This window comes from Microbacterium oleivorans (assembly GCF_023715745.1).
Taxonomy (GTDB): Bacteria; Actinomycetota; Actinomycetes; order Actinomycetales; family Microbacteriaceae; genus Microbacterium; species Microbacterium oleivorans_D.
In genome coordinates this window covers 396911-509910 of record NZ_JAMBOV010000003.1, presented here as the reverse complement: position 1 = coordinate 509910, position 113000 = coordinate 396911, and the positions used below count along the sequence as shown (strand labels likewise).

Here is a 113000-nt window from a genome sequence, read left to right as displayed (position 1 = left end):
CCTTCTACATCCTCGACGAGGTCGAGGCCGCCCTCGACGACGCCAATCTGGGTCGCCTGCTGGGCGTGTTCGAGCAGCTCCGCGCATCGAGCCAGCTCATCGTCATCACCCACCAGAAGCGCACGATGGAGATCGCGGACGCCCTGTACGGGGTGTCCATGCGTCAGGACGGCGTCTCCGCCGTCGTCGGGCAGCGCGTGCGCGAACGCGCCGGGGTGTGACCGCCAGAGTGCGCTAGCGTGTGCGCAGCGCGGTCATCGGTGACTGTGCCCGGACACAAGGGGTGGGGATGAAGGGTGCTGCGCGCGTGAATGCGGTGCGACGGAGTGTGGCGGCCATGGTGATCGCGGGCGCGCTGGTCGGCGCCCCACTGACCGCCGGCGCGGCGGTGGCCGCGCCCGCGATCTCCGCGAGCGACGTCCGGGCGATCGTCCCGGCGGCCAAGCCGCCGATCACGACGTTCAAGAACTGCACGGCGCTGAACAAAAGCTACAAGGGCGGGGTGGCGCGGTCCGGTGTGACCCACAACACCGTCAACGGCAAGAAGAAGCCGTTCAAGGTCAAGCCGTACATCTCGACGGCGCTCTACAACGCCAACAAGAAGATGGACCGCGACAAGGACGGCATCGCCTGCGAGAAGGGCTGACGGCGTCAACTAGCCTGGGATCATGGCGGAGAGCTCCTGGTCCCTCGGTCGCGCGCTGCGCGGCATGTTCGTCAAGCCGACGATCGATGAGAACACGTGGGATGACCTCGAGACGGCTCTGCTGACCGCGGACTTCGGGCCCGACATCACCGAGCGGATCGTCGATGAGTTGCGCGAAAAGGTCGAGCGCTTCCGCACGACCGATCCGAAGGATCTCCAGCGGATGCTGCGCGAGACGCTCGAGGAGCACTTCGCGAAATTCGACACGACCCTCCGGCTGACCGAGCGTCCCGCCGTCGTGCTCGTCGTCGGTGTCAACGGTGTCGGCAAGACGACCACCATCGGGAAGTTCGCGAACTACCTCAGGCGCTTCGGGCGCTCGGTCGTCGTCGGCGCCGCCGACACGTTCCGTGCGGCCGCCGTGGATCAGCTCGCCACCTGGGCCGAGCGCGGGGGCGCGGCGATCGTCCGTCCCCAGCAGGAGGGGCAGGACCCGGCATCCGTCGCCTTCCAGACCATCGAGCATGCCGTCCGCACCGGTACCGAGATCGTCCTGGTGGACACCGCCGGGCGGCTGCACACCAAGGGTGGCCTGATGGACGAGCTGACGAAGATCCGGCGCGTCATCGAGAAGCAGGCTCCCATCAGCGAGGTCCTGCTCGTGCTCGATGCGACCACCGGTCAGAACGGCGTGATGCAGGCGGAGGCGTTCCTGGAGCACGCGGGTGTCACCGGGCTCGTGCTGACCAAGCTCGACGGCTCGGCTCGCGGCGGCTTCGTGCTCGCGGTGCAGGAACGCACCGGCATCCCGGTCAAACTGCTCGGGCAGGGCGAAGGAATCGGCGATCTGACCGGTTTCACCCCTCACGTGTTCGCCTCGGCGCTCGTCGATTGACCCAGGCGGTCGCGCGCGACCTCCAAGGCTGGTTTCATTGATGCATGGCGATCGAGCACGACTACTTCGGACTCCTCGAGTCCGGACCCGACGGGTCGATCTTCTGGTCGGAGGTCGTGGACTTCGGTGATCAGCGGGTGACCGTCGATCTCACCGCGCCCGACCAGGACGATGTCTCCATCGACGCGCTCGACGTGGCGGCCGCGATGATCGCCGCCCTGGAGACCATCGATCTCCGCGCGCGGAACGCGATGGTCTCCGAGCTGGACGACCGCACGAGCGAGGTGACCGAGTTCATCCTCCAGCAGCAGGAGATGCTGGGCGAGGATCTCGACGACCTCCTGGTCGACGTGTCCGGGGACACCCACATGGACGTCATTCGGTCCCTGCAGCTGATGAGCATGACGATCCTGGCCGACGAGCACGGTGGCAAGGATCCGTTCGCCGTCCTCGAGTACGCCCTCGATCCGGACTCCACCGACGACGTCCTCCTCGTGAACCTCGACGTCTCCGGCGCCGTGCAATCGGTGACCAGCGCCGACTGAGGAGCCGTCAGCCGCGTGGGGCGTTCGCCCAATCGAGCGCGTCCCGCAAGACGGCGAGGTCTCGGTACCAGGTGCGCACCTCCGTGCGGCAGCGCACCCGCTCGATGCGGGTGTCGTACTCCCCGCACTCGGCGAGGGCCTCGGAGTCGGTGGGCGGGAAGTCGGCCGACCCGTCGTAGTAACTGATCTCGAACCCGTTGGCAGCGTCTCCGGTGACCGCGACCACCGTGTCGGGCGCGGGCTCGGTGACGGCTCCGGGGGTCGATACCGCCGCCGCGTGCGGCAGCAGGGCGGCGAGTGCAGCGGCCGCAGCGAAAGCGGTGGCGAGCGGAAGTGACGTGCGCATGGGGCTCCTTCGATCGGGCCGGGACATCCGGCATCCCGACGGTAGGAGCGTGGAGCAGCGCCAGGCCGCGGCCCGCCTGTCGCCGGGGAGGAGCGATCCGGAGCGCGGGCTGGGGAGGAGGCGTCACACGGCCTGTGCGAACCCCTCCGCCTCCGCCTCATCGGCGAGGTGCGCGAGTGCTGCGGGGATCTCCCGGCCCTTCGACCGCATCGAGCGGGCCCAGAGCCGACCCGCACGGTACGACGAGCGCACGAGCGGCCCGGCGAGGACGCCGAGGAACCCGATGGATTCCGCGATTTCCTTCAGCTCGACGAACTCCTGAGGAGTCACCCAGCGTGCGACCGGGAGGTGACGCGGTGTGGGTCGCAGGTACTGCGTCAGGGTGATGATGTCCGTCCCTGCGGCGTGCAGGTCCCGCAGGGCCTCCTCGATCTCGCCTCGCTCCTCGCCCATGCCGAGGATCAGGTTCGACTTCGTGATGAGGCCGGCATCCCGTGCCCGCGTCAGCACTCCGAGAGAGCGGTCGTATCGGAACGCCGGGCGGATCCGCTTGAAGATCCTCGGAACCGTCTCCACGTTGTGGGCGAACACCTCGGGCCGCGACGCGAACACGACGTCGAGCAGCTCCGGATCCCCGTTGAAGTCCGTGGCCAGCAGCTCCACGCCGGTCCCCGGGTTGTCGGCGTGGATGCGGCGTACCGTCTCCGCGTTGAGCCAAGCGCCACCGTCCGCGAGATCGTCGCGCGCGACGCAGGTCACCGTCGCGTAGCGCAATCGCATGCGCGTGACGCTCTCCGCGACCCGGCGCGGCTCATCCGTGTCGTAGTCCGCGGGCTTGCCGGTGTCGATCTGACAGAAGTCGCATCGCCTGGTGCACTGCGAGCCACCGATGAGGAAGGTCGCCTCGCGATCCTCCCAACATTCGAAGATGTTGGGGCATCCGGCCTCCTGACAGACGGTGTGCAACCCCTCGTCCTTCACGAGACCCTGCAACTCCCGGTACTCGGGCCCCATCTTCGCCTTCGTCCGGATCCACTCCGGTTTGCGTTCGATGGGCGTCTGCGCGTTGCGGACTTCGAGGCGCAGCATCCGTCGCCCCTCCGGTGCGGCGGGCGAGCTCACGCGGCGACCTCGCTCCCATACTCGGCCGCGAACGCTTCTGCGACGGCGGGCAGGATGTCGGCGGGGGTGATCCGTCGTCCCGACCGGTCGCTGAGCGTCGTGACTCCGGCATCCGTGATCCCGCACGGGATGATGCGCTCGAAGGGCTCGAGCGTGTTGTCGCAGTTCAGCGCGAAGCCGTGCATCGTCACACCGCGCTGCACGCGAACCCCGATCGCGGCCACCTTCGAGAAGACACCGTCCACGTCGACCCACACACCGCTGCGTCCATCGACGCGGACACCGGCGACGCCGACCGTCTCGGCGACGGCGATGAGGAGATCCTCCAGACGACGCACGTGAGCGACGACGTCGACCGGTTCCGGGAGGCGCACGAGCGGGTAGCCGACGAGCTGGCCCGGTCCGTGCCACGTGATCTTCCCGCCCCGGTCGACATCGACGACCGGCGTCCCGTCCACCGGACGCTCGTGACGCGCGGTGCGCGCCCCCGCGGTGTAGACGGCTTCATGCTCCAGGAGCAGAAGGGTGTCGCGGCGGGTCCCGCCGGCGATCTCGGCGTGCAGCTCGCGCTGCAGGTCCCAGCCCTGCCGGTAGGGGACGAACGTCGGCGCCATGCCGACGGTGAGGATGTCGATCACAGATGCTCCTGATGGCCTTGTTGGACTCCGTGCAACAATACGCCGAGGATAGGATCTCCGCATGACGACCGGCCGTCCCCGCGCGTCCTCGCGGGAGGTGCTCTCCGAGGCTGCGTGCGAACTCTTCCTCGAGCGCGGGTACCACGCGACATCCGTCACCGATATCGCGGGACGCGCGGGCGTCAGCCGGTCCAGCTTCTTCAACTACTTCGAGTCGAAGGAAGCGATCCTCTGGTCGTCCCTCGATGAGAGGATCGAACGCCTCCGCGCGCAGGTGCCGCTCGCGGATCCCGTTCGCGGGGTGGCGGAGCTCTGCTCAGGCCTCACGCCGGACAGTCTGGCGCTGGCGCTGGTCCACGCCGAAGCGATGGGGGTGGAGGACGAGCTCGAGCGCGCGGCGGCGGTGCGTCAGGCGCGCATCGCGCAGGCCGTCGACGTGTCCCTCCAGCGGGCCGGAGTCGCGCCCGTCCGGGCTGCAGTGGCGGGAGCCGCCCACGCTGCGGCCGTGATGATCGCGATCGAGCGATGGGCTCGGGGCGGGCCCGGTCGACGACCGCTGTCGGATGAGCTCGACGGCGCGCTGCGGGTCGCCGCGGTCACCCTCCCCGCCGACGGCGGGACCGCGCGCGGTCTCGACTAAACTCGAGCCATCATGGCTACCTTCGGCACGCTCTCAGATCGTCTCACCGAGACCTTCCGCAACCTCCGCACGAAGGGCAAGCTCTCGCCTGCCGACATCGACGGAACCGTGCGGGAGATCCGACGGGCTCTCCTCGACGCGGACGTCGCGCTCCAGGTCGTCAAGGACTTCACCGGCAAGGTGCGCGAGCGCGCTCTCGGTGACGAAGTGAATCGCGCGCTCAACCCCGCGCAGCAGGTCGTGCAGATCGTCAACGAGGAGCTCGTCGCGATCCTGGGCGGCCAGCAGCGGCGTCTGCAGTTCGCTAAGCAGCCGCCCACCGTCATCATGCTCGCGGGACTTCAGGGCTCGGGAAAGACCACCTTCGCCGGCAAGCTCGCGAAGCAGCTCGAGAAGGACGGACACACCCCCCTCCTCGTCGCTTGCGACCTGCAGCGGCCCAACGCCGTCAACCAGCTCACGGTCGTGGCGGAACGCGCCGGAGCGGCGATCTACGCGCCGGAGCCGGGGAACGGCGTCGGCGACCCGGTGAAGGTCGCTCGCGAGGGAGTCGAGTACGCCCGCCGGCAGCAGTACGACACCGTCATCATCGACACCGCGGGTCGCCTCGGCGTGGATGCGGAGCTCATGAAGCAGGCCGCGAACATCCGCAAGGTGACCGATCCGGACGAGGTGCTCTTCGTCATCGACGCGATGATCGGTCAGGACGCCGTCAACACGGCGAAGGCGTTCCAGGACGGCGTCGACTTCACCGGTGTCGTGCTGTCCAAGCTCGACGGAGACGCGCGCGGTGGTGCCGCGTTGTCGGTGGCATCGGTGACGGGCCGTCCCATCATCTTCGCCTCGACCGGCGAGGGCCTCGACGACCTGGAGGCCTTCCACCCCGACCGGATGGCGAGTCGCATCCTCGACCTCGGCGACATCCTCACCCTCATCGAGCAGGCGCAGCAGGCGTTCGACGAGGAGGAGGCGCAGCGCGTCGCGCAGAAGCTCGCGACCGAGCAGTTCACCCTCGAGGACTTCCTCGAGCAGCTGCAGCAGGTCCGCAAGATGGGCTCGATGAAGAAGATGCTGGGGATGCTGCCCGGTATGGGGCAGATGAAGCAGCAAATCGAGAGCTTCGACGAGCGCGAGATCGATCGCACCGAGGCGATCATCCGTTCCATGACCCCCGGGGAGCGTCGCAATCCGAAGGTCCTCAACGGATCCCGCCGACTCCGGATCGCGCGCGGCTCGGGCATGACGGTCACCGACGTCAACCAGTTGGTGCAGCGGTTCGACCAGGCGGCGAAGATGATGAAGACGGTGGCGCGGGGCGGCGTGCCTTCGATGCCGGGCATGGGTGCGATCGGCGGCAAGCCCGGCGCCTCGAGCAAGCGCGGCAAGAAGCAGAAGAGCAGCGGCGGGTCCCGATCGGGGAACCCTGCCAAGCGCGCCGCGGAGAACGCGGGGCTCGCGGCGGCGAACTCGGCTCCTTCGGGGTCGGGCTTCGGGCTGGGCGGTGCGCCGCAGCCGACGGAGGCCGACCTCACCGAGATCCAGAAGCTCTTCGGGAAGGGCTGAGGAATCAGCCGACCGACACGAACTCCCGCAGTGTCGGTCCGGCTCGGAACTCGCGGATGAGGTGGTGGACGACCTCGCGGAGGTCTCCGTCGGCGGCATCCGCGACGCGGATCTGGCGTTCGTAGCTCGCCCCCTGATCGAGGATCTGGGCCACGCCGGCGAACTCCTTCGCGCAGTGCAGCTCCGCCGCGATGGGGGAGAGCGCTTCGGTGATCTCGCGGAGGTGATCCGCGACCGGGCGCTGCCGTCCGTCGCGATCCACGATGATCTCGGTGTCCAGGCCGTACCGAGCGGCCCGCCATTTGTTCTCCCGCACGAACCACGGCTGGATGGTGGGAAGCGGTCGGCCCTCGTCGAGCATGCGGGAGAAGTGCTCGGCCAGCACCTGGACGAGTGCGGCGACGGCCGCGAGCTCGGGCAGGGTCGACATGCCGTCGCAGGCGCGGATCTCGATGGTGCCCCACCGCGGCGCAGGTCGGATGTCCCACCGGACCTCGGTGGCATCCGCCATGACGCCGGTGCGGACCATGTCATCCAGGTACGCCTCGTACTCCGACCAGGACTCGAGCCGCCATGGAAGCCCGGCCGTGGGGAGCTGTTGGAAGACGAGGGCGCGATTGGATGCATACCCGGTGCGTTCCCCCGCCCAGAACGGGCTCGACGCGGACAACGCCTGCAGGTGGGGGAGGTAAGCCGAGAGCGCGTTGATCAACGGGAACACTTTGGAGACGTCCTCGACGCCCACGTGGACGTGGATGCCCCAGATCATCATGTTCCGCCCCCACCACTGCGTCCGCTCGATGAGCGTGTGGTAGCGCGTCTTGTCGGTCACCTGCTGGTCGTACCACCGGGCGAAGGGGTGGCTCCCGGCGCACAGGAGTTCGATATCGCGAGCATCCGTCACCGTTCGGATGAGGTCGATCGCATCGGCGACGTCGTCGACCGCCGCAGCGACGGTGTCGCCGACGCCGCTGGTGACCTCGATGGTGTTGGTGAGCAGTTCGCCGGTCACGGTGTGTCGTTCATGGCGCGTCTGGTCCTCGATCCGGTCGAGGATGCTCGGTGCGGCCGGGACGAGGTCGCCGGTCGAACGATCCGCCAGCATGAGCTCCCACTCGATCCCCACGGTCGAACGAGCGGATGTGGCGAAGGTCACCGTCATGCGGCCCAGTGTGTCACGCCCGTTCGGCGGTTCGCGGCATCCTCCCGCATCTGGCAGAATGGACGGTTGGACCGCCTTGCCCGACCCTCTATCCGGCTCGGAGGTCCACCGCAGAGCTCCCGCCGGGTGTGCACCCCACGCTCCAGGCGACGTTCATCATCATTCGCAACACCATTCAGGAGAATTGTGGCTGTCAAGATCCGTCTGAAGCGTCTCGGCAAGATCCGTGCGCCCTACTACCGCATCGTCGTCGCCGACTCGCGCACCAAGCGCGACGGTCGCGTCATCGAGGAGATCGGCAAGTACCACCCGACCGAGCAGCCCTCGTTCATCGAGGTCGACTCGGAGCGCGCGCAGTACTGGCTCTGCGTCGGTGCTCAGCCGACCGAGCAGGTCGCCGCCATCCTCAAGCTGACCGGCGACTGGGGCAAGTTCAAGGGTGACAAGGACGCCGTCTCGACCGTGAAGACGGCCGAGCCGAAGGCGCCGTTCGAGTTCGACTCGTCCAAGAAGTCGGTCATCAAGCCGAAGGCGGAGAAGAAGGCCGAGGCGCCCGCCGCCGAGGCCGAGGCCGCCGACGACGCGACCGAGTCCGAGTAAGACCTTGCTGGCCGCCGCGCTCGAGCACATCGTCAAGGGGATCGTCGATCACCCGGACGACGTCGCCATCGCCTCCAGCACGTCGCCCCGCGGCGAGGTGCTGGAGGTGCGTGTGCACCCCGATGACCGGGGTCGTGTGATCGGGCGCGGCGGACGCACGGCGAAGGCCCTGCGCACCCTCATCTCTGCTCTGGCCGACGGTAAGCGCGTCCGCGTTGACGTCTCGGACGACTGACGTGTCCGCGAAGTCGGCCCGCACGCAGCTCCGCGTCGGACGCCTGGTCAAAGCGCACGGTCTCAAGGGCGCCCTCAAGCTCGAGCTCTACACGGACGATCCGGACGGACGCTTCACGCCGGGCGCGGAGTTCACTCTGCAGGTGCCGGAGTCATCGCCCTGGCACGGTAAGACCGTCACGGTCCGCGAGTTCAAATGGATGAATTCGCACCCGGTCGTCTTCCTGGAGGGGATCGACGACCGCACGGCTGCCGAGTCCATCGTCCGCGCGATCCTCTGGATCGATCAGGATGCCACCGAACCGGTCGTCGAGGATGACGCCTGGTACGACCATCAGTTGGTGGGCCTCGACGTGGTCCGTGACGGGGGTGTGATCGGGCGCGTCACCCGCGTGGATCACTTCCCTGCACAGGATCTGCTGGGCGTGCAGCTGACGGGGGAGGACCGCGAGGTCCTGGTTCCCTTCGTCAAGGCCATCGTCCCCGAGGTCGACATGGCGGCCGGCCGACTCGTCGTCACTCCTCCCGCCGGCCTGTTCGAAGACCTCCCCGCCGAGGAGGACGCTCGTCCGGAGGACGGCGACGAGGGCGCTTCCGGGTCCTGACGTGCGCATCGACGTCGTCACGATCTTCCCGGCCTTCTTCGACGTCCTCGAAGTCTCGCTCCTGGGCCGCGCTCGAGGCGCGGGTCTGCTGGACATCCGCGTCCACGACCTGCGCGATCACACGACCGATCGACACCGGACCGTCGACGACACCCCCTACGGTGGGGGCGCGGGAATGGTCATGAAACCCGAACCCTGGGGCCGGGTCCTCGACACCATCGCCGCAGACGGCGAAGACGGAACGGATGCGGAGTCGGGTCCACTCTTCGTCTTCCCGTCGCCCGCGGGGGAGCGGTTCACGCAGTCCCTTGCACGCGAGTGGAGCACGGAGCGGCACATCGTCTTCGGGTGCGGGCGTTACGAAGGCATCGACGAGCGAGTCTTTGCGTACGCCTCGACCCTCGGGCGCGTCCGACTGGTGAGTCTCGGCGACTACGTGCTGAACGGCGGCGAGGTCGCCGCGATGGCCATGATCGAAGCCGTCGGACGCCTTGTTCCCGGCGTCGTGGGCAACCCGGAGAGTCTCGTCGAGGAGTCACACGAGGACGGCCTCCTCGAGTACCCGTCCTATACCAAGCCGGCATCCTGGCGCGGCCACGACGTCCCCGATGTGCTCCTGAGCGGTCACCATGGACGCGTCGCGCAGTGGCGGCGCGAGCAGCAGATCGAGCGGACGCGTCTACGACGACCGGACCTGCTCAGCGACTGATCCGCTGACGCCGATTCCCTCGGGCGCGGGGCGGCGTAGCATCAGAAGATGGCTCTGCGTCGCGGATTCTTCTTCTGGCTCCTGCCGAGTGCGGTGGTTCTCCCGCTGTGGCTGGTCGTCGGGTGGATCGTGTCGGATGCCGGTGGCTGGGCCCTCGCCTGGGTCCTGATCATGGCGATCCCATCCGTGCTCATCGGCCAGCTCATCCTGACGCTGCTGATCCGCTCGCGGGGCACCGTGCGGCACACCCGGACGGTCTCGTGGTGGGACGTCGCCGGAGTGGGCGTGTGGCACATCCTGACGATCGCCGTCGGCTTCTTCTCGGAGGTCTGGTTCTGGCCGCTGCTCATCGCAGCGACGCTGGTCTACCTCGCCGTCTTCTGGCTCTCCCTCCGGCAGCTGTTCCAGGAGGCGCGCCCGTCCGTGATCCTCCGGAGGTACACGGCGCCGGCGCAGACGCCCGACAGGGTCGTCGTGGTCGAGGAGCACCGCGACCCGCTCACGTGAGTCGGTAGAGCGCGGTTTGGCCGGGGTCGGCATCCATGGCAGAATGACCCTTTGTGCCGTGACAGTTCTCTGCCTCGGGGGAGTTCGGAACCTCATCGGATCCGACCGGCACCGCATCCTTTTCTCCTCTTACTCTCGCGATCGACCTGAGGCGGTCGCAGGAAGTGACGATCATGCAGATCCTCGACTCCGTCGACGCAGCCTCGCTGCGTTCGGACATCCCCGTCTTCAACGCCGGCGACACCGTCAAGGTGCACGTCAACATCACCGAAGGCAACCGCTCGCGTATCCAGGTCTTCCAGGGTGTCGTCATCGGTCGCTCGGGCGACGGCGTGCGCGAGACCTTCACCGTCCGCAAGATCAGCTTCCAGGTGGGCGTCGAGCGGACCTTCCCGGTCCACAGCCCGGTGATCGACCACATCGAGGTCGTCACGCGTGGTGACGTCCGTCGTGCGAAGCTCTACTACCTGCGCGAGCTGCGCGGCAAGAAGGCCAAGATCAAGGAGAAGCGCGACAACTGATCGCGCTCCTCGACGGATGCCCCGGGACCCGGTCCCGGGGCATCCGTCGTTCCCGGGCGTTTCGATGCTCCGCACGCGCGCGATGTGCGACGCTGGTGGATGGTCGCCGAACCCCGGCACCGGTGAAGGACAGCATGACGACCGACTCTTCGTCGCCGACGCTCGGCAGCGACGCGCGTTCCCGACCCCGACGCGGGCCCTGGCCCTTCATCCGGGACGTCCTCGTGATCCTGCTGGTCGCAGTGCTGGTGTCGTTCCTCGTGAAGACATTCCTCGTGAGGTCCTTCTACATCCCGTCGGGATCGATGGAGCGCACGCTGCTGGAGGGCGATCGGATCCTGGTCGACGAGCTGACTCCGCGCTTCAACGGTTACGAGCGAGGTGACGTCGTCGTGTTCCGGGATCCGGGTGGCTGGCTTCCGACCACGTATGAGCCGCCGCAGCCTCCTCTGACGGCGGCCCTCGATTGGCTGGGGTCGCTCGTCGGACTCACGGCGTCGGACAGCGACGATCACCTCATCAAACGCATCATCGGCCTGCCGGGTGACCACGTCGTCTGCTGCAACGCGCTCGGGCAGGTGACGGTGAACGACGTGCCGATCGACGAGACCCCCTATCTGGACCTGGGACCCTCCCAGTCGGCGCCCGACGAGTTCGATTACGACGTCACGGTTCCCGACGGGTCGATCTGGGTGCTCGGCGACAATCGGGACAATTCGCAGGACTCGCGCTATCAGCAGGAGCAGCCCGGTCACGGTTTCGTGCCCACGGACAACATCGTCGGGCGCGCCTTCCTCATCACCTGGCCGTTCGATCGGTTCGGTGTGATCGACTCGCATCACGACGTCTTCCGCGGGGTGCCGGCGCCGTGATGGCGGTGGTCGCTCCGACGCTCTCCGTCGAGCGGAGGCTGCTCCGCGAGCACCCCCTGATCATCGCGTGCGACGAGGTCGGGCGGGGATCTCTGGCCGGCCCCGTCGCCGTCGGCGCGGTGGCAGCGGATGCCGCCTTCAGCCGGCGTCGCGTGCCCGAGGGCCTGCGGGACTCCAAGCTGATCGTCGAACCGCGCCGTGCGGGGATCGCCGAACGCGCCCGCGCGTGGGTCCCGGCACACGCTGTGGGGTGGGCATCAGCGGCCGAGATCGATCAGGTGGGGATCATGCGGGCCCTGGGTCTGGCCGCGGCTCGCGCCATCGAGGGCCTCCGCACACAGGGCATCGACATCTCCGACGCGCTCGTCGTCCTGGACGGCAATCACGACTACATCACCCCGGTCGCGCCCGTCGGCCGCGGAGTGCTCCCGATCATCAAAGCCGACCGGGACTGCGCGTCGGCGTCGGCAGCATCCGTCATCGCGAAAGTCGCGCGAGACGAGCACATGACCACCCTGGACGCGGAGGCCCCGATCTACGGATGGGTCCGGAACAAGGGGTACGCGAGCGCGGAGCATCGGGTGGCGATCGAGGAGCACGGTCTCAGCGGGCATCATCGTGCGTCGTGGGCGATCGCCGCTGCGCCCACCCTCTTCTAGGTCCGAGGGCGGCAGCTGCCCGCCTAGGATGGAGTCACCATGGATGACGAAGTCTTCGAGGACTACGACCGCGAACTCGAGCTGGCCCTGTACAAGGAGTACCGCGATGTCGTCGGCCAGTTCCAGTACGTGATCGAGACGGAGCGTCGGTTCTACCTCGCCAACGAGGTGAACGTCGTACGTCGGGACACCGAGCACGACTTCTACTTCGAGATCTCGATGAACGACGTCTGGGTGTGGGACATCTACCGCGCAGACCGCTTCGTGAAGTCGGTCCGTGTGCTCACGTTCAAGGACGTCAACGTGGAGGAGCTGCAGCGACGCGACTTCCAGTTGCCGGAAGAGCTCTCGCTCGACGGCTGAGCCTTCTCCCCAGACCGCGGCAGCTGCCTCTTCTCCACGGGACGCCGCTCGCGCGGGTGCTGAACCGCACGCGCCTCGGACAGTGGGTCCATGGCAGCGAAAGACGACCTCGGCCGCGCCGGTGAGGAGCGTGCCGAGAGGCATCTCCGACACAGCGGCTATCGCATCCTCGACCGGAACTGGCGTACGCACAGCGGTGAGATCGACATCGTCGCCGCGCGAGGCGACGAGCTGGTGGTCGTGGAGGTCAAGACCCGCCGAGGAGAGTGGTTCGGGCATCCGTTCTCCGCGGTCCACGCGCGCAAGCGCGACCGGCTGTGGCGATTGGCCGCAGCCTGGATCGTCGCTCATCCGGACGCCGCGCGCGGCCGTCGCCTTCGGCTCGACGTCATCGGGATCACGGGCGCGGACCCCGACACCGCGGTGCTCGAGCACCTCGAGGATCTGCGATGAGCCTCGGCCGCACATGGTCCGTCGTCCTCACCGGACTGGTGGGCGACATCGTCGAGGTGGAGGCCGACCTGTCCAACCAGATCCCCGGGTTCTCGATCATCGGGCTCGCCGACAAGGCGATCGGTGAGGCGCAGCAGCGTGTCCACAACGCCTGCGCCAACAGCGACCTTCCCCTGCCGCGCCGCCATGTGACGGTCAATCTCTCCCCGGCGAACCTCCCCAAGCGCGGTTCGGCTCTGGATGTCGCCGTGGCCATCGCAGCTGTCGCGACGGAGGCTCCTCTGGACCGGCAGTCGCTGGCGGAGACGGTGCACCTGGGGGAGCTGGGGCTGGACGGCAGGCTGCGTCCGGTCGTCGGCGTGCTGCCGGCCGTCGTCGCGGCGGCTCGGGCGGGCTTCCGCCGGGTCATCGTGCCCCACGGGAACCTCCCCGAAGCCGAGCTGGTCGAGGGCATCGAGGTGAGAGGTGCGATCAGTCTGCGCGATGTCGCCCGCGCGCATGGGCTCGATGTCCCGGACGTCGTCACCGAGCCCGTCCCCGCGCCCGTGACCGGCTCGGGGGAGGCCGAGGACACGCCCGACCTGGCGGACGTGATCGGACAGAGCGACGCGGTGGAGGCGCTGATCGTCGCGGCGGCCGGCGGTCACCATCTCCTCATGAGCGGCCCACCTGGCGCGGGCAAGACGATGCTCGCCCGACGCCTTCCCGGGTTGCTTCCCGATCTGGACGACCCGACAGCGCTGCAGGTCGCGTCGATCCGATCATTGGCCGGCCTCCCGGTGACGACGCTCCAGCGGCGGCCGCCCTTCGAAGCGCCGCACCACACCGCCTCCGCAGTCGCCTTGGTCGGCGGTGGAAGCCGCGTCCTGCAGCCGGGCGCCATCGCTCGGGCGAGCGGCGGTGTCCTCTTCCTCGACGAGGCGGGAGAGTTCAGCGGGCATGCCCTCGACGCGCTGCGGCAGCCGCTCGAGTCGGGGCGGATCGAGATCCACCGGGTGGGGTTCCGCGCCGTCCTCCCGGCGCGCTTCCAGCTCGTCGTCGCGACCAACCCGTGTCCGTGCGGGAACTACGGCGTCCCCGGCGGCGCATGCGCCTGCCCGTCCCTCGCCATCCGCCGCTACCTCGGGCGGCTGTCGGGTCCGCTGATCGATCGCATCGACATCGAGCTCGGTCTGCAGCGCGTCTCGGCGACGCAGGGCGTGTTACCCGGGGTCACGAGTGCCGCGGCACGCGAGCGTGTCGCGGATGCGCGTGAACGAGCCCGGCGCAGGCTCACCGAGACTCCCTGGACCACGAACGGCGAGGTGGACGGATCGTGGCTGCGATCAGGGCCGCTCCGTCTCGAGCCCCAGACGACCCGACCGCTCGACGACGCGCTGCATCGCGGGGCGCTCACCCTCCGCGGATACGACCGGGTCCTCCGCGTCGCGTGGACGCTGGCCGATCTCGCGGCGAGGAATCGACCTGAGAGCGCCGACATCGGCGGAGCGTTGTTCCTCAAGCGCGGGACGTCGTCGTGCTGACGGTCGGCGTCGCGCGGCAACGGGAGCGGCTGGCGGGTCTCGTTCCCGATGACGTCCTGTCGGATGCGGATTCCCTCGCCGTGCATCACGCGCATGCGGTGTGGTCGTGTCTCACCGAGCCAGGGGACGGAGTGGCCGGCTCCCTCATCGCCGAACTCGGTCCCGTCCACGCGCTGGAGGTCGCCCGCGGGGCGGGAGGCAGCACATCGGCGGCACTCGAAGCGGGACGCAGAAGATGGCAGGCCAGGGCCGACACCATCGACGACGCCGTGGATCGCGCGAGGCGTGTGCAGGCGCGGCTGATCGTGCCCGGCACCAGCGAATGGCCGTCGACCGTCGACGGTCTCGGCGTCCATGGGCCGCGCGCGATCTGGACGCGGGGCGACCTCGACGCCCTCGGCGGTGGACGGCCGGCGGTCGCCCTGGTCGGGGCGCGAGCCTCCACGTCCTACGGGGAGCATGTCACCGCCGATCTGGCGACCCAGCTCGCTCGCACCGGCGTGACCATCGTCTCCGGCGGCGCGTACGGCATCGACGGAATCGCTCACCGCGCGTCCCTCTCTGCGGGCGGCGTGACCGTCGCGGTCCTCGCGGGAGGTGTCGATCGGGCCTACCCGGCGGGTCACGCGGAACTTCTCGCCAGGATCGCCCAGGGTCCCGGCGTCGTGGTCGCCGAAGTCCCCTGCGGGACCGCGCCGACGAAGTGGCGGTTCCTGCAGCGCAACCGTCTCATCGCGGCGCTGTCCGGCGCGACGGTGGTGGTCGAAGCAGGGTGGCGCAGCGGATCTCTCAACACCGCGGGACATGCGGCGGCGCTCGGGCGGCCCCTCGGTGCCGTCCCCGGTCCCGTCACGTGCGCCGCATCCGCCGGATGCCACCGGCTCCTGCGTGAGTACGACGCGCGGTGCGTCACTTCTGCCGATGAGGTGCGGGAGCTGCTGGGCGGTGAGGGGCCCGACTACCGGTCGACATCGGATCGTGTCGATGACACCACCCGGATCCTGGACGCCCTGAGTCCGCGCAGTCCGCGATCGGCGGACGACGTCGCGCGCCGCGCGGGGTTCGCCCCCGCCGAGGCCCGCGGGATGCTGGCGCTCCTCGAACTCGAGGGTCGCGCATACCGCGGACCGGACGGATGGCGACGCGGCTCGACGGCGCGCTGACCGGCGTCCGCCCCGTTCCTCCGCACGCCTCGGGGCCGGGCAGCCCCGCGAGGGGCATCCTTGACGCATGAGGATGTCCGACGCGGTGGAGCGCTACACCGAGCACGTGGCCAAAGTGCGCCGACTGTCACCCGCGACGGTGCGCGCGTACCGTGCCGACCTCTCCGACCTCGTCGCCTCGACGGCGGACCCCGATGTGGCGGAGGTGGACGTCGAGCATCTCCGCGAGTGGCTCTGGTCAGCCACGCAGCGCGGGATCTCCCGGGCGAGCCTCGCACGCCGCACCGCGTCGGTGCGCGGCTTCTTCGGCTGGTCATCCGTGGAAGGTCTTCGCACGGACGACCCCACGCTCCGGCTCGTGACGCCCAAACGCGGCCGGACACTCCCGACCATCGCGGCTGCGCCGGCTCTCGGCACTGTTCTCGACGCCCGACGGACCGACGCCGATGACACCGGGGATCCGATCGCGCTCCGCGACGCCGCCCTGCTCGAGCTGCTCTACGGCGCCGCGCTGCGCGTCTCCGAGGCGTGTGGACTCGACGTCGACTCCCTCGATCGGACGACGGCGACCGTGCGCGTCTTCGGGAAGGGGGCGAAGGAACGCGTGGTGCCCTACGGCGCGCCTGCTGCGCAGGCGGTGGACGCCTGGGTGGTCCGCGGCCGGCCGGCCCTGCTGCGCGGAGGCGACACGTCGGCGCTGTTCCTCGGCGCCCGCGGGGGGCGCCTCGGCGTCCGAACGGCGTACGACATCGTTCGACGGGCCATCGGCCCGGTGATCGGAACGGATGCCGTCGGTCCCCACGCCCTCCGCCATTCCGCGGCGACGCACCTGCTCGACGGGGGAGCCGACCTCCGTGCCGTGCAGGAGATGCTCGGCCACGCGAGCCTCGGGACGACGCAGATCTACACGCACGTCTCCACGGAGCGCCTCACCGCCGCCTACCGACTGGCCCACCCCCGGGCCTGAGCTTCGGGGACATCAGCAGCAGGGCAACAGGACCGCCCGCGGAACCCGGCCGAGAAGCAGCAGCGGGTTGACGTACTCGCCGTTCAGCCTCACTCCGACGTGCAGTGTCCCCGGCGTCGCGTGCCCTCCCGTGGCGAGAGAGCCGACTTCCTCTCCCGCTTGCACGACATCGCCGACGGCGATCGACGCCATGACCGGCTCGACGCTCGTCACCCAGCCGGCACCGTGGTCGATCGTGACGACACCGCGATCGACGACGGTGCCTGCGAAGGTGACGACCCCGGCTGCAGGCGCGAGGACGACGCCGTCGACGGGTCCGACGTCGATGCCGCGGTGCCCGGCGGCGTAGTCGTGCGCCGGCGCCTCGAAAGGGGCGATCACGTTCGCCCCTGCCGCGGGAAGACGCCACTCCGGGCGACCGTCCGTCGCCGCATCGACGCGGACCGGTGTCAGCGAGATCACCGTCATCACGGCGGCGACGGTCAGCATCATCCGGCGAGACCAGGTCATGGCGCCATCATGATCCGCGGTGACGCGGAGAGGTGGGCGTGCAGAACGGGTGGGGATATATCCGGGGCGGAGACGGCGGGGGAGGAAGCCGCGTTGTTGCTATGCTGGTGGAGCACCCCGCTCGTCGGGGTGACTACGCGTGCCCACAGCGGCTCGGTCCGACACCGTCGATCGACATCGCGGCATCCCACCCAACGGTCTCCTCCGGGAGCGGGTGCGTGCCGGGCGCCAGGCTCGCCGCGACCATCCGTCCGGCGCGATCAACCACAACGAACAGGAGAACGGCCATGGCCGTCGTCACCATTCGCCAGCTGCTCGACAGCGGCGTTCACTTCGGACACCAGACCCGCCGGTGGAACCCGAAGGTCAAGCGCTTCATCCTCACCGAGCGCAGCGGCATCCACATCATCGACCTGCAGCAGTCGCTCGGGTACATCGACAAGGCGTACGAGTACGTGCGTGAGACGGTCGCCCACGGCGGCACGATCCTCTTCGTCGGCACCAAGAAGCAGGCGCAGGAGATCATCGCCGAGCAGGCCACCCGTGTCGGTCAGCCCTTCGTCAACCAGCGCTGGCTGGGTGGCCTCCTCACCAACTTCTCGACGGTCTCCAAGCGCCTCGCGCGCATGAAGGAGCTCGAGGAGCTCGACTTCGAGAACCCGGCCGAGAGCGGCTTCACCAAGAAGGAGCTCCTCCTCAAGAAGCGCGAGCTCGACAAGCTGCACAAGTCGCTCGGCGGTATCCGCAACCTGCAGAAGACGCCGTCGGCCATCTGGGTCGTCGACGCCAAGCGCGAGCACCTCGCCATCGACGAGGCCAAGAAGCTCGGCATCCCCGTCATCGGCATCCTCGACACGAACGCCGACCCCGACGAGTTCCAGTTCCCGATCCCGGGCAACGACGACGCGATCCGCTCGGTCAGCCTGCTGACGCGCATCATCGCCGACGCCGCCGCCGAGGGTCTCATCCAGCGTCACAACCCGACCGACGAGTCGGCCGAGGCCGAGCCGCTGGCCGACTGGGAGCGCGAGCTGCTCGAGTCCGCCCCGGCCGAGCAGGCTGAGGCTCCGGCCGAGGCCCCCGCGGCCGAGGAGACCGCCGAGGCTCCCGCCGCTGAGGAGACCACCGAGGCGAAGTCCGCCGAGTGATCGTCCCGCCTGAGCCCCGCCACCCGCGGGGCTCAGGCGACTCGAAACACACCCCCAACTACTGAGGAGCCGCCACCCATGGCAAACTTCACCATCGCCGACATCAAGGCGCTGCGCGAGCAGCTCGGCACGGGAATGGTCGACACGAAGAAGGCGCTCGAGGAGGCCGACGGCGACCTCGAGAAGGCCGTCGAGATCCTCCGTCTCAAGGGCGCGAAGGGCAACGCGAAGCGTGCCGACCGCTCGACGAGCGAGGGCCTCGTCGCCGCGAAGGAGCAGGACGGCAAGGTCACGCTCATCGAGCTGAACACCGAGACCGACTTCGTCGCCAAGAACGACCGGTTCATCGCCCTGTCCGAGAAGGTCCTCGACGCGGCCGCTGCCGCAGGCGCCGATTCCGCCGAGGAGGCTCTCGCGGCCGACGCCGGTGGCAAGAGCGTCGCCGACCTCATCTCGGACGAGGCCGCGATCATCGGCGAGAAGGTCGAGCTGCGCCGCGTGCGCACGCTCTCCGGCGACGCCTTCCAGGTCTACCTCCACAAGACCAGCAAGGACCTGCCGCCGCAGGTCGGCGTGGTCGTCGGCTATTCGGGCGACGACGCCGAGACCGCTCGTTCGATCGCGCAGCACATCTCGTTCGCGAACCCGACGTACCTGTCGCGCGACGAGGTGCCCGAGGCGGATGTCGAGAAGGAGCGCGAGATCGTCACGGAGATCTCCCGGAACGAGGGCAAGCCCGAGGCTGCCCTCCCGAAGATCGTCGAGGGTCGCGTGAACGCGTTCTTCAAGCAGGTCGCCCTGCTCGACCAGGATTACGCCAAGGACAACAAGCTGTCCGTCGCGAAGGTCGCGTCCGACGCCGGGATCACGGTCACCGGCTTCGCCCGCTTCAAGGTCGGCGCGTAAGCACATGAGAGAGGGGTTCGCATCACACGATGCGAACCCCTTTTCCATGCCGTTCGATAGTCTCCCCTAGACGAGAGGAATCCCGCGTGATCGACGAGAACACCGGACGCCGCCGCGTCCTCCTGAAACTGTCCGGCGAGGCGTTCGGCGCAGGTCAGCTGGGCGTCAATCCCGATGTCGTCAGCCAGATCGCCCAGGAGATCGCCGCGGCCGTGGACCGGGTCGAGGTCGCCGTCGTCGTCGGCGGTGGCAACTTCTTCCGGGGCGCCGAACTGAGCCAGCGCGGCATGGACCGCGGACGCGCCGACTACATGGGCATGCTCGGCACCGTCATGAACGCCCTCGCCCTCCAGGACTTCCTCGAGCAGGCCGGGGCTGCCACCCGCGTGCAGTCCGCGATCTCCATGACCCAGGTCGCTGAGCCGTACATCCCGCGTCGAGCGGAGCGTCACCTCGAGAAGGGACGCGTCGTGATCTTCGGTGCCGGCGCCGGTCTGCCGTACTTCTCGACCGACACGGTGGCTGCGCAGCGCGCGCTCGAGATCGGTGCGGTCGAGGTCCTCGTGGCCAAGAACGGGGTGGACGGTGTGTACACGGCCGACCCGAGGACGGATGCCTCCGCAGAGAAGCTCGACACGATCACCTATCGGGACGCGCTGCAGCGCGGTTTGAAGGTCGTCGATTCGACGGCGTTCAGCCTGTGCATGGACAACGGCATGGGTATGCGGGTGTTCGGCATGGAGCCCGGTGGCAACGTGACCCGCGCGCTCCTCGGAGAATCGATCGGCACCCTCGTCAGCGTCTGAGGCAGGGGGCGCCGCCGACTAGACTGGATCGGACGTACCGACGAATGGAGAGACCGTGATCGCCGACATCCTGGCCGACACGAAGACCCGTATGGACCGCGCCGTCGAGGCCGCCAAGGAGGACTTCTCGACCGTCCGCACCGGACGGGCGAACCCGCAGCTCTTCCAGAAGGTCCAGGTCGAGTACTACGGCACGCCCACCCCGCTCGCACAGCTCGCCTCGCTCAACGCGCCGGAGGCGCGCACGCTGGTCATCACGCCGTACGACAAGTCGGCGCTGAAGGCGATCGAGCAGGCGGTGCGGGACATGCCGAACCTCGGCGCGAATCCCACGAACGACGGGAACATCGTCCGCGTGACGATGCCCGAGCTCACCGCCGACCGCCGCAAGGAGTACGTCAAGCTCGTCAAGAGCAAGGCGGAGGACGCGAAGGTGCACGTCCGCGGCATCCGTCGTAAGTCGAAGGACGAGCTCGACGCACTCAAGGGCGAGGTGAGCGATGACGACCTCGCTCGGGCCGAGAAGGAGCTCGACGCGGTGACCAAGACGCACGTCGAGCTGATCGACGACGCGTTGAAGCGCAAAGAGGCAGAACTCCTCGAGGTCTGACAGCGCCATGTCCGAAGACGCATCGGGGAGCGCGGTCGGACCGGATACGCCCCCGAGCCGATCCGATCTGAGGCGTGGGAGCCAGGTCTCGGGCGACCCGTCCTCATTCCAGTCCCATGTGAGAGCTGCGCGGAGCGAGTTCGAGAGTCAGATCGAGCGCGCCCGGGTCGAGTTCGAGGAGGCCAACGACCGCATCAATGCGCGGTCGGGCCGCAACCTCATCATGGCGACACTCATCGGCCTCGGCATCGGCGCTATCGTGCTCGGTTCGCTCCTGTTCTGGAAGTGGGCGTTCATCGCGTTCGCGGTGCCGTTGTGTCTTCTCGGCGCCTTCGAGTTCACCCGCGCGCTGCAGGCGTCGGGTCGCAGAGTCGATCTCGCGCCGCAGCTCGTCGGCGGTGCGCTGGTCCTCAGTGCCGCGTTCGTCGGATACCTGACCCAGTGGTTCGTGCTTTTTGCCGCCGTGGTCCTCGTCGTGGTGTGGCGTCTCATCGCCCAGATGGCCGCCGGAGACGGCCGCCGCTACGGCGACGTCGTCACCGACGTCCTGGCGAGCGGACTCGTCCAGGTCTACGTCGTCTTCCACGGGAGTCTCGCCCTGGTCATCCTGCGCCAGGACCACGGTGAGCTGTGGTTGCTCGCCGTCCTGATCATCGCCGTCTCGGTGGACACCGGCGCTTACGCCAGCGGGGTCGCCTTCGGTCGGCATCCGATGGCGCCGCGCATCAGCCCCAACAAGACCTGGGAGGGTTTCGCCGGGGCCGTCGTCGTCAGCCTCGTCGCCGGTGGTCTGCTCGGCGTCCTCATGCTGCAGATCCCGCTGTGGGCGGGTCTGGTGCTGGGCCTCGCGATCCTCGTCTCGGCGACCGTGGGCGATCTCGGCGAGTCCCTCATCAAGCGCGATCTCGGAATCAAGGACATGAGCTCCTTCCTGCCCGGTCATGGGGGAGTGCTCGACCGCCTCGACTCGATCCTCCCCTCGCTCGTCCCGGGTCTGGCCCTGTACATCCTCCTGACCCCCTTGAGCGGACTGGCATGACCGACCTGACCTCACCCGCCGCCTTCCCGAGGACCGCCGGACGACGCAAGGGGTATGCTCCCCGTGCGGTCGACGACTTCCTCGCATCGGCCCGGACGGCTTTCGAGTCCGACGATGCGTCGCTCACTTCGGGCGATGTCCGCGCCGTCGCGTTCCCCCTCGTGAGGGACGGTTACGCGATCGAGGCGGTCGATGCCGCCCTAGCGCGGATCGAGGACGCGTTCGCGCAGCGCGAGCGAGTGGCGGCCATGACGCAGCGCGGCGCTCGCGCGTGGGTGGGCGCGTCCCGGGCGCTGGCGCAGGAGATCCTCGATCGCCTGTCCCGGAAGCCGCGTCACCGTTTCCGTCGGGTCTCGCCGCTCCGCTTCGGTTATCGCGTCGACGAGGTCGACCTGGTCGCGGGCAGGATCGCCCGCTACCTCGAATCGGGGGAGGGCCTCACGATCGAGCAGGTCCGTTCCGTTGCGTTCCGCATGCAGCTCCGCGGATACGACGAGGCGCAGGTGGACGCCGTCCTCGACGCCGTCGTCGACGTCATGCAGTCCGTCGGATGACGGCGTGGCGAGTGTTTCGCGACGTCGATATGATCGGGACACTGTGACCACCGGCAACGAGATCCTTCCATCGCGCGCCGGCGTCGCGACGCGATCCGTCCGACGCTCCCGGCGGTCGGCCCGTGCCGCCCGATGGTCCCGCCGCCGCGGCGTGCTGGCCGCGTTCTCGGTGCTGGCCACCGCGGGTTTCGTCGGTGCGACCTTGGTGCCGCTCGTCTCCTTCCCGAACCCTGCCGAGGCGACCGAACTCGACCCGCTGTCCCTGTACGCGTCGGCCGTGCAGGATGCGCAGCGGTATCAGGCGGGTGACGCACCAGCCGTCGAGTTGGAGCGCGCGAGCGAGTACACGGTCTACGTCACCCCGACTCCCACCCCCACGCCGACGCAGAGTCGGTCGTCGGCCTCGACGCGTTCCTCATCCTGGTCGCCGCCGTTCGTGTCCCCGAACCCCGGGAGCGCGCAGGCCATCGCGTACGACATGGTGACGGCCCGGGGCTGGGGAGATTCCGAGTTCGCGTGCCTCGTCGCACTGTGGAAGAAGGAATCCGGCTGGCGAGTGAATGCCTACAACGCCTCGAGCGGTGCGTACGGCATCCCGCAGGCTCTGCCTGGACGCAAGATGTCCTCGGTCGGTTCGGACTGGGAGACGAATGCCGCCACGCAGATCACGTGGGGCCTGGGGTACATCCAGGGTCGCTACGGGACTCCCTGCGGTGCGTGGGGGAAGTCGCAGCGTTCGGGCTGGTACTGACTCGTGCCGCGGTCCAACCGGCGCAAGCCCAGCGCCCCTGACGCCTCCTTCGACCGTCTGCTCGCCGGCTGGAAGCGCACCGAGCAACGGCGGGGCGTGGAATGGACGGTGCAGCCGGTGTCCGCGCAGCAAGCGCAGAAGGACTACGTCTGTCCGGGATGCGGTCGCACGGTTCCGGCCGGCACGGCCCACGTCGTCGTCTGGCGTGCCGACGGTGTGCTGGGGGATGCCGCCGATCTCGCCGCGCGGCGCCATTGGCACACCGCGTGCTGGCGGATCGCCTGATCAGAGTTCGTTCTGGCGGGGGATCAGCACCTGGCGATAGATGATCAGGACGCTCGCCGCGACCGGGATGGCGATGAGCGCTCCGAGCAGGCCGAGCAGTGACCCGCCGGCGAGCGCCGCGATGACGACGACCGCGCCGGGTACCGATACCGCACGGCTCATGATCCTCGGCGAGAGGAAGTAGGCCTCGAGCTGCATGTAGACGAGGTACCAGATGAGCGCGACGAGGGCCGTGAGCGGCGACGCCAGACCGAGACAGGCGAGCACGATGATGGCCGACCCCGTCAGGGTCCCCACGAGCGGTATCAGCGAGAAGAAGAACGCAATCACCGCCAGCACGGCGGGGAACGGCGCCTTGATGATGGTCAGGAAGATCGCGCTGAGGATGCCGTTGATCGCCCCGAGCACGACCTGGCCCATCACGTAATAGCCGACGGACGCCGTGATCTGCTCGGAGAGGTTGACGAACCGCTCCCGCTTGGAGGCCGGCGCGAGTTGATAGACCGAGCGCTTGAGGGAGCGCATCGAGGCGGTGAAGTAGATGGTCAGGATGAGCACGATGATCGTGCCCGTGGCCGTCGCCACGATGCCTGCGCCGAAGGACAGCAGGCCCGTGCCCAGCGAGGCGCCGATGTCCGCGAAGTCGAGTCCGTTCCACCAGTCGTTGACGTAGCCGAGCACCATGTCGACCTGCAGGAGCGGGAAGGTGTGCGACAACCAGTCGCGCGCGACGGTCACCGGATTCCATTCCTGGTCGATGGCGCTCTCCACCAATTTCTGGATCTGCTGGACGAGCTTCGCGATCTGATCGACGAGGACGGGTACGACGATGAGCACGAGTGCCGTCGCCACGGCCAGCAGGGCCGCGAACGTCGCCAGCAGAGCGCCCCAGCGCGGTAGCCCGCGTCGCTCGAAGAAGGAGACGACCGGATCGAGGCCCAGGGCCAGGAACAGCGCCGTGCCGATGTAGAGGAGCACGGTCGAAAGGGTCTGCACACCGGTGAGGATGAGGATGCCGACACCCACGCCGAGCGTGGCGATCAGCGCAGTGCGGAACGGATGCTGGATCTTCACGATGCCCTTTCCCAGGTCTGCACTCACCCTAGTTCGCGGACGGTGCTCGATGCGGGAGCGACGCCCTCCCACGCGTTTGCCAGCACCGTTCGCTAGGCTGGAATGTCGAATGATCGGCCGCGCACCCCGATGCCGGCTGGAGGAGGGCGACGGTTCGTGAGATTCGTGTGGGCGATCATCGCCTTCGTACTTGCCACGCTGATGATCGGTGCAGGCGTCGCCCAGCGCACGATCCTCGAGGCACCCGCGACGGAGACGACGACGATCACCACGGATGCCGACGCTCCCTTCGTCCTCATCGACGGCGCTGTCCTCGCGAGCCGCGCGGGCGCGCAGACGCTCCGGGTCGACGGCGACGGACCGGTCTTCGCCGCCTACGCCAGGACGCAGGACGTCACGGCGTGGCTGGCCCCCACCGAGTACGTCCACGTGACGCTGGGCGCGGAGGGGCAGGCGGTCTCCGAGGACGTGGCGGCGACCGCGCCCGTCGAGGACGGCTCGCCGACGGCAGCTCCCGCCGGCTCCGATCTCTGGCTGGACGAGTTCGAGCAGGACGGCTCCCTCGCCACGACGCTTCGTCTGCCGGATGACATGAGCGTGCTGGTCGCCTCCGACGGGACGTCAGCCGCTCCCGCGGCGATGAGCATCACCTGGCCCACCGGGGTCACGACGCCGTGGGCGGGGCCGCTCTTGGCGGGCGGCATCCTCATGGCGGTCGTCGGCCTCGTGCTGTACGTCCTCGCGCTGCGTCACGTTCGTCGCTCCCGGGGTCCGCGGCGGAAGGGCCTTCCGATCACGGCCACGCAGCCGATCGACCTGTCGGTCGAGGAAGCGGACAAGGGCGTGATCGCCGCAGCTCCGGCCCGTCGCCGTCTCGGACGCGGTCGGCGGTCCCTGGTGGCGATCTCCGCGCTCCTGGTCGGAGGGATCGCCCTGACCGGATGCTCGCCGGACGCGTGGCCGGACCTTCAGCCCGACGCGACCCCGTCGCCCACGGCATCCGTCATCGTCCCGGAAGGGCAGGGCGCACCCGCGGTCACGAAGACGCAGGCCGAGCGGATCCTCGGCAGGATCGCCGAGCAGGTCGCCGCCGCGGATGAGGCGAAGGACCCGAAGGCGGCGGCGGAACGCCTCACGGGGCCGGCGCTTGTGGAGCGGGAGACCAACTACCGGCTTCGCACCGAGCTCCCCGACGCGGACGCGCTGCCGGCCATCCCGGCCGGGAAGATGACGGCGCTCCTGCCGCAGGCGAAGAACGATTGGCCGCGCATGTTCATGGCGGTCGTCGAGGACGCGGACGGCGTCGCCACGGTGGTGACCGCGACGCAGAGCGACCCGTGGGCCGAGTACAAGGTCGCCTACATCTCCAGCCTCCGCGCCGACGCCACGATGAACCTCGCCGCGGAGTACGTGGGCGCCGTCGCCGTCGAGCCCAATTCGCCCTTCCTCCTCATGCCCCCCGAGAATCTGGCCGCCGCTTACGCGGACGTCCTGGACAAGGGGGACAAGAGCGAGTACGCCGCCCTGTTCGACAAGGAGACGGACACGTTCCGTTCTCTCGTCGCCGAGAACCGCGCGGCGGTGCTCAAGAAGTTCAACGAGACGGGCGAGGAGACCGGCCGGGTGTCGTTCCTCGCCGAACCGGGCGACTCGGAGCCGTTGTCGCTCGTGACCCTCGACAGCGGCGCCATCGTCGCCGTCACTGTGACGGAGAACGAGACCGCCGTACCGACCAACGACGACGCCGTCATCAAACTGGGGGAGAACGTCGTTGTGAAGGCCCTGTCCGGCGTCTCGCAATCGAGCACCGGGTTCCAGACCCGCTACACCGATCAGCTGTACTTCTTCGTCCCCGCTCAAGGGTCCAACGACAAGATCCAGCTGCTCGCATCCCGTTCCAACGTCCTCGACGCCAAGGTGGTTGAAAAAGAGTGAGCACCCCCGCACCCGGAGCCGTCCTGCGCGGCGCCGTCGACCTCTCGTCCCTCCGCAACCGGCCGACCGCCCCGCCCGACGCAGGCGCACCCGCGGCCGGACAGCCCCCCGCATCCCGTCTGGTCTTCGACGTCACGGATGCTGATTTCGGACAGGTCCTCGAGCTCTCTCGGACCGTTCCCGTGGTCGTCGACCTGTGGGCGGAGTGGTGCGGTCCCTGCAAGCAGCTGAGCCCGATCCTCGAGAAGCTCGTCGACGAGCTCGGCGGACGCCTCGTGCTCGCCAAGGTGGACGTGGACGCGAACCCGCAGCTGGCTCAGAGCTTCCGCGCGCAGTCCATCCCGCTCGTCGTCGCGCTCGTCGCCGGGCAGCCCGTCCAGCTCTTCACGGGGGCGGTGCCCGAGGCTCAGGTTCGCGAGGTCTTCACGCAGCTGCTCCAGTTGGCCGCACAGCACGGCGTGACCGGTACGGTGCCCGTCGAGGGCGCCGAGACGGACGGCGAGGCGTCGGCTCCGGCCCTCCCGCCGCTGCACCAGGCTGCTTTCGACGCCATCGAAGCGGGCGATTACGACGCCGCCGCGCGTGCGTACGAGCAGGCGCTGAGCGAGAACCCCCGCGACGAGGACGCGAAGGCGGGCCTCGCGCAGGTGCACCTGCTCTCGCGTGTGCAGCACCTCGACCTCGCCGCGGCCAGGGCTGCGGCCGCGGCCGGCCCGCGGGACGTCGACGCACAGTTCGCCGTCGCCGATCTGGACCTCGCCGGAGGCCACGTCGACGACGCATTCGGCCGCCTGCTCGACCTCTTCGCGGCGCTTCCGTCGGAGGAGCGCGCCCCCGTCCGGGAACGACTCCTGGAGCTCTTCGGCGTCGTCGGGGACGCCGACCCGCGGGTCATCCGCGCCCGCGGCCGGCTCGCCAGCCTGCTGTTCTGACGCCCTTCCGGGTCCGGGCCGCAGCCCGGACCCGGAACGTCAGTCGCCGTGACGGTGGCGGAGCCAGAGCACGCCGAGCGGCGGCAGCACGAGGGTGGCGGTGCCGTCGGCATCCGTCGTCACCCCGCCGAAATTGCCGACACCGGACCCGCCGAACTCCTGCGCGTCGCTGTTGAGGATCTCCGCCCAGGCACCCGTCTCGGGCAGTGTCACCCGCACGTCGTGACGGGGAGCCCCCGCGAAGTTGCACAGGACGACGACGGTGCCGCCGTCGTGGTCGCGCCGTGCGAAGCCCAGGACGCTGCTGTCGGGCGTGTGCGGCCACACGCGGGAGAAGGCCGCCCCGTCACTGTCGCGCGACCACAGGGGGGCCTCATCCCGATACGTGTGGTTGAGCGCGGCGACGAAGTGCTGCAACTGCTGGTGAGCGGGCTGGTCCAGCATCCACCAGTCGAGGCCGCGACCCTCGGACCACTCCGACATCTGACCGAACTCCTGCCCCATGAACAGGAGCTGCTTGCCCGGGTGCCCCCACATGTACGCGAGGAACGCACGCATGTTGGCGAGCTGCTGCCAGTGATCGCCCGGCATCCGGGTGAACAGCGACCCCTTGCCGTGCACGACCTCGTCGTGGCTGATCGGCAGGACGAAGTTCTCACTGAACGCGTAGACGAACGAGAACGAGAGCTCGCCCTCGTGGTGCGACCGGTACAGCGGGTCGCGGCCCATGTAGACCAGGGAGTCGTTCATCCACCCCATGTTCCATTTGAACCCGAAGCCGAGCCCGCCCTGACTGGTCGAAGCGGTCACACCGGGGAAGCTCGTCGACTCCTCGGCGATCATCGCGATGCCGGGATGCCGCTTGTACGCGGTCGCGTTCACCTCCTGCAGGAAGCGGATCGCCTCCAGGTTCTCGCGGCCGCCGTGGATGTTGGGCTCCCACTGCCCCTCTTCGCGGGAGTAGTCCAGATAGAGCATCGAGGCCACGGCGTCGACCCGCAGACCGTCGACGTGGAATTCCTCGAACCAGTAGAGGGCGTTCGCGACGAGGAAGTTCCGGACCTCGTTGCGGCCGTAGTCGAAGATGTAGGTGCCCCAGTCGCGGTGCTCGCCGCGGCGGGGGTCCGGGTGCTCGTACAGCGGAGCCCCGTCGAACCGGGCGAGGGCGAACTCGTCCTTGGGGAAGTGCCCAGGGACCCAGTCCATGATGACGCCGATGCCGGCCTGGTGGAGGCGGTCGATGAGGTAGCGCAGGTCGTCGGGGGTGCCGAACCGGCTCGTCGGGGCGTAGTAGCCCGTGACCTGGTAGCCCCAGGACCCGCCGAAGGGGTGCTCGGCCAGGGGCAGGAACTCGACATGCGTGAAGCCCTGAGCTCCGACGTACTCGACGAGCTCGTCGGCGGCCTCGCGATAGCCGAGACCGGGACGCCATGATCCCAGGTGCAGCTCGTACGTCGTCATCGGCTTGTCGTGCACGGAGCCCGACGCGCGGGCGGCGATCCACTCATCGTCGGACCACGTGTACTCGCTGTCGGTGACGACGGATGCCGTCGCCGGCGGCACTTCGGCACGACGGGCCATCGGGTCCGCCTTCATGACCCAGTGCCCTGCAGCCGTGAGGATCTCGAACTTGTAGGCCGAGCCCACACCGATGCCCGGGACGAAGAGTTCCCAGACGCCGCTGGAACCGAGCGAGCGCATGGCGTGCTGCGTCCCGTCCCAGCCGTTCAGATCCCCGACGACGCGGACGGCCCGGGCGTTGGGAGCCCACACGGCGAACGAGACGCCGCTGACGGCGTCGTAGTGGCGCACATGCGCGCCCAGGACCGTCCACAACTGCTCGTGACGACCTTCGCGGATGAGGTGCAGATCCACCTCGCCGAGTGTCGGCAGGTGACGGTAGGGGTCGTCGACGCGGTAGTCGGGGGCGCCTTCGTAGGTGGCGACGATGTCGTAGGCGGTCGGCTGCGCCGCAGCGGATCCCTCCCATACGCCCGCGTGGAGGTGCTCGAGCTCGACGCGCGTGCCGTCGGCGAGGACAGCGGTCACGGTCTGCGCGAAGGGGCGGCGTGCCCGGATCGCCCAGTGGTCGCCCTCGGCGTGCGGGCCGAGGATGTCGTGCGGCGCATGGTAGGCGCCGGCACCCACGGCATCCAGGATCGAGTCAGCGGGACGGGTCATGAGCGTGCCTTCACGTGGAGGATGTGGACAGGTTCGGCGAACGCGTCGAGTCGGACGTAGTTGTGTTCGTTCCACGTCCAGTGCGCCCCGGTGATGAGGTCCTCGACGTCGTAGTCGTGCCCGCGTGGCAGACCCCAGATCTGCGAGTCCACGTGGACGGTGGTCTCGCGCGTCGAGTGCGGGTCGACGTTCGCCACCACGATGATCGTGTCGGATGCGCCGGAGGCGGACAGCGCACCCGGGAGGTGCTTCACGTACGCGAGGATCGCGTCATCGTCGGCGCCCTGCAGGTGCAGTCCACGCAGCTGACGCAGCGCGGGGTGGGCCCGGCGGATCTCGTTCAGTCGCCGCAGGTAGGGCGCCAGCGAATCGCCCGCGGCCTCGGCCGCGGTCCAGTCGCGGAACTTGTACTCGTACTTCTCGTTGTCGATGTTCTCCTCGGAGCCGGGGCGGGCGACGTTCTCGTAGAGCTCGTAGCCCGCGTAGACCCCGTAGTTCGCCCCCGCTGTCGCCGCGAGAGCGGCGCGGATGCGGTACGCCGGGCGACCTCCGAACTGCAGGTACTCGGTGAGGATGTCGGGGGTGTTCACGAAGAGGTTCGGCCGCATGAAGTCGGCCGTCTCATCCGAGATGGACGCGAAGAACTCCTCGAGCTCGGTCTTCGTGTTGCGCCAGGTGAAGTAGGAGTAGCTCTGCTGGAAGCCGCTCTGCGCGAGCGCTCGCATCGGAATCGGGCGGGTGAAGGCCTCCGCCAGGAAGACCACGTCCGGGTGCTCCGCGTTCACTGTGCGGATGAGCCACTCCCAGAACTGCAGCGGTTTCGTGTGCGGGTTGTCGACGCGGAAGATGCGCACACCCTGACGGATCCAGTGCTGCACGATGCGCAGCACCTCCGCTCGAATGCCCACCGGGTCGTTGTCGAAGTTGATGGGATAGATGTCCTGGTACTTCTTCGGCGGGTTCTCCGCGAACGCGATCGACCCGTCGGGGAGGGTCGTGAACCACTCCGGGTGCTCGGTCACCCACGGGTGGTCGGGTGCGGCCTGAAGGGCGAGATCCAAGGCGATCTCGAGCCCGAGCCTGTTCGCGGCGTCCACGAACGCGCGGAAGTCCTCGAGCGTGCCGAGGTCGGGGTGGACGGTGTCGTGCCCGCCGTCGGCGGAACCGATGGCCCAGGGGGAGCCGGGGTCGCCCGGGCCCGCCTCGAGCGTGTTGTTCGGACCCTTGCGGTTGACCTCGCCGATCGGATGGATCGGCGGGAGGTAGACGACGTCGAACCCCATGTCGGCGACAGCCGGCAGCCTGTCGATCGCGGTGCGGAAGGTGCCGCTCCGCACGCCCCCGTCCGGGAGACGGACGGCACCCTCGGAACGCGGGAAGAACTCGTACCAGGCTCCGACGCCGGCACGTTCGCGCTCGACGAGCAGCGTGTTCTCCTCGTGCAGGGTGTGCAGGGACGTCGCCGGACGATCGGCGAAGGCACGGGCCAGTCCTGGATCGCGGACGACGATCAGTGCGGCGGCGTCGTCCACCGCGTCATCCCGCAGCGCCTGTGCAGCTGTCGTCAGCGCAGTGCGCTCGTCCGCAGGACGCGTCTTCTCGGCGGCGGCCCGCTCGAACAGTCGGGCGCCCATCTCGCGCATCAGGATCGGATCGACGCCGGCGGCGATCTTCAGCTCTGCGGCGTGCCGCCAGGTCGCGTAGTCGTCACCGAAGGTCTCGAAGCGGAACTTCCACGTGCCCTGCTCGAGGGGAGCGACCACGACACGCCACGTGTCGAACCCGTCGTCCAGGGGTGTCAACCGGTGGAGGGTGACGGCTCCCGACGGTGCGGTCAATCGCAGATGCACGCCGATGCGATCGTGCCCCTCGCGGAAGGCGGCGACCGTGAAGGGCACGGCCTCGCCCACGAAGGCGGTCGGGGCGAATCGCCCGCCGGGCACGCTCGGTCGATGGGAGGCGATCGGGATGCGGCCGTTGCGGATGCCGGCGTCCTTCCTGGACGCCTTCACCGGCCGGACCGGGATCTCTGCGGAGCTGCGGACGGAAGCGGGGGAGATCTGTGTGGCCACGTTCCGAACCTACCGGTGGCGGACGAGGCTCGAAACGGCCTGGATCACTCGGCCCGGAACAGGTACATTGACGGCCCCGTCGCCGTGAACCCGTCGCCGGGGGAGAGCGGGACGGCATCACTCTGCGGTCGCTCGTCGACGCTGGACCACAGCGGGACGAACCGGGTGATCCCCTCGAGCGACGGCAGGGTGATGTCCAGGTCGCTCTCACGGCCGTGGACGACCAGCAGGGTCCGGTTGGCCGCCTCGTTCTCCGGGGTCGAGCGGGCGTCGTACTGCAGTGTCCGGTGGGAAGGGTCGGTCCATTGCTCGACCGACATCGTGTGCCCGCCCTCGTCGTACCAGTCGATGACGGACGCCCCGGGGACCGTCTTCTCCGCGTGCGCGAATCGGACCGGTCGCAGCGCCGGGTTCTCGCGGCGGATGCGGGTGAGCACCTCGACGTGGGCACGGAGGTCCTCCTGCCAGGGCTGCAGCGACCAGTCGTACCAGGTGAGAGCCGAGTCGTGGCAGTACGCGTTGTTGTTGCCGTTCTGCGTGCGTCCCGTCTCGTCGCCGGCCGTCAGCATCGGGACACCCGCGGACAGCAGAAGGGTGCCGAGGAGGTTGCGCATGGCTCTCCGGCGCGCGGCGAGGACGCCCTCGTCGTCGGTGGGTCCCTCGAACCCGTGATTGAACGACCGATTGGTGTCGGCGCCGTCGCGCCCGTGCTCGCCGTTGGCGTCGTTGCGCTTCGAGTCGTACGACACCAGGTCGTGGAGTGTGAAGCCGTCGTGCGCCGTGACGAAGTTGACGCTCGCGAGGGGACCACGTTCCGAGCTGAAGGTGTTCGCCGAGCCGGCCAGTCGGGTCGCGAATCCGCCGATGCCGACGGGGGTGATGTCCGCGCGTCGGGAGTAGTCGATGTCGCTCAGCCAGAAATTGCGCACACGATCCCGGTAGCGGTCGTTCCACTCGCTCCACCCGGGCCCGAATCCGCCCGTCTGCCATCCGCCCATGCCCACGTCCCAGGGCTCGGCGATCATCTTGACGCCCTCGAGCGCCGGGTCCTCGATGATCGCCTGCAGGAGCGGATGCTCCGGCGTGAAGGTGTGCGCACGGTCCCGACCGAGGACGGGCGCCAGGTCGAACCGGAAGCCGTCGATCTGCACGTCGTTCGCCCAATAGCGCAGCGAATCCAGGACGAGTCGGGCCGCAGCATCCGTCGAGGTGTCGAGCGAGTTGCCGCAGCCGGTCACGTCGATGTAGGTGCCGTCCTGCGCCTGCCGGTAGTACGAGCGGTTGTCGAGGCCGCGGAAGCTCGACCGCGGCTCACCGAGACCCTGTTCCGAGGTGTGATTGAAGACGACGTCGAGGATGACCTCGATGCCGGCCGCGTGCAGCAGCTTCACCATCCCCTTGAGTTCGCGCAGGACGGAGGTCGGCCCCTCGGCCTGCGCCGTGGCCGTCGCGTACGCCGCGTGCGGCGCAAAGAAGCCGACCGAGTTGTAGCCCCAGTAGTTCGTCAAGCCCAGCTGCAGCAGGCGGGGCTCGCTCGCGAACGCATGGATGGGAAGCAGCTCGATCGCCGTGACTCCCAGGCTCCGGTAGTGCTCGATCATCGCCGGGTGCGCCACGCCCGCATACGTGCCGTGCAGCGCTGCGGGGACGCCCGGATGCCGCTTCGTCAGTCCTCTGACGTGCGCCTCGTACACGACGGTGCGATCGAGCGGGGTCGCCGGCGTGCGCACGTCCCCCCAGTCGAAGCACTCGTCGACCACGACCGAACGCCATGAATGGATGCCGGGGGAGGACAGCCCGCGCGCGTAGGGGTCGATGAGGAGCGTGGCCGGGTTGAAGGTCATCCCGGGTCCGTGCGGCCCGTCGACCCGCACGCTGTAGGTCACCCCCACCCGCAACGCGGGCGTCGTCGCCTCCCACACGCCCCCGCCCACGGCGGTCAGCGGAACGGTGTCGACGATCCAGTCGGGGTCGTCGTCGTCGAAGACGACGAGCTCGAGTTCCGTCGCGTGCTCCGACCAGACACGGAGCGTCCCGCCGCCGTCGTGCAGGCGCACGCCGAGGTCGTCGTACACGTCCGAGAGCAGCCCCGCGGTGGGGGTGTCGGACGCCGCGGTCGTCGGGCCGGCCGGAGCGGAGGTCATGCGTCCTACAGTAGTAACCAGGCGATGTAGGTCAGCGGCAGGCGGAGGGTGATGGCGGTCTATCTCGACCACGCGGCATCCACTCCGTTGCGGCCCGAGGCGCGCGACGCTTGGCTCGCTGCCTCCGAGGTCACCGGGAACGCGTCGTCGGTGCACGGCGCGGGCCAGGCGGCCAGACGGGTGCTCGAAGACGCGCGCGAACGGATCGCGGCCGTGCTCGGGTGCGACCCGATCGAGGTGGTGCTGACCTCGGGTGGCACGGAGTCGGTGAACCTCGCGCTCAAGGGGTCCTGGTGGGCGCGCGACCCGGAGCGGGCTGCGGTCGTCCTGCCCGACGGGGAGCATCACGCGACCCTCGACACGGTCGCGTGGCTGGCCTCTGCCCAGGGCGCAGAGGTGCGACCCGTGCCGATCGACGAGAGCGCGGCGATCGACGTCGCAGCGTTCGAGGCGGCACTGCCCGGCGCAGCCCTCGCGACGGCCCTCGTCGCGAACAACGAGGTCGGGACCGTATCGGACGTCACCGCCCTGAGCGCATCCGCCGCGGCCGCGGATGTCCCCCTGCATCTGGACGCGGTGGGCGCGATCGCCCATGTCGCGCTCGACTTCGCCACGCTGCGCGGGCCAGGTGCGGGCCGCGGCGGACTCATCGCGCTGAGTGTGGCGGGACACAAGGTCGGCGCACCGGTCGGTACCGGCGCCCTCGTGGTCTCCCGTCACGCCCGCATGGGCGCGGTCCTCCATGGCGGAGGGCAGCAGCGGGGACTCCGTTCGGGGACGCCGGACGTCGCGGGTGCCGCCGCGCTCGCCGTCGCGCTGGAACTGACCGCCGCGGAGCGGGATGCCGAGACGGTGCGACTGCATCTGCTGTCCGAACGTCTGCGGGCCGGTGTCCACGCCGTCGCGCCTCAGGTGCGTCTGCTCGGCTCGCCCGATCGGCGGCTGCCGGGTCACCTGCACCTCCTGTTCCCCGACGCGCTCGGCGAGACGCTCCTCTTCCTGCTCGACTCCGCCGGCGTGCAGGTCTCCACCGGATCGGCGTGTCAGGCGGGGGTCGCCGAGCCGAGCCACGTCGTGCTCGCCCTCGGCCGCACCGACCGGGAAGCGCGTTCGGTCCTGCGGGTCACCCTGGGGCGTCCCACGACGGACGCGGACGTCGATGCCTTCATCGCGGCACTCCCTGAGGCGTACCGTCGGGCGGCGGCATCCAGCGCCCGCGCGGCAGCACGCTCGTAGACTGGAACGATGCGCGTACTTGCAGCCATGAGCGGTGGGGTGGACTCGGCCGTCGCCGCGGCTCGCGCCGTCGAGGCGGGGCACGACGTCGTCGGCGTCCACCTCGCTCTCTCGCGCGCCGGTGGCACGCTGCGCACCGGGAGCCGAGGCTGCTGCACGATCGAAGACGCGCTCGACGCCCGACGGGCGGCGGACCTGCTCGGCATCCCCTTCTACGTCTGGGACTTCTCGGAGCGCTTCCGCGACGACGTCATCGACGACTTCGTCAGCGAGTACCGGGCGGGTCGCACACCCAACCCGTGCATGCGCTGCAACGAGAAGATCAAGTTCGCAGCGCTCCTCGAACGCGCCCTGGAGCTCGGCTTCGACGCCGTCTGCACCGGCCATTACGCGACTCTCGTCGACGGGCCGGACGGCCGCGAGCTTCACCGCGCGTCGGACGAGGCGAAGGATCAGTCGTATGTGCTCGGCGTGCTCACGGCCGAGCAACTCGCGCACACCTACTTCCCGCTCGGGACCACGCCGTCCAAGGCGGTCGTGCGTGCCGAGGCGGCGGAGCGCGGGCTGACCGTCGCGCAGAAGCCCGACAGCCACGACATCTGCTTCATTCCCGACGGCGACACCCGCGGATGGCTCGCCGAGAAGGTCGGTGCCGAACAGGGCGACGTCGTGGACCGCGACGGCACGATCGTCGGACGTCACGAAGGTGCCCACGCGTTCACCGTCGGTCAGCGTCGGGGGCTGCAGCTCGGCATCCCTGCTGCGGACGGCAAGCCGAGGTTCGTCCTCGAGGTGCGGCCCGTCTCCAACACCGTCGTGGTGGGTCCCAAGGAGGCCCTCGCGACGGCCGAGATCTCGGGAGAGCGTCACAGCTGGGCCGGACGCCCGCCCGCAGAGGGCGCATTCGCCTGCGACGTGCAGATCCGCGCCCACGCCGAACCCGTCCCCGCCCGCGCGACCGTCGCGGACGGCTCGATCACCGTCGTCCCCGACGCACCGTTCGATGGCGTCGCGCCCGGTCAGACGGCGGTGCTGTACGACCGGACCCGGGTCATCGGGCAGTTCACGATCGCGCGGACCGTCTCGGCCGTCCCGCAGACCGTCTGAGTCGTCGCTCGCGTTCGACCCCGTCGAGCGCGGCGCGCAGATCCGTGTGCGCGAACCGGAATCCGGCGTCGAGCAGCCTGGCCGGTGCGACCCACCGGCTCTTGAGGATCAGTTCCGGCTCGGTCCGGAGCACCCACATCGCGATCTCGAGCATCCAACGCGCCGACGGAAGGCCCACCGGCATCCCGACCACGTGGCGCAGGGTGCGCATGAGGCGGCGGTTGTCGGATGCCTCCGGCACCGCCACGTTCACGACCCCGGCGATGTCCTCCCGTTCGATGAGGAAGCGGACCGCGCTCAGCACGTCGTCGATGTGGACCCAGCTGAAACGTTGCCAACCTCGGGTGCGATACCAGGGAGGCCGTCCGCCTGTGGGTTCGTCGCCGATTCCCCGGTACCGGCGGTGGGGCGGCACCCACCCGTCGTGCTGCGCGCCGCCGAGCCCGGTGCGGGCGAGCGTCAGCAGCAGGCGGGTGGCGGGTCCGTCGCCGACGACGATCGCCAGACGCAGCGCGACCCGCCGGGTGTGCGGCAGGTCTCCCGCGAAGAACACGCGCTCCCAGGACCGCGCCACGTCGACGGAGAAGCCCTGCCCGAGCGCGCCGTCCGACTCGGTGTTCGGACGGTCCATCGCGTGACGGTAGATCGTCGCGGTCGAGGCGTTGATCCAGAGCCGCGGCGGGGTGGATGCTGCGGTCACCGCTTCCCGCAGTGCGCGCGTGGTGTCGACGCGCGAACGGAGGATCTCGTCGCGATTGCGGTCGGTGTACCGGCAGTCGACCGACTTTCCCGCGAGGTTCACGAGCAGGTCCGCACCGTCGACCGCGCGTGCGAGCGAGCCGGGGTCGTCCCAGCCGACAGGGGCGGTGCGTCCGACCGTGACGACGTCGTACCCGTCGCCCGCCAGTGCGGAGACCAGGGCCTGGCCGATGAACCCGCCGGCACCGGCGACGACGGCACGGGGGCGGGGCATGCCTCGACGCTACCGGACAGCGGCCCGGGTAGATTGCCGAGATGACCTCCGGCGAGCGGGATGCTGCCCTCTCCGTCTACGAGCGTGTCCTCGGGGCCGAGGTGGAGACCCTCCCTCCGGTACTGCGCCGGTACTTCGGTGCGATCCCCGACGGCCACGTCGGCGTGGGCGAGGGGGTCTACTCGGTGGTGGGGTCGCGCTATCGTCGCGTCGCCGGTGCCCTGCTGCGCTGGTCCGCGCGGCACGATGTGCTCTTCCCCGAAGGCGGCCGCGACGTGCCGTTCGTGGTCGAGAACCGGATCGGCCCCGACGGTTCGCTCGAAGGGACCCGGTGGTTCGGATTCCCGCGTGTGACGCGGGTCATGCGGGACACGATGCGGGCGGACAGGGGCGCGATCGTCGAGCGGCTGGGCCGACGCGGTGGTCTCGAGGTCAGGCTGTCGGCGAGTGCGACACCGCGGGGCATGGTGCTGCGCTCGCGGCGACTGGCCTGGTGGGTCCGCGGCATCCGGGTCCCGCTCCCTCCGCTCGCCGGGGTCGAGGTCCGCGAGTCGGACGCCGGGGGAGGCCGGCAGGGGGTGGATGTCCGGCTCCGGATGCCGCTGGTGGGCGAGGTGTTCCGCTACTCCGGGACGTTCGCCTACCGCATCGTGCGCGAGAGCGACAGCGGCCCGGCGGTGTCGCCGGGCCTCCCTACACTGTCGATGTGGCTGACGCAGAACTCCCCGAACTGACGCTCGATGAGGCCCGCGAAGAGGCGGCTCGCCTGACCGAGAAGATCCTCGGTGCGCGTGAGGCGTACTACGGCGGCGACGTGGGCCTCGTCGACGATGCGACCTACGACGAGTGGATGCACCGTCTCGAGGCCCTCGAGCGCGCGCACCCGGAGCTGCAGGGGCAGGACTCGCCGACGCAGACGGTGGGTGCCGCCGAATCGTCGATGTTCGCGCCGGTGGAGCACGCCGAGCGGATGCTGAGCCTCGACAACGTCTTCTCTCCCGAGGAACTGCGCGAGTGGTGCGCCAAAGCCGAGGCGGCGGCGGGGCGGAAGGTGCGGTGGCTGACGGAGCTCAAGATCGACGGGCTCGCCATCTCGCTCCGGTACGAGAACGGTGTGCTGACCTCCGCTGCGACCCGCGGCGACGGTCGGATCGGCGAGGACGTCACCGTCAACGCGGTGCGCGTCTCCGGCATCCCCGAGCGACTGTCGGGGGAGGGACATCCGGCTCTCGTCGAGGTGCGTGGCGAGGTGTTCATCCCGGTCGCCGCCTTCGAGGAGCTCAACGCTCTGCAGGCGCGGCTGCGGGACCGGGTGGTGGAGGACGCCGCCTCCCGGCCGCGCTACGACGAGGAGAAGGCGCAGAAGAGCGCGGCCCGTCGGTTCCCGGCGTTCGCCAACCCCCGCAACGCGGCCAGCGGCGGTCTGCGGCAGCAGCTCGATAAGAAGTCCGGGCTCGAACTCGAAGCCGGCGAGGCGCGGTTGTCGTCGCTGCGGATGTACGTGCACGGCATCGGTGCGTGGCCCGATCCGCCGGTGGCGGCGCAGAGCGAGGTCTACGGCCTTCTGGCCGAGTGGGGGCTGCCTGTCAGCCCTTACCCCCGGACGTTCGACGACATCGACGGTGTCCTCGCCTTCGTCGCCGAGTATGGCGAGAAGCGTCACTCCGTCGCGCACGAACTCGACGGCATCGTCGTGAAGGTCGACGAGCTGTCGCTCCACGACGAGCTGGGCGCGACGAGCCGTGCGCCGCGCTGGGCCATCGCCTACAAGTACCCGCCCGAGGAGGTGCAGACCCGCCTTCTCGACATCATCGTCTCGGTCGGTCGGACCGGCCGGGCGACGCCGTACGCCCAGATGCAGCCGGCGCTCGTCGCGGGCAGCGTCGTGCGCCAGGCGACCCTGCACAACCAGGAGGTCGTCAAAGCCAAGGGCGTGCTGATCGGGGACATGATCGTGCTCCGGAAGGCGGGAGACGTCATCCCCGAGGTGCTGGGGCCGGTCGCCGAACTCCGCGACGGGAGCGAGCGCGCATTCGTCATGCCGACCGCGTGCCCGGAGTGCGGGTCGACCCTCGCCCCCGCCAAGGAGGGCGACATCGACCTGCGCTGCCCCAACACGCGCGGCTGTCCCGCCCAGGTGAGGGGCCGCGTCGAGCACATCGGCTCGCGTGGCGCGCTCGACATCGAGGCGCTGGGCGAGGTCACGGCGGCGGCACTGACGCAGCCGCTGGCACCGCAACAGCCTGCGCTCGACACCGAAGCCGGGCTCTTCGAGCTGACGGTCGACCGGCTTGTTCCCATCGAGGTGATCGTCCGCGACGCCGAGACGGGAGAGCCGCGCGTCGACGAGAGCACCGGAGAGGTCGTCCGTCGCGCGCCGTTCCGCCGAAACCCCTCGGCCGCCGAGAAGAAGGAGGGTCTCACCGGACCGCAGCCGTCGGCGCAGGCGCTCACCCTCATCGACGAGCTCGAGAAGGCCAAGACGAAGGACCTCTGGCGCTTCCTCGTCGCGTTGAACATCCGGCACGTCGGTCCGGTGGCCGCCCGCGCACTCGCACAGTACTTCGGCTCTCTCGATGCGATCCGTGCCGCGTCGCGGGAGGAGCTCGCCGCCGTGGACGGTGTCGGCGGCATCATCGCCGACGCCCTCACCGACTGGTTCTCCCTCGACTGGCACGTCGAGCTCGTGGACCGCTGGACGGCCGCGGGGGCGCGGCTGTCGACCCCCGGGCATCCCGGTCCCGGCGCCGCCGCGGCGGCGGGCGGTGTGCTCGAGGGCGTCACGGTCGTCGCGACGGGATCCCTCGAGGGCTACACCCGCGAGGGCGCGCAGGAGGCGATCATGCAGGCCGGCGGCAAGGCGGCGTCGAGCGTCTCCAAGAAGACGGACTTCGTTGCTGCCGGACCCGGTGCCGGGTCGAAGCTCGCGAAGGCGGAAGCCCTGGGCATCCGGATCATCGACGCCGCCCAGTTCCACGTCCTCGTCACCGAGGGACCCGCCGCGCTGGGCGAGGCGCCGGCGGCGGAGTGAGGCTCAGGCGCCCTTCGCGAGCAGCGCGTCGCGCACCTGCCGACGCAACACTTTGCCGATGAGCGAGCGCGGGAGCTCATCCACGGTCTCGATCCGCTTCGGGACCTTGTAGGGGGTCAGCCGCGTGCGGGCGAAGGCGCGGACGTCTTCGACGTCGATCTCGCTGACGCCGGGGGCGGGGATCACCACAGCGACGACCTGCTCGCCGCTGTGTGCATCGGGCAGCCCGACCACCGCGGCATCCGCCACCAGAGGGTGCTGCCGGAGGGTGGCCTCCACCTCGGAGGGCGAGACGTTGAATCCGCCGGTGACGATCAGCTCCTTGAGGCGGTCGACGACCCGGAAGAATCCGTCGGCGTCGCGCTCGACGATGTCGCCGGTGTGGAACCATCCGTCGACGAGCACCTTCTCGGTCTCCTCCGGCTTGCCGTAGTACCCCGAGAACACCTGCGGTCCGCGCACGGCCAGCTCGCCCGGCTCGCCGTCGCCGAGGATGCGGGACGGGTTCTCCGGGTCGACGACTCGTGCGTCCGTTCCAGGGATGGGAATGCCGATGGTCCCCGCCTTCCGGTTGTCGGCCGGTGGGTTGACCATCAGCACGGGGGAGCACTCGCTCAGCCCGTAGCCCTCGATGAGATACCCGCCGGTCGCCTCCTCGAACGGTTCGACCAGCGCAGGGGAGAGGGCCATCGCGCCGGACACGCCGATGCGGATGCCGCGGATCGACGCCCCGCGTTCGCGGGCCCGTGCCAGCAGGCGCTCGGCGATCGGGGGGACGAGGGGCAGGACCGTGGGCGGGTGCTTCTTGATCGCGTCGATCACCATGTCGGCGTCGAACTTCGGGAACAGCACGAGACGTGCTCCCATGGACATCGCGAAGGTGAGGCACAGGGTGAGCCCGTACGCGTGAAACATCGGCAGGACGGCGTAGAAGACGCATCCGTCGCCCCGCTGCACCGCGGGGATGAACGCCTGGCTCTGCCGGGCGTTGGCCAGCAGGTTGCGGTGGCTCAGCATCGCGCCCTTCGGTGTGCCCGTCGTGCCCGAGGTGTACTGCAGGACCGCGAGGTCGTCAGTCTGCGGACCAGGGTGGGATGCCGGCAGTGCCGGCGTCCTCACGAGGTCGTCCCACGACAGCGCACCGCGGGCGGGCGACGTCAGGGCCGCGCGTGCTTCTCGCGCCTTCTTCACCGGAAGCCGCAGTGCGAGCCGCGTGTGCAGCGGCAGCGCTCGGGTGACGTCCACCGCGATGAGGGCATCGACTTGGAGGTCTGCCGGAAAGCCCTGCACGGTGGGCGCGACCTTGTCCCACACGATCGCGTGGCGGGCGCCGTGGTCCTGGAACTGAGTCCGCAGCTCCCGCGGTGTGTACAGGGGATTGTGCTCCACGACGACCGCGCCCAGGCGCAGGACGGCGTAGAACGCGACGATGTGCTGCGGGCAGTTGGGCAGCACGATCGCGACGCGGTCGCCCTTCTTCACGCCCAGGTCGCGCAACCCCGCGGCGGCCCGGTTCACGGCGTCGTGCAGCGCGGCGTAGGTCGTCTCGCGCCCGAAGAACTGCAACGCCGGGGCATCCGGGTAATCGCGGGCGGACTCGTCCAGCAGGTCCATCAACGATCCGTCGATCGGGGACAGGTCGAGAGGGACGCCCTCAGCGTACGAGGAGAGCCACGGGCGATCGGCGGAGAGCGAATCGGTCACGTCCCCAGCCTAGGGTGCGGGCTCGGGAGGGCGAGCGGCCCGAACTAGACTGTCCGGGTGTCTGAAATCACCCCCGATCTCGTGCGCCATCTCGGCGTGCTCGCCCGGATCCAGCTGAGCGACGAGGAGGTGGAGCGTCTCACCGGTCAGCTCGATGCGATCGTCGACAACATCGCCAAGGTGTCCGAGGTCGCGACTCCCGAGGTCGCCGCGACGAGCCACCCGATCCCCCTCCGCAACGTGTTCCGCCCCGACGTGCCCGGCGACATGCTGACGGTCGACGAAGTGCTCCAGAACGCACCGGATGCCGCCGACGGCCGCTTCCGCGTGACGGCGATCCTGGGGGAGGAGCAGTGAGCGACATCCTCAAGCTGACCGCCGCCGATCTCGCCGCCCAGCTGCGCGCGGGTGAGCTCTCGAGCGTCGAGGCCACACAGGCCCATCTCGACCGGATCGCCGCCGTCGACGGCGACGTGCACGCCTTCCTCCACGTCTCCGACCACGCGATCGAGGTCGCCCAGGACATCGACCGTCGCCGCGCCGCCGGCGAGGAGCTCGGCGAACTCGCCGGCGTGCCACTGGCCATCAAGGACGTCCTCGTGACGACCGACATGCCGTCCACGAGCGGGTCGAAGATCCTCGAGGGGTACATGTCGCCGTACGACGCCACCGTCGTCGCGCGTTCCCGAGCCGCGGGTCTCGTCCCGCTCGGCAAGACGAACATGGACGAGTTCGCGATGGGATCGTCCACCGAGCACTCCGCGTATGGCCCCACGCGCAATCCGTGGGATCTCGATCGCATCCCCGGCGGCTCCGGCGGCGGGTCGGCGGCGGCTGTGGCGGCCTTCGAGGCGCCGCTCGCCCTCGGTTCCGACACCGGCGGATCGATCCGCCAGCCCGCGCACGTGACGGGCACCGTCGGCATGAAGCCCACGTACGGCGGAGTCAGCCGCTACGGCGCCATCGCCCTGGCCTCGAGCCTCGACCAGGTCGGCCCCGTGTCGCGTACCGTCCTCGACTCGGCGCTCCTGCACGACGTCATCGGCGGACACGACCCGCACGACGCGACGTCTCTCACCGACGCGTGGCCGTCCTTCGCCGCCGCCGCGCGCGAAGGGGCGACCGGCGAGGTCCTTAAGGGCCTCAAGGTCGGCGTCATCCGCGAGCTCGACGACAGCGGATTCCAGGCCGGTGTCTCGGAGTCGTTCCGGGCGTCGCTCGCGGCGATGGAGGCAGCCGGCGCCGAGATCGTCGAGGTGAGCGCACCGCACTTCGAGTACGGTGTCGCCGCCTATTACCTGATCCTCCCGGCCGAGGCATCGAGCAACCTGGCGAAATTCGACTCGGTCCGCTTCGGCATGCGCGTGAACGTCCCCGGCGGCACCGTCGAGGACGTCATGGCCGCGACCCGCGACGCCGGCTTCGGCGACGAGGTCAAGCGTCGTGTCATCCTCGGCACCTACGCGCTGTCCGCGGGCTACTACGACGCCTACTACGGCAGTGCGCAGAAGGTCCGCACCCTCATCCAGCGCGACTTCGACCAGGCGTTCGCACAGGTCGATGTCATCGCTACGCCGTCCGCCCCGACGACGGCGTTCCGGCTCGGCGAGCAGCTCGACGACCCGCTGCAGATGTACCTCAACGACGTGACGACGATCCCGGTGAACCTCGCCGGCGTCCCCGGGATCTCGATCCCCTCGGGTCTCGCGGCCGAGGACGGACTTCCGGTCGGCATCCAGTTCGTCGCCCCGGCGCGCAAAGACGCTCGTCTCTACCGCGTCGGCGCGGCACTGGAAGCCCTGCTCGTCGACAGCTGGGGCGGTCCGATCCTCGACCGCGCCCCGATCCTCGGAGGTGCCCGCTGATGGCCAAGGATGCGCTGATGGACTTCGACGAGGCACTCGAGCTGTTCGAGCCCGTTCTCGGCTTCGAGGTCCACGTCGAGCTCAACACCGAGACGAAGATGTTCTCGCCCGCCGGCAACCCGGCCAACGAGGCGAACCACGACGCGGCGCCGAACACGCTGGTCGCGCCCGTCGACATGGGTCTGCCCGGGTCGCTGCCCGTCGTCAACGAGACGGCCGTGCGGTACTCGATCAGTCTGGGCCTCGCCCTCGGCTGCTCGATCGCCCCCTCATCGCGTTTCGCGCGGAAGAACTACTTCTACCCGGACCTCGGCAAGAACTATCAGATCTCGCAGTACGACGAGCCCATCGCCTTCGAGGGCAGCGTCGAGATCGAGCTGGAGGGCGGCGACGTCTTCCAGATCCCGATCGAGCGCGCTCACATGGAGGAGGATGCCGGCAAGCTCACACACATGGGCGGGTCGACCGGTCGCATCCAGGGCGCCGAGTACTCCCTCGTCGACTACAACCGCGCCGGCGTGCCGCTCGTCGAGATCGTCACGAAGCCGATCTTCGGTGCGGAGCACCGCGCGCCCGAGGTCGCGAAGGCCTACGTCGCGGCGATCCGCGACATCGTGCGCTCGCTCGGCATCTCGGAGGCCCGCATGGAACGCGGCAACCTCCGCTGCGATGCGAACGTGTCGCTGCGGCCGCGTGGGCAGGAGAAGCTCGGCACGCGCACCGAGACGAAGAACGTCAACTCGATGCGCTCGGTCGAGCGTGCGGTGCGGTACGAGATCCAGCGTCAGGCAGCGATCCTCGCCGCCGGCGGCACCATCACGCAGGAGACGCGTCACTGGCACGAGGACACCGGCCGCACGTCGCCCGGCCGTCCGAAGTCGGACGCCGACGACTACCGCTACTTCCCCGAGCCCGATCTCCTGCCGGTCGAGCCGTCCACCGAGCTGATCGAGGAGCTGCGCGCTGCTCTCCCTGAACCGCCTTCGGTGTACCGTCGGCGGCTGAAGACGGAGTGGGGTTTCACCGACCTCGAGTTCCAGGACGTCGCCAACGGCGGCCTGCTCGCCGAGGTGGAGGCGACGATCGCCGCCGGCGCCTCACCGGCATCCGCCCGCAAGTGGTGGACGGGCGAGATCACCCGCGTCGCGAACGCACAGGGCGCCGAGCCCGCCGCTCTCGTGTCGCCGGAGTCGGTGGCCGAGCTCCAGAAGCTGGTGGATGCCGGCACGCTCACCGACAAGCTCGCGCGCCAGGTTCTCGAGGGTGTCATCGCGGGGGAGGGGACCCCGCAGGAGGTCGTCGACGCCCGCGGGCTCGCGGTCGTGTCGGACGACGGCGCGTTGATCGCCGCGATCGACGAGGCCCTCGCCGCCCAGCCCGACGTCCTCGCGAAGATCCAGGACGGCAAGGTCCAGGCCGCCGGTGCCGTGATCGGCGCCGTCATGAAGGCGATGAAGGGCCAGGCGGATGCCGCACGCGTCCGGGAACTGATCCTGGAGCGCGCCGGCCAGGCCTGAGCCCGGTCCGATGATGCCGCCGCACCGACGTCCGATCCGGGCGCGGTGTCGGCGGCATCGTCGACAATGGAGGTATGGGACGCGGTGACGGGACGGGACGCGTCGTCTCGCAGGACGACGCGGACGACACCGGTACCCGCATCCTCCACGTCGACATGGACGCGTTCTACGCGTCCGTCGAGGTCCTCTTCGACCCGTCGCTGGCTGGGAAACCGCTCATCGTCGGCGGGATGGAGGGGCGCGGCGTCGTCTCGAGCGCGTCCTATGAGGCGCGGCGGTTCGGTGTGCGGTCCGCGATGTCGGTCGGGAGAGCGCTGCAGCTGTGTCCCCAAGCGATCGTCGTCGTCCCCCGGTTCGAGCGCTACTCCGAACTCTCGAAGAAGGTCATGTCGATCTTCCGCGACATCACGCCGCTGGTCGAACCGCTGTCGATCGACGAGGCGTTCCTCGACGTCAGCGGCGCGCGGCGGCTGTGGGGGAGCCCGGGGGAGATCGCCCGGATGGTGCGCCGTCGGGTCCTCGAGGAGACCGGGCTCACCTGCAGCGTCGGCGTCGCCGCGACGAAGCACGTCGCCAAGATCGCTTCCACGGTCTCGAAGCCCGACGGCCTCCTCATCGTCAGCGAACCCGACACCCAGGCGTTCCTCGCCGCACGGCCGGTGGGAGCGCTGTGGGGCGTCGGACCCAAGGCGGTGGAGGCCCTCGAGGCCCGCGGCATCCGTATGGTGTCGGACATCCTGAACAGCCCTCGGAGCGTCCTCGACCGGGCGCTCGGCCGGGCGATGGGAGCACGGGTGTTCCAGCTGGCTCGAGGCATCGATCCACGATCCGTTCAGACCGAGCACACGGAGAAGAGTGTCGGGCACGAGGAGACCTTCCTCGAGGACGTGTCCGACGTCGCCACCCTCCGCAGCGAGTTCCGGCGCCTCGCCGACCGGGTCGCGTCCCGTCTGCGAGCCGGTGGCTGGGAGGCCCGGACGATCGCGGTCAAGGTGCGCTTCTCCGACTTCACGACATTGTCGCGCTCGGTCAGCGTGCCCGAGCCGACCAACGTCGGACAGCGGATCGGCGACGTCGCGCTCGATCTCTTCTCGAAGATCGACCTCGTGCAACCGGTCCGACTCATCGGTGTGCGAGGAGAGCGGCTCACCGGCGACGGTTTCGGGGGCCTCGCGCTGTGGGACGACGACGCGGAGTGGCGGCGGGTGGATGCCGCGCTCGACGACGCACGATCGCGCTTCGGACGCGGGGCGGTGACACGGGCGAGCACCCTCGGTCCGAGACGCGACGTCAACGCCCTGCCCACGAACCCGCGCCCGCCACGGGAGCAGTGATCGACCGGACGCAAGCCCCTGTGCGGCGACGCACGAACGGCTAGCGTGGACGCATGGCGAACCTCCCCCTCGAACTCGGCAAGCAGTTCGCGTCCCTCGGCGTGACGACGGTCTACGGCGAGCAGCAGGACGTCGACGGCATCCGGCTCATCCCCGTCGCGCTCACCTGGTCGGGCTTCGGCGCCGGGGAGGACCCCAACGGGGGAGGCGGAGGAGGCGGCGGAGCCGCGATCCCCGTCGGCGCGTACATCCGCAAGGGCGACGACCTGCGCTTCGAGCCGAACCTCGTCTCGCTGCTCGCGGTCGGGATCCCCTTCGTGTGGGTCGCCGGGCGCGCGCTCAGCCGCGTCATTCGTGCCCTCACCCGCTGACACGGAGCTCACCGCCGCGATGGCGGCGGGGATCGACCGGGTGGCCGACGCGGTGCGCAGAGTCGGCCGTGTCCCGAGCATCGTCCTCATCGACGGCCGCTCGGGCGCCGGGAAGTCGACGTTCGCCGACGCGCTGGCGACGCGGCTCGTCGACGCGGCGATCGTGCGGCTCGACGACGTGTACCCGGGATGGGACGGTCTCCGCGCGGGAGCAGAGACGGTGCGGGAGCGCATCCTGCGCCCGCTCCGTGAGGGCGGAACCGCCCGGTGGCCGCTGTGGGACTGGACGGCCGATCGGCCGTCGGGGCGGGAGGCTGTCGTGCCCGACGCATCGATCGTGATCGTCGAAGGCGCCGGGGTGCTCACGCCGGAGTCGGCGGGGCTGGCCGACGTCACGGTGTGGCTGGATGCGCCGGATGCCGCACGGAAGGCACGCGCGCTCGGGCGGGACGGCGACACCTACCGCCCGCATTGGGGTCGATGGGCTACGCAGGAGGACGCACACCTGGACGAGCATCGACCGACCGAGATCGCACAGATCGTGGTGACGCTGCCGTGACGGGCTCTCAGCCGTCGAGCACGCGGACGAGCATGTCGAGCCGATACCCGACCCACTCGTAGACACCGAAGCGGGGGTCATCCTCCTCGCCCTGATCCTCCTCCGTGACACCGAGGCGTTCGGCGAGGACGAGCCGCAGCGCGGCGAGGGTGCGAAGCCAGGCTCCGGCGACCTCAGCGGTCAGCTCCACGACGAGCGCGTCCTCGGCCTGCGCGCGGTCGAGCTCCGCAGGATCGAGGTCGCGCCCGTTACGGCGCAGTGAGGCTCGGACCACACCGGCATCCGTGAGGCGGCGTTCCAGCAGATCGTCCTGGGTGAGCCGGCGGAACTCCGCCGCGGCGGCGTCGTCGTCGCGGTAGGCATCCGGGAGGAGGCGTCGGAGCGCAGGATCGCCGCTGTCGCGGCCGGCGACGACCTCCTCGAACTGTCCGACGAGATCGGACAGGTGCGCCGCCTCGAGCAGGGTCAGTTCCAGCGTCGCGCGCGCGGCAGTCACGACCCCGCCTCACGGACCGTGGCCCAGAGTCCGTAGTCGTGCATCGCCTGGGCGTGGAGCTCCATCTGCTCACGTGAACCCTCCGCGACGACGGCATGCCCGTCGTGGTGAACGGCGAGCATCAATCGGTGCGCCTTCTCGCGGGAGAAGCCGAAGTACTCACGGAACACGTGCACGACGTAGCTCATGAGGTTGACGGGATCGTTCCACACGACGGTCTGCCACGGTCCGGAGGTGGATGCCCGCAGGTCCACCTGTTCGTCGAGGTCGGGGTCCGCGATGCTCATCGTCAGGCCCATCCCAGCTCGTGCAGACGCCGGTCGTCGATGCCGTAGAAGTGCGCGATCTCATGCACGAGCGTCGTGTGCACCTCATCGCGCAGCCGATCCTCGTCGTCGCACGCGTCGAGGTGCGGCTCGCGATAGACGATGATGCGATCGGGGAGATCGCCCATCCCGTACCGGTCGCGTTCGGTGAGCGCCAGACCGTCGTAGAGGCCGAGAAGATCCAGCGATCCGTCCTCGGGCCGGTCCTCGACCACGAAGACGACATTGTCGAGACCGGCCACCATCTCATCGGGCAGGGCATCGAGCTCGGACGCCACGAGGGCCTCGAAGGCCTCGGCATCCATCTCGATCATGATCGCGCCTCATGAGGGGAAAGCATGGGGTGAGTAACGGGACTCGAACCCGCGACCCCCTGGACCACAACCAGGTGCTCTACCAACTGAGCTATACCCACCATGTGCCCGTTCCCGGGCAACCACACAAGTGTATTACAGACCCGAGGCGAACGATGACACGGTCGCCGCGGCGGCGCTGCGCGCATCGTCGCTCGTCGGCCCGGGAGCGGGGACGAACACGGTCTGGCGGTAGTAGGCGAGCTCACGGATGCTCTCGCGGATGTCGGCGAGGGCACGGTGGCCGCCGTCCTTCGCCGGCGCGTTGAAGTACGCGCGCGGGTACCAGCGCCGGGCGAGTTCCTTGACGCTCGAGACATCGACGTTCCGGTAGTGCAGCCAGCGGTCGACGCGCGGCATGTATCGGGCGATGAACATCCGGTCGGTCCCGATCGTGTTGCCGGCCAGCGGCGCCTTGCCCTCGGGAACGAAACGCTGGATGTACTCCAGGACCTGGAACTCCGCGTCCGCCAGGCTGACGCCGTTCGGGATCTCGGTGAGGAGCCCCGAGCTCTCGTGCATCTTGGTGACGAAGTCGTTCATGTGGGCCAGCGCTGAGTCGTCCGGCTTGATGACGATCTGGAATCCCGGGTCGAGGACGCGGAGGTCGAAGTCGGTGATGACGACGGCCACCTCGACGAGCTCGTCGACCGACAGGTCGAGTCCCGTCATCTCGCAGTCGATCCAGACGAGGCGGTCGTTCTCCGCAGCGGACACGTGGTCTCCTCCCACAGGAGTCGGCGTGGTCACGGCGACTCGGAGCCCCTCCAGGAGGATTCGAACCCCCGACCTGGCGGGTAGAAACCGCTCGCTCTATCCACTGAGCTATGGAGGGAAGGATGCTCGCCGTCCAGGCTACCGCTCAGACCGCGATGGCCGCGCGGCGCGCACGCAGCGCCCGCCAGCGCGCCGACATGTCGAGCGCGAGGTGCACGCCTGGTCCGATCAGCACCGCGAACAGGACCGTTCCGAGCCCGACCGTCCCTCCCAGCAGCCACCCCGTGACCAGCACGCTGCCCTCGACCGCGAACCGGCAGACCCAGATCGGCCAGCCGAGGCGGGCGTGGAGACCCGTCATGAGCCCGTCGCGGGGACCGGGTCCCAAGTCCGCACCGAGATAGATCCCGGATGCCGCGGCGATGAGCGCGATGCCGAGGAGGAAGACGACGATCCCCCAGACGTAGTCGTCGACCGCCGGGATGACCGCCAGCGCGCCCTGCATCACCGTGCCGACGATGAGGATGTTCGCGACGGTCCCGATGCCCGGCTTCTGCCGCAGCGGGATCCATGCCAGCAGCACGATCGCTCCCGTGATGACGACGAGCCAACCGATGCCGATCCCGGTCTGCAGCGCGAGCCCTTCGGCGAGCACGGTCCACGGGTCGAGCCCGATGCCGGCTTGGACCAGGACGGCGCAGCCGATGCCGAACAGGGCGAGCCCGATCACGAGACGAAGGAGTCGGAGAGTCATGGCTCCATCTCAGCGTACGATTGGCCTTCTGCATACAGTCCAATCTCGGATCGGTGGACCATGGATTCACGTATCGGCGCCCGCGCCCTCGCAGGCGCCCTCGGCGGGTGGCGGACGCGAACGCCCACGTACGAGGCCCTGGCCGACGGCATCCGACTGCTCTGCCTCGACAACCGCATCCCGGCGCACACCGCCCTCCCCGCCGAGCGAGAGCTGGCCGTGACCCTCGGACTGAGCCGGGCGACCGTCGCCGCCGCCTACCGCTCGCTCCGCGACAGCGGCCACATCGAGAGCACGCGCGGCTCGGGGAGCGTCACCCTTCCCCAGGTGCGCCGAGGGACCGGTCGTGTCTTCGACGACGGGAACGGGATCGATCTCCAGCAGGCGAGTCCCGCCGCGTGGCCGGGCCTCGCCGGCATCATCGCCGAGGTCGGTGCCGACGCGGCCTCCCTCGTCGGCCGTCCGGGCTACGACATCGTCGGCAGCAGCGAGCTGCGCACGGCCATCGCGGACCGCTACACGGCCCGCGGAGTCCCGACGGCGCCGGACGAGATCCTCGTGACCAACGGAGGTCAGCACGCGATCCACCTCGTCACCTCTGCGCTCCTGCGCCCGGGGACGACGGCCCTGCTCGAGACCCCCACCTATCCGCACGCAACCGAGGCGATCAAGGCGACCGGTGCCCGCGTGACGGGCACCCCGGTCACCGTCGATGACGGATGGGACCTCGACCGCGCGGTGCAGGCGTTCCGGCATGCCCGCCCGACGCTCGCCTACCTCATGCCGTGGTTCCAGAACCCGACCGGTCGGAGCATGACCCTTGCGGATGCCGCGACGTTCCGCTCCGCCGCCGACAGCGTGGGCACCGTCCTCGTGATCGACGAGACGACCGCCGAGCTCGCGATCGACGAGGTCGAGCCCACCGTCCTCGACTTCGGACCGCGGGCGGTGCGCATCGGGTCGCTCGGCAAGACCGTGTGGGGCGGACTCCGCGTCGGGTGGGTCCGCGCGGATCGCGCGTTCATCCGACGTCTCGTCGCCTCGCGCCCTCGACGAGACCTCGGCACCGCCGAATTCGAACAGGCCGTGGCGACGCGACTCGTCCGGACGATGCCGGAGATCCTCCCGCAGCGGGCCGAGCTGCTCAGGCGCGGAAGGGATGCGGCCGTCGCCGCCCTGCGCGACGCGCTGCCGGCGTGGAGCGTACCGATCCCGCGGGGCGGCGTCTCGCTCTGGGTCGGCCTCGACGCGCCGCGCAGCGGCGGACTGGTCCTGGCGGCGCGGCGAGAGGGTGTCCTGCTGTCCGCAGGTCCGCGCTTCTCGGTCGACGGCGGATACGACGCGCACCTGCGACTGCCCTTCACCGCACCACCGGAGCAGATCCGACAGGCGGTCGCGGTACTCGCGCGCGTGTGGCCCGAGGTGAGCGGGCGATCCTCGCTCCAGGGCGTCGACGAGCGCGAGGCGGTCGCCGCCATCGTCTGATCGGCTCAGCGGGAGTCGTGCAGGGCGGCCACGGCGTCCTCGAGGTGCCAGAACCCGCCGAGATCGACGAATCCACCCGACGTCGCGCGGAAGCGACGTGCACGGAACCGGGCGTCGTCGCCGTCGCCCGCCCGAGCGACGTGGCCGATGACCCGTCCCGACCCGTCGACCACGCGGGAGACGCGATCGGACACCACCACCAACCGGTAGCCACGCAGCCGCTGGATGGTCGTCGAGTCGATCGTCGTCATGGTCCCTCCTCCGCCTCCCGCACACGGTACGCTCGGCCACCGACACTCCTCCCGCCGGGAACAGCCCGGGCGCCGCACGCGTTGTGACGGGTGACGATCCAACAGTGAAAGGAAGGTCTCGCATGCAGACCTATGTGCTCGCCGGAGGCTGCTTCTGGTGTCTCGACGCCGCTTACCGTGCCCTCGACGGAGTCTCCTCGGTGGAATCGGGTTACGTCGGCGGCTCCGTGCCCTCGCCGTCCTACGAGCAGGTGTGCACGGGTGCCACCGGACACGCCGAAGCGGTCAAGGTGACCTTCGACGAGGACGTCATCCCGTCGGACGTGATCCTCGACGCGTTCTTCACGATGCACGACCCGCGCCAGTTGAACCGGCAGGGCAACGACATCGGGACCCAGTACCGTTCGGCGATGTTCCCCGCCGATGACGCGCAGCGCGCGGAGTTCCAGCGCGCCGCCGAGCGTGCGGCGGACTGGTGGGGCGGCGGACTCGTGACGACGATGGAGCCTCTGTCCGAGTGGTACCCGGCGGAGGACTACCACCAGGACTTCTTCGCGAAGAACCCGGGCCAGGGATACTGCCTCGCCGTGGCGGTCCCCAAGGTGAACAAGGTGCGCGCACGGTTCAGCGAGTACGCCCGCAGCTGAGTCTCCTCCACAACGCGTCGGCCCCCGATCGGATCCCCCGGTCGGGGGCCGACGCGTTCCCGCCCCCGGCCGCCGCGCGATCCTGGATCTGCTCCGACGCCCGCCGGGCACGCGGGCGTCGGAGCGTCCATCGGGCACGCCGTGCCCCCGAGCTCCCAAGGAGTCGCCATGAAGGATCACATCACCATCGTCGGCAACGTCGGCGCCGACCCCGAGTTCCGTCGTCTGCCCGACGGCACACCGGTGGTGTCGCTGCGCGTCGCGAGCACCGACCGTCGCTACGACGCGAAGGCCGGCGCCTGGGTCGACGGCCTGACGAGCTGGTACCGCGTGTCGGTGTTCCGCACGCTGGGCGAGCACGTCGCGGCATCCGTCCGTCGCGGCCAGCGCGTGATGGTGCACGGCACCCTCGCGATCAAGCGGTGGGAGGCGGGCGAGAAGTCGGGAACCGATGCCGAGATCGACGCCGTCGCCGTCGGTCACGACCTGGCGTTCGGCACGACGGTCTTCACCGGCACGTCGCGTCCGCGCGACGAGGGGCAGGCGCCGACGTCGGGATGGGCGCCGGCCGAGGATGCGGCCGAAGACGTCGGGGCGGACAGCCGGGAACCCGAGCCCGCCGGGACGCCCTTCTGACCCGACCCAGCCGGCTCGGAGGTCGCACGCCCTAGACTCTCGCCCGTGCGCAGACACCAGCCCCTGCGGGGAATCAGCCTGCTCCTCCTCGTGCTCACCCCCGTCGTGGTTGTGTCCCTCGCCGCGTGCGCGCCCGAGTCCGCGCCGCAACCTTCCGAGCCGGCGATCGCCTCGCCGTCGGTGCCGTCCTCGCCGGCCCCGACGCCGACGGGAACGCCGGGCCCGCCTGAAGGGTCGGCAGAAGCGCTCCTGCCTGACTTCACCTCCGTCGTCGACGGCGTCTGGAGCGCGACGACGTCGGTGAAGGGCCGCGACTACGTCGACGCCCTCGTCGACGCCGGGTTCTCGAAAGACGCGATGCAGGTGACCTTCGACGAGACATCGGTGAATCTTCCCGCCGACAGCATCCAATTCTCGGTGCGGGTGGGTGATGAGTGCCTCGTGGGCCAGGTCGGCCCGTCGGTGCCCGGTCCGACGGCACGTGTGTTGCCCGGCCTGGCTGACGGCGAATGTCTCATGGGGGAGACCCGCTCGATCGACTGGTGAGCGGCCGGCGGTGCCGCGCGGAGCGGGAGTCGCCCGTAGACTTGGGGCGTTATGGCCGAATACATCTACTCCATGGTCCGTGCCCGCAAGGCGGTCGGCGAAAAGCTCATCCTCGACGACGTCACGATGGCGTTCCTCCCCGGGGCGAAGATCGGCATGGTCGGCCCCAACGGCGCCGGTAAGTCGACGATCCTGAAGATCATGGCGGGCCTCGACACCCCGTCCAACGGCGAGGCGAAGCTGTCGCCCGGGTACTCCGTGGGCATCCTCATGCAGGAGCCCGAGCTCGACGAGAGCAAGACGGTTCTGGAGAACATCCAGGACGGCGTCGCGATCAAGCCCAAGCTCGACCGATTCAACGAGATCTCCGCCCTCATGGCCGACCCGGACGCCGACTTCGACGCCCTTCTGGCCGAGATGGGGACGCTCCAGGAGGAGATCGACGCGGCCGACGGCTGGGACCTGGATTCCCAGCTCGCGCAGGCCATGGACGCACTGCGGACGCCCCCCGCCGATGCCGCCATCGCCCCCCTCTCCGGTGGTGAGAGGCGGCGCGTCGCGCTGGCGAAGCTCCTCCTCCAGAAGCCCGACCTGCTCCTGCTCGACGAGCCCACCAACCACCTCGACGCCGAGAGCGTTCTCTGGCTCGAGCAGCACCTGCAGGCCTACAAGGGCGCGGTCATCGCCATCACCCACGACCGCTACTTCCTCGACAACGTCGCGGAATGGATCGCCGAAGTCGACCGCGGTCGCCTCATCGGCTACGAGGGCAACTACTCGACCTACCTGGAGAAGAAGGCCGAGCGCCTCGACATCCAGGGCAAGAAGGACGCCAAGCTCGCCAAGCGCCTCAAGGACGAACTCGACTGGGTCCGCTCCAGCGCGAAGGGCCGCCAGACGAAGTCGAAGGCCCGACTCGCCCGCTACGAGGAGATGGCTGCCGAGGCCGAGCGCACGCGGAAGCTCGACTTCGAGGAGATCACGATCCCGCCCGGCCCGCGCCTGGGCAACGTCGTGATCGAGGCGAAGAAGCTCCAGAAGGGCTTCGGCGACCGCTCGCTCATCGACGGCCTCAGCTTCAGCCTGCCGCCGAACGGCATCGTCGGGGTCATCGGCCCCAACGGCGTCGGAAAGACGACGCTCTTCAAGACGATCGTGGGTCTCGAGCCCCTCGACGGCGGTGACCTGAAGATCGGTGAGACGGTCAAGATCAGCTACGTCGACCAGTCGCGCGCGAACATCGACCCGAACAAGACGCTGTGGGAGGTCGTGTCGGACGGTCTCGACATCATCACGGTCGGGAAGACGGAGATCCCCTCGCGCGCCTACGTCTCGAAGTTCGGCTTCAAGGGCCCGGACCAGCAGAAGAAGGCCGGTGTGCTCTCCGGTGGTGAGCGCAACCGCCTGAACCTCGCCCTCACCCTCAAGGAGGGCGGCAACCTGCTGCTCCTCGACGAGCCGACGAACGACCTCGACGTCGAGACGCTCAGCTCGCTGGAGAACGCCCTCCTGGAGTTCCCGGGCTGCGCCGTGGTCATCACGCACGACCGGTGGTTCCTCGACCGCATCGCCACCCACATCCTCGCCTACGAGGGCACGGCGGAGAAGCCTGACCAGTGGTACTGGTTCGAGGGCAACTTCGAGGCGTACGAAGCCAACAAGATCGAGCGCCTCGGTGCGGATGCCGCCAACCCGGCGAAGTCGACGTACCGCAAGCTCACTCGTGACTGAGGCCCGCATCCGTGTCCCCATCCACCTGCGATGGGGGGACCTCGACGCGTACAACCACGTCAACAACGCGTCGATGCTGAAGCTGCTGGAGGAGGCGCGCGTGCGCGCCTTCTGGCTGCCGGGGGCGACCGAGCGTGCGGTGCCGACCGCGGTGATCGACGCGAGTCACGGCGCATCGCAGCTGACCCTGATCGCGCGGCAGGAGATCGAGTACCTCGCGCCTGTGCCCTATCAACGCGAGCCGATCGACGTCCAGATGTGGTTCGGCAAGATCGGCGGCTCGAGCGCCGAGGTGAACTACGAGGTCTTCACGCCCGCCGGCCAGGAGCCTCGGACGCTCTACGCCCGGGCATCCACCGTCATCGTGCAGGTCGACGCCGGGACCGGGCGCCCGGTCCGACTGTCGCCCGAGACGCGCGCCGCGTGGGAGCCCTACCTGGGCGAACCGCTTCCTCCGCTCGGACGTCGCTGACGCGGCTCACGCGGGAGCGGGCACCCGGACCATGATCTCCTGAGCGACCGAGGCGATCAGCTCGCCCTCGCGGGAGAAGATCCGCCCGGTCGCGAGGCCGCGACCACCCTGCGCGCTCGGGGATTGCTGCACATAGAGCAGCCAGTCGTCGGCGCGAGCGGGACGGTGCCACCACATCGCGTGGTCGAGGCTCGCGACCTTCAGCCCGGGTGTCGCCCACGACGTGCCGTGCGCGCGGAGGACCGACTCCTGGATCGTGAGATCGCTCATGTAGGCGAGCGCGGCCCGGTGCAGTCGGGGATCGTCCGGCAGGTCGCCGCGTGTGCGCACCCACACCGACTGCTGCGCGACCTGCTCGTCGCCGGCGGTCGCGTAGATGGGCTGCTCGACGTGACGCACCTCGATGGGATTCTGGTCGAAGTGCCGCTTGCTCATCGGGTGGAGGCCCGCGAGGACGGCGTCATCGGACAGGTCATCAGGTCCCGGGATGCCGTCCGGCATGCGGTCCTGGTGTTCGAGACCCGTCGCATCCGTCTCGAATGAGGCGATCATCGAGAAGATGGGCACACCCTCCTGGAACGCCTGTGTCCGGCGTGTCGAGAAGGACCGGCCGTCATGGATGCGGTCCACGGAGAACGTCATCCCCCGGGTGGAGTCGCCCGGGCGCAGGAAGTAGCCGTGCATCGAGTGGGCGGCCCGATCGTCGGCCACCGTGCGCTCGGCGGCGATGACCGCCTGCGCGAGGACCTGCCCGCCGAACACCCGACCCAGCGGCATCGTCTGCGACACACCCGTGAAGATGTCCTCGGTCGTCCGTGCGTCGCTGGAGGCCAGATCCAGTACCGCCAGCAGACCGTCGATGTGGCCCGATTCGCCCACGACGCCCCCTCCCGGACAGCAGGATGCGCTGCCCGCTTGGTAGTTTAGGTCGGATGGCCGCGCAGCTCGTTTTCCCCGACTCCCGCACGGCGACGGACCTCCTCACCTTCGCCCGCCGGGCCGCCCGACTCGGTGACCCCGCGGTCCGCCTGCGTGCGGCCGGCGGCACACTGGCGGTCTCGGCGGCGCCTCTGTCGCCGCGTGGATTCGGCGAGGACACCCCCACCGTCCTCGGCATGAGGTTCCTCCGGATCGACCCCGAGCTCGCCTGCGATCTGGTGGTGGATGCCGGGGCTCTGCGCACCGGCGACGATGCGTCCCGCGTCGCCCTTCCGGACAGCGGCGTGTCCGCGGCGTGGGCGGGCATATCGCCGCCGCGGACCGGATGGATCCCGAGCGAGCCGGTCCCGGTGCAGAACCTCACGCGCGCCGTGCGCCGCGGGGTCGATGCGGTCGCGCGCGCGCTGCCGGCCTCGCCCGGCGAGGATCTCGTGCGCACGGTCCGGGCTGCGGTCTGGGGGAGTCCCGACGACGGCCTCGGGGGTCTCATCGCCGGGGTCGCGTTCGCCGCCGACGCCCTCGGGTTCCTCCCGGAGGATGCGGGGGATGCGGCATCGGTGCTGCGCACCGGCACGTGGACGCGCGTCACGCTCGCCCGCGGCCATGTTCTGGTGCGCGCGGGGAATCCGACGGGACTGACGGCCGTCCGCGCCACCGGCGGGCGATGACGGGTCAGGACTCGGGGTGCAGCGGCAGCGCGGCTCCACCGTGCGGCTTCGCTGTCGGGCCGGTCCCCGTCGGCTCGAAGGTGTTCACCATGGCGTGGGCGGCGCGCTGCAGGTAGTCCCACAGTGTCGCCTCGTGCAGCGGTGACAATCCCGCTTCGTCGACGGCGATGCGCATGGCCCGAAGCCAGCGGTCGCGGGCGTCGGGGTTGACGTGGAACGGCATGTGCCGCATCCGCAGACGGGGGTGCCCACGCGTCTCGCCGTAGGTCGTCGGCCCGCCCCAGTACTGCTCGAGGAACAGCAGCAGGCGCTCGGCAGCGGGGCCCAGGTCCTCCTCCGGATACATCGGCCGGAGCACGTCGTCGGCCGCCACCTCGCGGTAGAACACGTCGACGATGCGTCGGAAAACCTCGTGGCCCCCGACCTCGTCGTAGAAGCTCACGGGTTCGGTCACGGTGCGGCGCTCCCCTCGGGAGCGTCCCCGTCGGTCCGCCCACGCTTCTTCGGTCGCCAGGCCAGCCGCGGCGGTGCCGAAGGCGCGACCTGCTGCGGCTTGGTCTTGGGCGGATTCGCCCCGCGGATGCTCTGGACGGCATCCGCGCCCTCCAGGAGGGTGGACTGCAGCTGGGGGAGCGGCACACCGAGGGCGTCGAGGGCGGATTTCAGGCGCTTGCGGAGCGCTCGCGCGACGTCGTCCTTCGCGTTCGGACGGGTCTTGAGCACGAGACGCGTCACGAGGGTGTCGCCGCCGATCGACTCCAGCCCCCAGATCTCGGGCTTGTCCAGGATGCGGGTGCGCCACTTCGGTTCGCGGACGAGGTCCTTCGCGGCGGTCAGCATGGCGTCCTCGACGGCGTCGATGTCCGCGTCCACGGGGACGCCGACGTCGATCACGACCCGCGCCCAGCCCTGCGACATGTTCCCGATGCGGGTGATCTCGCCGTTGCGGACGAACCAGAGGGTGCCGTTCACGTCGCGGACGTGCGTGACACGGACGCTGACGTATTCGACGATCCCTGTTGCCAGTCCCAGGTCGACGACGTCGCCGATGCCGATCTGATCCTCCGCGACGATGAAGATGCCGTTGAGCACGTCCTTGACGATGTTCTGAGCGCCGAAACCGAGGCCGGCGCCGATGGCCGCCGAGAGGAGGGCGAAGGAGCCGAGCACGCCCTGGTTGATGATCGAGACGATCGTCAGGACGGCGATGATCACGATCGCGACGTTCACGATGTTCGTGAGGATCGAGCCGAGAGTGCGCGTGCGCTGCACGATGCGCACCTGCGCCAGTGGCGACATGTCGATCGCGCGCGTGTCCTCGGCGGCCGCACGGGACTTCGCCCCCGTGACGATGCGGTCGACGACGCGGGCGATGAGCCGCCGCATCAGCCACGACGCGGTAAGGGCGACCACCACGGTGACCGCGACCCACAGGATGTTCCACCCGGCCTCCATGAGGAAGCGGAGGAAGTCGTCGCGAACGGTCTCCCAGTTCACAGCACCCGGTTCAGTCATCCTCTCGATCCTATCGAGCCTCCCCTGGACCGACCTGAGCGAGCGCGGGGTCAGGCGTCGCCCGGGTCGGCGAGACCGTGCGCGATGAGGACCGCGTGGACGCGGTCGCGCGCCGGGAGCTTCGCGAGGATGCGGCCGACATGGGTCTTGACCGTGGACTCGCCGAGGAACAGGGCCGCGGAGATCTCCGCGTTCGTCATCCCGCGCGCCATGGCGTCGAGGACCTCCTGCTCGCGCGCCGTCAGCGTCGGACTGCGGTGCGGGCGGGGCGCCGGGTGCCCGTCCGTCGTGACGAGCTCGATCATCCGGCGCGTGACCCGGGGAGCAAGCGTGGCTTCACCGGCCGCAACGGCACGGACGGCGGCGACGAGCTCCTCCCGCCCGGCATCCTTCAGCAGGAAGCCACCGGCGCCGGCACGAAGGGCGCCGAAGGCGTACTCGTCGAGGTCGAAGGTGGTCAGCACCAGCACGCGGGTGTCCGGGTGCTCGTGACGGATGCGGCGCGTCGCCTCGATGCCGTCGACCCCCGGCATCCGCACATCCATGAGGACGACGTCCGGCGCGAGCGCCGCCACGGCCTCGACACCCGCGGATCCGTCTCCGGCCTCGCCGACGACCTCGATGTCGTCGGCGGCGTCGAGGACCATCCGAAACCCCAACCTGATGAGCGACTGGTCGTCGACGATCACCACACGGATCGGGCGGTCGGTCATTCCTGTTCCTTCCGTGGCAGCCACGCGTGCACCGCCCATCCTCGCGTCTCGCCCGGACCTGCCGTGACGGTCCCGCCCACGAGTTCGACGCGCTCCCGCACGCCTCGCAGCCCGAACCCGCCACCAGCGGGCGCGGACAGGACGCCGCGGCCGTCGTCGATCACCGAGACAGTCACGCCCTCGTCGGTGTACCGGATCTCGACGGCGATGCGGGTGACGGCCTGCGCGTGACGCAGGACGTTGGTCACGCCCTCCTGCACGATCCGCGACACCGCCAGGCGGGTGGCTGACGGCACATCGGGCTCGCCGACGACGGTCAGGTGCGTCTCGAACCCTGCGGCGCGGGCGGACGCGACGGTCTCCTCCGTCGTGTCGCGGGCCAGGGGTGCCAGAGGAGCGGCATCCGTGTCGCGGAGGATGCCCAGCGTCGCCCGCATGTCTCGCAGGGCCTCCCGGCCTGTGGCGGAGATGGCCTCCGCTCCGGGACGGGCGTGCGCGGCGTCCTTCGACGCGGCGACCCCCTCGGCGAGGGCGACCATCACCGTGAGGGAGTGCGCGACGATGTCGTGCAGTTCGCGGGCGATCCGCTCCCGCTCGGCGGACGCGGCGAGCTGGGCCTGCTGGTCGCGTTCGACGACGAGGCGACGCGAATGCTCGATGAGGGCCTCGACGTAGCGCTTCCGCCCGCCGACGTTGGCCCCGATGAGTCCGCCGATCACCATCATGAGCGCCTCGCTGATCAGGACGTTCCAGGCGATGTCGGCGGCGATCACGCCGCTGAGACCGAGCCCGCCCGCCACCACGAGCAGCACGGAGAGACCGGCCCCGACGGCGACCAGACACGCCCGGTTCCCGCGGTAGACCGCAACGGCGTACGTGGCGATCCCCACGAGTGGTCCGCCCAGCGACACCGGCGAGAACAGGTAGGCGGCTGCGACGACGACCGTGATCGCGAAGACCGCCACGGGGTTCCGGCGGCGTGCGAGCAGTGCGAAGCACCCCAGGACGACGACCGTGGCCAGCACCGGCCAGACCCGGTCCCAGGTCTCCGGATCGAGCCGACTGTCCTCGGGCGCCCGGTCCGGGAGGGCGATGACGGGCGCGACCGACAGGAGCAGGCAGAACCCGGCGATCATGATGTCGGCGAGGACCGGATGACGGGACCAGAACCGCCGGAGGACACCCGGGGGACGTGGAAGCCGTGGCTCGGCCTCGGGGGAGGCTCCGCCACGGCTTCCGGTGATCACCCGACGACCTTACGCGTCGCGGGTGCGGAGGACTCCCCACCCGAGCAGGAGGGTGCCTGCCGGCCAGGCGATCGCGGCGACGAGCGAGGGCCAGAAGTCCGCACCGTCGACGTTCGTGAGTGCAGCGGTCGCGTTCGAGGGGAGCCACCGGCCGAGCTCGACGACCCACTGCCACGACTCGCCGAACATCATGAACAGCTGCAGGACGATGGGCAGCACGAACAGGATGCCGACGGTCGTCGCGATGGCTCCGGCACCGTTGCGGATCACGAAGCCCCAGCCGAGGCCCAGGAGCCCGAAGGTCGCCATCGCCAGCAGGCTGAGCGCGAGCGGCAGCCACAGCTCCTTCACGTCGCCCCACGCGTAGGCGTCGGCCCCGAGGATGGGCATGACCACGAGCCCCGCGATCACTGTGGTCACGGCGGCGAGGAGCACGAGGGTGACGGCCACGACGACGGCCTTGGCCAGGAGGACGCGGCCACGACACGGCTCGGCGGTGAGCGTCGAGCGGATCATCCCCGTCGAGTACTCGCCGGTGATGGCCATCGCCCCGAGGATGCCGGCGACGAGCATCGTGAACTGGATGGGCAGCGTGATGGCTGCGACCGGGCTCAAGCCCGGCCCGAAGCTCGACGAGGCGCCTGCGATGAGGGCGGCGAGTCCCACCGTGAGCGCGCCGGTGATCGCGAGGGACCACCAGGTCGAGCGCAGGGTGAGCAGCTTCAGGAACTCGCTGCGCACGACGCGCCCGAATGACAGTCGTGTCGTCGGAGACGTCGTGGCGGCGGCACGGGTCGGGGGAGCGGACGGGGCGATGGCGGTCATCGCGCGACCTCCTTGGTCTGGTACTCGACAGCACCCTCGGTGAGGGCGAGATAGGCCTCTTCGAGCGAGCCGCTGCGCGGTGTCAGTTCGTGGAGCGGGATGCCGGTGCGCGCGGCGGTGTCGCCGATGGCGGCGGCGGTCAGGCCGGTGACATCGAGCACGCCGTCCGCGCCGGAGGACACGGTGACGTCGGGGGCCGCCAGTGCGGTGGCGAGCTCGGCGGTACGAGGGGATCGCACATGGACCGTGGTGCGGGTCCAGGAACGGACGATCTCGTCGATCCCGGCGTCGGCGAGGACTCGGCCTCGACCCAGGACGATGACGTGGTCAGCCGTCTGCGACATCTCGCTCATCAGGTGGCTCGACAGGAGGACGGTCCGTCCTTCCGCGGCCTGGGCGCGCACGAACTGGCGGACCCACCTCACGCCTTCGGGATCGAGTCCGTTGACGGGCTCGTCGAGGATGAGGGTCCGCGGGTCGCCGAGGAGCGCGGCAGCGATGCCGAGGCGCTGCCCCATGCCCAGCGAGAAGCCGCCGGCGCGTTTGCCGGCGACGCTCTGCAGGCCGGTGATCTCGATCACCTCGTCGACACGCGAACGAGGGATGCCGTGGGTCGCCGCCATCGCGCGGAGGTGGTTGCGAGCGCTGCGCCCGGTGTGCACCGCCTTCGCATCGAGGAGGATGCCGACCTCGGTCAGGGGCGAGCGCATCGAGCGGTACTCGCGCCCGTCCAGCGTCACCCGCCCCGCGGTCGGCCGGTCGAGCCCGACGATCATCCGCATGGTGGTCGACTTGCCGGCACCGTTCGGGCCGAGGAAACCGGTCACCTTGCCCGGTTGGACGGCGAAGCTGATCCCGTCGACGGCGGTCTTGTCTCCGTACCTCTTGGTGAGGCCTTCTGCAACGATCATGGCTTCGACGCTACGGACCGGCGCGGAGCCGCGCGTCCCCCGAGAGGGCGATATCGCAGGAGGGGCGTCGTACCGTGGTACGACGCCCCTCCTGCGATAACCGGACTCAGTCCTGCTGGTCCCGTTCCTGCACCGACAGAGCGCGCTCGACGCCGGCGAGGTTCTCGTTCACCAGGCGGCGCAGAGCCGCGGGCGCGTCACGGTGCTCGGCGAGCCACGCGCGGGTCGCGTCGCGCAGCGCGGCGTCCGCGAGAGGCGCCGGGTAGAGCCCCACGATCAGGTACTGCGCGATCTGATAGGTCCGCGACTCCCACACCGGCAGGAGCATGTCGAAGTAGGCCCCGACGAATTCGCGGAGCGCGTTCACGCCGGCCGGGTGCACGAAACCGGCCGCCGCGGAGCGGACGACCGTGTTGGGCAGGTCGGCGCTGTCGACGAGCGACGCCCACGCCGCCTGCTTGGCCTCGACGGAAGGCAGCGCCGCGCGCGCCTGCGCGGCGAACTCGCCGCCCTTCGCGGTGTTGTCGGACGCGAGGGCCTCATCGATCTCGGCTGCCGTGACGACACCGCCGGCGGCGAGCGAGACGAGGAGGGCCCATGACAGGTCCGCGTCGATCTCGAGCCCGGGGAGCGTCAGTGCGCCCGACCGCAGCTGCGCGACACGATCCCACTGCGCGGGGGTGGATGCCGCCGACGCGAAGGCCGTGACGAACTGGAGCTGACTGTCGCCACCGGCCTCGGCCTCTTGGGCGAGCTTCCAGAGGCCCTCCGCCACGCGCTCACGCGCCGCATCCCGCGTATCGGGGGAGACGTAGGAGTTCGCGGCCAACTGCAGCTGCGCAAGGGTCGTGCGGACCGTCGTCGACTCGGTCTCCGTTCCGATGTTCTGCAGCACCAGATCGAGATACTCGGTCGCCGAGGCCTCACCGTCGCGCGTCTGATCCCATGCGGCGCCCCAGACGAGCGATCGCGCGAGCGGGTCGCTGATCTTGCTGAGGTGCGCGGTGGCGGTACGGAGCGATCTCTCGTCGAGCCGGATCTTCGCGTAGGCGAGGTCGTTGTCGTTGAGGAGCACGAGGTCCGGCTGACGGTGACCGGTGAGATCCGGCACCTCGGTCAGGTCGCCGTCGACGTCGAGCTCGAGATGGTGCGTCCGGACGAGCTCCTCGCCCTGCAGGCTGTAGAAGCCGACACCCAAGCGGTGCGGACGGATCGTGGGATAGTCCGCCGGGGCGGTCTGGACGATCGCGAACCGGGTGATCACGCCGTCGCCGTCGATGCGGATCTCGGGAGCCAGGGTGTTGACGCCGGCTGTCTCGAGCCACTTCTTCGACCACGTGGTGAGTTCGCGCCCGCTCGTGCTCTCGAGTTCGACCAGGAGGTCGCTGAGCTCGGTGTTCCCCCACGCGTGCTTCTGGAAGTACGCCGAGACTCCCGCGAAGAAGGCTTCGATACCCACCCATGCGGCGAGCTGCTTGAGGACCGATCCGCCCTTCGCGTAGGTGATGCCGTCGAAGTTGACCTGGACGTCCTCGAGGTCGTTGATCTCGGCGAATACGGGGTGCGTCGACGGGAGCTGGTCCTGCCGGTACGCCCAGGTCTTCTCCATGGCGTTGAACGTCGTCCACGCCTCGGTCCACTCCGTCGCTTCGGCGGTCGCGATCGTCGAGGCCCACTCCGCGAACGACTCGTTCAACCAGAGGTCGTTCCACCACTTCATGGTGACGAGGTCGCCGAACCACATGTGCGCGAGCTCGTGGAGGATCGTGACGACGCGGCGCTCCTTGACGGCGTCGGTCACCTTGGACCGGAAGACGTAGGTCTCCGTGAAGGTGACGGCGCCCGCGTTCTCCATCGCCCCGGCGTTGAACTCGGGGACGAACAGCTGGTCGTACTTCGCGAAGGGATAGGGGACGCCGAACTTGTCCTCGAAGTAGGCGAAGCCCTGACGGGTCTTCTCGAAGACGTAATCGGCGTCGAGGTACTGCCACAGACTCTTGCGCGCGTAGACGCCGAGCGGAATCGTGCGGCCGTCCGCGCTCGTCAACTCCGAGAACGTCTGCTCGTAGGGGCCGGCGACGAGGGCCGTGATGTACGACGAGATCCGCGGGGTCGGCTCGAACGCCCACGTCGCACGGCTCTGACCCGCCGGTACGGGCTCGGGGGTGGGGGAGTTGGAGACGACCTTCCACGCGTCGGGGGCGGTCACCGTGAATCGGAACGTCGCCTTCAGGTCGGGCTGCTCGAAGACCGCGAAGACACGGCGAGAGTCAGGCACCTCGAACTGGGTGTACAGGTACACCTCGCCGTCGACGGGGTCGACGAAGCGGTGCAGGCCCTCGCCCGTGTTGGTGTACTCGCAGTCGGCGACGACGATCAGCTCGTTCTCGTCGGTGAGGCCGTCCAGGGCGATCCGTGAATCGGCGTAGACGGCGGCGGGGTCGAGCGAGCGGCCGTTGAGGGTGATCTCGCGGATGCCGCGAGCGATCAGGTCGACGAAGGTCGCCGCTCCTGCGGTCGCCGCGAAGCGGATGACGCTTCGCGACGCGAAGACCTCGTCACCGGTCGTCAGATCGAGGGCGACGTCGTACGAGTGCGTCTCGACGGTCGCGCGGCGCTCCTGCGCTTCGATGCGGGTGAGGTTCTCTCCAGGCACGTTCGTGTCTCCCAGGGGTGAGGGTGGGGTGCCGTGGACGGGCGCTGCTGGCGCCGACGGCAACCGTCCCAGCCTACGCCGAAGGCTCGCCGGAACGGGGGATCCGCCTCCCTAGAATCGTCACATGCGCATCCACATCGCGACCGACCACGCGGGCATGGAGTTCTCGACCCGCCTGCAGCACCACCTGGCCGAAGCCGGTCACGACGTCGTGGACCACGGTCCCGTCGAGTACGACCCCCTCGATGACTACCCTGCCTTCTGCATCCGCGCCGCCCAGGCCGTCGCGGAGGATCAGGCCCGCGGCATCCAGACGCTGGGTGTCGTGTTCGGCGGGTCCGGCAACGGCGAGCAGATCGCGGCGAACAAGGTCCGCGGCATCCGCGCAGCCCTCGTGTGGAGCATCGCGACCGCGGAGCTGGCGCGTGAGCACAACGATGCCAACGTCATCGCGATCGGCGCACGGCAGCACACCTTCGACGAGGCCGTCGGATTCATCGACCGCTTCATCGCGACCCCGTTCCCGGGCGAGGAGCGCCACGCGCGTCGCATCGCCCAGCTGGCCGCCTACGAGACGGACGGCTCGCTCGAAGCCGATCCCCGTGCGGTGAAACCCGACGTCCTCGATGCGTCGGAGACCTTCGACCCGGAAGCAGGCTGATGCCCGAGGGACATTCCGTCCACCGCATCGCGCGCCAATTCGACCGCAACTTCGTCGGGCGGACCGTCTCGGCATCCAGCCCTCAGGGCCGGTTCGCGGAGGGCGCGGCGGTTCTCGACGGACGCACGGCGACGCAGGCGCGCGCGGTGGGCAAGCAGATGTTCCTCGAGTTCGACGGCGACGTGTGGCTGCGCGTGCACCTCGGGATCTACGGCGCGTGGGACTTCGCCGGTGAGATCCTCCTGGATCCCACGATCGCATCGGCCAACGGACGCATGGGTCAGACGAATCAGCGCGGGGTCGACCCCGTCTTCGACGATGCGGGCGAGAACTCGCTGGCCTCGATCGGGGCCCCGCGACGCGCACGCGGGGCGGTACGCATGAGCGAGCAGACCCGCGGGTTGACGGATCAGACGGATGCCGAGTGGCCGCCGCCCGTCATCGGACAGGTGCGCCTGCGGCTGCTCACCGGATCCACCTGCGCGGACCTGCGTGGCCCGACGGCGTGCGAGCTCCAGACCGTGGACGAGATGCTCGCCACCGTGGCCGCTCTGGGGCCCGACCCCCTGGTCGACGACGTGGCGGAGGGGGAGGAGCGCTTCGTCGCCGCCGTGCGGCGCAAACCGACCCCCATCGGGCAGCTGCTCATGGATCAGAAGGTCGTCAGCGGCATCGGCAACGTCTACCGGGCTGAGATGCTCTTCCGCGCGAACCTCAACCCGCACACGCCCGGTCGAGAGGTGCCCGAGGACACCGTCCGGGCACTGTGGCGCGACTGGGTGCGGCTGCTCGCGATCGGTGTGGAGACCGGCCAGATGATGACGATGGACGACCTCGATCCGGAGGCCTACCGTCGTGCGATGGCGCATCGCGACGACCGGCACTGGGTGTATCACCGCGCCGGTCTTCCCTGCCGAGTGTGCGGGACGGCGATCGTCCTCGAGGAGATGGCCGCCCGCAAGCTCTATTGGTGCCCGCGCTGCCAGGCGTGAACGGCGAGGAGGACCGCCCGACATGAGACAGAACCCGAGCTTCGCGATGACGGATGTCGCCGAGCTGCGCCGTGTCATCGACCAGAACCCCTGGGTCACGATCATCAGCGACACCGAGTCGGGGCTCGTCGCGTCGCACTACGCCGTCCTGCTCGACCCGGATCGAGACGACCTGACCATCGTCGGGCACGTCGGCCGGCCCGACGACCTCGTCCACGGGCTGGGGGAGTCCGAGCTCCTCGTCGTCGTGCAGGGGCCGCACGGATACATCTCCCCGGGCTGGTACGGCGAAGGGCCGGCGGTCCCGACGTGGAACTTCGTGTCCGTCCATCTGCGCGGAGTGCCGGAGATCCTCTTGCCGGAGGAGAACCTGGAGGTCCTGGACCGCCTTGTGAACAGGTTCGAGTCCGCTCTCCCCGCACCTCGACGGATGTGGGAGGCGCCGAACGACGAGGAGTTCGTCCGACGCCTCGAACGCGGCACCGTCGGCTTCCGCCTCACCCCGACGCACGTCACAGCAAAGCGCAAACTGAGCCAGAACCGGCCTGGTGAGGTCGTCGACACGATCATCGACCGCCTGGACGCCGGTGCGAGCCCCTACGCGGACCCCCGGCTGGCCGACGAGATGCGACGCGCCCGCGACGCGATGCGTGCGGCGCGGACGGTGCAGCCGTGACCGCGGCGCGCGGCGAGAGCGTCGACGTCGTCACGGGGGTCCGGCTGACCGGCGCGGGCCGGCTCGACCCCTTCGGCGACGAACCGGTGGATGTCCACCTGCGCGGCGGGGTCATCCGGGACATCGCTCCGGCGGGCGCCCTGCCTCGCCGCGGCGTGGTCGTGGACGGCACCGGCGGCTGGCTCGTCCCGGGACTGTGGGATCACCACGTCCACACGGTGCAGTGGGCGCTCGTCGCCCAGCGCACGGCGCTCGGCGATGTGACGGATGCGGTGGAGGCGGCATCCGTCATGGGTCGCGCTCCCGTACTCGACGACGGCCGCCGGATCGGGACGGGTTTCCGCGACGCGCTCTGGCCCGATGCTCCCTCGCTCCGCCTCCTCGACGAGCAGACCGGCGAGGTCCCGACCTACCTGATCAACGCCGACGTCCACAGCGTCTGGCTCAACAGCGCCGCCTTCCGCCGAGAGTCCATCGCGCCGACGGCCGACGGCGTGCTCCGCGAGCAGCCGGCCTTCGAGATCTCCCGCCGGCTCAACGACGTCGATCCCACGGTGTCGGACCGGTTCGTCCGCGAGGCGCTCGACCGCGCCGCCTCGCGCGGGATCACCGGGATCGTCGACTTGGACATGGCGTGGAACGCGGATGCGTGGGCGCGGCGTCTCGACGCGGGTTTCGACAGCCTGCGGGTCGCCTTCGGGGTGTACCCCGACCTGCTCGATCGGGCCATCGCCCTGGGACTCGCGACGGGTGACGCGGTGGACCCGGAGGGCCTGGTGCGGGTGGGATCCCTCAAAGTCATCACTGACGGCTCCCTCGGCACCCGGACGGCCGCATGTTCGCATCCGTATCCGGGCGACCCCACCAACACCGGGCTGCTGACGGTCGCACCCGACGAGCTGCGAGATCTCATGATGCGCGCCACCGCAGCGGGCCTCTCCTGCGCGATCCATGCCATCGGCGACGTCGCCAACTCCCACGCACTGGACGCCTTCGCCTCGACCGGGGCAACCGGCACGATCGAGCACGCGCAGCTCGTCGCGCACGCCGACATCCCGCGCTTCGCCCGGCTGGGGGTCGGGGCCAGCGTGCAGCCCGAGCACGCCGTCGACGACCGCGATCTGACGGACTCCGTGTGGGCGCAGCAGACCGCCTTGCCCTATCCGCTTCGAGCCCTGGCCGACTCCGGCGCCAATCTCCTGTTCGGGTCGGATGCCCCGGTGTCGCCGCTCGACCCGTGGGCCGGCATGGCGGCCGCGGTCCACCGCACGCGCGGCGGTCGGCCGGCGTGGCGTCCCGAGCAGGGTCTCGACGCGGCGACGGCCCTCGCGGCATCCACCGCGGGCGGCTCCGCCACCGGCAGCGCTCTCGAGCCGGGGATGGCCGCAGACCTCGCCCTGCTCGATCGAGACCCGCTGGCGTCCGACGACGCCGACCTCCGCGCGACGCGGGTGGCCGCGACGACGGTCGCGGGCAGGCTCACCCACATCGCCCTCTGAGGAGCTCTCCGATGCCTGTGTCCGAAGACGCCACCCTGCTCACCGTCGGGGATGCCGCGCCCCGCGTCGCCGACACCGCATTCGTCGCGGCGGGCGGTCGCATCGTCGGCGACGTCACCCTCGGTGACCGCGCCAGCGTCTGGTACAACGCGGTGCTCCGCGGCGACAGTGCTCCCATCTCTGTCGGCGCGCGCAGCAACATCCAGGACGGCGTCGCCGTCCACGTCGACGCCGCGCACGGCGTCGAGATCGGGGAGGACGTCTCGATCGGGCACAATGCCGTCGTCCACGGCTGTCGGATCGGGGACGGCACGCTCGTCGGGATGGGCTCGGTCATCCTGTCGGGCGCGATCGTCGGTGCGGGCTGTCTGATCGCCGGGGGAGCAGTCGTCCTCGAAGGTGCGATCATCCCCGACGGCTCGCTCGTGGCCGGCGTCCCGGCGAAGGTGCGGCGCGCCCTCACCGACGAGGAGAAGGCCGGCATCCTGCGCAACGCGAGGATCTACCTCGATCACTCGGCACGTCACGGCGCGGAGGCGTGAGGCCCACCCTCAGCGCCGCCATAGCGCGGCTGATCTAGGCTTCCCCCCGTGCGCGTCCGCCCCCTCCTCCCGCTCTGGCTCGCTCTCCCCGTCGCGGTCGCCGGCGGTGCCGTGCTCGATCTCGCGTTCCCCGACGTCGGCATCTGGCCGCTCGCCTTCGTCGGTACTGCGATGACGCTCGTGACGCTCATCGGACGCTCGGCATGGGGCGCCGTCGCGGTCGGTGCCGTGTTCGCGGCGACGTTCTATCTGCTCCACATCGACTGGATCACGCGATACCTCGGTGTCGTCCCGTGGTTCGCACTCGCAGGTGTCGAGACGGCCCTGAACGCCGCGGGCGCCATCATCATCACGCTGTCCTACCGCTGGCTCCCGCGGGTCCTGCCGGGCTCCTGGGCCCGTGTCATCGCCCTGCCGGCCCTGGTCGCTGCGGCCTGGACGGCGCGCGAGCAGTTCGTCGGCTCCTGGCCGTACACAGGCTTCCCATGGGCACGGCTCGGCATGAGTCAGTCCGACGGCCCCCTCGCCGAGCTCGCGTCCTGGCTCGGAGTGAGCGGTCTCAGCTTCGTCATGGTGTTCTTCGTCGCGGCGGTCATCGAGGCTGTTCGCCTCAGGGCGTGGCGCCGCGCCCGGCTCGTGGCGCCCGGCGCGATCGCAGCGGTCCTGCTCGTCCTCGTCCCGCAGTTCCCGACGACGGATGCCGGAACGATGCGTGTCGGAGCGGTCCAAGGCAACGGGCCGTCCGGCTACTTCGATCGACGCGAGCCGTACGACGTGTTCCGCGCCCAGCTCGCGGCCACTCAGCCGCTCGTGGGTCAGGACCTCGACCTGCTGCTGTGGCCGGAAGGCGGCGTCGACGCCGATCCGATCAACAACACCTCCATCGCGGATGCGCTGGACGACCTCTCCACCGAGGTCGGCGCCCCCCTTCTCGTGAACGCCGCGACCGAGCGCGGCGACAAGGTCTACAACACCTCGATGCTCTGGGAAGCCGGTGCAGAGAACCCCCTGGCGCTCCATGACAAGACGCACCCCGTCCCGATGGGGGAGTACGTTCCGGACCGCTGGTTCTTCGAGGCGCTCGCCCCCGATCTGATCGGACTCATCCAGCGCGAGTACACCCCCGGGACGAACCCGCCCTTCTTCGATGTGAACGGAGTCGGTGTCGGCCTCGCCATCTGCTTCGACGTGATTTACGACGATGTCATCTGGGACGGCGCTCGAGACGGCGCGCAGGTCTACATGTTCCAGACCAACAACGCCGACTTCCGCGGTACCGACGAGAACCTGCAGCAGCTCGGTTTCGCCCGCATGCGCGCCATCGAGACCGGCCGGACTGTCGTCAACATCTCGACCGTCGGAACGAGCCAGGTGATCGCGCCCGATGGATCCGTCATCGACGGCCTCGCCGCGGACACCGCCGGCTCACTGCTCGTGGACGTCCCCCTGCGCACCGGCCTCACACCCGCCGTCGTCGTGGGGCCCGCCGTCCAATGGCTGCTGGGCTGGTCGGCGCTGCCCGTCCTCGCGGTGCTGGGGCTCGTCGTGCGCAGGCGCACGAAAGCGGCGCCGCCCACGGAGGACGGCGCCGCTGGAGTGTGAGGGTCAGGCGCTGAGCTTGTCCGAGCTGCCACCACGCCGTGCGCGCAGCAGAGCCAGGCGCTCCTCGAGGAGTTCCTCGAGTTCGGGGATGGTGCGGCGCTCCATCAGCATGTCCCAGTGGGTGCGTGCGGCCTTGTCGCCGGAGTGGTCGACCACGGCGACCGTGTCGCCGATGCGTCGGACGGCCTCGGAACCGCAGGTGCGGCACTCCCAGGCCTCGGGAACCTCGGCATCTGCCGCGAACGTGAGAACTGTCTCGCGCTCGCACTGGGTGCAGACGTAGGTGTGGTTGGTGCGCTCCACGAACACGACGCCCTCTTCGCTCTGTAGGCTCGAAGCGCCGAGACGCATGCCGCGCAGGCTGCGATCTGCCATTGTGTGGTCCTCTCGTCGTCGTCCTCAGGTATAACGAACTCACCTGTGCGGATCATCCGAGAAGACCTCAGCGAGTGTGCTATTCACAGCCGATCTCCAGGACCGGCGGTTATAGGCGAGACAGCCTCGCGGCGACGGCTATGTCCGTCCGGTCCGTGACGACACCGTCGACACCCGTGTCCCAGAGTCGCCGCATCCGTATCGGGTCGTCGACGGTCCAGACGTGCACCTCGACGCCGGCCGAATGAGCGACATCGACGAGACGTCGCGACAGCACCCGTATGCCGCGGTGCCGCTCGGGGATCTGCAGCGCGTCGATCCCCGAGAGGCGACGCGCAGCCAGACGGGGGAGACGTGCCGTCACAGCGGCGAGGACCCGCGCGAGCGTTCCGGTGCCGGCCGAGGTCGCAGGTTCACCGCCGCGTGCCCTCGAGGCGGCCAGGGCGACGCCGCGGCGCGTGTCGGAGAAGCTCGTGAGGAGCACACGGTCCGACTCGCGGGCGGTGAGCGTGCCGACGGCTGCGGCGGCGGCATCCGCCTTCACGTCCAGGTTGAAACGCGCGTCCGGAAACGCGTGAAGTACGTCGGGCAGCACGGCGAGCCCGCCCCGTGTGGACATGATCTCCGCCAACTCGCGCGTGCGCACGGTGGCCACAGGGCGAGGGTCCCCGGTGATCCGGCGCAGATCCCGATCGTGGAAGAGCACGACATCTCCGTCGGCCGTGACGTGGCAGTCGGACTCGAGGTAGACCGTCCCGGCCGCGCGGGCGGCGGCGAGGGCGGCGACGGAATTCTCCACGACGTTCTCGGAGTCGGAGGGGACGAAGCCGCGATGGGCGAGGACCCTCGGCGCGTCCTCGCCGAGGAACCACGGATGCGTCATGACGCGGGGGTCGTCCCGTCCGGGCGCGTGTCGGCGCCCCCGAAGGCCGTGCTGAAGGACTTCAGCGCATCGGTGAACTCGCTCGGGATGATCCAGAGTTTGCTCGAGGAGCTCTCGCTGATCTTCGGCAGCATCTGCAGGTACTGGTAGGCGAGAAGCTTCTCGTCGGGGTCGCCCTTGTGGATGGCGTCGAAGACCGAATGAATGGCTTCGGCCTCGCCTTGGGCTCGCAGCACGGCGGCCTGCTTGTCGCCCTCGGCACGGAGGATCTCCGCCTGTCGACGCCCCTCGGCCTCGAGGATCTGCGACTGCTTGGACCCTTCCGCGGTGAGGATCGCCGCGCGCCGGTCGCGCTCCGCGCGCATCTGCTTCTCCATCGAGTCCTGGATCGACACCGGCGGGTCGATCGCCTTGAGCTCCACACGCGAGACGCGGATGCCCCACTTGCCGGTCGCCTCGTCGAGCACGACCCGGAGCTGGGTGTTGATGTTGTCGCGGCTCGTCAGGGCCTCTTCGAGGTTGAGGCCACCCACGACGTTGCGGAGCGTCGTCGTGGTGAGCTGTTCCACCGCACCGAGATAGTTGTTGATCTCGTAGGTCGCCGCGCGCGCGTCCGTGACCTGGAAGTACACCACCGTGTCGATGGAGACGACGAGGTTGTCCTCGGTGATCACCGGCTGCGGCGGGAAGGACACGACCTGCTCGCGCATGTCCACGAGCGGCAGCAGCCGGTCGATGAACGGGATCAGGAGATTGAGGCCGGGGGAGAGGGTGCGCTGGTAGCGGCCCAGTCGCTCGACCACTCCCGAGTACGCCTGCGGGATGATGCGGATGGATCGGAAGAGGACGACGACCACGAAGATCGCGACGACGACCAGCAGGACGACGATGAAGATCTGGCCGACGAATGCGCCGACGTCGACGCGGGCGGGGAGGGTCATGCGGGGTTCCCTTCTTCGGGTGCCACCAGGACGGTGGCGCCGCGGACGGCGGTGACGGTGACGCGTTGACCGGGCACGACGGATGCCGAGGCATCGATGAGTCGCGCGGTCCAGGTCTCGCCGTTGTCGAGCTTGACCGAGCCGTCACCGTCGGTGAATGCCGCGACGACTCTGGCGGACATCCCCGTGAGGGCGTCGACATTCGTGGGGATGTGCTGACTCGACCGGTGGAGGGCACGCAGGAGGAGCGGACGGATGGTGAACAGCAGGAGGGCCGACACCGCAGCCGCCGCGAGCACTTGAAGCCACCACACGCCGCCCGCGAGATTCACCCCGAGACCGCCGACGAGAGTGCCGGCGGCGAGCATCAGGAACGTGAACTCGAGCGTCAGCAGCTCGATGATGACGAAGAGGACCGCGAGCACGAGCCATCCGATCCACAGGTACTGGATGAGATCGGGGAACATCGTCGGCTCCTTCGGTGCGCGTGTCCTCGCACCCTACCAACCGCTGTCGACGCCCAGGCGGAACCGCCTCGATTGATAGGCTCGAGCTCGACCCATCCGTCTCGCGCACCCGCCGAGAAGCCCGCAGGAGTTCCCCATGTCGCAGCCCGTTCCCGCCGCATCCCTGACCGGCAAGACCGCCCTCGTCACCGGATCGTCCCGCGGGATCGGCGCCGACACCGCGCGGTACCTCGCCCAGGCGGGCGCCAACGTCGTCATCAACTTCCGCAACAAGGCGCCGCGAGCCGAGAAGCTCGCGACCGAGCTGCGCGCGCTCGGAGTCGACGTGCTGACGGTCGGGGCGGACCTCACGGAGGCGGCATCCGTCGCGGAGATGTTCTCGGCTGTGAAGGAACGCTTCGGTTCGCTCGACATCCTCGTGCTGAACGCCTCCGGAGGCATGGAGGGCGGCATGGCCGAGGACTACGCGCTCACCCTCAACCGTGACGCTCAGGTGGGTGCACTCGAGGCGGCGCTGCCGCTCATGGCCGCGGGCAGCCGCGTCGTCTTCGTCACGAGCCACCAGGCGCACTTCATCGAGACCACGCCCACGATGCCCGAGTACGAGCCGGTCGCGAAGTCCAAGCGCGCCGGTGAGGACGCCCTGCGGGAGCGGATTCCGTTGCTCACGGAGCAGGGCATCGAGTTCGTGGTCGTCTCGGGCGACATGATCGAAGGCACGATCACAGCGACCCTGCTCGAGCGCGCCAACCCGGGAGCCATCGCGGAACGCCGCGAGAGCGCCGGGAAGCTCTACAACGTCTCGGAGTTCGCGGCGGAGGTCGCCCGCGCGGCCGTCGAGCCGGTCCCGGCCGATCACACCCGACTCATCGGCGACACCAGCTCGTTCGGCGTCTGAGGGCGTCTGGCGCTCAGGCTCCCGGGCCGAGCAAGAGCACGACGAGGAAGAGCACGGGGACGCATCCGAGCGTCGTCAGGAACACGGTGTCGCGCGCGATCGTCCGGCCCGTGTCGTATCGCTGTGCGTAGTTGAACACGTTCTGCGCCGTGGGGAGTGCGGCGAGGACCGTGACGACGAGCACCTCGGCGGGGGAGAGCCGGAACAACAGCGCGGCCACCGCCCAGGCGACGGCGGGCATGGCGACCAGTTTCAATCCGGTGGCCAGGAGGATGTCCCGACGACGTCCCGACGGGCCCAGGACGCGCTGGCCGTTCAGTGAGATGCCGTAGCTGATCAGCAGGATCGGGACGGCGGCGTTCGCGACCAGCTGCAGGGGATCGAGAACGATCGGCGGGAGCGGGATGCCGGTCGCCGACGCGATCGTGCCCAGGAGCGAACCGACGACGATCGGATTGGTGACCGTTCGCCGAAGGATCGGCCATGGTCGTCGCCCGGTGGGGGAGGCGAGAGCTTCGAAGATCGCCATCGTGACGGGGGTGAGGACGAGGAGCTGGAAGAGGATGACCGGGGCGGGGAACGCCGCGCTTCCGAGGACGTAGAGCGAGAGCGGGATGCCGATGTTGTTGGAGTTCACCTGTCCGGCGGAAAGGGCACCGATCAGCACCTCCCCGGCGGGGCGTCGCCAGACGAAACGCGAGACGAACACGAAGATCGCGAAGATCACGACTGCGGCGATCGCCGAGACGGGAAGCAGCGACGAGAACAGCGTGCGGACGTCCGCCTGGGACAGCACGACGAACAGCAGGAATGGGCTCAGCACGAAGAACGTCAGCCTGCTGAGGACCTGACCTCCGGTCGGCCCGAGCAGGTCGATGCGCCCGATGACCCAGCCCACGGCGATGGCGACGCCGATGACGACGAATCCCGTGAGAACTGCGAGCACATGTCGAGCCTAGGACGCCGCGGCGGTTGCGTCGGACGCGGGGGAGTGGGTATCGTTTTTCGATATATCATTATCGAAAGGCGATCATGAGTCGCACGACCATCCTCACTCTGCGCGTCATCCTCGTGGTGTCGCTGGCAGGCTCCCTGCTCGTGCAGGTCGGCATCCTCCCTCTGATCTGGAGGGACCTCGCATCGACCGCCGCAGGGTGGCGGGTCACCGCCGTGGTCATCCTCGGACTCTGGGTGTTGTGTCTGCAGGTCGTGGCCGTCTGCATCTGGCGGCTCGTGTCCATGGCCGCCGTCGACGTCGTCTTCTCCGCCGGCGCCTTCCGATTCGTCGATGTGGTCATCGGTGCGATCAGCGTGGCTGCCGTCCTCACAGCCGGCCTCGCCACTCTCCTCGTACCCGGTGGCATCGCTCCCGGCGTCGTCGGTCTCATCTACGGCGCCGCGGTCGCGACCGGGGGAGTCGCCCTCGTCGTCGTCGTGATGCGGTCGCTCCTGCGCAAGGCGATCGAGATGCGCACGGAACTGGACGAGGTGGTCTGATGCCGATCGTCGTCGACATCGACGTCATGCTCGCGCGGCGCAAGATGGCCGTCGGCGACCTCGCCGCTCGTATCGGGATCACTCCCGCCAATCTCGCCGTCCTGAAGAACGGGCGCGCGAAAGCGGTGCGGTTCACGACGCTCGACGCCTTGTGCGAGGCACTGCAGTGCCAGCCGGGGGATCTCCTGCGGTGGGAGCCGGATCGACCGCACACCGAACCCTGATGGCAGCAGGGCACACAGCCGAGACCCTCTGCCAGGATGACGCCGTGGACAGCATCGAGGTGATCGTCGCGCACGCGGAGCGGGCCACGCTGCGTGTCGGCGACATATTCGTGAAGATCGACGCGGATGCGGCGCGGTCGGAACGAGAGGCTCGCGCCATGGCCTCCGCGCCGCTACCGACACCGCCGATCCGCTGGCACCAGCCGCCCGTCCTGGCGATCGAGAAGGTCCGAGGAACGGCCCTCGGGGTCCTGGGCGAGCCGTCCACGGCGTCACGGGCGGCGTGGACGGCGACGGGCGCGTCGATCCGGCGCATGCACGACGCGCCACTGCCGCCATGGCCCGGGGTCTCCGTCGCAGACGTGTCTGCCGAGCTCGCGCGGGAGTGCGCCTGGCTGCGCGGGAACGCTGTGCTTCCCGCCGAGGTGATCGACCGCAATCAGGCGATCGCCGAGATGGCGCTCCGACCGTGGAAACCCGCGTTCATCCACGGCGATCTCCAGATCACCCACGTGTTCGTCGACGGCGATGAGGTGACCGGGGTGATCGACTGGTCCGAGGCGGCTCCGGGCGATCCGATGTTCGATCTGGCCATCCTGACGCTCGGGCACGAAGAGCGTCTGGACGACCTGCTCGCGGGGTACGGCGAGGACGGCGTCGACAGATCCGTCATCCGAGGCTGGTGGTCCTTCCGGAGCTTGACCGCAGCGAGGTGGTTGATCGAGCACGGGTTCGATCCGGATGCGGCCGGATGCGAGTTCGACGTCCTCCGAGCTCGCATGCTCGACTGAGCACATCCGATAATGCACATTATGTCAACTCGGTGATCACCGGACGACGGTGGGCAATCCGTCCGGCTCCCCTCGCCGGCGCCGTGAATGCTCGGGCGTCAGAGCGCCAGCGGCAAACGGGTCGTGGACAGCCCGACGTCGCCGAGGAACCGTTCGAAGGCGAGCGTCGCCATGCCGATCGCGACGGAACTGCCTCGGACCGTCGAGACGCCGAGCTCCACGGCCGCCGTCGCTCCCGCCGGCGCGCGCCGCTGCAGCTCGGCCTTCGTCGGGTCCACCAGGTCTTCACCGAGCGCCCACGCGGTCCATCCCGTGAGCATCATCACCTCGGGATCGATGATCGACGCGAGGTCCCCGAGAGCCACGCCGAGGTAGTGCGCGGTGCGCGTGAGGACCTCCTCGACGACCGGATCTCCCCCGGACGCGCGGTGCGTGCGAGCGAGCCCGTCGATGAACTCGCGTTGCGGCACGCGTGCGAGATCGTGTTCCGGCGCGATCTCGCGGAGCGTCTGCTGGATGCCGGGAGCACCGACATACGCCTCCACGCAGCCGAGCCGACCACAGCGGCAGGAACGACCGTCGAGGACGAGGACCGCGTGCCCCCACTCCCCTGCGCTGTGTGTGGCGCCGCGGAGGATCTTGCCGTCGAGCACGATGCCGGCTCCGACGCCGGTACCGAGGTTCGCGATCACCATCGACGACGCCGTACGGCCCCGGCCGAACCACAGCTCCGCTGTGGCGATCGCCTTCAGCGGGTTCTCGACAACGAGCGGAAGGCCGATGCGCTGCCGCAAGCGGTGGAGCACCTCCACGTTGCGCGCGGCCCATCGGGGCGCGACGGCATCCGCCGACTCCTCGGCGCTGATCAGCCCCGGAAGCGCGACACCCGCCCCCAGGACGCGCGCCCGGTCGACGTCGGTCTCACTCAGCGCACGGTCGACGGCGCGGACGATGCTCTCGGTGACGCTGCTCACCGACGGCAGCGAGTCGTCCATCGGCACCTCGACGGATCCCACCTCCTCGAGGGCGGCGTCGAAGACGATGGCGCGGACGTACGTCTCCGCGACGTCGATGCCGAGGATGCGGCCGCGGTCGCCGTTCACACGGAGCATCGTGGTGGGCCTGCCAGCCCCGAGGGCGGAACTGCCGGCATCCGCGACCAGCCCCTCCCCCCGAAGCTCCTGGACGATCGTGGCCACGGTGGCGACGCTCAGCCCGGTTGCCTGCGCGAGCTCCCCGCGCGTCGAGGTGCCGGAGGACAGCAGGGCATGCAGGACGTCGAGCCGCGACTCGCTGCGGATGTCACGCGACGATCTCTTACCCACGCTGGTGCCCTCTTCCGGATCCACGGTCGATCCCGCGAATGTCTGCCTGAATACTGCCAGAGTCCGAACCGTTATCGGATTGGGGGTAGACCACCCCTTCTTTTAAGCATTAGATTAATGCCGATCGGTGCGACGGCGGACCGATCAGACTCCCGTATCGCCGTCACCATCCCGCAGAGAGGCGAGAAGGATGACATCACCCACGCGACGCAAGCTCGCAGTCACAGCAGCATTCCTCGGCGCATCCGCGCTGTTGATCTCCGGTTGCTCCAGCAACGCCGGCGGCGGCGCAGACGGACCGATCACGCAGTTCTACCACCAGTACGGCGAGGAGGGCGTCCAGGAGGCGGTCAACCGCTGGGCGGACGACTACGAGGACGCCGAGATCGACCTGCAGTGGGTCGAGGGCGACTATGCGCAGCGCGTGAACGCACTGCTCGCCTCCGGCAAAGGCATCGACCTGTTCGAATACAACGCGATCAACGTCGAGGCGGCGCGCCAGGGCCAGTACGCCGACCTGACCGATCTCGTCGAGCCCATCAAGGACCAGATCCTCCCGATCGCACTCAAGCCCGTGACGATCGACGGCAAGTACTACGGCATCCCGATGATCACGGACGCTCAGCTGTTCATCTACCGGCCCTCCATGTTCGAAGAGGCCGGCGTCGAGGTCCCCGAGACGTGGGACGAACTGGTCGAGGCGGCGAAGAAGCTCACGAACGCCGACCACAAGGGTCTCTTCCTCGGCAACGACGGCGGCGCCGGCATCCTCGCCGCCAACCTTCCCCCGGCAGCGCCCGGCGGCATCATCGACGACGGCAACACGACCGTGTCGCTCGAGTCGCCCGAGCTCGCCGAGGCGCTCACGTCCGCCCACGAGCTCTACGACTCCGGCTCGCTGCTCATGGGTGCACCGACCGACTGGTGGGACCCGACCTCCTTCATCGCCGGTGATGTCGCCATGAGCTGGCAGGGCCTGTGGGCCATCCCCGCCATCAAGGAGGCACTCGGGGACGACGTCGCTGCCTTCCCGGTGCCCGCGCTCGAGGGCGGCCAGCCCATCGTCGGCGTGTCCCAGTGGAACGAGGTGGTCGCCGGCAAGTCCGGAAAGATCGAGAAGGCCAAGGAGATCGCCAAGCAGCAGTGGATCGACGACACCGACTGGCAGATCGAGTTCAGCACCACGTACGGCTTCCACATCCCGCCGCTGAAGGACGCCCGCGACCAGGCGGAGACCCTCGGTGACGGTGTGGCGAAGCAGATCGTCGACCTGACGACCGAGTATGGCTGGACCGGCGGCCCCTACTACACGCCCGCGATGAGCACGGCCCTGACCGACGCGGTCACCCGCATCGTCGTCGACGGCGCGGACGCGAAGTCCGAACTGTCGGCAGCGCAGTCCACGATGCAGGGCATGCTGGACACACTGCAGTGACTCAGCTCACGCCTCCGGTGGCCCGGGTCTCAGACCCGGGCCACCGGCCCACTCCCCCGCCCACCGTGCCGCGCGGGCGCCGCCCGATCCGCGGCACGCGACGTGCGTTCTGGCTCTTCGTCGGCCCCTTCTTCATCGGCCTGGTGATCTTCAGCATCATCGCGCTGTTCTGGGGCTTCTACCTGAGCTTCACCCGCGCGGTCGCGACCATCACGCCGACCGACTTCGTCTGGTTCGACAACTACGTCGCCCTGCTGACCGATCCGAGCTTCCTGTCGTCGCTCCTGTCGTTCACGATCTTCGCGATCCTGGTCGTGCCCACCACGCTGATCGTGTCCCTGCTGCTGGCGATGCTGGTCGCGAACCTCCCGGTCGCACGCGCCTTCTTCCGCTCCGTGTTCTTCCTGCCGACGGCGTTCTCGTACGTGATCGCCTCTCTCATCTGGAAGCTCGGCATCTTCAGCGGGTCGACTTCCTCGGTCGCCAACTCGGTGCTGCAAGCGTTCGGGCTCGATCCGGTGACCGCGTGGCTGACGCAGTCCCCGTACTACTGGGTCGTCATCGTCAGCGTGCGCCTCTGGCTGCAGGTCGGCTTCTACATGCTGCTGTTCATCGCGGGCCTGCAGCGGATCCCCGACACGCTGTATGAAGCGGCAGCCCTCGACGGGCTCTCACGCGGGCCGCGTCGGTTCTTCGCCATCACCTGGCCGCAGCTGCGGCCCACCACCGCGGCCGTCATGCTGCTCCTGCTGGTCGCCGCCTTCCAGGCATTCGACGAGTTCTACAACCTCGTCCGGACCATCCCGTCCGTGCGTCCTCCTCTGCTGTACATCTACAACCTGTCGTTCCAGCAGCTGGACTACGGCAAGGGCGCAGCCGGCGCGTTCGTCGTGACGGCGGTCGTCGTTCTGGTCGCCCTCCTGCAGTCCCGCTTCTTCGGATTCGGATCTGCGGATGAGACGAAGGCGCCCCGCCGGGGCGCACGGAAGGAGCGTGCATCATGACCGTCGTCGGAAACCCCGTGCGCCGGCGTGTGGAGCTGACGCTGCGCTACATCGTGCTCGTCGTCCTCGCGATCCTGTTCCTGCTGCCTCTGTACGTGATGGTCAAGACGGCGGTGTCGCAGCCGTCCGATGTCACGTCGAAACAGTTCGTCTGGTGGCCCGCCGACCCCAACTGGGGCAAGTTCGCCGAGATCTTCGCGGACGAGCGATTCGGGCAGTCGCTGATCACCTCGACCATCATGGCGGTCTCGATGACGGTCGGCCAGATCGTCATCGGCGCCCTGGCCGGGTACGGGCTCGCCCGCATCCCGAACCGGGCGTCGAAGTTCCTGCTCGCGGTGACCGTGACGATGCTGCTGATCCCCAGCGCCACCACCTTCCTGCCCAACTACCTCATCGTGTCGTGGTTGGGCTGGACCGAGACGCTCCAGGGCATCGTCGTCCCGACGCTGTTCACGGCGTTCAACGTCTTCCTGTTCCGACAGTTCTTCCTGTCCTTCCCCAAAGAACTGGAGGAGGCCGGCAAACTCGACGGGCTCGGCTACATCGGCACGTTCGTCCGCGTGGTGCTGCCGAACTCGCTGACGTTCGCCGCCGCGCTGACCGTGCTCGGATTCCTCGGTGCGTGGAACGCATTCCTCTGGCCCCTGGTGGTGGCGGGGACCGGCTTCGGAGCGCTCACGGTCCAGGTCTACCTCTCGTCGTTCATCACGGCGCAGACCTTCGACTACACCGGACTGTTCGCCGCCGGGTTCCTCGCGTCGATCCCCGTCCTGCTGGTGTTCATCCTGCTGCAGCGGTGGCTGCTGCGCGGTGTCGCCGAGACCGGCCTCGGTGGCGCCTGAGCATCAGCTCGGGTCCCGGCCCCGCGACGACATGACCCGCACGCGTTCCTCGAGTGAGATCCGCGACGCCTCACGGCGGGAGCTCGTCCGAGCTCTCGCCGTGGGCGGGACCGCGACCCGCACGGATCTCGCCCGGGCGACCGGACTGAGCGCGGCGACCGTGTCGAACCTCGTCACGGAGCTCCGCGACGACGGCCTGATCGCGGATGCCGGCGTCGACAACGGGGGCGCGGGACGTCCCACCACGCTGTTGCGCATCGACGGGGCCGGTGGGGCGCTCCTCGGGATCGACGTCGCCGAGACCTACATCCGGGCTGTCGTGTTCGACGCCGCTCTCAGCGAGATCGCCGCAGCCAACGTCGACGTGGACGAGGCGTGGGACTCGACCGATCGGATCGCCGAAGCCATCCTGCACGCCGTGTCGCAGGCGCTGCAGCGCAGCGGACGGCATGCGGATCACCTCCTCGGCGCGGGGCTGGGGCTGCCGGGTCTGACCTCGACCGACCCCCGTGGCACGGCATCCACCCCGGCGTGGGCCACCCACACTCGAGACCTCGAAGACCGTCTGCGTCCTCACCTGCCGAGCGCACTCGTGACCGCCAACCCGCTGCAGGCGGTGGGGCACTCCGAGGTCTGGTTCGGAACCGCACGCGGACGCTCGACCGCCGTCGTCGTGAACCTCGGCACCGGCGTGGGAGCCGGCATCATCGTCGAGGGTCGCGTTCTGCGCGGCGCGACGCGCAGTGCCGGCGAATGGGGGCACACGGTGCTCGAGCTCGACGGCCGCACCTGCCGCTGCGGGCGGCGTGGGTGCGTCGAGGCGTACGTCGGCGTCCCCGGCATCCGGCAGACCCTGCGGGACATCGCTGGAACCCATGACCTGCTGGGACTGCACCAGCGCGAGTTCATCCAGGGCCTGGGTGAGGCCGCGGACGACCCGGCGGCCTCCGAAACCCTCGCGCGCACCGCGCGCTATCTCGGCATCGCACTGTCCGACATCGTCGCGGTGCTCAACCCGGAGGTGCTCACCCTCACCGGATGGACGGCGTGGGCGCTCGGCGACGTGCTGCTCCCCGCCACCCGCGCAGCGCTGGCGGAGCGCGCGCCCGAACTGACCGCCGCCCGGCTCGCGCTCGACGTCTCGCCCGTGCGGGTCAACAGCGTCGCGACAGGGATGGCCGTCCTCGCCTTCGAGCAGTACCTCGACACCCGAGCACTGGCCCGCCGCATGCGCCCGCGCGTCGAGTCGCCCGTCACTCCCGCTCTCGTCGGCGCGACGCCGGCGGCATCCGCCCCTCAGGCCGTCGCCGGCTGAGCACGACGACAGGAGATCCATGGTCCTCGCACGCCCGAACCGCCCGCCGATGGGATGGAACAGCTGGGACTGCTACGGCACGACCGTGACCGAGGCCGAGGTCCTGGCCAACGCGCGCTTCATGGCCGAGCACCTGCGCGACGCCGGGTGGGACACGATCGTCGTCGACGCCGACTGGGCGGACCCGGATGCGCGTTCGCACGGCTACAACGACGATGCACGTCTGCACCTGGACGGGGCCGGTCGCCTGCAGCCCGATCCGGGACGCTTCCCGTCCTCAGCGGGTGGCCTCGGGTTTAGACCGCTCGCGGAGCAGGTCCATGCCCTCGGCCTGAACTTCGGATTGCATGTGATGCGCGGCATCCCGCGGCGGGCGATCGCCCACGGCCTGCTGGTCCACGGCACGGAAACGCCGCTCGCCGACCTCGCCGACCCCGCCAACGACTGCGAGTGGAATCCGCACTTCGTGGGGATCGACCACGACCACCCGGATGCCGCCGGGTACTACCGCTCCACTGTGGCGCTCTACGACCAATGGGGCGTGGACCTCATCAAGGCCGATGACATGCTGTGGCCGTACCAGGAGCGCGACATCGCCGCCTACAGCGACGCCGTCGCCGCCGCGGACCGGCAGATCGTGCTGAGCCTCTCCCCCGGCCGCGACCTCTCGGCCGCGCACCTGGATCACCTGACGGGCCACGCCAGCATGTGGCGCATCTGCGACGACGTCTGGGACCGCTGGGAGGACGTAGCGGACAATCTCGGCCGTATGGCACGGTGGGCACCGCACGCCGGGCGCGGCGCCTGGCCGGACGCCGACATGCTGCCGCTCGGCCGGATCGGCATCCGCGCGGAACGCGGCGAGCCCCGCGAAGACGCGCTGAGCCCCGACGAGCGGCGCTCGCTCCTCACCCTCTGGGTCATCGCCCGCTCCCCACTGATGTTCGGCGGCGACCTCCCCACGACCGACCCGGGAACGATCGCGATGCTGAGGAACCCCGGGATCCTCGACCTGCTCACCCGCGCGGACAGCAGCGGCGAGATCCGCCGGGAGCATGGACTGGTGCTGTGGCGCGCCGTCGGCGGCGGGACGACGTGGATCGCCGGCGTCAACACGACCGAGGCGCCGCTCACGGCGACGCTCGATTCTCGCGACCTCGGCTTCGGTCGCACCGCGCACGCCGTAATCGACGTGTGGACCGGCGCATCCGTCCCCACGCGGCCCGCGCGCGCCGGCGACTCCACCGTCCGCGGAGTCGCCCCGGACTCCCGGGCGTTCAACGTCGCACTCCCGCCCCACGGATGCGTGTTCTGGCGATTCGACGGATGACCCGGCGCGCGGCGCGGACTACCCGAGCCGCGCGCTCATCATCCGCACCTCGGTGAGCCGAGGAGTGCCCTCCGCGCCGCCGATGGCGAGCGCCCACAGCACCCTCCCATCGGCGTGTGCGCTGAGGTCGAAGTCGAGCACCGGCTCGTCCAGCGGATCGATCGTCCGGTCCAGCAGCAGGTGGCCGTCGAGCGTGACGGCGATCCTGCGCGGGACATCGTCGGCGAGCCACGCGATCCGCAGACTCACCGCGGTGGCACTCCAGTCCTGCAGCGTGAATGCACCCTCGGCGCGGAAGCGACGCCAGTGCGCGCCCTCGTCGTAGCCGGACTCGGAATCCACGAGGGCGAGTCCATGGTCGGATTCGGGCTGCTGCTGACCGAAGGCGATCACATCGAGCGTCCGGGCGTCGAGGGCGTCGGCACGGGCGTCCTCGGCGACCAGCTCGGCACGCCGACGCCCGGCATCCGCCTCTGACGCCACCGGGAACGAGAGGACGTAGCGGTCGTCGTGGAGCGCGGCGAAGGGCTCGAGGACGACCTCATCGTGCGCGGATGTCGGCGGGAGGACGACGATCCCCCCGTCGCGCCGCTCGGCACGGATGAGGTCATCCGGCGCGAGGATCGGCGTGTCCGCGAGCGGGAGGAGTGCGCCACGGGCGATGTGCCCCATCCGGGCATCCGTTCCCCGCGGATCCACGGCGGGCTCCGGCAGCCGTTCTGCGAGAACCCTCGGGCCGTCGACGATCCAGCCCCACCCCTCGACGCCCGGCGGGCGCTCCCAGCGCAGCACGGGCGGCAGCTCCACCTCCACGGTGCTGCGCCCCTGCCATTCCCGGTCGAGTTCGAGCCATCCCTCGCTCGACGGGTGCACGGTGTCGCCGCCGACACGCGCGACGGCGCACCCGGGCACGACCCCGTCGGGCACACGGACGCGCAGTGCCAGACGCCGGGGTGCGGTCGTCGTGACGGTGATGATCGCATCGTCCCCGAACGGACGGGACGTCCCGACCTCGACGACAATGCCGTCGTCCTCGAGCCGGGCCGCGATGAGGACCTGCACGTCGATGCGGCCGGGCGCTCTTCCGAACACCGAGAGCGCGTAGCGGGAGGGCGCCTCCAGACCGGTGCCCATGCAGCACCAGAACCCGGCCTCGGGTCGCGAGGAGACACGGTGGTGCCCGGGGCGGTGCGACGTGAAGTAGACGATGCCGCCGTGCTCGGGATGCTGCGCCGAGAGGAGGTGCGCGCTGAGGGCGCGTTCGATGTAGGCGAGGTGAGCGGGGTCGCCCGAGCGGCGGTACATCTCGCGCGCCAGCTCCACCATGTTGACGGTGTTGCAGGTCTCCGGCCCCTCGCGCGCGGTGAACATGCTCGACCAATCGTCGCGGGGAGGGAAATGCTCGCTGACGCTGTTGCCGCCGATCGACGTCGTGCGATGCCCGACGACACTCTCCCAGAACGTGTCCGCCGCGCGGCCGTACTCGGCCGGCGCACCCATCCGCGCGAGGACCGCATAGCCGACGGCAAGCGGGATGTGCGCGTTCGCATGTCGGCCGTCGAGCGGATCCGAGCCCGCCGCGAGCGGCTCGAGGAAGGACCGGACCGCGAGTCGCTGCGCCAGCTCCCACGCCGCGGTGTCGCCGGTCGCCTCGGCCCATCGCGCGAAGGTCGCTGTCAGTCCACCCGGCTCCGTGCGCAGCACCTGCTCGACCCGCGCGTCCGTCAACGCGGCGAACGTGCGCACCCACCACCGGACGTGCTCCTCGGCGATCACCCGGGCCGATCCCGAACCCGCGTACACGACGGCGTCGACGAGCCCTGTCAGCGTCTTGTGCAGGTTGTAAAGGGGCGCCCACCGCCCGTCGAGGTCGAACGTCTGCGCCTCGACGCGACCGTCGGCGATCTCGTCCCAGAGCGCGACCCCGTCCGGGACGCCGCCGATGTAGCCGGTCCCGAGGGCGAGCTGACACTCGCGGAGGGCTCCCAGGATCTGCTCCATGCGCGCTCGCGCCGCAGCGGATCCGCTCGCGGCGTGCGCCGCCAGGGCGCTGAGGGCGTGTCCGAGCGTGTGGCCGTCCAGGCCGTCCGCCTCCCAGCCGCCGTATCCCGGCCCGGTCGGGAGGCCCGACTCACGGCGGAACGGCGCGAGGAGCCTGTCGGGGTCGAGCTGCAGCGCGGACTGCAGCGCCAGCTCCTTCGCCCGCGCGAACGGTCCCGCGGTGAGCGTGACCGCCCCGAGGGGGAACGGCTCCACTCCCCCTCGGCCCGCGGTCGTCGTCATCCGGCAGCCCGGACGCGCACCGTGACGATGCTCCGCGGCGGAACGGCGAGCCGCAGGTCGCTCCCCTGGACGACCGCCCCGGTGAAGTCGACGGGTGCGACGGCCTCCGGCTCGTCGAAGGTGTTGTGAGCGGATGCCGCGGCGTGCAGCATCCGTGCGCTGACCACCTCGCCGACGCGTTCCGGCAGCCGCAGCACGAGCTCGGACTCCGCGTTCAGGTCCCAGTTGACGACACTGACGGTGTAGACGTCGTCCTTCACGCTGACGGTGTGGTCGAGATGCGCCGCAGCGGGGCCCTCGGCACGGCCCGCGGCATCCGTCGTCGCGACGAACTCGGCGTCCTGGTGGTCGACGTACAGCCCGAACGCGTGGAACGTGGGCGTCTTCACCATGCGCGGGCCGTCGGTGAGGAGCATCGCCTGCAGCACGTTGACCATCTGCGCGATGTTCGTCATCCGCACCCGCGCGGCGTGGCGGTGGAAGATGTGGAAGTTCACCGCCGCGACGATCGCGTCACGCATCGTGTTCTGCTGGTAGAGGAAGCCGGGGTTCGTCCCCTGTTCGACGTCGTACCACGTGCCCCACTCGTCGACGAAGAGCCCCACGCGACGGGCGGGGTCGTGCCGGTCCATGATCTCGCCGTGGCGGCGCAGCAGCGTGTCCATCATCCGCGTGCGGTGGATGGTGTCGTACCACGCCGCGTCGTCGAAGGACAGTGCCGCGCCCTTCACGTCCCACTCTCCCGTGGGGAGCGTGTAGTAGTGCAGGCTCAGCGCGTCCATGTGCCCGGCGGCACGCGCCATGAGGACATCGGTCCACTCGTAGTCGTCCGCGTTGGCCCCGCAGGCGACCTTGGCGACGTGGCTGTCACCGTAGTCGCGCACGAACGTCTGGTATTGGCGGTACAGGTTGGCGTAGTGGAGCGGGAGCATGTTGCCGCCGCATCCCCAGCTCTCGTTGCCGACCCCGAAGAACTGCAGCTTCCAGGGCTGTTCACGTCCGTGGGCCCGGCGGAGCTCGGCCATCGGGGTGTGCCTGTCGAGTGTCATGTACTCGATCCAGTCCTGCATCTCGGCGACGGTGCCGCTGCCGACATTGCCGTTGACGTATGCTTCGGCGTCCAGCTGATGTAGGAGCTCGAAGTACTCGTGCGTGCCGAAGGTGTTCGGGTCGACGACCCCGCCCCAGTGCGTGTTGACCATCGCTCGGCGCTGCTCGGTCGGGCCGACACCGCCGAGCCAGTGGTACTCGTCGGCGAAGCAGCCGCCGGGCCAGCGGACCACGGGGACTCTGATCTCGCGGAGTGCGGAGATCGCGTCCGTGCGCAGCCCGTTCTTGTGGGCGATCTCGTCCTGCTCCCCGACCCACAGGCCTTCATAGATCCCGCGTCCGAGGTGTTCGGCGAACTGCCCGTAGATCCGGCGGTCGATGCGGTGGGCGCGGGTGGTGGCGGTGATGATGCTCATGGATGCTCTCCGTCGAGTCGTGGCGGCTTCAGGGGTGGGGAAGGTCGGGGAGATCGGCGAGTCGCGCGAGCGCCCGGCCGACGCGCCCGCCCCGGTGGAAGATCGGGATGGATGCGAGGGGGGCGTCCACGGTGACCGTCTGACCGCCCGAGTGGACCTCGCCGGTCCGCGCATCGGTCCACTCCGGTCCCGCCGGCAGGTACACGTCCCATCGGGTGGCGCCGGGCTCGGTGACGGGGGCGACCAGGATGTCGGGGCCGAAGAGGTACTGTCCGGGAGTCGTCCAGGCGGCCTCGTCGTCCGGGAACTCGAAGAACATGCCCCGCATGACCGGCGAGCCCTCGTGGTGGGCGTCCGCCATCGCGGCTCGCGTGTAGTCGCGGAGGTCCTCTCGCAGGCGGATGTAGGCGACGAGCACCGCTTCGATCTCCGGGCCGAAGCTCCACACCTCGTTGTCGGCACCCGTTCCGACGCGCGCGACACCTTGCGGATCGACGATCGGCGTGCCGGGCACGCGGTCGCCGTGCAAGCGCATGACGGGACTGAACGCGCCGAACTGGAACCAGCGGATCAGCAGCTCGTGGAAGGCCGGTTCCCGCACGTCTCCACCCGTGAAGCCGCCGATGTCCGTCGTGAACCAGGGGATGCCGGCGGCGCCCATGTGGACGCCTGCGGCGATCTGCGCTCGCAGGTCCGCGAAGGTCGAGTGCACGTCCCCCGACCACACGAGCGCACCGTGCCGCTGCGACCCGGCCCAGGCCGCGCGGACGAGCGAGACCGGCTGCTCGTTGCCCTCCGAGCGCAGGCCGTCGGCGATCGCGCGGGTGAATTCCCGCGGGTAGAGGTTGGCGACCTGCGCGCTGGGGCCCGCGGCGAGCCGGTAGTTCTCGAAATGGTAAGCGCCGTACTCGGGCTCGGCCTCGTCGAGCCAGAAGGCGGAGATGCCGTAGGCACCGTAGTTCTCGGCCAGCTTGCGCCACAGGAACTCCCGTGCACGCGGCTCGGTGACATCGAGGAACCTGGTGTACTGCCCGTCGAAGTAGTACTGGACGTCGATGCCACGTCGTGTGCGCACGAGCATGTTGCCGTCGCGGAGCTCGGCGAAGTTCTCCGACTCCGCGGCCACCTGCGGCCATACCGACACCATGAGCTCGATGCCGAGTTCCCGCAGCTCTGCGGTCATCGCCGCCGGGTCCGGCCAGTATTCCTCCTCGAAACGCCAGTCCCCCATCCACCGCCAGTGGAAGAAGTCGGCGACGATGACGTCGATCGGGATGCCGCGACGTCGGTACTCCCGCGCCACGCTCAGCAGCTCCTCCTGCGTCGAGTACCGCAGCTTGCACTGCCAGAAGCCGAGCCCGTACTCGGGCATCATCGGCGCGTGGCCGGTCGCTTCGGCGTAGGCGGCGGCGATCTGGGCCGGGCGCGGATCGGCGCACACCCACCAGTCGAACTGGGTGGCGCTCTCGGCCTCCCACTCCGTCCGGTTTGTGCCGAAGACGGCGCGCCCGACCGCGGGGAGGTTCCAGAGGAAGCCGTACCCCGCGCTGGAGACCACGAAGGGGACGGAGGTCTGCGAGTTCCGGTGCGCGAGTTCGAGCACCGATCCCTTCAGGTCGACGACGTCCTGCTGATACAGGCCCATCCCCACGAGGTGCTCGTCCGCCGGGGTGGCGAGGCTGAGCCGCAGTCGGTGGTCGCCACCCTCGGTGGGACGGAATTCGCGCGCCGCGAGCTTGAGTGCGCCGCCGTCGGTGATCTCCTCGAACAGCAGCCGACCCTCGGCATCCTGCACTCGCAGCCGCAGCCGGGTCGTGTAGAACCCGGTCGACCAGTCGTTGTAGTCGTCCTCCTCAGCCACGACACACACCCCGCCGGCGGCGACCGTCGCGACGGCCCCGTCGACGGTCACAGCCGCACGGGTGTCCGAGACCTCGACGAGTGCGCCCGGCGCGTCGTCGACGGCGCCGAGCGACGCGCGGACTCGGACGCCGCGCCCCCATGCCTGGATGGATACGGTCTGCCCGTCCCCGCGCCAGAGGACGCCGGTGTCGGAGGTGTGGAACGTCATGGGGTCGCCTTTCGAAGGACGGGGGCCGTGCTGCCTCGCACGACCAGTCGGGTGGGCACGAGCAGACGGCGGAGGGCCGCCGCGTCGTCGATGCGGGTGAGGAGGACGTCGACGGCGGCGCGGCCGACCTCGTCGAACTCCTGGTGGACGGAGGTCAGCGGCGGCCAGAACTGCGCCGCCTCGGGCATGTCGTCGAATCCCACGACGCTGACCCGAGCCGGCACGGCGACGCCCGTCTCGTGGAGTGCGCGAAGGACACCGAGCGCCATCTGATCGTTCGCCGCGAAGACGGCGGTCACGTCCGGGCGGTCGCGCAGCCGGCAGCCCGCGGCGTAGCCGGACAGCGCGCTCCAGTCGCCGCGCTCCACCCCCGGCACGTCGCGGCCCGCCGCGGCCAGGGCGGTCCGCCAGCCGTCCTCGCGGCGCACTGCGGAGTACGAGTTGACAGGCCCCGCGACGTGGTGGACCGTGCGGTGACCGAGCGCGAGCAGGTGCCCGACGGCTTGGCCGGCGCCCATCGTCTGATCGGTGTCGACGAAGGAGCGATCCTCGAGGGCCGAGGCATCCACGACGACGACGGGGATGTCGTCCGGCAGCGGAAGGTCCTCCCCCGCCGAGAGGTGATCGCCGATCGCGATGACGAGGCCGTCGACGGCCTGATCGCGGGCGCGCTCGATCGCCTCGGTCACCGCCGCGCGATCGAAGCGCGCCGTCGGCACGAGCGCGACCGCGTATCCGGAGGCGGCGCCCGCCCGCGAGATCGCCTCCCATGTCCGAACGCTGCCGTACGAGGTGAGGTCACTCATGACCACGCCGATGCTGCGGTAGCGGGCGGAACGCAATGCGCGGGCGGCACGGTTGGGCCGGTAGCCGAGCTCGCGCATGCTCGCGAGGACGCGTTCCCGGGTCGGCTCGTCGACCCGCGCAGCACCTGTCACGACGCGCGACACCGTCTGCGCCGAGACGCCCGCATGCCGTGCGACGTCGGCCTGCGTCGGCCCGCCGTGCGGGGTACCGCCCCGACGCACCGCGGGTTCGGCGGCGGGGGTGACGACGCCCTCGTCGGGAGCCGGTCGCGTGCTACGCTGAGGCGACATGATTGCGTAAACATAGCAGTTCACGCGACGACGCGGCACCTCCGTCACGCGAACGCCGGACCGCAGGCCCCCGAGCGGAGATCACATGAGCACTTTCGCCATCGGCGACCGCGACTTCCTGCTGGACGGCCGGCCGCATCGCGTCATCTCGGGCGCGCTGCACTACTTCCGGGTCCACCCGGGAGACTGGGCCGACCGCATCCGCAAAGCCCGCCTCATGGGTCTCAACGCCATCGAGACCTATGTCGCCTGGAACGCCCACGAACCCGTCGAGGGCCAGTGGACCGAGACCGGCGGGCTCGACCTCGGCCGGTTCCTCGACCTCATCGCCGCCGAGGGCATGCACGCCATCGTCCGACCCGGACCATACATCTGCGCCGAGTGGCACAACGGCGGATTGCCCACGTGGCTGACGGCGACACCCGGCATCCGGCTGCGGCGGACGGATGCCGTGTACCAGGCTGCGCTCGAGACGTACCTGCGCCGCGTGTACCGCGTCGTCGCTCCCCGGCAGATCGACCGCGGCGGCAACGTGATCCTCGTTCAGATCGAGAACGAGTACGGCGCCTACGGGTCGGACAAGGACTACCTCGCCGAGCTCGTCCGGGTCACGCGCGACGCCGGCATCACCGTGCCGCTCACGACGGTCGATCAGCCCGAGGACGACATGCTGGCTGCGGGTTCCCTCCCCGGACTGCACCTCACCGGCTCCTTCGGATCCCGGGCGCACGAGCGGCTCGCGACGCTGCGGGCCCATCAGCCGACGGGCCCCTTGATGTGCTCGGAGTTCTGGGACGGCTGGTTCGACTGGTGGGGCGGGCAGCATCACACGACGGATGCGGCGACCGCCGCCCGTGAGTTGGACGACCTCCTGGCCGCCGGCGCCTCCGTCAACATCTACATGTTCCACGGCGGCAGCAACTTCGGCACCAACAACGGTGCGAACGACAAGGGTCGCTACCTGCCGATCACGACGTCGTACGACTACGACGCGCCGCTCGACGAGGCAGGCGATCCGACCGAGAAGTTCCACGCCTTCCGTGAGGTCATCGCGAAGTACGCGCCCGTCCCCGCCGAGACGCCGGCGGCCTCCGCACGCCGCCCGCAGTTCGACGTGGATCTTGTCGCGGCCCCCGCGACATCCGCGTCATCCTCGGCGCTGGCGGGGATCGTCACGTTCGAGGATGCCGGGCACACCGGCACGCTGCTGCGCTACGAATGCTCGCTGGCGGAGGGCTTCACCGGCGGCACCCTCGAGATCGGAGAGGTACGGGACCACGCCTGGGTGTCGGTCGACGGCATCCGCGTCGGCTCGCTCTCGCGCACCCGCCACGAACACGCGCTGCGCCTGCCCGCCGGGCGGCACCTCTCGATCCTCCTCGAGGAGCAGGGCCGTGTGAACTACGACGAACGGCTGGGTGAGGTCAAGGGCCTGATCGGGCCGGTCACGGTCGACGGCGTCGAGCTCGCCGGCTGGACCACCGCGCCCGTCCTCTTGGCGGAGGCGGCGGCGGCGCCCGAGCTGTTGGTGGCCGACGGCGCCTTCGATCTCGATGCTCCGACGGACCTGTTCCTCGACACGACCGGATGGGGCAAGGGATACGCCTTCGTGGGCGACTTCCTCCTCGGTCGGTACTGGTCCAACGGTCCGCAGCGAACGCTCTACGTGCCCGCTCCGGTCACGCGCGCCGGGCGGAACAGGATCACGGTCGTCGAACTCGAGCAGCCGCGCCCCGTGACGGCGCGATTCGTCGCCGCCGCCGAGCTCGGCCCGCTGCACGAGTGAGGCCGACGGCGCGTCAGGCTCGGACAGTGACCCCCGGCGAGAACGCGACGTAGCCCGAGAAGTCCTTCCCCACCCTCTCGAAGGCGGAGGGGTACGGGTTCGGGTAGGACCACGCGCCGTCGGCGAGTCGTTCCGAACCGGCTTCGATGTGGAAGTACTGGCACTCTCCCTTCCACGGACACGTGTACGGGGTGGGACTCTCGACCAGCGCCCCCTCCTTCACGGACGACGGGGGGAAGTACGCGTTCCCCTCGATGCGGATGATCTCGTCGTCATCCGCCTCTGCGATGACCGTGTCGCCGATGGTGGCCTTCATGTCGTCCTCCGTTCGCCCGGGTGGGGTGGAGCCAGCGTACGCCCGCGGCAGAGTAGCGTGGGCGGGGTGAGGGGAACCGGTCCGGGCGTGCGTGCGTGGATCATCTGGGGCACGGGCGTGGCGGCCTACGTCCTCGCGGTCACCAATCGCACGTCCCTGGCTGCCGTCGGCGTCGACGCCGCGGACAGATTCCAGGCCGACGCCGCGACGCTGTCGCTCTTCGCCGTCGTCCAGCTCGCGGTCTACGGCGGCATGCAGATCCCCGTCGGGATCCTCCTCGACAGATTCGGCTCTCGGCCGATCATGACGATCGGCATGCTTCTCATGGCGGTCGGCCAGCTGACGATGGCCCTCTCCCCCAGCGTGGGTGTCGCCATCGTCGCGCGCATGCTCCTCGGTGCCGGCGACGCGGCCGTCTTCCCGGCCGTCCTCCGTCTCGTCGCCACCTGGTTCCCCGCCCAGCGCGGACCGTTGATGGTGCAACTGACCGGAATCCTCGGGCAGGCGGGACAGCTGGTCGCCGTCATCCCGATCGCCACGATCCTGCACGCCACGTCGTGGTCGGTCACCTTCGGCGGCATCGCCGGGCTGTGCGTCCTGTTCGCGGTCCTCGTCTTCGCCCTCGTCCGCAACCGGCCGCCCGACCGCGTCCGCGATGTGAGCGTCGACACGGACACCGGGGCGATCCGCGTCGTCACCTCGACGATCGACACGGGTGTCGGCATCCGCGCCGCGCTCGCTCACCCCGGCACACGCCTCGCGTTCTGGTCGCACTTCACGACGCCCTTCGCCGGGACGGCCTTCATCCTGCTGTGGGGCTTCCCTTATCTCACGGCGGGCGAGGGGAGAACGGTCGCCGAGGCCGGCGCCCTCACGTCGCTCTACGTGTTCGCCGGGATGGCCCTCGGCCCCGTTCTGGGCGAGCTCTCGCGCCGCGCCCCGCTCCACCGCTCCCGCGCGCTCGTGCTCCCTGCGGTCGGGTTCCAGATCGTCGCCTGGTCGGCCGTCATCGTGTGGCCGGGTCCTGCGCCGCTCTGGCTGCTCATCATCCTCCTCGTGGCCCTGGCGATGGGCGGTCCCGCCTCCATGATCGCGTTCGACCACGCCCGCACGCACAATCCGTCGCATCGACTCAGCACCGCGACCGGCGTCACGAATGCGGGGGGATTCCTCGCCGCGCTTCTGGCGATCTTCGCGATCGGCTTCGTGCTCGACCTCCAGGGTGCCGGCACGCCCGACACCTACCGGCTCGAGGCCTTCCGCATCGCCTTCCTGGTCCAGATCCCGCTGTGGATCCTCGGAGCGACGTTCATCAGCATCGAGCGTCGACGCACCCGCATCCACATCGGAATGGATCCGCCCCGTCGGCCTCGTCGCTGACGGCACACACGACGAAGGCCCGTCTCACAGACGGGCCTTCGAGGTCCTGCAGCGTGTCAGTACGTGCCGTCTCCCGACGTGCGCGTCTCGGAGCGGGTGACCCGCTCCCCCGCGACAGGGTCGACCGTTCGGACGGTCGACTCGCTGGAACGCCGCCGCAGCATCAGCACGAGACCGATGATGAAGACGACAGCGCCGGCGACCATGAGGATGTAGCCGATCATGTCGAGGTTGACGTACTGGACGTCGACATTGACGGCGAACACCAGGATGGCCCCGATGACGAACAGCACGATTCCGGTTCCGATGCTCATGCGCACACTCCCTTTCTAGGCTGTGTGCTCCGATCATCCCGGACCCTCCCAGATTCCTGGATCCTCTTGACAGGACGCCGATCCAGGGGTCAGCGCGGCTCGACGGGGATCCAGTCGGCGAACTTCGGCTCGCGCCCGTCCCCGGACGAGGTGCCGGTCAGACGCCGCCGCAGCCAGGGTCCGAGGTGCTCGCGGAAGTAGCGGCCACGGCCGAGCGCGACCGCAGTGTCCTCCTCCTCGAGCCGCCACCATCCGTCGGGGGCCCGCTCCCCCAGCGCCTCGAGCACGCGCGCCGCCACCCGGTGGTGCCCGCGGGAGTTCATGTGCAGCCGGTCGTCGGACCAGAACGAGGGGTCAGAGAGCTCCCGGTCCGGCCAGTTCAGCGCGACGACGAGGTCGTCCCTCCCCCGGATGCGGTCGACCACGGCCCGCGACAGCTCGTCGCCCCGCCGCTGGATCAGTCGCGGCAGGGGCAGCTGCGCAGAGGGGTTCGCACCGGAGAGGACGATCATCGTCACGCCCTCCTCGTCGCACCGGCGCAGGACATGGGTGAACGCGTCCGCGATGCGGGAGATGGGCGTCCGGGGCCGCAGCATGTCGTTGCCGCCCCCGTTGAACGAGAGGTGCGTCGGGTGCAGGGCGAGCGCTCGCTCCAGCTGCTCCTCCACGATCGGCTGCATGAGCTTGCCGCGGATCGCGAGGTTCGCGTACGAGATCGGGGCGCCGCGTGAGTCCGCCCATCCCTGCGCCACGAGGTCCGCCCACCCGCGGACGGTCCCATCGGGCAGCTCATCGCCGACGCCTTCCGTGAACGAATCCCCGATCGCGACGTAGCGGATGTCCTGCGGCATCCCTCCAGCGTAGGAGCCACTCACTCCGCGAGGCTCCGCCCGCGGGATTCGGCGAGACCCCACGTCGCCGCCGCGGCCACGGCGAAGAAGGCACTCAGGACGATGAAGACCGCGGGGATGCCGCCCATGGCCTGCAGGGCGGGAACAGCCGGTGGCGCGAGGATCGACGCGATGCGACCGACGCCGGCGGCCCATCCCGCTCCCGTCGCGCGCAGCGACGTCGGATACGTCTCGGGGGTCACGGCGTACAGCGCACCCCACGCGCCGAGGTTGAAGAAGGACAGCGCCATCCCGGTCGCGAGGATCGCGGGGACGGACGTCGCCTGCCCGAAGAGGATCGCAGCGACAGCCGAACCCGCGAGGAAGACGGACAGGGTCGCGCGGCGACCCCACACCTCGATGAGCCAGGCGGCGACCGCATATCCGGGCACCTGCGCGAGCGTGATGATGAGCGTGAACTCGAAGCTGCGCACCAGGCCGAACCCCTGCGACACGAGCAGCGTCGGAATCCAGATGAAGGCGCCGTAGTACGAGAAGTTGACGCAGAACCACACCACCCAGAGGGCCGCGGTCCGGACGCGGACCGCGGGCGCCCACAGTCCCCGCAGGCGCGCCGCGACGGTCGTGGCGGGAGCGACCCCCGGGTCGGGTGCTTCCGCGACCGACGGAGCGACGCGACCGAACACGGCGGGCGAGGACTCGAGCCCCGTCACCACGCGGTCGGCGTCCGTCACACGTCCGCGGGAGGAGAGCCAGCGCGGCGACTCGGGGAGGGCCCAGCGGACGACGAGCGCATAGACGGCGGGGATCGCGCCGATCGCGAGCGCCCATCGCCACCCCTCCGGAACGGAGGGGATCACGAGGTACCCGATGAGCGCGGATGCGGTCCATCCGACCGCCCAGAAGGCTTCGAGCACGACGATGATGCGCCCCCGCATCCGCGCCGGCGCGAACTCGCTCACGTACGTGCTCGCCACCGGCAGCTCGGCACCGAGCCCCAGTCCGACGAGGAACCGCAGCGCGATGAGGGCGACGAGCCCGCCCGCGAGCGCGCTCGCGCCCGTCGCGACGCCGTACACGAGCAGCGTCAGGGCGAAGACCGATCGCCGGCCGATCCGGTCGGCCAGGAGCCCGCCGACGGTGGCGCCGATCGCCATGCCGGCGAAGCCCGCGGACGCGATCCACGACGTCTCCGCCGTCGTCAGCTGCCACTCGTTCACGAGGGCGGCGATCACGAACGAGATGAGCCCGACGTCCATGGCGTCGAGCGCCCATCCGGCGCCGGATCCGGTCAGCACCCGGAGGTGTGTGCGCGTGAACGGCAGCCGGTCGAGTCGCTGGGTCAGCGTGCGCGTCGGGGTCGCGGTCATCCCTGCATCGTATGAGGCGCTCGGCCCTCCGCGGGTCACTCGCCGAGCATCTCGCGCACGAGCGGGATGACCTTCGTTCCGTACAGTTCGACCGAACGCAGGAGCTTGTCGTGCCCGAGCGTGCCGTTCGCGTACTTGAGGTCGAAACGCCCCGCGCCGAGGGTCGTGATCGTGTCGGCGATCTTCCGGGCGACCGTCTCGGGCGATCCCGCGTAGATGGATCCCTCGGGTCCGATCTCGTGCTGGAACCGCATCCGGCTGTACGGCGGCCACCCGCGGTCGCGCCCGATCGTGTTGTTCTGCGCCTCGAACCCCGGGTAGGCCTCCTCCCACGCCTGCTCATCGGTGTCGGCGATGTGGCCGGGTGAGTGGATGCCGATGGGCTGCGCCTCGGTGCCGAGCTCGCCGATCGCGCGGTGGTACAGGTCGACGTAGGGCCGGAACCGCGCCGCCGGACCGCCGATGATCGCGAGCATGAGGCCGTACCCGTAGCGCGCGGTGCGGATGACGGACTCCGGCGAACCGCCGACGCCGACCCAGGCGCGGATCCCGTTCTCCGTCTTCGGGAAGACATCCGCCCCCTGCAGCGCGGGACGGGTGGTCCCCTGCCAGGTGACGGGCTTCTCCTGACGCAGCAGGGAGAAGAGCTCGAGGCGCTCCTCGAAGAGCGTCTCGTAGTCGGAGAGGTCGAACCCGAAGAGCGGGAAGGACTCGATGAAGGATCCGCGCCCGAGGATCACCTCTGCCCGGCCCTCCGAGATCGCCGCAAGCGTCGCGAATCGCTCGTACACGCGCACCGGATCGTCGCTCGAGAGCACCGTGACCGCCGTGCCCACCCGGATCCGCTCGGTGCGTGCGGCGATCGCGGAGAGGACGATCTCGGGACTGGAGACCGCGTACTCGGCTCTATGGTGCTCGCCCACGCCGATGAAGTCGACGCCCACCTGGTCGGCGAGAGTCGCCTGGGCGAGGAGGTTCCGGATCGCCTGCGCGCCGGACACCCTCTCCCCGTGCTCGTCCACCGTGATGTCCCCGAAGGTGTCGAGCCCGAGCTCCACTGCGGTCATGTCCGTCCCTTTCATTCAGCTGAATGAACGATAACGGGGATGCCGGGTATTCCCGGCATCCCCGTCGCGTCCGAGCGAGCCTCGACCCGCTCAGCCCTCGCGCAGTGCGGCGCGCAGGGTGTCGAGTCCGACTCCGCCCAGCCGCAGCGCCCGCATGTGGAACTGCTTGATGTCGAAGTCCGCACCGCCTCGCTGAGCGGCCTCGTCGCGGATCTGCTCCCAGATGCGCTGACCGACCTTGTACGACGGCGCCTGCCCCGGCCACCCCAGGTAGCGGTTCACCTCGAACTGGATGAACTCGTCCGACATGTTGACGTTGCGGCGCATGAACTCCAGCGCGTAGTCGGCATCCCAGATCCCGGTGCCGTCGAGCCGCGGCTTGCCGAGGTGCACTCCGATGTCGAGGACGACACGCGCAGCACGCATTCGCTGACCGTCCAGCATCCCGAGGCGGTCGGCCGGGTCGTCGAGATACCCGAGCTCCGCCATCAGCCGCTCCGCGTAGAGCGCCCACCCCTCGGCGTGACCGCTCGAGCCCGCGAGCAGGCGACGCCACGAGTTCAGCTCGGCCCGGTTGTAGACGGCCTGGGCGATCTGCAGGTGATGCCCGGGCACACCCTCGTGGTAGACGGTCGTGAGTTCCCGCCAGGTGTCGAAGGAGTCGACGCCCTCGGGGACCGACCACCACATGCGCCCGGGTCGCGAGAAGTCGTCCGTCGGCCCGGTGTAGTAGATGCCGCCTTCGTTCGTCGGGGCGATCATGCACTCGAGGCGGCGGATCGGCTCGGGGATGTCGAAGTGGGTGCGGCCGAGCTCCTGGACGGCGCGATCGCTGGTCTCCTGCATCCACTTCTGCAGCGCCTCGGTCCCGTGGAGCTTGCGGCTCTCGTCCTGCTCGAGGAAGGCGACGGCCTCTTCGACGGTGGCGCCGGCCTTGATCTCGTTCGCGATCGCCTCCTGCTCGGCGACCATCCGGGAGAGCTCCTCGACCCCCCACTCGTAGGTCTCGTCGAGGTCGATCGTCGCACCGAGGAAGCTGCGGGAGTGCAGCTCGTAGAGCTCGCGGCCGACGGCGTCGGTCTCGGACGCCGTCGGCGCCAGCTCGTCGCGCAGGAACGCGGCGAGCTGATCGTAGGCGACCCGGGCCGCCCCCGCGTTGTCGGCCAGGTCACGCGCGAGGGAGGCGGGCAGGTGTCCTTCGGCGGGCGCCGCCTCGCCGACGAACGACGCGAAGAAGCCGGTGTCGCTCGTGTAGCGCGCGATCTGCGTCACGACCTCGCGCACCTGCCGCCGCGCGGGGACGACTCCCTCGGAGATCCCCTGCCGGAGTGTCTCGACGTAGCCGGAGAGGGCGGCCGGAATCGCAGCGAGCCGGGTGGCGACGACGGACCAGTCGTCGACGGTGTCGGTGGGCATCAGGTCGAAGACGGCGCGGATGTCCTGCGAGGGAGAGGCGATGACGTTGAGGTCGCGCAGGTGAGCCTTCACCTCGTGGAGGTCCAGGTGCAGACCGAGCTCCGCAGAGAGGTCCATCTTCGTGACCTCGTCGACGTCGTCGACCGTCTCTGCCGCTTCCAGTGCCCGGAGCGTGTCCGCCGCCGCCGCGGCGAGGCGGTCGTGGCCGGCGGGCGAGTAGTCGTCCAGTCGCCCGTTGTGCTCCGTGCGCCCGATGTAGGTCGCGAGGCCCGGCGAGAGTTCGGCGAGAGTGTCCACCCAGCGGTCCGCGATCGTGTCGATCGGAGTGGGTGTGCGTTGTGCGTCGGTCATCCTCCGAGCGTAGAGCGTCGCGCGCTCCGCGTCAGTGAGCGGCCTCGTCCCAGTCGCCACCGCGGCCGATCTGCACCTCGAGCGGCACCGACAGGTCGGCAGCGTCGCCCATCCGCGTGCGGACGATCTGCTCCACGGCATCCCACTCCCCCGTCGCGACTTCGACCACGAGTTCGTCATGGATCTGCAGCAGCACGCGCGAACCGAGGGCCTGATCGAGCAGATCCTGGTGGATCTCGACCAGGGCGATCTTCATGATGTCAGCGGCGCTGCCCTGGATCGGGGCGTTCAGCGCGGCGCGCTCGGCGTTCTCGCGCAGGACGCGGTTCGGGCTCGTCAGGTCGGGGAACGGCCGTCGACGCCCGAAGATCGTCTCGGTGTACCCGTCGATCCGGGCCTGTTCGACGGACGAGCGCAGGTAGTCGCGCACCGCGCCGAAGCGGGCGAAGTACTCGAGCATGAGCTGCTTGGCCTCAGCCTGCTCGATGCGCAGCTGCTTCGACAGCCCGAACGCGCTCAGCCCGTAGACGAGTCCGTAGGACATCGCCTTCACCTTCGTGCGCATGGGCGCCGTCACCTCGGACGGCTCCACACCGAAGACGCGCGCTCCGACGAAGCGGTGCAGGTCCTCGCCGGAGTTGAACGCCTCGATGAGGCCGGGGTCGCCTGAGAGGTGCGCCATGATGCGCATCTCGATCTGCGAGTAGTCAGCGGTGAGAAGGGTCTCGTACCCTTCGCCGACCTCGAACGCGGCGCGGATCCGACGTGACTCCTCGTTGCGGATGGGGATGTTCTGCAGGTTCGGGTCGGTGCTGGAGAGGCGCCCCGTCTGGCTTCCGGTCTGGACGTACGTGGTGTGGATGCGACCGTCGTCGGCGATGCCGACCGTGAGGGACTCGATGATCTGTCGCAGCTTGGTCGCCTCACGATGCTGCAGCAGGAGTCCGAGGAACGGATGCGGGTTCGTGTCCTGCAGGTCGGCGAGGACGGCGGCATCCGTCGAGTAGCCCGTCTTGGTCTTGCGCGTCTTCGGCAGCTCCAGCTGGTCGAACAGGACCTCCTGCAACTGCTTCGGCGAACCGAGGTTCACCTCGCGCCCGATGATCGCGTACGCGTCCTGCGCGATCGCGTCGGCGCGTGCCGCGAGCTCGCCCGAGAAGCCCGACAGCTTCTCGCGCGAGACCGAGACGCCCGCGAGCTCCATGTCGGCGAGGGCGTCGAGAGTGGGCAGCTCGATGTCGGCGAGCACGGCGGAGACGGATGCCGGCAGCTCGGACCGCTCGGCGGCGGCGACGCGCAGGGAGAACCATGCCAGCTGCCCGGGGGTCGCTCCCTCGGTCTCGGGCACCAGCTGCGACGGATCCGCCTCGGGAAGCTTCTCGTCGAGGTAGCGGTCGACGAGGTCGGCGAGATTCTTGTCGGGCAGGCTCGGGCGCAGCAGCCACCCGGCGAGCAGCACATCGAAGGAGAGCCCGCCCAGACGCACGCCGGCGCGACGCAACGCCTTCACCTGCGGCTTCGCGTCCGTCATCACCTTGGGCGCGTCCCCCTCGAGCCACGACGCGAGCGCGACGCGCGCCGCATCGTCCCACGCGGTCTCGCGGACGGCGTCCGACGTCGCCACCCCGATCCGGGTCGGCAGCCCACCGGCGACGGTCACGGTGAGGGCGAGTTCCTCGGTCTGCTCCGCCAGCCACGCGGCGAGGGTCGCGGCATCCGTCTCCTGCGGTTCGGGAGCAGCGACCTCGGGCGCCGGCGGCTCGGCATCCGCCCCGAAGGCGTCGAAGACACGAGGGAGAAGGGTGCGGAACTCGAGGCGGGCGAAGATGTCGCGGACCGCCTGCGTGTTCATCGGCTGGGCGGCCAGATCCTCCGGGGTGAGTTCGAGCTCGACGTCGCGCAGGAGGGCGTTCAGCTGCCGGTTGCGTCGGACGTCGTCGAGGTGCTCGCGGAGGTTGCCGCCGACGACTCCCTTGATCTCGTCCGCGCGGTCCAGCAGGGCGTCGAGCGAGCCGAACTGGGTGAGCCATTTCACGGCGGTCTTCTCGCCGACCTTCGGCACACCCGGCAGGTTGTCGCTGGTCTCTCCGACGAGGGCCGCGATGTCGGGATAGTTCTCCGGCGGGAGACCGTACTTCTCGACGACCGCGTCGGGGGTGTAGCGCTTCAGCTGCGACACACCCTGGACGCTCGGGTAGAGGAGGGTGACGTCGTCGGTGACGAGCTGGATGGTGTCGCGGTCGCCCGAGCACACGAGCACCTGGAAGCCACTCGCCACACCCTGCGTGGCGAGGGTGGCGAGGATGTCGTCGGCTTCGACGTCCTCCTTCGTCAGCACAGGGACACCCATGGCCGCGAGGCAGTCCTGGAGGAGCGGGATCTGCCCCTTGAACTCTGCCGGCGACTCGGACCGGTTCGCCTTGTACTCCTCGTAGACGCGGGTGCGGAACGACTGCCGCGACGTGTCGAAGGCCACCGCCAGGTGGGTCGGACGCTCGGCTTTGACCAGGTTCACGAACATCGACAGGAAGCCGTAGATGCCGTTGGTGTGCTGGCCGTCCTTGGTCGAGAAATTGTCGACCGGCAGCGCGAAGAACGCCCGGTAGGCCAGCGAGTGGCCGTCGACGACGAGCAGAGTAGGCTGTGCGGAGTCGCTCACCCAGCCAGCCTAGTTCGGGCGTGCGACATCGACTCCCCTGCAGCGGTGCCGGGTCGGCGCCACCCGAAGCCGAGGTTTGAGCCATGCCCGAGACTTTCCCCGCCGACGCCCTGGACTGGGCTGCCGAACGCGGACTGGGCGCCCTCGCCGAGAAGATGGGCATCGAGCTCGTGGAGTTCACCCTGGAGAGGGCAGTCGCACGGATGCCGGTGGCCGGCAACACCCAACCCGTGGGACTCCTCCACGGCGGTGCCTACGTCGTCCTCGGTGAGTCACTGGGCTCGATGCACGCCAACCTCCACGCGGGACACGGGCGCCTCGCCGTCGGCATCGACATCAACGCCACCCACACCCGTTCCGCGACCAAGGGCTGGGTGACCGGCGTCTGCACGCCGCTGCACCTCGGTCGCAGCCTGACGGTCCACGAGATCGTCGTCACCGACGATCAGGGCCGGCGGTGCTCGACGGTGCGCATCACGAACATGGTGCGCGACCGGGCCGCATCCTGACCGGCGGTCAGTCGGCCACGCGGTATTTGAAGCCGATGTGGGAATCGGCGAACCCCAGCCGGGTGTAGAACCGATGCGCGTCGGTGCGCGCGGCATCCGATGTCAACTGGACGAGGGAGGCACCGACCGCCGGCGCCACGATGTCCATCACCCAGCGCATCGCTGCCGCCCCGATGCCTGCGGAGCGCTCCGCCGCCGCGACGCGGACAGCCTCGACCATGAGGCGGGTGCTCCCCCGCCGCGCCATGCCCGGCACGACCGTGAGCTGCAGCGTGCCCACCACGCGCCCCTCGCGCTCCACGACGACGAGGTCGTTTCCCTCGGCGTCGAGGATGCGGCACAGCCCTCGCAGGTAAAGTGCACGGTCGTCGGGCGCACCGACATCGCCCCGGCCCGCGCTGACGGGGTCGTCGGAGAGCAGCGTCATGATCGCGTCGAGGTCATCCTCGGTCGCGCGGCGCAGACGGACCTCTCTTGCGCGACTGACGAGTCCCACCGGGAGATCGAGCTCGCCGATCACGGAGACCGCGTCAGGACTTCTTGGGTGCGAGCTGCTCGATGATCGCCTTGGCGACGTCCTGCATGGTCAGGCGGCGGTCCATGGAGGCCTTCTGGATCCAGCGGAAGGCCTCGGGCTCGGACAGGCCCATCTTCTCGTTGAGGAGGCCCTTGGCGCGGTCGACGAGCTTGCGGGTCTCGAAGCGCTCGACCATGTCGGCGACCTCGGCCTCGAGCGTGATGATCTGCTCGTAGCGTGCGAGGGCGATCTCGATCGCCGGCAGCAGGTCGTTCGGTGTGAACGGCTTGACGACGTAGGCAAGGGCGCCCGCCTCGCTCGCCCGCTCGACGAGCTCCTTCTGGCTGAAGGCGGTCAGGAGCACAACCGGGGCCACGTGGTTCTTGCTGAGCTTCTCGGCGGCGCTGATGCCGTCGAGGATCGGCATCTTCACGTCCATGATGACGAGATCGGGACGCAGCTCGGTGGCCAGCTGGACGGCGGTCTCACCGTCGCCCGCCTCACCGACGACATCGAAGCCGCTGTCACGCAGGATCTCGACGATGTCGAGGCGGATCAGCGACTCATCCTCCGCGACGACGACGCGTCGGGGAGCCGGAGCTGCCTGGGGGGCGGTGGAGGGTTCCTGCTCAGTCACCCGTCCATCCTAGGCCAGGGCGCACCCTCATCCTGCGGTATCGTCGTTGAGGCCCACGCCGGTGTGGCGGAATGGCAGACGCGACCGACTCAAACTCGGTTGCCCGAAAGGGCGTGTGGGTTCGACTCCCACCACCGGCACCACGACGAAACGGCGCCCCCGCGAGGGCGCCGTTTCGTCTGATGGTGGTCAGGTCGTGCGACGACGGCCGACGATGAGACCGTAGATCAGCAGGACGATGAGCGAGCCGCCGATGGCGAGCAGCCACGTCTGGATGCTGAAGAACTCCTCGAGCGGCGCGTTGAACAGCACGCTGCCGAGCCATCCGCCCAGCAGCGCGCCCACGACGCCCAGGATCAGCGTGACGAACCAGCCGCCACCCTGCTTGCCCGGAAGGATCAGCTTCGCGATGGCGCCGGCGATGAGACCCAGAATCAAGAACCCGAAGAAACCCATGATGACCTCCTGTTGCCGCGTGTCGGATACCCCGAGACGGTACGCCGGGCGACGCCTCGGGAGGCAGGACCTTCCCCTGCGCGACCGCGAGTGCTAAAGGGCGGGCACCCAGAGGATGCCCGCCCTTTCAGCGACGTGGATGGCGACTCAGCTCTCCGCCTTGTAGATCGGCGCCTTGCCGTGCACGGCGTCACCGATCTTGTGGATGCGGATGTCGTTGGTCGCCCCGATGATCCCCGGAGGGGACCCGGAGATGACCACGACCTTGTCCCCTTCCTCGAGGAGACCGCGCGAGAGGAAGTAGTCGTCGACCTGCAGGAACATGAGGTCGGTGTGCGCGACGTGCTCGACGAGCGCCGACTGCACGCCCCAGGTGATCGCCATGCGCCGGCGGATCGCGGGGTCGATCGTGAACGCGAGCATCGGGATGCCGGGGCGCAGCCGCGACATGCGGCGCGCGGTGTCGCCCGACTCCGTGAAGAGGCAGATGAACTTCGCCTCGACGAACTCGGCCACCTCGTTGGCAGCGAGGGTGATGATGCCACCCTGCGTGCGGGGCTTGGCCGTCAGCGGCGAGATGCGCTCGAGCCCGTGGGTCTCGGTGGCATCGATGATGCGCGCCATCGTCTCGACGACGCCGACCGGGTGCTTGCCGACGCTCGTCTCACCCGAGAGCATGACGGCGTCCGCACCGTCGAGGACGGCGTTGGCGACGTCACTGGTCTCGGCGCGGGTCGGGACGGGGTTCTCGATCATGGTCTCGAGCATCTGCGTCGCGACGATGACGGGCTTGGCCATGCGACGGCAGAGCTCCACCGCGCGCTTCTGCACGATGGGCACCGCCTCGAGCGGCAGTTCGACGCCGAGGTCGCCGCGGGCGACCATGATGCCGTCGAAGGCGTCGATGATCTCCTCCAGTGCGTCGACCGCCTGGGGCTTCTCGATCTTGGCGATGACGGGGACCTTCCGGCCTTCCTCCGCCATGATCTCGTGCACCCGTGTGACGTCGGCGGCGTTGCGCACGAACGAAAGCGCGATGATGTCGGCACCGGCCTGGAGACCCCATCGGAGGTCCGCCTCGTCCTTCTCGGAGAGGGCGGGGACGTTGACGGCGACACCCGGCAGGTTGATGCCCTTGTTGTTGGACACGTAGCCGGCGACGATCACCTCGGTCGTGACGACGGGACCGTCGACACCGGTCACCTGGACGCGGACCTTGCCGTCGTCGATCAGCAGGAAGTCACCCTCGCGCACGTCCTCCGGCAGGCCCTTGAAGGTCGTCGAGACGATCTCCTTCGTCCCCGGGATGTCCTCGGTGGTGATCTTGAAGACGTCGCCCACGGCGAGGAAGTGGGGACCCTCGGCGAAGCGGCCGAGCCGGATCTTCGGGCCCTGCAGGTCGACGAGGACGGCGACGGCGCGGCCGGCGTCGTCGGATGCCTTCCGGACGTTGGCCAGTCGGGCGTCGTGATCGGCGTAATCGCCGTGGCTGAGGTTGAAGCGGGTCACGTCCACACCGGCGTCGATGATGGCACGGACCATCTCATAGCTCTCGGTGGCGGGACCCAGCGTGGCGACGATCTTCGCGCGTCTCACAGAAATAGCTCCGTCGGGTAGTGAATCGGGATCTGGGATCGGTTCCAGCCTAGGCGTGCTGAAGGCCGATCGCGACGTCGGTCGGACGGACCGGCGCCGGCAGGCTGGTCGAGCCCATGAGGTATTCGTCGACCGCCGACGCGGCGGCGCGTCCCTCCGCGATCGCCCAGACGATGAGGGACTGGCCGCGGCCGGCATCCCCCGCGACGAACACGCCGGGGGCGGTCGACTGCCAGTCATCGGCCCGCTCGACGTTGCCGCGAGAATCGAACACGGCACCGAGCTGCTGCTCGAGGGCCGTACGCTCGGGGCCGGTGAAGCCCATGGCGATGAGCACCAGGTCGGCGGGGATCTCGCGCTCGGTGCCGCTCTTGGGGACGCGCCGGCCGTCGACGAACTCGGTCTCCGCGACACGCAGAGCCCGGACCTCACCCGCCTCGTTCCCGAGGAACTCGACCGTGGACGCGAGGTACGCGCGCTCGCCCCCCTCTTCGTGCGCAGAGGCGACCTCGAACACCGTCGGCATCATGGGCCAGGGCTGGTGGTCGGGGCGCGCCTCGGGCGGCTGCTTGCCAATGGCGAGGTTCGTGACGCTCAGAGCGCCCTGCCGGTGGGCGGTGCCGATGCAGTCGGCGCCGGTGTCGCCACCGCCGATCACGATGACGTGCTTGCCCTCGGCGTGGATCTGGTGCGGCACCTGGTCCCCCGCGACCGCCTTGTTCGACTCGACGAGGTATTCCATCGCGAAGTGCACGCCGTCCAGGTCACGACCGGGGATGGCGAGGTCGCGCGGCACGGTGGCGCCGGTGGCGACGACGACCGCGTCGTAACGGGCGCGCAGATCCGCCCACGACAGGTCCTTGCCGATCTCGACGCCGGCGCGGAAGCGGGTGCCTTCGTCCCGCATCTGGCGCAGGCGCGTCTCGAGGTGACGCTTCTCCATCTTGAAGTCCGGGATGCCGTAGCGCAGCAGGCCGCCGATGCGGTCGTCCCGCTCGTACACGGCCACGGTGTGACCGGCACGTGTCAGCTGCTGTGCGGCGGCGAGACCGGCGGGTCCCGATCCGACGACGGCCACCGTCTTGCCGGTGAGGCGCCCGGGGGGCTCCGCCTCGACCCACCCGTTGGCGAACGCCTCATCGATCGTCGAGACCTCGATCTGCTTGATCGTGACGGGAGGCTGATTGATGCCGAGGACGCAGGAGCTCTCGCACGGCGCAGGGCACAGCCGCCCGGTGAACTCCGGGAAGTTGTTCGTGGCGTGCAGACGCTCGATGGCCGCTCGGCCCTCGCCGCGCCACGTGAGGTCGTTCCACTCCGGGATGAGGTTGCCGAGAGGGCAGCCCTGGTGGCAGAACGGTACGCCGCAGTCCATGCAGCGGCCGGCCTGACGGCGGAGCACGGCCTGGTCGCCCTGCTCGTACACCTCCTTCCAGTCCATGATGCGGACGGGAACGGGCCGGCGCGGCGGCAGCTCGCGCTCGGTGACTTTGAGGAAGCCCTTGGGATCAGCCACCGGTCACCTCCAGGATGCGGGTCCAGACGACGTCGCTGTCGGGGTCGAGCCCTTCGGCGGCCGCCTCCTGGCGGGTTTTCAGGACGGCCGCGTAGTCCCGCGGCAGGACGCGCGTGAAGTTCGCGATCTCGGTGTCGAGGTTCGCCAGCAGACGCTCGGCGAGGTCCGAGCCGGTCTCCTCGACGTGCCGGGTCAACAGGTCGCGGAGGATCTCGACGTCGCCCGCGCCGAGCTCCAGGAGCTCGAGCTCACCGGTGGCGAGGGCCTCGCGGTTGATGAGCGCGCGGTCGAGGCGGTGGATGTAGGCGGAACCACCCGACATCCCCGCACCGAGGTTCCGCCCCGTGGGCCCGAGGATGACGGCGAGCCCGCCGGTCATGTACTCGAGTGCGTGGTCGCCGACACCCTCGACGACCGCGGTCGCGCCGGAGTTGCGGACCAGGAACCGCTCACCGACGACTCCGCGCAGGAACATCGATCCTCGCGTCGCGCCATAGCCGATGACGTTGCCGGCGATGACGTTCTTCGATGCGTCGAAGGCCGCGTCGCGCGGCGGTCGCACGACGATCTCGCCGCCCGAGAGACCCTTGCCGACGTAGTCGTTCGAGTCACCCTCCAGGCGCAGCGTGATGCCCGACGGCAGGAACGCGCCGAACGACTGCCCCGCGGAGCCGGTCAGATTGATCTCGATCGTCCCGGACGGCAGGCCGTTCTCGCCGTGCGCCTTGGTCACGTGGTGGCCGAGCATCGTGCCCACGGCGCGCTCGGTGTTGCGCACCGGCAGATCGATGACGAGGTGACCACCGTGCTCGATGACATCGCGCGCCCGGTCGAGCAGGGCGACGTCGAAATGCTCCTCCAGCTCATGGTCCTGTTCGTGCACCCGACGACGGGGAGCGTCGTCGGAGAACGCCGGGCCGCGGAGGATCGGCGAGAGGTCGAGCCCGTGCGCCTTCCAGTGGTCGACGGCGGGCTGGACATCGAGGACCTCGGTGTGTCCGACAGCCTCATCGATCGAGCGGAACCCGAGCTCCGCAAGGTACTCGCGCACCTCCTGGGCGATGAACTCCATGAAGTTCACGACGTGCTCCGCCTTGCCCGTGAACCGCTTGCGCAGCTCGGGGTTCTGGGTCGCGACGCCGACAGGGCAGGTGTCGAGGTGGCAGACGCGCATCATGATGCAGCCCTCCACGACGAGTGCGCTCGTCGCGAATCCGAACTCCTCCGCTCCCAGCAGAGCGGCGATCAGGACGTCGCGCCCGGTCTTCAGCTGACCATCGGCCTGCACGACCACACGGCCGCGCATGTCGTTGATCATGAGCGTCTGCTGCGTCTCGGCGAGGCCGAGCTCCCACGGCGTGCCCGCGTGCTTGAGCGAGTTGAGGGGGCTCGCACCCGTGCCGCCGTCGTGACCGGAGACGAGGATGACGTCGGCCAAGGCCTTCGCGGTACCCGCCGCCACCGCGCCGATGCCGGACTGGCTCACGAGCTTGACGTGCACGCGAGCCGACGGGTTCGCACGCTTGAGGTCGAAGATGAGCTGCTTCAGGTCTTCGATCGAGTAGATGTCGTGGTGCGGCGGCGGCGAGATGAGCCCGACACCTGGGGTGCCGCCGCGCGTGCGGGCGATCCAGGGGTAGACCTTGCCGGGCGGCAGCTGGCCGCCTTCGCCGGGCTTCGCGCCCTGGGCGAGCTTGATCTGGATGTCGTCCGCGTGCGTCAGGTACATGCTCGTGACGCCGAACCGACCAGAGGCGACCTGCTTGATCGCGCTGCGACGCTCGGGGTCGAGCAGGCGGTCGACGTCCTCGCCGCCCTCACCCGTGTTGGACTTCGCGCCCAGACGGTTCATCGCGATGGCGAGCGTCTCGTGCGCCTCCTTCGAGATCGAGCCGTAGCTCATCGCGCCGGTGGAGAAGCGCTTCACGATCGAGGACACCGGCTCGACCTCGTCGATCGGGACGGCCGGCCGGACGCCGGTCTTCAGCCGGAAGAGACCGCGCAGCGTCTTCAGCTCGGCCGCCTGCTCGTCGATCAGATGCGTGTACTCGCGGAAGATGTCGTACCGGCGGGTCCGCGTCGCGTGCTGCAGACGGAACACCGTGTCGGGGTTGAAGAGGTGCGGCGACCCGTCACGGCGCCACTGGTACTCGCCCCCGGTCCAGAGGCGCTCGTGCGCACGGACAGCCTGATCGGCGGGATAGGCGAACTCGTGCCGGGCGAGGTTCTCACGCGAGATCTCCTCGATCCCGATGCCGCCGAGTTTGGTCTCGGTCCCGGTGAAGTAGGTGTCGACGAACTCCTGCGACAGACCGACCGCCTCGAACACCTGCGCGCCCGCGTACGAGGAGACCGTCGAGATGCCCATCTTGGACATGATCTTGAGCACGCCCTTTCCGAGCGCGTAGATCAGGTTCCGGACGGCCTTCTCGGGCTCGACACCGGTGATGTATCCGGCGCGGACGAGGTACTCGACCGTCTCCATCGCGAGGTACGGGTTCACTGCGGACGCGCCGTAACCGATCAGCGTGGCGACATGGTGGACCTCGCGCACATCACCGGCCTCGACCACGAGACCGACCTTCATCCGGTTCTCGTTGCGGATGAGGTGGTGGTGCACCGAGGAGAGCGTCAGGAGGGACGGGATCGGCACGAGGTCCGACGTCGAGTCGCGGTCGCTGAGGATGATGAACTCGACGCCGTCGGCGATCGCGGCATCCACTTCGGCGTTGATCTCGTCCAGACGAGCGCGGAGCGAGTCGGCGTCGTCGTCGGCGCGGTAGAGCCCGCGGATCGTGATGGACCGGCGGCCGGGCAGCGCGCGGTCGATGTTCTGCAGCTTCGCGAGCTCGTCGTTGTCGATCACCGGGAAGTCGAGCGTGATGACGCGCGTGTGATCGGGACCCGACGCCAGCAGGTTGCGCTCGGGACCGAGTCCGAGCCCGAGCGAGGTGACGACCTCTTCGCGGATCGAGTCGAGCGGAGGGTTCGTCACCTGCGCGAACTGCTGCACGAAGTAGTCGAAGAGCAGACGGGGGCGTTCGCTGAGCACCGCGATGGGAGTGTCCGATCCCATGGCGCCGAGGGGTTCGGCGCCCGTCTGCCCCATCGGGGTCAGAAGGATGCGAACCTCCTCCTCGGTGTACCCGAAGGTGCGCTGACGCCGGGTGATCGAGGCGATCGGGTGCACGATGTGTTCGCGCTCGGGCAGGTCCTTCAGGCGGACTCGGCCCTCGTCGAGCCACTCCTGCCACGGGTGAAGGGCGGCGAGGTCGCGCTTGATCTCCTCGTCCTCCACGATGCGCCCCTGGGCGGTGTCGACGACGAACATGCGTCCGGGCTGCAGACGACCGCGACGCTTGATGCGCTCGGGCGCGAAGTCCAGGACGCCGGTCTCACTGCCGATGACGACGAGCCCGTCCGTCGTCTCGGTCCAGCGGCCGGGGCGCAGGCCGTTGCGGTCGAGGGTGGCGCCGACGAGGGAGCCGTCCGTGAAGATGAGGGCTGCGGGCCCGTCCCACTGCTCCATCTGCATCGAGTGGTACTCGTAGAAGGCGCGCAGGTCGTCGGGGATGTCGGCCTGCTTCTCGTAGGCCTCGGGGACCATCATCATGATGGCGTGCGGCAGGCTGCGACCGGTGAGGGTCAGCAGCTCGAGGACCTCGTCGAACGACGCCGAGTCGCTCTGACCCGGGCTGCAGATCGGCAGCAGAGGACGGATGTCGCCGAGCAGCTCCGATTCGAGCTGCGACTGACGCGCCCGCATCCAGTTGCGGTTGCCGTTGACGGTGTTGATCTCGCCGTTGTGCGCCAGCATCCGCAGCGGCTGCGCGAGGGGCCACGACGGGAAGGTGTTCGTCGAATACCGCGAGTGCACGACGGCGAGCTCGGTGGCGAAACGCTCGTCCTGCAGGTCGGGGTAGAACGGCTCGAGCTGCAGGGTCGTGACCATGCCCTTGTAGCCGAGGGTGCGGCTCGAGAGCGAGACGAAGTAGGCGTCGAGTTCGTGCTGGGCCCGCTTGCGCAGCCGGTAGGTCCGGCGGTCGAGCGCGATACCCGACAGCGCCGGCGCGTCGCCCACCGCGGGGCGCGAGACGAACAGCTGCTCGAACGCGGGGCGTGCATCGAAGGCGAGCTTGCCGAGGTTCTCATCCGCGGTCGGCACCGCACGCCAGCCGAGCACCGTCAGGCCCTCGGTCGCGGCGATCTCCTCGATGGCGGTCTTCTGCGCGAGGCGCTCGTCGTGATCGGTCGGCAGGAAGGCCAGACCCACCGCGTACTCCCCCACCGGGGGCAGGTCGAACTCGACGACGGCCCGCAGGAACGCGTCGGGCATCTGCGTCAGGATCCCCGCACCGTCGCCGGTGCCGGCATCCGACCCGATGGCGCCGCGATGCTCGAGATTGCGCAGGGCGGTCAGGGCGAGGTCCACGATGTCGTGGCCCGCCGTGCCCCGCAGGGTCGCGACCATCGCCAGTCCACAGGCGTCCTTCTCGAACGCCGGGTTGTACATCCCCTGCTTCGCAGGGAACGAACCACCGGTGATGGTCCCGGCCGGCCGGGTCGTGGTGTCTTCGTGACGGGAGCTCGAGGGCATGCCTACCGTCCTCACATGGGTGCTCAACCTGGGACGACGTCGGCCCTGCGGTGCTATCGGGTGGTGACTGAGCTTGTGGCCGAGTCGGAGGATTCTTCGGACGCGGGGGGTGCGCTCACGTCGACGAAGTCATCGGTTCCCTGTGAGTGTACCGCGCCCGGGGGCGTCCATTCGCGTC

At 69.6% G+C, this 113000-nt stretch carries 113 protein-coding genes and 3 tRNA genes (2 of these 116 running past the window's edge); 65 read left to right on the top strand and 51 right to left on the bottom strand.

Annotated features, from left to right (window positions below; genetic code table 11):
* From smc to M3190_RS10445, 4 genes are all read left to right on the top strand, one after another.
* On the top strand, positions 1 to 221 hold the final stretch of the coding sequence (gene smc, locus M3190_RS10460) for a chromosome segregation protein SMC (RefSeq protein WP_251581091.1). It extends 3280 nt beyond the left edge of the window; 221 of the gene's 3501 nt are visible here — the last part of the coding sequence; the start codon falls outside the window, past its left edge; it ends in the stop codon at positions 219 to 221.
* 68 nt (positions 222 to 289) lie between these two features.
* Complete coding sequence (locus tag M3190_RS10455) at positions 290 to 646, top strand: excalibur calcium-binding domain-containing protein (protein ID WP_251581081.1); 357 nt, start codon at positions 290 to 292, stop codon at positions 644 to 646.
* 22 nt (positions 647 to 668) lie between these two features.
* A complete protein-coding gene (gene ftsY / locus M3190_RS10450; protein WP_251581079.1) occupies positions 669 to 1541 on the top strand; it encodes a signal recognition particle-docking protein FtsY in 873 nt (290 codons plus the stop codon).
* A gap of 44 nt (positions 1542 to 1585) precedes the next feature.
* Positions 1586 to 2086, top strand: a complete 501-nt coding sequence (locus M3190_RS10445; protein ID WP_251581071.1) for a DUF2004 domain-containing protein — start codon at positions 1586 to 1588, stop codon at positions 2084 to 2086.
* Between the two features lie 7 nt (positions 2087 to 2093).
* On the opposite strand, the gene M3190_RS10440 is transcribed toward M3190_RS10445, so the two are convergent.
* From M3190_RS10440 to lipB, 3 genes are all read right to left on the bottom strand, one after another.
* Positions 2094 to 2432, bottom strand: coding sequence for a hypothetical protein (locus tag M3190_RS10440; protein WP_251581069.1), 339 nt, complete (start codon positions 2430 to 2432; stop codon positions 2094 to 2096).
* 123 nt (positions 2433 to 2555) lie between these two features.
* Positions 2556 to 3521 (bottom strand): lipoyl synthase, encoded by a 966-nt coding sequence (gene lipA, locus M3190_RS10435; RefSeq protein WP_251581067.1) that lies wholly within the window; start codon positions 3519 to 3521, stop codon positions 2556 to 2558.
* A gap of 29 nt (positions 3522 to 3550) precedes the next feature.
* A complete protein-coding gene (lipB, locus tag M3190_RS10430; RefSeq protein WP_251581065.1) occupies positions 3551 to 4192 on the bottom strand; it encodes a lipoyl(octanoyl) transferase LipB in 642 nt (213 codons plus the stop codon).
* Positions 4193 to 4253: 61 nt separating this feature from the next.
* Between lipB and M3190_RS10425 the strand changes: the two genes are divergently transcribed.
* Together M3190_RS10425 and ffh are read left to right on the top strand one after the other, a co-directional pair.
* Positions 4254 to 4832 carry a TetR/AcrR family transcriptional regulator gene (locus M3190_RS10425; protein WP_251581063.1) on the top strand — a complete coding sequence of 193 codons (579 nt, stop codon included), beginning with the start codon at positions 4254 to 4256 and terminating at the stop codon, positions 4830 to 4832.
* A gap of 12 nt (positions 4833 to 4844) precedes the next feature.
* Positions 4845 to 6395: a signal recognition particle protein gene (gene ffh, locus M3190_RS10420; protein WP_251581061.1), complete on the top strand. Its 1551-nt coding sequence runs from the start codon at positions 4845 to 4847 to the stop codon at positions 6393 to 6395.
* Positions 6396 to 6399: 4 nt separating this feature from the next.
* Here the strand turns inward: ffh and M3190_RS10415 are convergent, their stop codons facing one another.
* On the bottom strand, positions 6400 to 7557 hold the full coding sequence (locus M3190_RS10415) for a glutamate--cysteine ligase (RefSeq protein WP_251581046.1): 1158 nt from the start codon (positions 7555 to 7557) through the stop codon (positions 6400 to 6402).
* Between the two features lie 186 nt (positions 7558 to 7743).
* On the opposite strand from M3190_RS10415, the gene rpsP reads away from it, so the two are divergent.
* From rpsP to M3190_RS10350, 13 genes are all read left to right on the top strand, one after another.
* The gene (gene rpsP, locus M3190_RS10410) at positions 7744 to 8157 is read left to right on the top strand and encodes a 30S ribosomal protein S16 (protein WP_251581039.1); all 414 of its coding nucleotides are present in this window, start codon (positions 7744 to 7746) and stop codon (positions 8155 to 8157) included.
* 4 nt (positions 8158 to 8161) lie between these two features.
* Positions 8162 to 8392, top strand: a complete 231-nt coding sequence (locus M3190_RS10405; RefSeq protein ID WP_251581037.1) for an RNA-binding protein — start codon at positions 8162 to 8164, stop codon at positions 8390 to 8392.
* A 1-nt stretch (position 8393) separates the two neighbouring features.
* Entirely contained in the window at positions 8394 to 8996 is a 603-nt protein-coding gene (gene rimM, locus M3190_RS10400; RefSeq protein ID WP_251581035.1) for a ribosome maturation factor RimM, read from the top strand.
* A 1-nt stretch (position 8997) separates the two neighbouring features.
* Complete coding sequence (trmD, locus tag M3190_RS10395; protein WP_251581033.1) at positions 8998 to 9705, top strand: tRNA (guanosine(37)-N1)-methyltransferase TrmD; 708 nt, start codon at positions 8998 to 9000, stop codon at positions 9703 to 9705.
* 48 nt (positions 9706 to 9753) lie between these two features.
* The gene (locus M3190_RS10390) at positions 9754 to 10212 is read left to right on the top strand and encodes an MFS transporter permease (RefSeq protein WP_251581031.1); all 459 of its coding nucleotides are present in this window, start codon (positions 9754 to 9756) and stop codon (positions 10210 to 10212) included.
* 173 nt (positions 10213 to 10385) lie between these two features.
* Complete coding sequence (rplS, locus tag M3190_RS10385; RefSeq protein ID WP_064002469.1) at positions 10386 to 10733, top strand: 50S ribosomal protein L19; 348 nt, start codon at positions 10386 to 10388, stop codon at positions 10731 to 10733.
* Positions 10734 to 10867: 134 nt separating this feature from the next.
* The gene (gene lepB, locus M3190_RS10380) at positions 10868 to 11605 is read left to right on the top strand and encodes a signal peptidase I (protein ID WP_251581029.1); all 738 of its coding nucleotides are present in this window, start codon (positions 10868 to 10870) and stop codon (positions 11603 to 11605) included.
* A complete protein-coding gene (locus M3190_RS10375) occupies positions 11605 to 12264 on the top strand; it encodes a ribonuclease HII (RefSeq protein ID WP_251581027.1) in 660 nt (219 codons plus the stop codon). Before lepB ends, M3190_RS10375 begins: the two co-directional genes overlap by 1 nt.
* Before the next feature lie 39 nt (positions 12265 to 12303).
* On the top strand, positions 12304 to 12627 hold the full coding sequence (locus M3190_RS10370) for a DUF2469 family protein (protein WP_036309185.1): 324 nt from the start codon (positions 12304 to 12306) through the stop codon (positions 12625 to 12627).
* Positions 12628 to 12717: 90 nt separating this feature from the next.
* Complete coding sequence (locus M3190_RS10365; RefSeq protein WP_251581025.1) at positions 12718 to 13080, top strand: YraN family protein; 363 nt, start codon at positions 12718 to 12720, stop codon at positions 13078 to 13080.
* Complete coding sequence (locus tag M3190_RS10360) at positions 13077 to 14603, top strand: YifB family Mg chelatase-like AAA ATPase (protein WP_251581023.1); 1527 nt, start codon at positions 13077 to 13079, stop codon at positions 14601 to 14603. The genes M3190_RS10365 and M3190_RS10360 overlap by 4 nt, the downstream gene beginning before the upstream one ends.
* On the top strand, positions 14597 to 15766 hold the full coding sequence (gene dprA, locus M3190_RS10355) for a DNA-processing protein DprA (RefSeq protein WP_251581021.1): 1170 nt from the start codon (positions 14597 to 14599) through the stop codon (positions 15764 to 15766). The genes M3190_RS10360 and dprA overlap by 7 nt, the downstream gene beginning before the upstream one ends.
* A 67-nt stretch (positions 15767 to 15833) precedes the next feature.
* Positions 15834 to 16733, top strand: coding sequence for a tyrosine recombinase (locus tag M3190_RS10350; protein ID WP_251581019.1), 900 nt, complete (start codon positions 15834 to 15836; stop codon positions 16731 to 16733).
* Between the two features lie 12 nt (positions 16734 to 16745).
* Here M3190_RS10350 and M3190_RS10345 read toward each other — a convergent pair whose 3' ends face one another.
* Entirely contained in the window at positions 16746 to 17243 is a 498-nt protein-coding gene (locus tag M3190_RS10345; RefSeq protein WP_251581017.1) for a murein hydrolase activator EnvC family protein, read from the bottom strand.
* Between the two features lie 287 nt (positions 17244 to 17530).
* On the opposite strand from M3190_RS10345, the gene rpsB reads away from it, so the two are divergent.
* The 8 genes from rpsB to M3190_RS10305 all read left to right on the top strand — a co-directional run bounded on the left by rpsB (position 17531) and on the right by M3190_RS10305 (position 23342).
* Complete coding sequence (rpsB, locus tag M3190_RS10340; protein WP_251581015.1) at positions 17531 to 18391, top strand: 30S ribosomal protein S2; 861 nt, start codon at positions 17531 to 17533, stop codon at positions 18389 to 18391.
* A gap of 78 nt (positions 18392 to 18469) precedes the next feature.
* Positions 18470 to 19297 carry a translation elongation factor Ts gene (tsf, locus tag M3190_RS10335; protein WP_251581012.1) on the top strand — a complete coding sequence of 276 codons (828 nt, stop codon included), beginning with the start codon at positions 18470 to 18472 and terminating at the stop codon, positions 19295 to 19297.
* Positions 19298 to 19383: 86 nt separating this feature from the next.
* Positions 19384 to 20103: a UMP kinase gene (gene pyrH / locus M3190_RS10330; RefSeq protein WP_251581010.1), complete on the top strand. Its 720-nt coding sequence runs from the start codon at positions 19384 to 19386 to the stop codon at positions 20101 to 20103.
* Between the two features lie 55 nt (positions 20104 to 20158).
* On the top strand, positions 20159 to 20713 hold the full coding sequence (frr, locus tag M3190_RS10325) for a ribosome recycling factor (RefSeq protein ID WP_251581008.1): 555 nt from the start codon (positions 20159 to 20161) through the stop codon (positions 20711 to 20713).
* A gap of 118 nt (positions 20714 to 20831) precedes the next feature.
* Positions 20832 to 21752, top strand: a complete 921-nt coding sequence (locus M3190_RS10320) for a phosphatidate cytidylyltransferase (RefSeq protein WP_251581006.1) — start codon at positions 20832 to 20834, stop codon at positions 21750 to 21752.
* Positions 21749 to 22306, top strand: coding sequence for a DivIVA domain-containing protein (locus tag M3190_RS10315; protein ID WP_251581004.1), 558 nt, complete (start codon positions 21749 to 21751; stop codon positions 22304 to 22306). Before M3190_RS10320 ends, M3190_RS10315 begins: the two co-directional genes overlap by 4 nt.
* A gap of 43 nt (positions 22307 to 22349) precedes the next feature.
* Positions 22350 to 23057, top strand: a complete 708-nt coding sequence (locus M3190_RS10310; RefSeq protein WP_251581002.1) for a lytic transglycosylase domain-containing protein — start codon at positions 22350 to 22352, stop codon at positions 23055 to 23057.
* A 3-nt stretch (positions 23058 to 23060) separates the two neighbouring features.
* Positions 23061 to 23342 carry a hypothetical protein gene (locus M3190_RS10305; protein ID WP_251581000.1) on the top strand — a complete coding sequence of 94 codons (282 nt, stop codon included), beginning with the start codon at positions 23061 to 23063 and terminating at the stop codon, positions 23340 to 23342.
* Here the strand turns inward: M3190_RS10305 and M3190_RS10300 are convergent, their stop codons facing one another.
* Positions 23343 to 24416 (bottom strand): AI-2E family transporter, encoded by a 1074-nt coding sequence (locus M3190_RS10300; protein WP_251581262.1) that lies wholly within the window; start codon positions 24414 to 24416, stop codon positions 23343 to 23345.
* A gap of 156 nt (positions 24417 to 24572) precedes the next feature.
* Between M3190_RS10300 and M3190_RS10295 the strand changes: the two genes are divergently transcribed.
* Both M3190_RS10295 and M3190_RS10290 read left to right on the top strand, forming a co-directional pair.
* Positions 24573 to 26351: a glycosyl transferase gene (locus M3190_RS10295; RefSeq protein ID WP_251580998.1), complete on the top strand. Its 1779-nt coding sequence runs from the start codon at positions 24573 to 24575 to the stop codon at positions 26349 to 26351.
* Positions 26348 to 27283: a tetratricopeptide repeat protein gene (locus tag M3190_RS10290; protein ID WP_251580996.1), complete on the top strand. Its 936-nt coding sequence runs from the start codon at positions 26348 to 26350 to the stop codon at positions 27281 to 27283. Before M3190_RS10295 ends, M3190_RS10290 begins: the two co-directional genes overlap by 4 nt.
* Before the next feature lie 39 nt (positions 27284 to 27322).
* Here the strand turns inward: M3190_RS10290 and glgB are convergent, their stop codons facing one another.
* Genes glgB through glgX form a run of 3 tightly spaced genes read right to left on the bottom strand, consistent with a single transcriptional unit; the run spans position 27323 to position 33680 of the window.
* Positions 27323 to 29464 carry a 1,4-alpha-glucan branching protein GlgB gene (gene glgB, locus M3190_RS10285; RefSeq protein ID WP_251580994.1) on the bottom strand — a complete coding sequence of 714 codons (2142 nt, stop codon included), beginning with the start codon at positions 29462 to 29464 and terminating at the stop codon, positions 27323 to 27325.
* Positions 29461 to 31536 carry an alpha-1,4-glucan--maltose-1-phosphate maltosyltransferase gene (locus tag M3190_RS10280; RefSeq protein WP_251580992.1) on the bottom strand — a complete coding sequence of 692 codons (2076 nt, stop codon included), beginning with the start codon at positions 31534 to 31536 and terminating at the stop codon, positions 29461 to 29463. The genes glgB and M3190_RS10280 overlap by 4 nt, the downstream gene beginning before the upstream one ends.
* Before the next feature lie 44 nt (positions 31537 to 31580).
* Positions 31581 to 33680, bottom strand: coding sequence for a glycogen debranching protein GlgX (glgX, locus tag M3190_RS10275; RefSeq protein ID WP_251580990.1), 2100 nt, complete (start codon positions 33678 to 33680; stop codon positions 31581 to 31583).
* Between the two features lie 51 nt (positions 33681 to 33731).
* Here glgX and M3190_RS10270 point away from each other — a divergent pair, with 51 nt between their 5' ends.
* The gene (locus M3190_RS10270) at positions 33732 to 34916 is read left to right on the top strand and encodes a cysteine desulfurase family protein (protein ID WP_251580988.1); all 1185 of its coding nucleotides are present in this window, start codon (positions 33732 to 33734) and stop codon (positions 34914 to 34916) included.
* A gap of 9 nt (positions 34917 to 34925) precedes the next feature.
* The gene (mnmA, locus tag M3190_RS10265; protein WP_251580986.1) at positions 34926 to 36023 is read left to right on the top strand and encodes a tRNA 2-thiouridine(34) synthase MnmA; all 1098 of its coding nucleotides are present in this window, start codon (positions 34926 to 34928) and stop codon (positions 36021 to 36023) included.
* Here the strand turns inward: mnmA and M3190_RS10260 are convergent.
* On the bottom strand, positions 35980 to 36996 hold the full coding sequence (locus tag M3190_RS10260) for an epimerase (RefSeq protein ID WP_251580984.1): 1017 nt from the start codon (positions 36994 to 36996) through the stop codon (positions 35980 to 35982). The two genes, mnmA and M3190_RS10260, sit on opposite strands and share 44 nt — an antisense overlap.
* A 41-nt stretch (positions 36997 to 37037) precedes the next feature.
* On the opposite strand from M3190_RS10260, the gene M3190_RS10255 reads away from it, so the two are divergent.
* Positions 37038 to 37730, top strand: a complete 693-nt coding sequence (locus M3190_RS10255; RefSeq protein ID WP_251580982.1) for a DUF4166 domain-containing protein — start codon at positions 37038 to 37040, stop codon at positions 37728 to 37730.
* Complete coding sequence (ligA, locus tag M3190_RS10250; protein ID WP_251580980.1) at positions 37703 to 40027, top strand: NAD-dependent DNA ligase LigA; 2325 nt, start codon at positions 37703 to 37705, stop codon at positions 40025 to 40027. The genes M3190_RS10255 and ligA overlap by 28 nt, the downstream gene beginning before the upstream one ends.
* 3 nt (positions 40028 to 40030) lie before the next feature.
* Here ligA and M3190_RS10245 read toward each other — a convergent pair whose 3' ends face one another.
* A complete protein-coding gene (locus tag M3190_RS10245) occupies positions 40031 to 41731 on the bottom strand; it encodes a long-chain-fatty-acid--CoA ligase (protein WP_251580978.1) in 1701 nt (566 codons plus the stop codon).
* A 57-nt stretch (positions 41732 to 41788) separates the two neighbouring features.
* Here M3190_RS10245 and gatC point away from each other — a divergent pair, with 57 nt between their 5' ends.
* The 6 genes from gatC (at position 41789) to M3190_RS10215 (ending at position 47377) form a co-directional block, all read left to right on the top strand.
* Positions 41789 to 42088, top strand: coding sequence for an Asp-tRNA(Asn)/Glu-tRNA(Gln) amidotransferase subunit GatC (gene gatC, locus M3190_RS10240; RefSeq protein WP_251580976.1), 300 nt, complete (start codon positions 41789 to 41791; stop codon positions 42086 to 42088).
* On the top strand, positions 42085 to 43596 hold the full coding sequence (gene gatA / locus M3190_RS10235; protein ID WP_251580974.1) for an Asp-tRNA(Asn)/Glu-tRNA(Gln) amidotransferase subunit GatA: 1512 nt from the start codon (positions 42085 to 42087) through the stop codon (positions 43594 to 43596). The genes gatC and gatA overlap by 4 nt, the downstream gene beginning before the upstream one ends.
* Entirely contained in the window at positions 43596 to 45113 is a 1518-nt protein-coding gene (gene gatB / locus M3190_RS10230) for an Asp-tRNA(Asn)/Glu-tRNA(Gln) amidotransferase subunit GatB (RefSeq protein WP_251580972.1), read from the top strand. Before gatA ends, gatB begins: the two co-directional genes overlap by 1 nt.
* Before the next feature lie 74 nt (positions 45114 to 45187).
* Positions 45188 to 46447, top strand: a complete 1260-nt coding sequence (dinB, locus tag M3190_RS10225; RefSeq protein ID WP_251580969.1) for a DNA polymerase IV — start codon at positions 45188 to 45190, stop codon at positions 46445 to 46447.
* Between the two features lie 53 nt (positions 46448 to 46500).
* Entirely contained in the window at positions 46501 to 46818 is a 318-nt protein-coding gene (locus M3190_RS10220; RefSeq protein WP_251580960.1) for a hypothetical protein, read from the top strand.
* A complete protein-coding gene (locus M3190_RS10215) occupies positions 46802 to 47377 on the top strand; it encodes a hypothetical protein (RefSeq protein WP_251580958.1) in 576 nt (191 codons plus the stop codon). The genes M3190_RS10220 and M3190_RS10215 overlap by 17 nt, the downstream gene beginning before the upstream one ends.
* A 7-nt stretch (positions 47378 to 47384) precedes the next feature.
* On the opposite strand, the gene M3190_RS10210 is transcribed toward M3190_RS10215, so the two are convergent.
* From M3190_RS10210 to yczE, 7 genes are all read right to left on the bottom strand, one after another.
* Positions 47385 to 47873 carry a DUF2017 family protein gene (locus tag M3190_RS10210; protein WP_251580956.1) on the bottom strand — a complete coding sequence of 163 codons (489 nt, stop codon included), beginning with the start codon at positions 47871 to 47873 and terminating at the stop codon, positions 47385 to 47387.
* Positions 47870 to 48160: an ATP-dependent Clp protease adapter ClpS gene (gene clpS, locus M3190_RS10205; RefSeq protein ID WP_439958024.1), complete on the bottom strand. Its 291-nt coding sequence runs from the start codon at positions 48158 to 48160 to the stop codon at positions 47870 to 47872. Before clpS ends, M3190_RS10210 begins: the two co-directional genes overlap by 4 nt.
* 2 nt (positions 48161 to 48162) lie before the next feature.
* Entirely contained in the window at positions 48163 to 48513 is a 351-nt protein-coding gene (locus M3190_RS10200; protein ID WP_251580952.1) for a metallopeptidase family protein, read from the bottom strand.
* 25 nt (positions 48514 to 48538) lie between these two features.
* Positions 48539 to 48614, bottom strand: a tRNA-His gene (locus M3190_RS10195).
* Positions 48615 to 48648: 34 nt separating this feature from the next.
* Complete coding sequence (gene orn, locus M3190_RS10190) at positions 48649 to 49269, bottom strand: oligoribonuclease (RefSeq protein ID WP_308222250.1); 621 nt, start codon at positions 49267 to 49269, stop codon at positions 48649 to 48651.
* A 45-nt stretch (positions 49270 to 49314) separates the two neighbouring features.
* Positions 49315 to 49387: transfer RNA gene (locus M3190_RS10185), tRNA-Arg, on the bottom strand.
* A 27-nt stretch (positions 49388 to 49414) separates the two neighbouring features.
* Positions 49415 to 50023: a membrane protein YczE gene (yczE, locus tag M3190_RS10180; protein WP_251580950.1), complete on the bottom strand. Its 609-nt coding sequence runs from the start codon at positions 50021 to 50023 to the stop codon at positions 49415 to 49417.
* A 60-nt stretch (positions 50024 to 50083) separates the two neighbouring features.
* Here yczE and yczR point away from each other — a divergent pair, with 60 nt between their 5' ends.
* Positions 50084 to 51508, top strand: coding sequence for a MocR-like transcription factor YczR (yczR, locus tag M3190_RS10175; RefSeq protein ID WP_251580948.1), 1425 nt, complete (start codon positions 50084 to 50086; stop codon positions 51506 to 51508).
* Positions 51509 to 51513: 5 nt separating this feature from the next.
* Here the strand turns inward: yczR and M3190_RS10170 are convergent, their stop codons facing one another.
* A complete protein-coding gene (locus tag M3190_RS10170; RefSeq protein ID WP_251580946.1) occupies positions 51514 to 51759 on the bottom strand; it encodes a hypothetical protein in 246 nt (81 codons plus the stop codon).
* 122 nt (positions 51760 to 51881) lie between these two features.
* On the opposite strand from M3190_RS10170, the gene msrA reads away from it, so the two are divergent.
* The 5 genes from msrA to M3190_RS10145 all read left to right on the top strand — a co-directional run bounded on the left by msrA (position 51882) and on the right by M3190_RS10145 (position 55791).
* Entirely contained in the window at positions 51882 to 52406 is a 525-nt protein-coding gene (gene msrA / locus M3190_RS10165) for a peptide-methionine (S)-S-oxide reductase MsrA (protein WP_251580944.1), read from the top strand.
* Positions 52407 to 52574: 168 nt separating this feature from the next.
* Positions 52575 to 53042, top strand: a complete 468-nt coding sequence (locus tag M3190_RS10160) for a single-stranded DNA-binding protein (RefSeq protein ID WP_251580942.1) — start codon at positions 52575 to 52577, stop codon at positions 53040 to 53042.
* 45 nt (positions 53043 to 53087) lie between these two features.
* Positions 53088 to 53588, top strand: a complete 501-nt coding sequence (locus M3190_RS10155; protein WP_251580940.1) for a DUF6993 domain-containing protein — start codon at positions 53088 to 53090, stop codon at positions 53586 to 53588.
* 51 nt (positions 53589 to 53639) lie between these two features.
* A complete protein-coding gene (gene ettA, locus M3190_RS10150) occupies positions 53640 to 55319 on the top strand; it encodes an energy-dependent translational throttle protein EttA (protein ID WP_251580938.1) in 1680 nt (559 codons plus the stop codon).
* Positions 55312 to 55791, top strand: coding sequence for an acyl-CoA thioesterase (locus tag M3190_RS10145; protein ID WP_251580936.1), 480 nt, complete (start codon positions 55312 to 55314; stop codon positions 55789 to 55791). The genes ettA and M3190_RS10145 overlap by 8 nt, the downstream gene beginning before the upstream one ends.
* A gap of 6 nt (positions 55792 to 55797) precedes the next feature.
* Here the strand turns inward: M3190_RS10145 and M3190_RS10140 are convergent, their stop codons facing one another.
* On the bottom strand, positions 55798 to 56670 hold the full coding sequence (locus tag M3190_RS10140) for an acyl-CoA thioesterase (protein WP_251580933.1): 873 nt from the start codon (positions 56668 to 56670) through the stop codon (positions 55798 to 55800).
* A 53-nt stretch (positions 56671 to 56723) separates the two neighbouring features.
* On the opposite strand from M3190_RS10140, the gene M3190_RS10135 reads away from it, so the two are divergent.
* The gene (locus tag M3190_RS10135; protein ID WP_251580931.1) at positions 56724 to 57398 is read left to right on the top strand and encodes a hypothetical protein; all 675 of its coding nucleotides are present in this window, start codon (positions 56724 to 56726) and stop codon (positions 57396 to 57398) included.
* Positions 57399 to 57402: 4 nt separating this feature from the next.
* Here the strand turns inward: M3190_RS10135 and M3190_RS10130 are convergent, their stop codons facing one another.
* From M3190_RS10130 to pepN, 7 genes are all read right to left on the bottom strand, one after another.
* A complete protein-coding gene (locus tag M3190_RS10130; RefSeq protein WP_251580929.1) occupies positions 57403 to 57852 on the bottom strand; it encodes a globin in 450 nt (149 codons plus the stop codon).
* Positions 57849 to 58913, bottom strand: coding sequence for a mechanosensitive ion channel family protein (locus tag M3190_RS10125; RefSeq protein WP_251580927.1), 1065 nt, complete (start codon positions 58911 to 58913; stop codon positions 57849 to 57851). The genes M3190_RS10130 and M3190_RS10125 overlap by 4 nt, the downstream gene beginning before the upstream one ends.
* Before the next feature lie 50 nt (positions 58914 to 58963).
* Positions 58964 to 59626 carry a response regulator transcription factor gene (locus tag M3190_RS10120; protein ID WP_251580925.1) on the bottom strand — a complete coding sequence of 221 codons (663 nt, stop codon included), beginning with the start codon at positions 59624 to 59626 and terminating at the stop codon, positions 58964 to 58966.
* Positions 59623 to 60873 carry a sensor histidine kinase gene (locus M3190_RS10115; RefSeq protein WP_251580923.1) on the bottom strand — a complete coding sequence of 417 codons (1251 nt, stop codon included), beginning with the start codon at positions 60871 to 60873 and terminating at the stop codon, positions 59623 to 59625. Before M3190_RS10115 ends, M3190_RS10120 begins: the two co-directional genes overlap by 4 nt.
* A 9-nt stretch (positions 60874 to 60882) precedes the next feature.
* A complete protein-coding gene (locus tag M3190_RS10110; RefSeq protein WP_251580921.1) occupies positions 60883 to 61698 on the bottom strand; it encodes an ABC transporter permease subunit in 816 nt (271 codons plus the stop codon).
* Positions 61695 to 62609, bottom strand: a complete 915-nt coding sequence (locus tag M3190_RS10105) for an ABC transporter ATP-binding protein (protein ID WP_251580919.1) — start codon at positions 62607 to 62609, stop codon at positions 61695 to 61697. Before M3190_RS10105 ends, M3190_RS10110 begins: the two co-directional genes overlap by 4 nt.
* Positions 62610 to 62715: 106 nt before the next feature.
* Positions 62716 to 65265, bottom strand: coding sequence for an aminopeptidase N (pepN, locus tag M3190_RS10100; RefSeq protein WP_251580909.1), 2550 nt, complete (start codon positions 65263 to 65265; stop codon positions 62716 to 62718).
* A 124-nt stretch (positions 65266 to 65389) separates the two neighbouring features.
* On the opposite strand from pepN, the gene M3190_RS10095 reads away from it, so the two are divergent.
* The 6 genes from M3190_RS10095 to lnt are packed head-to-tail and all read left to right on the top strand — an operon-like array spanning position 65390 to position 71237.
* On the top strand, positions 65390 to 65926 hold the full coding sequence (locus tag M3190_RS10095; protein WP_251580907.1) for a ribose-5-phosphate isomerase: 537 nt from the start codon (positions 65390 to 65392) through the stop codon (positions 65924 to 65926).
* Positions 65926 to 66918, top strand: a complete 993-nt coding sequence (locus M3190_RS10090; protein ID WP_251580905.1) for an Fpg/Nei family DNA glycosylase — start codon at positions 65926 to 65928, stop codon at positions 66916 to 66918. The genes M3190_RS10095 and M3190_RS10090 overlap by 1 nt, the downstream gene beginning before the upstream one ends.
* A 22-nt stretch (positions 66919 to 66940) precedes the next feature.
* On the top strand, positions 66941 to 67594 hold the full coding sequence (locus tag M3190_RS10085) for an FMN-binding negative transcriptional regulator (protein WP_251580903.1): 654 nt from the start codon (positions 66941 to 66943) through the stop codon (positions 67592 to 67594).
* Positions 67591 to 69093 (top strand): amidohydrolase, encoded by a 1503-nt coding sequence (locus M3190_RS10080; protein ID WP_251580901.1) that lies wholly within the window; start codon positions 67591 to 67593, stop codon positions 69091 to 69093. The genes M3190_RS10085 and M3190_RS10080 overlap by 4 nt, the downstream gene beginning before the upstream one ends.
* Before the next feature lie 11 nt (positions 69094 to 69104).
* Positions 69105 to 69635, top strand: a complete 531-nt coding sequence (locus M3190_RS10075; RefSeq protein WP_251580899.1) for a gamma carbonic anhydrase family protein — start codon at positions 69105 to 69107, stop codon at positions 69633 to 69635.
* A gap of 48 nt (positions 69636 to 69683) precedes the next feature.
* Positions 69684 to 71237, top strand: coding sequence for an apolipoprotein N-acyltransferase (gene lnt, locus M3190_RS10070; protein WP_251580897.1), 1554 nt, complete (start codon positions 69684 to 69686; stop codon positions 71235 to 71237).
* 3 nt (positions 71238 to 71240) lie between these two features.
* Here the strand turns inward: lnt and M3190_RS10065 are convergent, their stop codons facing one another.
* The 4 genes from M3190_RS10065 to M3190_RS10050 form a co-directional block, all read right to left on the bottom strand.
* Positions 71241 to 71612 carry an RNA polymerase-binding protein RbpA gene (locus tag M3190_RS10065; protein WP_064002015.1) on the bottom strand — a complete coding sequence of 124 codons (372 nt, stop codon included), beginning with the start codon at positions 71610 to 71612 and terminating at the stop codon, positions 71241 to 71243.
* 109 nt (positions 71613 to 71721) lie between these two features.
* Entirely contained in the window at positions 71722 to 72495 is a 774-nt protein-coding gene (locus M3190_RS10060) for a glycerophosphodiester phosphodiesterase family protein (protein ID WP_251580895.1), read from the bottom strand.
* Positions 72492 to 73436 (bottom strand): SPFH domain-containing protein, encoded by a 945-nt coding sequence (locus tag M3190_RS10055; RefSeq protein ID WP_251580893.1) that lies wholly within the window; start codon positions 73434 to 73436, stop codon positions 72492 to 72494. The genes M3190_RS10060 and M3190_RS10055 overlap by 4 nt, the downstream gene beginning before the upstream one ends.
* Entirely contained in the window at positions 73433 to 73903 is a 471-nt protein-coding gene (locus tag M3190_RS10050; RefSeq protein WP_251580890.1) for an NfeD family protein, read from the bottom strand. The genes M3190_RS10055 and M3190_RS10050 overlap by 4 nt, the downstream gene beginning before the upstream one ends.
* Before the next feature lie 136 nt (positions 73904 to 74039).
* On the opposite strand from M3190_RS10050, the gene M3190_RS10045 reads away from it, so the two are divergent.
* Positions 74040 to 74801 carry an SDR family oxidoreductase gene (locus M3190_RS10045; protein WP_251580888.1) on the top strand — a complete coding sequence of 254 codons (762 nt, stop codon included), beginning with the start codon at positions 74040 to 74042 and terminating at the stop codon, positions 74799 to 74801.
* 13 nt (positions 74802 to 74814) lie between these two features.
* Here the strand turns inward: M3190_RS10045 and M3190_RS15535 are convergent, their stop codons facing one another.
* On the bottom strand, positions 74815 to 75747 hold the full coding sequence (locus M3190_RS15535) for an AEC family transporter (protein WP_251580886.1): 933 nt from the start codon (positions 75745 to 75747) through the stop codon (positions 74815 to 74817).
* A gap of 86 nt (positions 75748 to 75833) precedes the next feature.
* Here M3190_RS15535 and M3190_RS10035 point away from each other — a divergent pair, with 86 nt between their 5' ends.
* The 3 genes from M3190_RS10035 to M3190_RS10025 are packed head-to-tail and all read left to right on the top strand — an operon-like array spanning position 75834 to position 77313.
* Entirely contained in the window at positions 75834 to 76298 is a 465-nt protein-coding gene (locus M3190_RS10035; RefSeq protein WP_251580884.1) for a DUF2975 domain-containing protein, read from the top strand.
* Positions 76298 to 76522: a helix-turn-helix domain-containing protein gene (locus M3190_RS10030; RefSeq protein WP_251580882.1), complete on the top strand. Its 225-nt coding sequence runs from the start codon at positions 76298 to 76300 to the stop codon at positions 76520 to 76522. The genes M3190_RS10035 and M3190_RS10030 overlap by 1 nt, the downstream gene beginning before the upstream one ends.
* Before the next feature lie 44 nt (positions 76523 to 76566).
* A complete protein-coding gene (locus M3190_RS10025; RefSeq protein ID WP_251580880.1) occupies positions 76567 to 77313 on the top strand; it encodes a phosphotransferase family protein in 747 nt (248 codons plus the stop codon).
* 98 nt (positions 77314 to 77411) lie between these two features.
* Here the strand turns inward: M3190_RS10025 and M3190_RS10020 are convergent, their stop codons facing one another.
* Positions 77412 to 78638: an ROK family transcriptional regulator gene (locus M3190_RS10020; RefSeq protein WP_251580878.1), complete on the bottom strand. Its 1227-nt coding sequence runs from the start codon at positions 78636 to 78638 to the stop codon at positions 77412 to 77414.
* 190 nt (positions 78639 to 78828) lie between these two features.
* On the opposite strand from M3190_RS10020, the gene M3190_RS10015 reads away from it, so the two are divergent.
* Genes M3190_RS10015 through M3190_RS09995 form a run of 5 tightly spaced genes read left to right on the top strand, consistent with a single transcriptional unit; the run spans position 78829 to position 84567 of the window.
* Complete coding sequence (locus M3190_RS10015) at positions 78829 to 80073, top strand: ABC transporter substrate-binding protein (RefSeq protein WP_251580876.1); 1245 nt, start codon at positions 78829 to 78831, stop codon at positions 80071 to 80073.
* Complete coding sequence (locus tag M3190_RS10010; RefSeq protein WP_251580874.1) at positions 80070 to 81077, top strand: carbohydrate ABC transporter permease; 1008 nt, start codon at positions 80070 to 80072, stop codon at positions 81075 to 81077. Before M3190_RS10015 ends, M3190_RS10010 begins: the two co-directional genes overlap by 4 nt.
* Positions 81074 to 81922 (top strand): carbohydrate ABC transporter permease, encoded by an 849-nt coding sequence (locus M3190_RS10005; protein ID WP_251580872.1) that lies wholly within the window; start codon positions 81074 to 81076, stop codon positions 81920 to 81922. The genes M3190_RS10010 and M3190_RS10005 overlap by 4 nt, the downstream gene beginning before the upstream one ends.
* 31 nt (positions 81923 to 81953) lie before the next feature.
* Entirely contained in the window at positions 81954 to 83237 is a 1284-nt protein-coding gene (locus tag M3190_RS10000; protein ID WP_251580870.1) for an ROK family transcriptional regulator, read from the top strand.
* 19 nt (positions 83238 to 83256) lie between these two features.
* Positions 83257 to 84567: a glycoside hydrolase family 27 protein gene (locus M3190_RS09995; RefSeq protein WP_251580868.1), complete on the top strand. Its 1311-nt coding sequence runs from the start codon at positions 83257 to 83259 to the stop codon at positions 84565 to 84567.
* A gap of 18 nt (positions 84568 to 84585) precedes the next feature.
* Here the strand turns inward: M3190_RS09995 and M3190_RS09990 are convergent, their stop codons facing one another.
* From M3190_RS09990 to M3190_RS09975, 4 genes are read right to left on the bottom strand one after another with little or no spacing between them, the layout of a single operon-like run.
* Positions 84586 to 86850, bottom strand: a complete 2265-nt coding sequence (locus M3190_RS09990) for a beta-L-arabinofuranosidase domain-containing protein (RefSeq protein ID WP_251580866.1) — start codon at positions 86848 to 86850, stop codon at positions 84586 to 84588.
* Positions 86847 to 88316, bottom strand: a complete 1470-nt coding sequence (locus M3190_RS09985; RefSeq protein WP_251580864.1) for an alpha-N-arabinofuranosidase — start codon at positions 88314 to 88316, stop codon at positions 86847 to 86849. Before M3190_RS09985 ends, M3190_RS09990 begins: the two co-directional genes overlap by 4 nt.
* 28 nt (positions 88317 to 88344) lie before the next feature.
* A complete protein-coding gene (locus tag M3190_RS09980) occupies positions 88345 to 90387 on the bottom strand; it encodes a glycoside hydrolase family 31 protein (protein ID WP_251580862.1) in 2043 nt (680 codons plus the stop codon).
* Entirely contained in the window at positions 90384 to 91484 is a 1101-nt protein-coding gene (locus M3190_RS09975; RefSeq protein WP_251580860.1) for a LacI family DNA-binding transcriptional regulator, read from the bottom strand. The genes M3190_RS09980 and M3190_RS09975 overlap by 4 nt, the downstream gene beginning before the upstream one ends.
* Positions 91485 to 91569: 85 nt before the next feature.
* Between M3190_RS09975 and M3190_RS09970 the strand changes: the two genes are divergently transcribed.
* Positions 91570 to 93270 (top strand): glycoside hydrolase family 35 protein, encoded by a 1701-nt coding sequence (locus M3190_RS09970; protein ID WP_251580858.1) that lies wholly within the window; start codon positions 91570 to 91572, stop codon positions 93268 to 93270.
* Between the two features lie 13 nt (positions 93271 to 93283).
* Here M3190_RS09970 and M3190_RS09965 read toward each other — a convergent pair whose 3' ends face one another.
* A complete protein-coding gene (locus tag M3190_RS09965) occupies positions 93284 to 93586 on the bottom strand; it encodes a DUF427 domain-containing protein (protein WP_251580856.1) in 303 nt (100 codons plus the stop codon).
* Positions 93587 to 93652: 66 nt separating this feature from the next.
* Between M3190_RS09965 and M3190_RS09960 the strand changes: the two genes are divergently transcribed.
* The gene (locus tag M3190_RS09960; RefSeq protein WP_251580854.1) at positions 93653 to 94966 is read left to right on the top strand and encodes an MFS transporter; all 1314 of its coding nucleotides are present in this window, start codon (positions 93653 to 93655) and stop codon (positions 94964 to 94966) included.
* A gap of 56 nt (positions 94967 to 95022) precedes the next feature.
* On the opposite strand, the gene M3190_RS09955 is transcribed toward M3190_RS09960, so the two are convergent.
* The 6 genes from M3190_RS09955 to polA all read right to left on the bottom strand — a co-directional run bounded on the left by M3190_RS09955 (position 95023) and on the right by polA (position 102994).
* On the bottom strand, positions 95023 to 95280 hold the full coding sequence (locus M3190_RS09955; protein ID WP_251580852.1) for a DUF6458 family protein: 258 nt from the start codon (positions 95278 to 95280) through the stop codon (positions 95023 to 95025).
* Between the two features lie 89 nt (positions 95281 to 95369).
* On the bottom strand, positions 95370 to 96131 hold the full coding sequence (locus M3190_RS09950; RefSeq protein ID WP_251580850.1) for an SGNH/GDSL hydrolase family protein: 762 nt from the start codon (positions 96129 to 96131) through the stop codon (positions 95370 to 95372).
* Between the two features lie 20 nt (positions 96132 to 96151).
* On the bottom strand, positions 96152 to 97501 hold the full coding sequence (locus M3190_RS09945) for an MFS transporter (protein ID WP_251580848.1): 1350 nt from the start codon (positions 97499 to 97501) through the stop codon (positions 96152 to 96154).
* Positions 97502 to 97536: 35 nt separating this feature from the next.
* Positions 97537 to 98568: an LLM class flavin-dependent oxidoreductase gene (locus tag M3190_RS09940; protein WP_251580839.1), complete on the bottom strand. Its 1032-nt coding sequence runs from the start codon at positions 98566 to 98568 to the stop codon at positions 97537 to 97539.
* 90 nt (positions 98569 to 98658) lie between these two features.
* Entirely contained in the window at positions 98659 to 100335 is a 1677-nt protein-coding gene (locus M3190_RS09935) for a DUF885 domain-containing protein (RefSeq protein ID WP_251580837.1), read from the bottom strand.
* Between the two features lie 31 nt (positions 100336 to 100366).
* Complete coding sequence (polA, locus tag M3190_RS09930) at positions 100367 to 102994, bottom strand: DNA polymerase I (RefSeq protein ID WP_251580835.1); 2628 nt, start codon at positions 102992 to 102994, stop codon at positions 100367 to 100369.
* A gap of 83 nt (positions 102995 to 103077) precedes the next feature.
* On the opposite strand from polA, the gene M3190_RS09925 reads away from it, so the two are divergent.
* Complete coding sequence (locus tag M3190_RS09925; RefSeq protein ID WP_251580833.1) at positions 103078 to 103503, top strand: hotdog fold thioesterase; 426 nt, start codon at positions 103078 to 103080, stop codon at positions 103501 to 103503.
* 7 nt (positions 103504 to 103510) lie between these two features.
* On the opposite strand, the gene M3190_RS09920 is transcribed toward M3190_RS09925, so the two are convergent.
* Positions 103511 to 104023 (bottom strand): GNAT family N-acetyltransferase, encoded by a 513-nt coding sequence (locus M3190_RS09920; protein ID WP_251580831.1) that lies wholly within the window; start codon positions 104021 to 104023, stop codon positions 103511 to 103513.
* Between the two features lie 10 nt (positions 104024 to 104033).
* On the bottom strand, positions 104034 to 104657 hold the full coding sequence (locus M3190_RS09915) for an ANTAR domain-containing response regulator (protein WP_064002042.1): 624 nt from the start codon (positions 104655 to 104657) through the stop codon (positions 104034 to 104036).
* Between the two features lie 57 nt (positions 104658 to 104714).
* Here M3190_RS09915 and M3190_RS09910 point away from each other — a divergent pair.
* Positions 104715 to 104800: transfer RNA gene (locus M3190_RS09910), tRNA-Leu, on the top strand.
* Between the two features lie 46 nt (positions 104801 to 104846).
* On the opposite strand, the gene M3190_RS09905 is transcribed toward M3190_RS09910, so the two are convergent.
* The 5 genes from M3190_RS09905 to lgt form a co-directional block, all read right to left on the bottom strand.
* Positions 104847 to 105113 carry a GlsB/YeaQ/YmgE family stress response membrane protein gene (locus M3190_RS09905; RefSeq protein WP_064002043.1) on the bottom strand — a complete coding sequence of 89 codons (267 nt, stop codon included), beginning with the start codon at positions 105111 to 105113 and terminating at the stop codon, positions 104847 to 104849.
* 147 nt (positions 105114 to 105260) lie between these two features.
* Positions 105261 to 106709, bottom strand: coding sequence for a pyruvate kinase (gene pyk, locus M3190_RS09900; RefSeq protein WP_251580829.1), 1449 nt, complete (start codon positions 106707 to 106709; stop codon positions 105261 to 105263).
* 49 nt (positions 106710 to 106758) lie between these two features.
* A complete protein-coding gene (locus M3190_RS09895; RefSeq protein ID WP_251580827.1) occupies positions 106759 to 108225 on the bottom strand; it encodes a glutamate synthase subunit beta in 1467 nt (488 codons plus the stop codon).
* Entirely contained in the window at positions 108218 to 112822 is a 4605-nt protein-coding gene (gene gltB / locus M3190_RS09890) for a glutamate synthase large subunit (protein WP_439958023.1), read from the bottom strand. Before gltB ends, M3190_RS09895 begins: the two co-directional genes overlap by 8 nt.
* 53 nt (positions 112823 to 112875) lie before the next feature.
* Positions 112876 to 113000: the end of a prolipoprotein diacylglyceryl transferase gene (gene lgt, locus M3190_RS09885; RefSeq protein WP_251580825.1), read on the bottom strand. The gene runs 847 nt beyond the window's last position; only the last 125 of its 972 coding nucleotides appear in the window; its start codon lies off the right edge, out of view; the stop codon is at positions 112876 to 112878.

Excerpts from the sequence above, each read along its gene's own strand:
- M3190_RS10455 (WP_251581081.1), top strand. The coding sequence starts at position 290 with ATGAAGGGTGCTGCGCGCGTGAATGCGGTGCGACGGAGTGTGGCGGCC.
- ftsY (WP_251581079.1), top strand. The coding sequence starts at position 669 with ATGGCGGAGAGCTCCTGGTCCCTCGGTCGCGCGCTGCGCGGCATGTTC.
- M3190_RS10445 (WP_251581071.1), top strand. The coding sequence starts at position 1,586 with ATGGCGATCGAGCACGACTACTTCGGACTCCTCGAGTCCGGACCCGAC.
- M3190_RS10440 (WP_251581069.1), bottom strand. The coding sequence starts at position 2,432 with ATGCGCACGTCACTTCCGCTCGCCACCGCTTTCGCTGCGGCCGCTGCA.
- lipA (WP_251581067.1), bottom strand. The coding sequence starts at position 3,521 with ATGCTGCGCCTCGAAGTCCGCAACGCGCAGACGCCCATCGAACGCAAA.
- M3190_RS10425 (WP_251581063.1), top strand. The coding sequence starts at position 4,254 with ATGACGACCGGCCGTCCCCGCGCGTCCTCGCGGGAGGTGCTCTCCGAG.
- ffh (WP_251581061.1), top strand. The coding sequence starts at position 4,845 with ATGGCTACCTTCGGCACGCTCTCAGATCGTCTCACCGAGACCTTCCGC.
- M3190_RS10415 (WP_251581046.1), bottom strand. The coding sequence starts at position 7,557 with ATGACGGTGACCTTCGCCACATCCGCTCGTTCGACCGTGGGGATCGAG.
- M3190_RS10390 (WP_251581031.1), top strand. The coding sequence starts at position 9,754 with ATGGCTCTGCGTCGCGGATTCTTCTTCTGGCTCCTGCCGAGTGCGGTG.
- rplS (WP_064002469.1), top strand. The coding sequence starts at position 10,386 with ATGCAGATCCTCGACTCCGTCGACGCAGCCTCGCTGCGTTCGGACATC.
- lepB (WP_251581029.1), top strand. The coding sequence starts at position 10,868 with ATGACGACCGACTCTTCGTCGCCGACGCTCGGCAGCGACGCGCGTTCC.
- M3190_RS10375 (WP_251581027.1), top strand. The coding sequence starts at position 11,605 with ATGGCGGTGGTCGCTCCGACGCTCTCCGTCGAGCGGAGGCTGCTCCGC.
- M3190_RS10370 (WP_036309185.1), top strand. The coding sequence starts at position 12,304 with ATGGATGACGAAGTCTTCGAGGACTACGACCGCGAACTCGAGCTGGCC.
- M3190_RS10365 (WP_251581025.1), top strand. The coding sequence starts at position 12,718 with ATGGCAGCGAAAGACGACCTCGGCCGCGCCGGTGAGGAGCGTGCCGAG.
- M3190_RS10360 (WP_251581023.1), top strand. The coding sequence starts at position 13,077 with ATGAGCCTCGGCCGCACATGGTCCGTCGTCCTCACCGGACTGGTGGGC.
- M3190_RS10350 (WP_251581019.1), top strand. The coding sequence starts at position 15,834 with ATGAGGATGTCCGACGCGGTGGAGCGCTACACCGAGCACGTGGCCAAA.
- M3190_RS10345 (WP_251581017.1), bottom strand. The coding sequence starts at position 17,243 with ATGACCTGGTCTCGCCGGATGATGCTGACCGTCGCCGCCGTGATGACG.
- rpsB (WP_251581015.1), top strand. The coding sequence starts at position 17,531 with ATGGCCGTCGTCACCATTCGCCAGCTGCTCGACAGCGGCGTTCACTTC.
- tsf (WP_251581012.1), top strand. The coding sequence starts at position 18,470 with ATGGCAAACTTCACCATCGCCGACATCAAGGCGCTGCGCGAGCAGCTC.
- M3190_RS10315 (WP_251581004.1), top strand. The coding sequence starts at position 21,749 with ATGACCGACCTGACCTCACCCGCCGCCTTCCCGAGGACCGCCGGACGA.
- glgB (WP_251580994.1), bottom strand. The coding sequence starts at position 29,464 with ATGACCCGTCCCGCTGACTCGATCCTGGATGCCGTGGGTGCCGGCGCC.
- glgX (WP_251580990.1), bottom strand. The coding sequence starts at position 33,680 with ATGACCTCCGCTCCGGCCGGCCCGACGACCGCGGCGTCCGACACCCCC.
- M3190_RS10270 (WP_251580988.1), top strand. The coding sequence starts at position 33,732 with ATGGCGGTCTATCTCGACCACGCGGCATCCACTCCGTTGCGGCCCGAG.
- mnmA (WP_251580986.1), top strand. The coding sequence starts at position 34,926 with ATGCGCGTACTTGCAGCCATGAGCGGTGGGGTGGACTCGGCCGTCGCC.
- M3190_RS10260 (WP_251580984.1), bottom strand. The coding sequence starts at position 36,996 with ATGCCCCGCCCCCGTGCCGTCGTCGCCGGTGCCGGCGGGTTCATCGGC.
- M3190_RS10255 (WP_251580982.1), top strand. The coding sequence starts at position 37,038 with ATGACCTCCGGCGAGCGGGATGCTGCCCTCTCCGTCTACGAGCGTGTC.
- gatB (WP_251580972.1), top strand. The coding sequence starts at position 43,596 with ATGGCCAAGGATGCGCTGATGGACTTCGACGAGGCACTCGAGCTGTTC.
- dinB (WP_251580969.1), top strand. The coding sequence starts at position 45,188 with ATGGGACGCGGTGACGGGACGGGACGCGTCGTCTCGCAGGACGACGCG.
- M3190_RS10220 (WP_251580960.1), top strand. The coding sequence starts at position 46,501 with ATGGCGAACCTCCCCCTCGAACTCGGCAAGCAGTTCGCGTCCCTCGGC.
- clpS (WP_439958024.1), bottom strand. The coding sequence starts at position 48,160 with ATGAGCATCGCGGACCCCGACCTCGACGAACAGGTGGACCTGCGGGCA.
- M3190_RS10200 (WP_251580952.1), bottom strand. The coding sequence starts at position 48,513 with ATGATCGAGATGGATGCCGAGGCCTTCGAGGCCCTCGTGGCGTCCGAG.
- yczE (WP_251580950.1), bottom strand. The coding sequence starts at position 50,023 with ATGACTCTCCGACTCCTTCGTCTCGTGATCGGGCTCGCCCTGTTCGGC.
- yczR (WP_251580948.1), top strand. The coding sequence starts at position 50,084 with ATGGATTCACGTATCGGCGCCCGCGCCCTCGCAGGCGCCCTCGGCGGG.
- M3190_RS10170 (WP_251580946.1), bottom strand. The coding sequence starts at position 51,759 with ATGACGACGATCGACTCGACGACCATCCAGCGGCTGCGTGGCTACCGG.
- msrA (WP_251580944.1), top strand. The coding sequence starts at position 51,882 with ATGCAGACCTATGTGCTCGCCGGAGGCTGCTTCTGGTGTCTCGACGCC.
- M3190_RS10160 (WP_251580942.1), top strand. The coding sequence starts at position 52,575 with ATGAAGGATCACATCACCATCGTCGGCAACGTCGGCGCCGACCCCGAG.
- ettA (WP_251580938.1), top strand. The coding sequence starts at position 53,640 with ATGGCCGAATACATCTACTCCATGGTCCGTGCCCGCAAGGCGGTCGGC.
- M3190_RS10135 (WP_251580931.1), top strand. The coding sequence starts at position 56,724 with ATGGCCGCGCAGCTCGTTTTCCCCGACTCCCGCACGGCGACGGACCTC.
- M3190_RS10125 (WP_251580927.1), bottom strand. The coding sequence starts at position 58,913 with ATGACTGAACCGGGTGCTGTGAACTGGGAGACCGTTCGCGACGACTTC.
- M3190_RS10120 (WP_251580925.1), bottom strand. The coding sequence starts at position 59,626 with ATGACCGACCGCCCGATCCGTGTGGTGATCGTCGACGACCAGTCGCTC.
- M3190_RS10110 (WP_251580921.1), bottom strand. The coding sequence starts at position 61,698 with ATGACCGCCATCGCCCCGTCCGCTCCCCCGACCCGTGCCGCCGCCACG.
- M3190_RS10105 (WP_251580919.1), bottom strand. The coding sequence starts at position 62,609 with ATGATCGTTGCAGAAGGCCTCACCAAGAGGTACGGAGACAAGACCGCC.
- M3190_RS10095 (WP_251580907.1), top strand. The coding sequence starts at position 65,390 with ATGCGCATCCACATCGCGACCGACCACGCGGGCATGGAGTTCTCGACC.
- M3190_RS10090 (WP_251580905.1), top strand. The coding sequence starts at position 65,926 with ATGCCCGAGGGACATTCCGTCCACCGCATCGCGCGCCAATTCGACCGC.
- M3190_RS10085 (WP_251580903.1), top strand. The coding sequence starts at position 66,941 with ATGAGACAGAACCCGAGCTTCGCGATGACGGATGTCGCCGAGCTGCGC.
- M3190_RS10075 (WP_251580899.1), top strand. The coding sequence starts at position 69,105 with ATGCCTGTGTCCGAAGACGCCACCCTGCTCACCGTCGGGGATGCCGCG.
- M3190_RS10065 (WP_064002015.1), bottom strand. The coding sequence starts at position 71,612 with ATGGCAGATCGCAGCCTGCGCGGCATGCGTCTCGGCGCTTCGAGCCTA.
- M3190_RS10060 (WP_251580895.1), bottom strand. The coding sequence starts at position 72,495 with ATGACGCATCCGTGGTTCCTCGGCGAGGACGCGCCGAGGGTCCTCGCC.
- M3190_RS10055 (WP_251580893.1), bottom strand. The coding sequence starts at position 73,436 with ATGACCCTCCCCGCCCGCGTCGACGTCGGCGCATTCGTCGGCCAGATC.
- M3190_RS10050 (WP_251580890.1), bottom strand. The coding sequence starts at position 73,903 with ATGTTCCCCGATCTCATCCAGTACCTGTGGATCGGATGGCTCGTGCTC.
- M3190_RS10045 (WP_251580888.1), top strand. The coding sequence starts at position 74,040 with ATGTCGCAGCCCGTTCCCGCCGCATCCCTGACCGGCAAGACCGCCCTC.
- M3190_RS10035 (WP_251580884.1), top strand. The coding sequence starts at position 75,834 with ATGAGTCGCACGACCATCCTCACTCTGCGCGTCATCCTCGTGGTGTCG.
- M3190_RS10030 (WP_251580882.1), top strand. The coding sequence starts at position 76,298 with ATGCCGATCGTCGTCGACATCGACGTCATGCTCGCGCGGCGCAAGATG.
- M3190_RS10015 (WP_251580876.1), top strand. The coding sequence starts at position 78,829 with ATGACATCACCCACGCGACGCAAGCTCGCAGTCACAGCAGCATTCCTC.
- M3190_RS10005 (WP_251580872.1), top strand. The coding sequence starts at position 81,074 with ATGACCGTCGTCGGAAACCCCGTGCGCCGGCGTGTGGAGCTGACGCTG.
- M3190_RS10000 (WP_251580870.1), top strand. The coding sequence starts at position 81,954 with ATGACCCGCACGCGTTCCTCGAGTGAGATCCGCGACGCCTCACGGCGG.
- M3190_RS09995 (WP_251580868.1), top strand. The coding sequence starts at position 83,257 with ATGGTCCTCGCACGCCCGAACCGCCCGCCGATGGGATGGAACAGCTGG.
- M3190_RS09990 (WP_251580866.1), bottom strand. The coding sequence starts at position 86,850 with ATGACGACGACCGCGGGCCGAGGGGGAGTGGAGCCGTTCCCCCTCGGG.
- M3190_RS09985 (WP_251580864.1), bottom strand. The coding sequence starts at position 88,316 with ATGAGCATCATCACCGCCACCACCCGCGCCCACCGCATCGACCGCCGG.
- M3190_RS09980 (WP_251580862.1), bottom strand. The coding sequence starts at position 90,387 with ATGACGTTCCACACCTCCGACACCGGCGTCCTCTGGCGCGGGGACGGG.
- M3190_RS09975 (WP_251580860.1), bottom strand. The coding sequence starts at position 91,484 with ATGTCGCCTCAGCGTAGCACGCGACCGGCTCCCGACGAGGGCGTCGTC.
- M3190_RS09970 (WP_251580858.1), top strand. The coding sequence starts at position 91,570 with ATGAGCACTTTCGCCATCGGCGACCGCGACTTCCTGCTGGACGGCCGG.
- M3190_RS09965 (WP_251580856.1), bottom strand. The coding sequence starts at position 93,586 with ATGAAGGCCACCATCGGCGACACGGTCATCGCAGAGGCGGATGACGAC.
- M3190_RS09955 (WP_251580852.1), bottom strand. The coding sequence starts at position 95,280 with ATGAGCATCGGAACCGGAATCGTGCTGTTCGTCATCGGGGCCATCCTG.
- M3190_RS09950 (WP_251580850.1), bottom strand. The coding sequence starts at position 96,131 with ATGCCGCAGGACATCCGCTACGTCGCGATCGGGGATTCGTTCACGGAA.
- M3190_RS09945 (WP_251580848.1), bottom strand. The coding sequence starts at position 97,501 with ATGACCGCGACCCCGACGCGCACGCTGACCCAGCGACTCGACCGGCTG.
- M3190_RS09940 (WP_251580839.1), bottom strand. The coding sequence starts at position 98,568 with ATGACCGCAGTGGAGCTCGGGCTCGACACCTTCGGGGACATCACGGTG.
- M3190_RS09935 (WP_251580837.1), bottom strand. The coding sequence starts at position 100,335 with ATGACCGACGCACAACGCACACCCACTCCGATCGACACGATCGCGGAC.
- M3190_RS09925 (WP_251580833.1), top strand. The coding sequence starts at position 103,078 with ATGCCCGAGACTTTCCCCGCCGACGCCCTGGACTGGGCTGCCGAACGC.
- M3190_RS09905 (WP_064002043.1), bottom strand. The coding sequence starts at position 105,113 with ATGGGTTTCTTCGGGTTCTTGATTCTGGGTCTCATCGCCGGCGCCATC.
- gltB (WP_439958023.1), bottom strand. The coding sequence starts at position 112,822 with ATGCCCTCGAGCTCCCGTCACGAAGACACCACGACCCGGCCGGCCGGG.